General features: G+C 54.8%; 105 protein-coding genes, 3 tRNA genes, 1 rRNA gene and 1 pseudogene (1 of these 110 running past the window's edge). 56 read left to right on the plus strand and 54 right to left on the minus strand.

What is annotated here, in order from left to right; all coding sequences use genetic code 11:
* The 3 genes from rrf to dkgB form a co-directional block, all read left to right on the plus strand.
* Positions 1-112 (plus strand): 5S ribosomal RNA (gene rrf, locus ACOKCT_RS14785); the annotation flags it as partial.
* Between the two features lie 53 nt (positions 113-165).
* Positions 166-242 (plus strand) — tRNA-Asp (locus ACOKCT_RS14790).
* 164 nt (positions 243-406) lie between these two features.
* Complete coding sequence (dkgB, locus tag ACOKCT_RS14795; RefSeq protein WP_103178361.1) at positions 407-1,210, plus strand: 2,5-didehydrogluconate reductase DkgB; 804 nt, start codon at positions 407-409, stop codon at positions 1,208-1,210.
* 1 nt (position 1,211) lies between these two features.
* Here dkgB and yafC read toward each other — a convergent pair.
* Positions 1,212-2,143: pseudogene (gene yafC, locus ACOKCT_RS14800) on the minus strand (DNA-binding transcriptional regulator YafC).
* A gap of 104 nt (positions 2,144-2,247) precedes the next feature.
* Between yafC and ACOKCT_RS14805 the strand changes: the two are divergent.
* The 3 genes from ACOKCT_RS14805 to ACOKCT_RS14815 all read left to right on the plus strand — a co-directional run bounded on the left by ACOKCT_RS14805 (position 2,248) and on the right by ACOKCT_RS14815 (position 5,229).
* The gene (locus ACOKCT_RS14805) at positions 2,248-3,423 is read left to right on the plus strand and encodes an MFS transporter (RefSeq protein WP_159339669.1); all 1,176 of its coding nucleotides are present in this window, start codon (positions 2,248-2,250) and stop codon (positions 3,421-3,423) included.
* Positions 3,424-3,581: 158 nt separating this feature from the next.
* Positions 3,582-4,382 (plus strand): endonuclease/exonuclease/phosphatase family protein, encoded by an 801-nt coding sequence (locus ACOKCT_RS14810; protein WP_039032074.1) that lies wholly within the window; start codon positions 3,582-3,584, stop codon positions 4,380-4,382.
* Between the two features lie 76 nt (positions 4,383-4,458).
* Complete coding sequence (locus tag ACOKCT_RS14815; protein WP_159339670.1) at positions 4,459-5,229, plus strand: class I SAM-dependent methyltransferase; 771 nt, start codon at positions 4,459-4,461, stop codon at positions 5,227-5,229.
* A gap of 52 nt (positions 5,230-5,281) precedes the next feature.
* Here the strand turns inward: ACOKCT_RS14815 and mltD are convergent, their stop codons facing one another.
* Together mltD and gloB are read right to left on the minus strand one after the other, a co-directional pair.
* Positions 5,282-6,649, minus strand: coding sequence for a murein transglycosylase D (mltD, locus tag ACOKCT_RS14820; RefSeq protein ID WP_103178365.1), 1,368 nt, complete (start codon positions 6,647-6,649; stop codon positions 5,282-5,284).
* Positions 6,650-6,720: 71 nt separating this feature from the next.
* A complete protein-coding gene (gloB, locus tag ACOKCT_RS14825) occupies positions 6,721-7,476 on the minus strand; it encodes a hydroxyacylglutathione hydrolase (RefSeq protein ID WP_159339671.1) in 756 nt (251 codons plus the stop codon).
* Positions 7,477-7,508: 32 nt separating this feature from the next.
* On the opposite strand from gloB, the gene ACOKCT_RS14830 reads away from it, so the two are divergent.
* On the plus strand, positions 7,509-8,225 hold the full coding sequence (locus ACOKCT_RS14830; RefSeq protein ID WP_159339672.1) for a class I SAM-dependent methyltransferase: 717 nt from the start codon (positions 7,509-7,511) through the stop codon (positions 8,223-8,225).
* Here the strand turns inward: ACOKCT_RS14830 and rnhA are convergent, their stop codons facing one another.
* Complete coding sequence (rnhA, locus tag ACOKCT_RS14835) at positions 8,226-8,693, minus strand: ribonuclease HI (protein ID WP_103178368.1); 468 nt, start codon at positions 8,691-8,693, stop codon at positions 8,226-8,228. It lies immediately after the preceding gene.
* A gap of 145 nt (positions 8,694-8,838) precedes the next feature.
* On the opposite strand from rnhA, the gene dnaQ reads away from it, so the two are divergent.
* The 3 genes from dnaQ (at position 8,839) to ACOKCT_RS14850 (ending at position 10,723) form a co-directional block, all read left to right on the plus strand.
* Positions 8,839-9,582: a DNA polymerase III subunit epsilon gene (gene dnaQ / locus ACOKCT_RS14840; RefSeq protein WP_156653947.1), complete on the plus strand. Its 744-nt coding sequence runs from the start codon at positions 8,839-8,841 to the stop codon at positions 9,580-9,582.
* A 130-nt stretch (positions 9,583-9,712) separates the two neighbouring features.
* Positions 9,713-9,789 (plus strand) — tRNA-Asp (locus ACOKCT_RS14845).
* Between the two features lie 406 nt (positions 9,790-10,195).
* Positions 10,196-10,723 (plus strand): cytochrome b, encoded by a 528-nt coding sequence (locus tag ACOKCT_RS14850; protein ID WP_156653948.1) that lies wholly within the window; start codon positions 10,196-10,198, stop codon positions 10,721-10,723.
* A gap of 110 nt (positions 10,724-10,833) precedes the next feature.
* Here ACOKCT_RS14850 and ACOKCT_RS14855 read toward each other — a convergent pair whose 3' ends face one another.
* Positions 10,834-11,604, minus strand: coding sequence for an amidohydrolase (locus ACOKCT_RS14855; protein WP_103178371.1), 771 nt, complete (start codon positions 11,602-11,604; stop codon positions 10,834-10,836).
* Positions 11,605-11,714: 110 nt separating this feature from the next.
* Positions 11,715-14,159, minus strand: coding sequence for an acyl-CoA dehydrogenase FadE (fadE, locus tag ACOKCT_RS14860; RefSeq protein ID WP_156653949.1), 2,445 nt, complete (start codon positions 14,157-14,159; stop codon positions 11,715-11,717).
* A 238-nt stretch (positions 14,160-14,397) separates the two neighbouring features.
* On the opposite strand from fadE, the gene lpcA reads away from it, so the two are divergent.
* Both lpcA and ACOKCT_RS14870 read left to right on the plus strand, forming a co-directional pair.
* Entirely contained in the window at positions 14,398-14,976 is a 579-nt protein-coding gene (lpcA, locus tag ACOKCT_RS14865; RefSeq protein ID WP_103178373.1) for a D-sedoheptulose 7-phosphate isomerase, read from the plus strand.
* A gap of 46 nt (positions 14,977-15,022) precedes the next feature.
* Positions 15,023-15,790 carry a class II glutamine amidotransferase gene (locus ACOKCT_RS14870; RefSeq protein ID WP_103178374.1) on the plus strand — a complete coding sequence of 256 codons (768 nt, stop codon included), beginning with the start codon at positions 15,023-15,025 and terminating at the stop codon, positions 15,788-15,790.
* On the opposite strand, the gene dpaA is transcribed toward ACOKCT_RS14870, so the two are convergent.
* Positions 15,761-16,501: a peptidoglycan meso-diaminopimelic acid protein amidase gene (gene dpaA / locus ACOKCT_RS14875; RefSeq protein ID WP_103178375.1), complete on the minus strand. Its 741-nt coding sequence runs from the start codon at positions 16,499-16,501 to the stop codon at positions 15,761-15,763. The two genes, ACOKCT_RS14870 and dpaA, sit on opposite strands and share 30 nt — an antisense overlap.
* 424 nt (positions 16,502-16,925) lie before the next feature.
* On the opposite strand from dpaA, the gene ACOKCT_RS14880 reads away from it, so the two are divergent.
* Genes ACOKCT_RS14880 through nqrM form a run of 7 tightly spaced genes read left to right on the plus strand, consistent with a single transcriptional unit; the run spans position 16,926 to position 22,982 of the window.
* The gene (locus ACOKCT_RS14880; RefSeq protein ID WP_159339673.1) at positions 16,926-18,269 is read left to right on the plus strand and encodes a Na(+)-translocating NADH-quinone reductase subunit A; all 1,344 of its coding nucleotides are present in this window, start codon (positions 16,926-16,928) and stop codon (positions 18,267-18,269) included.
* A 3-nt stretch (positions 18,270-18,272) separates the two neighbouring features.
* Complete coding sequence (locus ACOKCT_RS14885; protein ID WP_156653952.1) at positions 18,273-19,511, plus strand: NADH:ubiquinone reductase (Na(+)-transporting) subunit B; 1,239 nt, start codon at positions 18,273-18,275, stop codon at positions 19,509-19,511.
* Positions 19,504-20,298 (plus strand): Na(+)-translocating NADH-quinone reductase subunit C, encoded by a 795-nt coding sequence (locus ACOKCT_RS14890; RefSeq protein WP_159339674.1) that lies wholly within the window; start codon positions 19,504-19,506, stop codon positions 20,296-20,298. Before ACOKCT_RS14885 ends, ACOKCT_RS14890 begins: the two co-directional genes overlap by 8 nt.
* On the plus strand, positions 20,291-20,929 hold the full coding sequence (locus ACOKCT_RS14895; RefSeq protein ID WP_103178379.1) for an NADH:ubiquinone reductase (Na(+)-transporting) subunit D: 639 nt from the start codon (positions 20,291-20,293) through the stop codon (positions 20,927-20,929). Before ACOKCT_RS14890 ends, ACOKCT_RS14895 begins: the two co-directional genes overlap by 8 nt.
* Before the next feature lie 6 nt (positions 20,930-20,935).
* Positions 20,936-21,532, plus strand: a complete 597-nt coding sequence (nqrE, locus tag ACOKCT_RS14900; protein WP_103178380.1) for an NADH:ubiquinone reductase (Na(+)-transporting) subunit E — start codon at positions 20,936-20,938, stop codon at positions 21,530-21,532.
* Positions 21,533-21,543: 11 nt separating this feature from the next.
* On the plus strand, positions 21,544-22,767 hold the full coding sequence (gene nqrF / locus ACOKCT_RS14905) for an NADH:ubiquinone reductase (Na(+)-transporting) subunit F (RefSeq protein WP_103178381.1): 1,224 nt from the start codon (positions 21,544-21,546) through the stop codon (positions 22,765-22,767).
* The gene (nqrM, locus tag ACOKCT_RS14910; RefSeq protein WP_168192001.1) at positions 22,767-22,982 is read left to right on the plus strand and encodes a (Na+)-NQR maturation NqrM; all 216 of its coding nucleotides are present in this window, start codon (positions 22,767-22,769) and stop codon (positions 22,980-22,982) included. The genes nqrF and nqrM overlap by 1 nt, the downstream gene beginning before the upstream one ends.
* 32 nt (positions 22,983-23,014) lie before the next feature.
* On the opposite strand, the gene ACOKCT_RS14915 is transcribed toward nqrM, so the two are convergent.
* On the minus strand, positions 23,015-23,860 hold the full coding sequence (locus tag ACOKCT_RS14915; protein WP_159339675.1) for a glycerophosphodiester phosphodiesterase family protein: 846 nt from the start codon (positions 23,858-23,860) through the stop codon (positions 23,015-23,017).
* 159 nt (positions 23,861-24,019) lie between these two features.
* Here ACOKCT_RS14915 and dinB point away from each other — a divergent pair, with 159 nt between their 5' ends.
* On the plus strand, positions 24,020-25,078 hold the full coding sequence (gene dinB, locus ACOKCT_RS14920; protein WP_420193614.1) for a DNA polymerase IV: 1,059 nt from the start codon (positions 24,020-24,022) through the stop codon (positions 25,076-25,078).
* Between the two features lie 139 nt (positions 25,079-25,217).
* Here the strand turns inward: dinB and pepD are convergent, their stop codons facing one another.
* Positions 25,218-26,675, minus strand: coding sequence for a cytosol nonspecific dipeptidase (gene pepD / locus ACOKCT_RS14925; RefSeq protein WP_156653955.1), 1,458 nt, complete (start codon positions 26,673-26,675; stop codon positions 25,218-25,220).
* 260 nt (positions 26,676-26,935) lie between these two features.
* Between pepD and gpt the strand changes: the two genes are divergently transcribed.
* The 3 genes from gpt (at position 26,936) to crl (ending at position 29,195) form a co-directional block, all read left to right on the plus strand.
* The gene (gene gpt / locus ACOKCT_RS14930; protein ID WP_032616685.1) at positions 26,936-27,394 is read left to right on the plus strand and encodes a xanthine phosphoribosyltransferase; all 459 of its coding nucleotides are present in this window, start codon (positions 26,936-26,938) and stop codon (positions 27,392-27,394) included.
* Positions 27,395-27,491: 97 nt separating this feature from the next.
* The gene (frsA, locus tag ACOKCT_RS14935; RefSeq protein ID WP_103178386.1) at positions 27,492-28,736 is read left to right on the plus strand and encodes an esterase FrsA; all 1,245 of its coding nucleotides are present in this window, start codon (positions 27,492-27,494) and stop codon (positions 28,734-28,736) included.
* Positions 28,737-28,793: 57 nt separating this feature from the next.
* Entirely contained in the window at positions 28,794-29,195 is a 402-nt protein-coding gene (gene crl / locus ACOKCT_RS14940; RefSeq protein WP_103178387.1) for a sigma factor-binding protein Crl, read from the plus strand.
* Between the two features lie 62 nt (positions 29,196-29,257).
* Here the strand turns inward: crl and phoE are convergent, their stop codons facing one another.
* On the minus strand, positions 29,258-30,310 hold the full coding sequence (phoE, locus tag ACOKCT_RS14945) for a phosphoporin PhoE (RefSeq protein WP_156653956.1): 1,053 nt from the start codon (positions 30,308-30,310) through the stop codon (positions 29,258-29,260).
* Between the two features lie 302 nt (positions 30,311-30,612).
* Between phoE and proB the strand changes: the two genes are divergently transcribed.
* Both proB and proA read left to right on the plus strand, forming a co-directional pair.
* Positions 30,613-31,716, plus strand: coding sequence for a glutamate 5-kinase (gene proB, locus ACOKCT_RS14950; protein WP_156653957.1), 1,104 nt, complete (start codon positions 30,613-30,615; stop codon positions 31,714-31,716).
* 10 nt (positions 31,717-31,726) lie between these two features.
* The gene (proA, locus tag ACOKCT_RS14955; protein ID WP_420193615.1) at positions 31,727-32,980 is read left to right on the plus strand and encodes a glutamate-5-semialdehyde dehydrogenase; all 1,254 of its coding nucleotides are present in this window, start codon (positions 31,727-31,729) and stop codon (positions 32,978-32,980) included.
* Between the two features lie 18 nt (positions 32,981-32,998).
* On the opposite strand, the gene ACOKCT_RS14960 is transcribed toward proA, so the two are convergent.
* Positions 32,999-35,647: an EAL domain-containing protein gene (locus ACOKCT_RS14960; RefSeq protein ID WP_290554660.1), complete on the minus strand. Its 2,649-nt coding sequence runs from the start codon at positions 35,645-35,647 to the stop codon at positions 32,999-33,001.
* A 295-nt stretch (positions 35,648-35,942) separates the two neighbouring features.
* Between ACOKCT_RS14960 and ACOKCT_RS14965 the strand changes: the two genes are divergently transcribed.
* Positions 35,943-36,018: transfer RNA gene (locus ACOKCT_RS14965), tRNA-Thr, on the plus strand.
* A 459-nt stretch (positions 36,019-36,477) separates the two neighbouring features.
* On the opposite strand, the gene ACOKCT_RS14970 is transcribed toward ACOKCT_RS14965, so the two are convergent.
* The 5 genes from ACOKCT_RS14970 to ACOKCT_RS14990 form a co-directional block, all read right to left on the minus strand.
* The gene (locus ACOKCT_RS14970; protein WP_059306652.1) at positions 36,478-36,681 is read right to left on the minus strand and encodes a hypothetical protein; all 204 of its coding nucleotides are present in this window, start codon (positions 36,679-36,681) and stop codon (positions 36,478-36,480) included.
* Positions 36,678-36,854: a hypothetical protein gene (locus ACOKCT_RS14975; RefSeq protein ID WP_186767870.1), complete on the minus strand. Its 177-nt coding sequence runs from the start codon at positions 36,852-36,854 to the stop codon at positions 36,678-36,680. Before ACOKCT_RS14975 ends, ACOKCT_RS14970 begins: the two co-directional genes overlap by 4 nt.
* On the minus strand, positions 36,855-37,112 hold the full coding sequence (locus tag ACOKCT_RS14980; RefSeq protein ID WP_420193616.1) for a hypothetical protein: 258 nt from the start codon (positions 37,110-37,112) through the stop codon (positions 36,855-36,857).
* Positions 37,109-37,672 carry a hypothetical protein gene (locus tag ACOKCT_RS14985; RefSeq protein ID WP_059306654.1) on the minus strand — a complete coding sequence of 188 codons (564 nt, stop codon included), beginning with the start codon at positions 37,670-37,672 and terminating at the stop codon, positions 37,109-37,111. The genes ACOKCT_RS14980 and ACOKCT_RS14985 overlap by 4 nt, the downstream gene beginning before the upstream one ends.
* 1,636 nt (positions 37,673-39,308) lie before the next feature.
* On the minus strand, positions 39,309-39,866 hold the full coding sequence (locus ACOKCT_RS14990) for a recombinase family protein (RefSeq protein ID WP_059306655.1): 558 nt from the start codon (positions 39,864-39,866) through the stop codon (positions 39,309-39,311).
* A gap of 229 nt (positions 39,867-40,095) precedes the next feature.
* Here ACOKCT_RS14990 and ACOKCT_RS14995 point away from each other — a divergent pair, with 229 nt between their 5' ends.
* Positions 40,096-41,025: an STM4504/CBY_0614 family protein gene (locus ACOKCT_RS14995; protein ID WP_059306656.1), complete on the plus strand. Its 930-nt coding sequence runs from the start codon at positions 40,096-40,098 to the stop codon at positions 41,023-41,025.
* A gap of 261 nt (positions 41,026-41,286) precedes the next feature.
* Here the strand turns inward: ACOKCT_RS14995 and ACOKCT_RS15000 are convergent, their stop codons facing one another.
* The 8 genes from ACOKCT_RS15000 to ACOKCT_RS15035 form a co-directional block, all read right to left on the minus strand.
* Positions 41,287-42,495 (minus strand): tyrosine-type recombinase/integrase, encoded by a 1,209-nt coding sequence (locus ACOKCT_RS15000; RefSeq protein WP_059306657.1) that lies wholly within the window; start codon positions 42,493-42,495, stop codon positions 41,287-41,289.
* A gap of 370 nt (positions 42,496-42,865) precedes the next feature.
* Positions 42,866-43,972 carry a PTS fructose transporter subunit IIC gene (locus ACOKCT_RS15005; RefSeq protein ID WP_103178391.1) on the minus strand — a complete coding sequence of 369 codons (1,107 nt, stop codon included), beginning with the start codon at positions 43,970-43,972 and terminating at the stop codon, positions 42,866-42,868.
* 41 nt (positions 43,973-44,013) lie between these two features.
* Positions 44,014-44,325, minus strand: coding sequence for a PTS fructose transporter subunit IIB (locus tag ACOKCT_RS15010; protein WP_103178392.1), 312 nt, complete (start codon positions 44,323-44,325; stop codon positions 44,014-44,016).
* Positions 44,326-44,396: 71 nt separating this feature from the next.
* Positions 44,397-44,867 (minus strand): PTS sugar transporter subunit IIA, encoded by a 471-nt coding sequence (locus ACOKCT_RS15015; RefSeq protein WP_156653958.1) that lies wholly within the window; start codon positions 44,865-44,867, stop codon positions 44,397-44,399.
* 190 nt (positions 44,868-45,057) lie between these two features.
* The gene (gene alsE, locus ACOKCT_RS15020; protein ID WP_103178394.1) at positions 45,058-45,735 is read right to left on the minus strand and encodes a D-allulose 6-phosphate 3-epimerase; all 678 of its coding nucleotides are present in this window, start codon (positions 45,733-45,735) and stop codon (positions 45,058-45,060) included.
* A 21-nt stretch (positions 45,736-45,756) separates the two neighbouring features.
* On the minus strand, positions 45,757-47,019 hold the full coding sequence (locus ACOKCT_RS15025) for a PTS ascorbate transporter subunit IIC (protein WP_103178395.1): 1,263 nt from the start codon (positions 47,017-47,019) through the stop codon (positions 45,757-45,759).
* Positions 47,020-47,050: 31 nt separating this feature from the next.
* A complete protein-coding gene (locus ACOKCT_RS15030) occupies positions 47,051-47,317 on the minus strand; it encodes a PTS sugar transporter subunit IIB (protein ID WP_103178396.1) in 267 nt (88 codons plus the stop codon).
* 10 nt (positions 47,318-47,327) lie between these two features.
* A complete protein-coding gene (locus tag ACOKCT_RS15035; protein WP_103178397.1) occupies positions 47,328-47,768 on the minus strand; it encodes a PTS sugar transporter subunit IIA in 441 nt (146 codons plus the stop codon).
* Between the two features lie 222 nt (positions 47,769-47,990).
* On the opposite strand from ACOKCT_RS15035, the gene ACOKCT_RS15040 reads away from it, so the two are divergent.
* Positions 47,991-49,043 carry a LacI family DNA-binding transcriptional regulator gene (locus tag ACOKCT_RS15040; protein ID WP_103178398.1) on the plus strand — a complete coding sequence of 351 codons (1,053 nt, stop codon included), beginning with the start codon at positions 47,991-47,993 and terminating at the stop codon, positions 49,041-49,043.
* Between the two features lie 116 nt (positions 49,044-49,159).
* Here ACOKCT_RS15040 and ACOKCT_RS15045 read toward each other — a convergent pair whose 3' ends face one another.
* The 6 genes from ACOKCT_RS15045 to uxaC form a co-directional block, all read right to left on the minus strand.
* Positions 49,160-50,071 (minus strand): XdhC family protein, encoded by a 912-nt coding sequence (locus tag ACOKCT_RS15045; protein ID WP_420193617.1) that lies wholly within the window; start codon positions 50,069-50,071, stop codon positions 49,160-49,162.
* Between the two features lie 9 nt (positions 50,072-50,080).
* On the minus strand, positions 50,081-52,279 hold the full coding sequence (paoC, locus tag ACOKCT_RS15050) for an aldehyde oxidoreductase molybdenum-binding subunit PaoC (RefSeq protein ID WP_420193618.1): 2,199 nt from the start codon (positions 52,277-52,279) through the stop codon (positions 50,081-50,083).
* Positions 52,276-53,232 carry an FAD binding domain-containing protein gene (locus ACOKCT_RS15055; protein WP_156653962.1) on the minus strand — a complete coding sequence of 319 codons (957 nt, stop codon included), beginning with the start codon at positions 53,230-53,232 and terminating at the stop codon, positions 52,276-52,278. The genes paoC and ACOKCT_RS15055 overlap by 4 nt, the downstream gene beginning before the upstream one ends.
* A complete protein-coding gene (paoA, locus tag ACOKCT_RS15060; protein WP_103178402.1) occupies positions 53,229-53,918 on the minus strand; it encodes an aldehyde dehydrogenase iron-sulfur subunit PaoA in 690 nt (229 codons plus the stop codon). Before paoA ends, ACOKCT_RS15055 begins: the two co-directional genes overlap by 4 nt.
* Positions 53,919-54,098: 180 nt before the next feature.
* Positions 54,099-55,646, minus strand: a complete 1,548-nt coding sequence (locus ACOKCT_RS15065; protein WP_103178403.1) for an MFS transporter — start codon at positions 55,644-55,646, stop codon at positions 54,099-54,101.
* A 14-nt stretch (positions 55,647-55,660) separates the two neighbouring features.
* Entirely contained in the window at positions 55,661-57,076 is a 1,416-nt protein-coding gene (uxaC, locus tag ACOKCT_RS15070; protein ID WP_420193619.1) for a glucuronate isomerase, read from the minus strand.
* 463 nt (positions 57,077-57,539) lie between these two features.
* Here uxaC and uxuA point away from each other — a divergent pair, with 463 nt between their 5' ends.
* Complete coding sequence (gene uxuA / locus ACOKCT_RS15075) at positions 57,540-58,613, plus strand: mannonate dehydratase (RefSeq protein ID WP_103178405.1); 1,074 nt, start codon at positions 57,540-57,542, stop codon at positions 58,611-58,613.
* Between the two features lie 110 nt (positions 58,614-58,723).
* On the opposite strand, the gene ACOKCT_RS15080 is transcribed toward uxuA, so the two are convergent.
* Both ACOKCT_RS15080 and ACOKCT_RS15085 read right to left on the minus strand, forming a co-directional pair.
* Positions 58,724-60,547, minus strand: a complete 1,824-nt coding sequence (locus ACOKCT_RS15080) for a glycoside hydrolase family 15 protein (protein WP_420193620.1) — start codon at positions 60,545-60,547, stop codon at positions 58,724-58,726.
* A 150-nt stretch (positions 60,548-60,697) separates the two neighbouring features.
* Positions 60,698-61,036, minus strand: coding sequence for a DUF1294 domain-containing protein (locus ACOKCT_RS15085; RefSeq protein ID WP_103178406.1), 339 nt, complete (start codon positions 61,034-61,036; stop codon positions 60,698-60,700).
* Positions 61,037-61,482: 446 nt separating this feature from the next.
* On the opposite strand from ACOKCT_RS15085, the gene ACOKCT_RS15090 reads away from it, so the two are divergent.
* Positions 61,483-61,755, plus strand: coding sequence for a hypothetical protein (locus ACOKCT_RS15090; RefSeq protein ID WP_420193668.1), 273 nt, complete (start codon positions 61,483-61,485; stop codon positions 61,753-61,755).
* Between the two features lie 110 nt (positions 61,756-61,865).
* On the opposite strand, the gene ACOKCT_RS15095 is transcribed toward ACOKCT_RS15090, so the two are convergent.
* The 3 genes from ACOKCT_RS15095 to ACOKCT_RS15105 form a co-directional block, all read right to left on the minus strand.
* Positions 61,866-63,551 (minus strand): DUF262 domain-containing protein, encoded by a 1,686-nt coding sequence (locus tag ACOKCT_RS15095; protein WP_156653967.1) that lies wholly within the window; start codon positions 63,549-63,551, stop codon positions 61,866-61,868.
* A 171-nt stretch (positions 63,552-63,722) separates the two neighbouring features.
* On the minus strand, positions 63,723-65,507 hold the full coding sequence (locus ACOKCT_RS15100) for a diguanylate cyclase (protein WP_103178408.1): 1,785 nt from the start codon (positions 65,505-65,507) through the stop codon (positions 63,723-63,725).
* Positions 65,508-65,521: 14 nt separating this feature from the next.
* Positions 65,522-66,631, minus strand: a complete 1,110-nt coding sequence (locus ACOKCT_RS15105) for an AI-2E family transporter (protein WP_103178409.1) — start codon at positions 66,629-66,631, stop codon at positions 65,522-65,524.
* A 476-nt stretch (positions 66,632-67,107) separates the two neighbouring features.
* Here ACOKCT_RS15105 and mmuP point away from each other — a divergent pair, with 476 nt between their 5' ends.
* Positions 67,108-68,505, plus strand: coding sequence for an S-methylmethionine permease (gene mmuP / locus ACOKCT_RS15110; RefSeq protein WP_420193621.1), 1,398 nt, complete (start codon positions 67,108-67,110; stop codon positions 68,503-68,505).
* Positions 68,492-69,424: a homocysteine S-methyltransferase gene (gene mmuM, locus ACOKCT_RS15115; protein ID WP_420193622.1), complete on the plus strand. Its 933-nt coding sequence runs from the start codon at positions 68,492-68,494 to the stop codon at positions 69,422-69,424. Before mmuP ends, mmuM begins: the two co-directional genes overlap by 14 nt.
* A gap of 274 nt (positions 69,425-69,698) precedes the next feature.
* On the opposite strand, the gene ACOKCT_RS15120 is transcribed toward mmuM, so the two are convergent.
* The 10 genes from ACOKCT_RS15120 to ACOKCT_RS15165 form a co-directional block, all read right to left on the minus strand.
* Complete coding sequence (locus tag ACOKCT_RS15120; RefSeq protein WP_103178412.1) at positions 69,699-70,199, minus strand: Hcp family type VI secretion system effector; 501 nt, start codon at positions 70,197-70,199, stop codon at positions 69,699-69,701.
* Between the two features lie 2 nt (positions 70,200-70,201).
* A complete protein-coding gene (locus ACOKCT_RS15125; RefSeq protein WP_420193623.1) occupies positions 70,202-70,534 on the minus strand; it encodes a putative T6SS immunity periplasmic lipoprotein in 333 nt (110 codons plus the stop codon).
* Positions 70,531-71,094, minus strand: a complete 564-nt coding sequence (locus ACOKCT_RS15130; RefSeq protein WP_180210299.1) for a type IV secretion protein Rhs — start codon at positions 71,092-71,094, stop codon at positions 70,531-70,533. Before ACOKCT_RS15130 ends, ACOKCT_RS15125 begins: the two co-directional genes overlap by 4 nt.
* Positions 71,095-71,272: 178 nt before the next feature.
* Entirely contained in the window at positions 71,273-71,587 is a 315-nt protein-coding gene (locus ACOKCT_RS15135; RefSeq protein WP_139156320.1) for a hypothetical protein, read from the minus strand.
* Between the two features lie 11 nt (positions 71,588-71,598).
* Positions 71,599-72,645 carry a ferric ABC transporter ATP-binding protein gene (gene fbpC, locus ACOKCT_RS15140; protein ID WP_103178415.1) on the minus strand — a complete coding sequence of 349 codons (1,047 nt, stop codon included), beginning with the start codon at positions 72,643-72,645 and terminating at the stop codon, positions 71,599-71,601.
* Between the two features lie 4 nt (positions 72,646-72,649).
* Complete coding sequence (locus tag ACOKCT_RS15145; protein WP_420193624.1) at positions 72,650-74,728, minus strand: ABC transporter permease; 2,079 nt, start codon at positions 74,726-74,728, stop codon at positions 72,650-72,652.
* A 63-nt stretch (positions 74,729-74,791) separates the two neighbouring features.
* Entirely contained in the window at positions 74,792-75,823 is a 1,032-nt protein-coding gene (locus ACOKCT_RS15150; RefSeq protein ID WP_032616757.1) for an ABC transporter substrate-binding protein, read from the minus strand.
* Between the two features lie 13 nt (positions 75,824-75,836).
* Positions 75,837-77,138: an MFS transporter family glucose-6-phosphate receptor UhpC gene (uhpC, locus tag ACOKCT_RS15155; protein WP_420193625.1), complete on the minus strand. Its 1,302-nt coding sequence runs from the start codon at positions 77,136-77,138 to the stop codon at positions 75,837-75,839.
* 85 nt (positions 77,139-77,223) lie between these two features.
* Positions 77,224-78,765, minus strand: a complete 1,542-nt coding sequence (locus ACOKCT_RS15160; protein WP_420193626.1) for an MASE1 domain-containing sensor histidine kinase — start codon at positions 78,763-78,765, stop codon at positions 77,224-77,226.
* Positions 78,765-79,394 (minus strand): response regulator transcription factor, encoded by a 630-nt coding sequence (locus ACOKCT_RS15165; RefSeq protein WP_156653973.1) that lies wholly within the window; start codon positions 79,392-79,394, stop codon positions 78,765-78,767. Before ACOKCT_RS15165 ends, ACOKCT_RS15160 begins: the two co-directional genes overlap by 1 nt.
* 397 nt (positions 79,395-79,791) lie before the next feature.
* On the opposite strand from ACOKCT_RS15165, the gene tauA reads away from it, so the two are divergent.
* The 4 genes from tauA to tauD are packed head-to-tail and all read left to right on the plus strand — an operon-like array spanning position 79,792 to position 83,204.
* Positions 79,792-80,754 carry a taurine ABC transporter substrate-binding protein gene (tauA, locus tag ACOKCT_RS15170; RefSeq protein WP_420193627.1) on the plus strand — a complete coding sequence of 321 codons (963 nt, stop codon included), beginning with the start codon at positions 79,792-79,794 and terminating at the stop codon, positions 80,752-80,754.
* Between the two features lie 10 nt (positions 80,755-80,764).
* On the plus strand, positions 80,765-81,532 hold the full coding sequence (tauB, locus tag ACOKCT_RS15175) for a taurine ABC transporter ATP-binding subunit (RefSeq protein ID WP_420193628.1): 768 nt from the start codon (positions 80,765-80,767) through the stop codon (positions 81,530-81,532).
* A complete protein-coding gene (tauC, locus tag ACOKCT_RS15180; RefSeq protein ID WP_420193629.1) occupies positions 81,529-82,356 on the plus strand; it encodes a taurine ABC transporter permease TauC in 828 nt (275 codons plus the stop codon). The genes tauB and tauC overlap by 4 nt, the downstream gene beginning before the upstream one ends.
* Positions 82,353-83,204, plus strand: coding sequence for a taurine dioxygenase (gene tauD / locus ACOKCT_RS15185; protein WP_420193630.1), 852 nt, complete (start codon positions 82,353-82,355; stop codon positions 83,202-83,204). The genes tauC and tauD overlap by 4 nt, the downstream gene beginning before the upstream one ends.
* Positions 83,205-83,248: 44 nt before the next feature.
* Here tauD and ACOKCT_RS15190 read toward each other — a convergent pair whose 3' ends face one another.
* Complete coding sequence (locus tag ACOKCT_RS15190; RefSeq protein WP_420193631.1) at positions 83,249-84,937, minus strand: lysophospholipid acyltransferase family protein; 1,689 nt, start codon at positions 84,935-84,937, stop codon at positions 83,249-83,251.
* Between the two features lie 127 nt (positions 84,938-85,064).
* Positions 85,065-86,039 carry a porphobilinogen synthase gene (gene hemB, locus ACOKCT_RS15195; protein ID WP_103178425.1) on the minus strand — a complete coding sequence of 325 codons (975 nt, stop codon included), beginning with the start codon at positions 86,037-86,039 and terminating at the stop codon, positions 85,065-85,067.
* A 525-nt stretch (positions 86,040-86,564) separates the two neighbouring features.
* On the opposite strand from hemB, the gene ACOKCT_RS15200 reads away from it, so the two are divergent.
* Positions 86,565-89,339 carry an autotransporter outer membrane beta-barrel domain-containing protein gene (locus ACOKCT_RS15200; protein ID WP_420193632.1) on the plus strand — a complete coding sequence of 925 codons (2,775 nt, stop codon included), beginning with the start codon at positions 86,565-86,567 and terminating at the stop codon, positions 89,337-89,339.
* A 67-nt stretch (positions 89,340-89,406) separates the two neighbouring features.
* Entirely contained in the window at positions 89,407-90,033 is a 627-nt protein-coding gene (locus ACOKCT_RS15205; protein ID WP_156653979.1) for a helix-turn-helix domain-containing protein, read from the plus strand.
* 2 nt (positions 90,034-90,035) lie between these two features.
* Here the strand turns inward: ACOKCT_RS15205 and ampH are convergent, their stop codons facing one another.
* Positions 90,036-91,193: a D-alanyl-D-alanine-carboxypeptidase/endopeptidase AmpH gene (ampH, locus tag ACOKCT_RS15210; RefSeq protein WP_103178428.1), complete on the minus strand. Its 1,158-nt coding sequence runs from the start codon at positions 91,191-91,193 to the stop codon at positions 90,036-90,038.
* 286 nt (positions 91,194-91,479) lie between these two features.
* On the opposite strand from ampH, the gene sbmA reads away from it, so the two are divergent.
* Together sbmA and ACOKCT_RS15220 are read left to right on the plus strand one after the other, a co-directional pair.
* Positions 91,480-92,700 carry a peptide antibiotic transporter SbmA gene (sbmA, locus tag ACOKCT_RS15215; RefSeq protein WP_159339700.1) on the plus strand — a complete coding sequence of 407 codons (1,221 nt, stop codon included), beginning with the start codon at positions 91,480-91,482 and terminating at the stop codon, positions 92,698-92,700.
* A gap of 14 nt (positions 92,701-92,714) precedes the next feature.
* On the plus strand, positions 92,715-93,815 hold the full coding sequence (locus ACOKCT_RS15220) for a DUF1615 domain-containing protein (RefSeq protein ID WP_103178430.1): 1,101 nt from the start codon (positions 92,715-92,717) through the stop codon (positions 93,813-93,815).
* On the opposite strand, the gene ACOKCT_RS15225 is transcribed toward ACOKCT_RS15220, so the two are convergent.
* Positions 93,812-94,114, minus strand: a complete 303-nt coding sequence (locus ACOKCT_RS15225) for a DUF2755 family protein (RefSeq protein WP_103824002.1) — start codon at positions 94,112-94,114, stop codon at positions 93,812-93,814. The two genes, ACOKCT_RS15220 and ACOKCT_RS15225, sit on opposite strands and share 4 nt — an antisense overlap.
* 246 nt (positions 94,115-94,360) lie before the next feature.
* On the opposite strand from ACOKCT_RS15225, the gene ACOKCT_RS15230 reads away from it, so the two are divergent.
* Entirely contained in the window at positions 94,361-94,579 is a 219-nt protein-coding gene (locus ACOKCT_RS15230) for a DUF2754 domain-containing protein (protein ID WP_039031465.1), read from the plus strand.
* Here ACOKCT_RS15230 and ddlA read toward each other — a convergent pair.
* A complete protein-coding gene (ddlA, locus tag ACOKCT_RS15235; protein ID WP_156655435.1) occupies positions 94,576-95,676 on the minus strand; it encodes a D-alanine--D-alanine ligase in 1,101 nt (366 codons plus the stop codon). The two genes, ACOKCT_RS15230 and ddlA, sit on opposite strands and share 4 nt — an antisense overlap.
* Before the next feature lie 106 nt (positions 95,677-95,782).
* Here ddlA and ACOKCT_RS15240 point away from each other — a divergent pair, with 106 nt between their 5' ends.
* The 5 genes from ACOKCT_RS15240 (at position 95,783) to adrA (ending at position 100,222) form a co-directional block, all read left to right on the plus strand.
* Positions 95,783-96,502, plus strand: coding sequence for an extensin family protein (locus ACOKCT_RS15240; RefSeq protein WP_159339701.1), 720 nt, complete (start codon positions 95,783-95,785; stop codon positions 96,500-96,502).
* Between the two features lie 133 nt (positions 96,503-96,635).
* Positions 96,636-97,844: a multidrug efflux MFS transporter gene (locus tag ACOKCT_RS15245; protein WP_103178434.1), complete on the plus strand. Its 1,209-nt coding sequence runs from the start codon at positions 96,636-96,638 to the stop codon at positions 97,842-97,844.
* 243 nt (positions 97,845-98,087) lie between these two features.
* Positions 98,088-98,348, plus strand: a complete 261-nt coding sequence (gene iraP / locus ACOKCT_RS15250; protein WP_103178435.1) for an anti-adapter protein IraP — start codon at positions 98,088-98,090, stop codon at positions 98,346-98,348.
* Positions 98,349-98,695: 347 nt separating this feature from the next.
* Complete coding sequence (gene psiF / locus ACOKCT_RS15255; protein ID WP_103178436.1) at positions 98,696-99,016, plus strand: phosphate starvation-inducible protein PsiF; 321 nt, start codon at positions 98,696-98,698, stop codon at positions 99,014-99,016.
* Positions 99,017-99,106: 90 nt separating this feature from the next.
* Complete coding sequence (adrA, locus tag ACOKCT_RS15260; RefSeq protein WP_290554741.1) at positions 99,107-100,222, plus strand: diguanylate cyclase AdrA; 1,116 nt, start codon at positions 99,107-99,109, stop codon at positions 100,220-100,222.
* Positions 100,223-100,236: 14 nt separating this feature from the next.
* Here adrA and proC read toward each other — a convergent pair whose 3' ends face one another.
* On the minus strand, positions 100,237-101,046 hold the full coding sequence (gene proC, locus ACOKCT_RS15265; RefSeq protein WP_103178437.1) for a pyrroline-5-carboxylate reductase: 810 nt from the start codon (positions 101,044-101,046) through the stop codon (positions 100,237-100,239).
* Between the two features lie 86 nt (positions 101,047-101,132).
* On the opposite strand from proC, the gene ACOKCT_RS15270 reads away from it, so the two are divergent.
* The 5 genes from ACOKCT_RS15270 (at position 101,133) to ppnP (ending at position 103,905) form a co-directional block, all read left to right on the plus strand.
* Positions 101,133-101,591, plus strand: coding sequence for a YaiI/YqxD family protein (locus ACOKCT_RS15270; protein ID WP_103178438.1), 459 nt, complete (start codon positions 101,133-101,135; stop codon positions 101,589-101,591).
* Between the two features lie 273 nt (positions 101,592-101,864).
* Positions 101,865-102,389: a shikimate kinase AroL gene (aroL, locus tag ACOKCT_RS15275; protein WP_420193633.1), complete on the plus strand. Its 525-nt coding sequence runs from the start codon at positions 101,865-101,867 to the stop codon at positions 102,387-102,389.
* Positions 102,390-102,440: 51 nt separating this feature from the next.
* Positions 102,441-102,632: a protein YaiA gene (yaiA, locus tag ACOKCT_RS15280; RefSeq protein WP_103178440.1), complete on the plus strand. Its 192-nt coding sequence runs from the start codon at positions 102,441-102,443 to the stop codon at positions 102,630-102,632.
* 238 nt (positions 102,633-102,870) lie between these two features.
* Complete coding sequence (locus ACOKCT_RS15285; protein ID WP_103178441.1) at positions 102,871-103,548, plus strand: AroM family protein; 678 nt, start codon at positions 102,871-102,873, stop codon at positions 103,546-103,548.
* A 72-nt stretch (positions 103,549-103,620) separates the two neighbouring features.
* Positions 103,621-103,905: a pyrimidine/purine nucleoside phosphorylase gene (gene ppnP / locus ACOKCT_RS15290; protein WP_103178442.1), complete on the plus strand. Its 285-nt coding sequence runs from the start codon at positions 103,621-103,623 to the stop codon at positions 103,903-103,905.
* 45 nt (positions 103,906-103,950) lie between these two features.
* Here ppnP and rdgC read toward each other — a convergent pair whose 3' ends face one another.
* On the minus strand, positions 103,951-104,862 hold the full coding sequence (rdgC, locus tag ACOKCT_RS15295) for a recombination-associated protein RdgC (protein ID WP_039031486.1): 912 nt from the start codon (positions 104,860-104,862) through the stop codon (positions 103,951-103,953).
* A gap of 124 nt (positions 104,863-104,986) precedes the next feature.
* Here rdgC and mak point away from each other — a divergent pair, with 124 nt between their 5' ends.
* The gene (gene mak, locus ACOKCT_RS15300) at positions 104,987-105,892 is read left to right on the plus strand and encodes a fructokinase (RefSeq protein WP_168192002.1); all 906 of its coding nucleotides are present in this window, start codon (positions 104,987-104,989) and stop codon (positions 105,890-105,892) included.
* A 36-nt stretch (positions 105,893-105,928) separates the two neighbouring features.
* On the opposite strand, the gene sbcC is transcribed toward mak, so the two are convergent.
* Complete coding sequence (gene sbcC, locus ACOKCT_RS15305; protein WP_420193634.1) at positions 105,929-109,060, minus strand: exonuclease subunit SbcC; 3,132 nt, start codon at positions 109,058-109,060, stop codon at positions 105,929-105,931.
* Positions 109,057-110,262: an exonuclease subunit SbcD gene (gene sbcD, locus ACOKCT_RS15310; RefSeq protein WP_103178445.1), complete on the minus strand. Its 1,206-nt coding sequence runs from the start codon at positions 110,260-110,262 to the stop codon at positions 109,057-109,059. The genes sbcC and sbcD overlap by 4 nt, the downstream gene beginning before the upstream one ends.
* Positions 110,263-110,456: 194 nt before the next feature.
* Here sbcD and phoB point away from each other — a divergent pair, with 194 nt between their 5' ends.
* The 4 genes from phoB to proY all read left to right on the plus strand — a co-directional run.
* Positions 110,457-111,146 carry a phosphate response regulator transcription factor PhoB gene (gene phoB / locus ACOKCT_RS15315; protein WP_039031479.1) on the plus strand — a complete coding sequence of 230 codons (690 nt, stop codon included), beginning with the start codon at positions 110,457-110,459 and terminating at the stop codon, positions 111,144-111,146.
* A gap of 21 nt (positions 111,147-111,167) precedes the next feature.
* Complete coding sequence (gene phoR / locus ACOKCT_RS15320; RefSeq protein ID WP_103178446.1) at positions 111,168-112,463, plus strand: phosphate regulon sensor histidine kinase PhoR; 1,296 nt, start codon at positions 111,168-111,170, stop codon at positions 112,461-112,463.
* A 409-nt stretch (positions 112,464-112,872) separates the two neighbouring features.
* Entirely contained in the window at positions 112,873-114,192 is a 1,320-nt protein-coding gene (brnQ, locus tag ACOKCT_RS15325) for a branched-chain amino acid transporter carrier protein BrnQ (RefSeq protein ID WP_103178447.1), read from the plus strand.
* Positions 114,193-114,270: 78 nt separating this feature from the next.
* Positions 114,271-115,343, plus strand: the 5' portion of a protein-coding gene (gene proY / locus ACOKCT_RS15330) for a proline-specific permease ProY (RefSeq protein ID WP_103178448.1). Its footprint extends 301 nt past the window's final position; only the first 1,073 of its 1,374 coding nucleotides appear in the window; it begins with the start codon at positions 114,271-114,273; its stop codon lies beyond the right edge, outside the window.

Raw genomic sequence — 115,343 nt, forward strand, 5'->3', positions numbered from 1 at the left:
GCGGCTGTAGCGCGGTGGTCCCACCTGACCCCATGCCGAACTCAGAAGTGAAACGCCGTAGCGCCGATGGTAGTGTGGGGTCTCCCCATGCGAGAGTAGGGAACTGCCAGGCATCAAATTACGTAATAAACCAGAACCATATCTGGTAATTACAAAAAATACGGTGGAGCGGTAGTTCAGTCGGTTAGAATACCTGCCTGTCACGCAGGGGGTCGCGGGTTCGAGTCCCGTCCGTTCCGCCACTTATTAAGAAGCCCTGAGCTCACACTCAGGGCTTTTTTCTTGCCTGCTGTTTGATTATTGCTGTAAACGCAAAAATCCTCTGCTTAATACGATCTTTTTTCACATATCCCCGCCAGAGATAATCCTCTTTATTAACAAACATGATGAAGAAAAGAGGAATTTCATGTCTATCCCTGCATTCGGTCTTGGCACTTTCCGCCTGAAAGACGACGTTGTTATCGCATCCGTTAAAACTGCCCTCGAACTGGGTTATCGCACGATTGATACCGCCCAAATCTACGACAACGAAGCCGCTGTGGGTCAGGCGATCGCAGAGAGCGGCGTACCGCGTAACGAACTTTTTATTACCACCAAGATCTGGATTGAGAACCTCAGCAAAGAGAAATTAATCCCAAGCCTGAAAGAGAGCCTGAAAAAGCTGCGCACCGATTATGTGGATCTGACCCTGATTCACTGGCCATCGCCGAACGATGCGGTGTCCGTTGAAGAATTCATGCAGGCTTTGCTGGAAGCTAAAACGCAGGGACTGACGCGCGAAATTGGTATCTCCAACTTCACTATCCCGTTGATGGAAAGGGCAGTTGCCGCAGTTGGCGCAGAAAATATCGCCACCAATCAGATCGAACTATCCCCTTATCTGCAAAACCGGCAGGTGGTGGAGTGGGCGAAGCAGCATGGCATCCATATCACTTCTTACATGACGCTGGCTTACGGTAAGGCTCTGAAAGACGAAACCATTCTGCGCATTGCTACCAGGCATAATGCCACCGCAGCACAGGTTATCCTGGCATGGGCGATGGGCGAAGGTTATGCAGTGATCCCGTCTTCAACCAAGCGTGAAAACCTGGCGAGCAATCTGCTGGCACAGGATCTGAAGCTGGATCTGGATGATAAAAAAGCGATCGCGGCGCTCGACTGCAACGATCGTCTGGTTAGCCCGGAAGGTCTGGCGCCGAAGTGGGACTAATCTAGCCCGCCCTCTGTACCCTGAACCCTCTCACAGCTCCTTCGGGAGCTGTTTTACATGCTCGCTCAGAAAATCAATAAAGGCCCGGATGCGGGTGCTTACCGCTCTGTCACTGTAATAAACCGCACTGAAGGGCATCTCTACCGGCAGGCGCTTGTCTGCCATCAGCTCGACTAACTCCCCCCGCGCAATCTCTTTATCAATCATATAATCCGACAGGCAGGCAATCCCATTTCCTTCAAGGCATAACTGTTTGAGCGTCTCGCCGCTGTTGGATGATAAACCGCAAACCACTTCATGCAGCTGGCCATCATGGCAGGCGAGAGGCCATGTATTAAGGGATACCGGCTCCGTAAAGCCCAGGCAGAGATGCTGCTTCAGTTCCTCTATCGTCTCAGGCTTGCCGAAGCGGGCAATATAGGCCGGGGAGGCGATGATTTTGCGATAACTGGTGAACAGAGGGCGTGCCCGCAGGCTGGAATCGGTCAGCGTCCCCGCGCGGATCGCCACATCCACCTTGCGCTCAATCAGGTTGATAAACGTTTCTGAAGAAACCAGAGAGAGCGTCATTTCCGGATAACGTTCGCGGAAAGGTTTAATTAAAGGCATCAGGAAATGCAGCACCACGGGCGTCGCCGCATCGATACGCAGAAGCCCGCGTGGCGTGCTGCGCGTCTCCATGATCTCTGTTTCTGCGGCGGCCATCTCCTGCAGAATAGACTGCACGCGGCGAAAATAGCGTTCGCCTTCTTCGGTCAGGCTCAGTTGCCGGGTCGTCCGGTTAAGCAGGCTGACGCCCAGCTTCATCTCCAGCTTTTTCACCGAGCGGCTGACGGCTGAATTAGCCTGTCCCAGCTGTTCTGCGGCACGGCTAAAACTGCCGCTCTCAACGACGGCGACAAATATCGCCAGCTCCTCAGACGTTGCTTTCATTGTTGCTTTATCCGCAAAATTGTATTGATACTTTGAGCATTTTTGTTATTTAAACACTGGCGCATACTCCGTGTCATCTTAATCCTGATGAGACGGAGTTATTTATGCCTCTGGCGCTACTTGCCCTGACGATCAGTGCCTTTGCAATCGGCACGACTGAATTTGTTATTGTAGGTCTGGTTCCTACCATTGCTGACCAACTTGCCATCTCGCTGCCTTCGGCGGGTTTACTGGTCTCTATCTATGCCCTCGGTGTGGCTATCGGCGCACCGGTACTGACCGCACTCACAGGCCGTCTGCTGCGTAAACAGCTGCTGATGGCGTTGATGGTGCTGTTTACCGCAGGCAACATCCTTGCCTGGCAGGCACCTGATTATACAACCCTGGTCATTGCCCGCCTCCTGACGGGGCTGGCTCATGGTGTCTTCTTCTCCATCGGCTCGACAATTGCGACGAGCCTGGTGCCGAAAGAGAAAGCGGCCTCTGCTATTGCCATTATGTTTGGCGGTTTAACCGTAGCCCTGGTGACAGGTGTACCGCTGGGCACCTTTATTGGGCAACATTTTGGCTGGCGTGAAACCTTCCTCGCGGTCTCTCTGCTGGGCGTGATTGCGCTGATTAGCAGTCTGGTGCTGATCCCGTCCACTATTCCGGGACGCGCGGCAGCGACGCTGCGCGATCAGCTGAAAGTGCTGACTCATCCTCGTCTGCTGATGATCTATGCCATTACGGCGCTGGGCTATGGCGGTGTGTTTACCGCATTTACCTTCCTGGCGCCAATGATGCAGGATCTGGCAGGGTTCTCACCGAGCGCAGTAAGCTGGATCCTGCTGGGCTATGGCGTTTCGGTGGCGATCGGCAATATCTGGGGCGGAAAGCTGGCCGATAAGCATGGCGCAGTCCCGGCGCTGAAAATTATCTTTGCTGCCCTGGTAGTGCTTTTACTGGTCTTCCAGTTCACCGCTTCCATACAGTATGCCGCGCTGGGTACGGTACTGGTAATGGGGATCTTCGCCTTCGGTAACGTACCGGGTTTACAGGTCTATGTCGTGCAGAAAGCCGAACACTATACACCCAACGCCGTGGATGTTGCTTCCGGTCTTAATATCGCCGCGTTTAATGTCGGTATCGCCCTGGGTTCCATTATTGGTGGGCAGACGGTCGAGCATTTTGGTCTGTCGCAAACGCCGTGGATTGGGGCGGTCATTGTTCTCGTGGCGTTTCTGTTGATTGGCCTGAGTGGTCGTCTGGATAAGCCCGCGCGCGTTACTCTCGGATAACTTTATGTAAGTACTTACCGACAAAACAGCTCAGCGGAATCTGAGTAACTCAGTAGTTTCTTAGTAATAGCGTTGAAAGTGTGAGCTGAAAACCCTATAACATTAGAACCCGCTCCTGTTTCTGGACGGGTTCAAGTTGATAGGGGTCGTTTCACACCGTGCGAAAAAATACCTATGCCATGCGTTATGTTGCCGGACAGCCAGCGGAGCGAATTTTACCTCCGGGGTCGTTTGCGAGCATTGGCCAGGCATTGCCTGCGGGTGCGCCTTTAAGCAGCGACGAAAAAATTCGGGTGCTGGTATGGAATATCTTTAAACAGCAACGCGCCGAATGGTTATCCGTCCTGCAGAATTTTGGTAAAGATGCTCATCTGGTGCTGCTGCAGGAGGCGCAAACCACACCTGAACTGGTCAGGTTTGCGACCACTAACTATCTCGCTGCTGACCAGGTGCCGGCATTTGTCTTACCCCAGCATCCGTCAGGGGTGATGACGCTCTCTGCCGCTCATCCCGTCTATTGCTGCCCACTGCGCGAGCGCGAACCGCTTCTGCGCCTGGCGAAATCCGCCCTGGTCACCGTGTATCCGCTGCCGGATACCCGGCTGCTGATGGTGGTCAATATCCACGCGGTTAACTTCAGCCTTGGCGTGGATGTCTACAGCAAGCAGCTGCTGCCTATCGGCGATCAGATTGCCCATCACAGCGGCCCGGTGGTTATGGCTGGCGATTTCAATGCCTGGAGCCGTCCGCGAATGAATGCGCTTTATCGCTTTGCGCGTGAGATGTCGCTGCGCGAAGTACGTTTTACCGATGACCAGCGGCGCAAGGCCTTTGGTCGTCCGCTCGATTTTGTCTTCTATCGTGGTCTGAACGTGAGTGAAGCCTCTGTGCTGGTCACTCGCGCATCCGATCACAATCCGCTACTCGTTGAATTCAGTCCCGGCAAACCTGAGAGATAGAGGTGCGTCAGGTCTGCCGTGGGGCAGGCCTGTACGGGTGCTGCCCTTTATTTTTCATCAACCGAAGGACAGCAAAATGACAACACAGTCCCATCATGACAACGTAGAAAAACAGTTTGGCTCTCAGGCTAAGGCCTACCTCACCAGCGCGGTTCACGCATCCGGGCGCGATTTGCAGCGTCTGGCTGAACGTCTGGCTGATTTTCCGAAAGCCAGCATCCTTGATTTAGGCTGCGGGGCAGGTCATGCCAGCTTTGTAGCAGCGCAGCAGGTGGCTCAGGTGACGGCATATGACTTATCCAGCCAGATGCTGGAGGTGGTTGCCGCCGCAGCCAGCGAGAAGGGGCTGAATAATATTGCCACCCGTCAGGGCTATGCAGAATCATTACCCTTTGACGATGAAATGTTTGATATTGTGATCAGCCGCTACTCGGCGCACCACTGGCATGACGTCGGCCAGGCGTTGCGCGAAGTTAAGCGGGTGCTGAAGCCGGGTGGGCTGGTTATCATCATGGATATCATGTCGCCGGGTCATCCGGTACGTGATATCTGGTTACAGACGGTGGAAGCGTTGCGGGATACCTCGCATGTCCGGAACTACTCCAGCGGCGAGTGGTTGTCCATGTTCACCGATGCCGGGCTGATTGCACAATCGCTGCAGACTGACAGATTAAGGCTGGAGTTTTCTTCGTGGATTGCGCGTATGCGCACCCCAGAGGCATTGAGTCAGGCGATCCGGTTGTACCAGGAGAGTGCCTCGGCCGAGGTCAAAGCCTACTTTGAGCTGCAGGAAGAGGGCTCCTTTACCAGCGATACCCTCCTGGCTGAAGCCCAAAAGGCGGGATAAACAAAAAAGGCACCGAGGGGAATCGGTGCCTTTTTACATCAGGTCTCTGAAATCAGGAATCCGGTGTGGCGTTGTTTTTTACAAACAACGTTATCCGGTCGCCAGGCTGCAGATTATCCGTATCGCTGTTCCAGCGCATCACATCTTTGATGTTTACGCCGTGACGCTTGGCAATACTGGAAAGCGAATCGCCTTTTTGTACGCGATAGGTAATGCTATCGCTATTATTGGCGAGACGCTGCGCGCTGTTACCCGCGCCAATCGTCAGGTTCTGACCCACTTTCAGGGTAGAGCCACGCAGCTTGTTCCACTGCTGCAGATCTTTCGTGCTCACGCCAAGACGTGAAGCAATGCCTGAAAGCGTATCGCCTGTACGTACCCGATAGCTACGGCTATTTAACGGTGTGTTATCCGCAATCAGCGTAGACTGAACCGCTGCAATCTCACCCGACGCTAACGATACCCGTAACTGTTCAGCGTGTTTCTGCGGCACCAGAACGTATTTTGGTCCGCTGGTACCTAACGTAGAGCCCTTCACACCTGCGTTGAAGGCTTTCAGTTTGGTCACCGAGATACCTGCCATATCCGCAACCTGTTTCAGTTCAACAGGGTTGTTGATACGCACTTTCGCCAGCGCACGACTTTCGTCGGAGGTTGGCAGCTGCACGCCGTACTGTTTGCTGTTTTTGAAGATTTCACTCAAAGCCAGCATTTTAGGTACGTATAATTTGGTTTCCCGTGGCAGTGGAAGCGACCAAAAGTCGGTAGGTTTACCCCGTGCTTTATTCGCTTTCATTGCCTTCAGTACACGACCCTCACCGCTGTTGTACGCAGCGACAGTCAGCAGCCAGTCACCGTCGAACATCTTGTTCAGACGTTGCATCATATCGAGAGCGGCAGTCGTCGAGGCGACCACATCACGACGCGCATCGTAGTTGCGGGTCTGTTTTAAACCATAATTGCGCCCTGTGCTCGGTATGATCTGCCAAAGACCTGCGGCCTTGGCGCCAGACGTTGCGTGTGGGTCAAAAGCGCTCTCCACTATGGGTAGTAGTACCAGTTCCATGGGCATGTTACGTTTCTTAACTTGCCCTGCTATCCAGTACATATACGGCTCTGCCCGTAAAGTTACATCGTGGAGATAGCTCTTATTGCTTAAATACTTCTGTTTCTGTTCGCGAATCCGGCTGTTTTCCGGAATTCCCATCTTTAGCTCGTCACCAATAGAGACCCACAAGTCTTGATCCTGTGCGAAGGACGTCCCATCGTCTGCCCATCGCGATTGACTTGTGAACTTCCCTGCTTCCCCTTGACCAGCTGCAGAAAGGCTCTGTGCGTGCTGTTGTACGTTGCCAGTGTTCTGTGACGACTGGCAACCCACAAGCAGGACAGAGGCGAGTAATATCGCTTTTGCCTTCATGTGTGTGTCAATAGTTGCTTAAAAGACGAGCGATGATAACGACGAATAGTTAAAAAGGCAACATGCAATTGTCAGAAGTCATCTTTCTTTGCCCTTAACCACGCGAAACAATCCTCAGGTTGTAACATATTTGTTTCTTCTTTAATTTTATTAACTAAATCAATGTCATTTGTTCTAAGAAATAAATTAATTTTACGTTCATTTTTCAGAATTACGGGCAGTGTTTTTTGGTTTTTTGCACGTAACTCATTCACTTTGCGGTAATAATCCTGAATCGCACTATCCTCAGGCAGAACGTGCATCGCAAACTTCATATTCGCTAAAGTGTATTCATGTGCGCAACAAATAAGGGTATCGTCGGGGAGAGCGTTAATTTTCTGGAAGGACTGGTACATCTGGGCTGGAGTGCCTTCGAAGAGTCGTCCGCAGCCACCAGAGAACATTGTGTCCCCACAGAAAAGATAAGGGAAGCTAAAGTACGAAATATGTCCAGAAGTGTGACCCGGTGTTGCAATTACAGAAAATTCCAACGTAAGAATGAGGATCTTTTCGCCATCTTTTACTACGCGCGTAGCCCCCTTATCTTGTGTCTCAGCAGGACCGTATACCACAAGATGCGGAAATTTTGCGCAGAGTGCCGCCACGCCGCCCACATGGTCATGGTGATGATGCGTGAGCAGAATGGCTTCCGGCTGCCACTGGTTTTGCTCGATGGCGTTTAACACCGGCTCCGCCTCGCCAGGATCGACAATCACGCAACGACCCTCATCATTGCTTAAAACCCAGATGTAATTGTCCTGAAAAGCAGAAATACTGTTAAGATTCATACATTACCTCTCATAGCGTGGCGGGTGTTTTGATGAAACCGGCAAGGATACCTCAGATTGTTACCGCACCGAAACACTGGGCGGAGTTGCCCTGGGGTGAATACTATCGTGAAGCGCTCGAGTTACAGCTTAAGCCCTGGTTTGCGAAAATGTATGGTTTTCACCTGCTTAAGATTGGCAATCTGAGCGCGGAAATCAACTCTGAAAGCTGCGCCATCTCGCATCAGGTCAATGTTTCGCTGGGCGGGGAACCCGTTCAGGTGAAGGCCAATCCGCTGCAGCTCCCTTTTGCCGAGAAGTCCGTTGATGCGTGCCTGTTGGCACATTTGCTGCCCTGGTGCGATGACCCGCACCGTCTGCTGCGGGAAGCCGATCGGGTTTTGATTGATGATGGCTGGCTGGTGATTAGCGGCTTTAACCCGATGAGTCTGATGGGGCTGAGAAAGCTGGTGCCGGTGCTGCGTCGCACGCCACCCTATAACAGCCGCATGTTCACGCTGATGCGCCAGCTGGACTGGCTCTCGCTGCTCAATTTTGAGGTGATGCACCAGAGCGGTTTTCAGGTGATACCCTGGACGCGGCAGGGCGGGAAGTTACTCAGCACCCATTTTCCGGCGCTGGGCTGTATGCAGCTAATTGTGGCGCGCAAGAGAACCATCCCCCTGACGCTCAATCCGATGAAATCAGGCAAAGCCAAGACCCAATTGCGCCCCGCTGTAGGTGCCACGCGGCAGTACCGGAAGCCCTGATCAGGCTTCCGGTTTATACCCCACATCGTCATGCTGCGGATTGAGCGCAGCAGCGCGCGCCAGTTCGTCGCAGCGTTCGTTTTCGGGATGTCCGGCGTGGCCTTTCACCCATTCCCACTGGATTTTATGCTGGCTGAGCGCCGCATCCAGGCGTTGCCAGAGATCGACATTCTTCACCGGTTTTTTGTCCGCGGTTTTCCAGCCGCGTTTTTTCCAGTTGTGGATCCACTGGGTGATCCCCTGGCGTACATACTGGCTGTCGGTACTCAGCACAATATCGCAATGCTCTTTCAGTGCCTCAAGAGCCACAATCGCGGCCATCAACTCCATGCGGTTGTTGGTGGTCAGGCGAAAGCCTTCATTGAAAGTTTTTTCGTGCTGTCGATACCGCAAAATGGCGCCGTAACCCCCTGGGCCCGGATTGCCGAGGCACGAGCCATCGGTGTAAATCTCTACCTGTTTACGCATCCTGGCAGACATCCTGTAATAAAAACGGTAAGTCTGACATAAATGGTCTTCCTCGGCACGGCAAAATAAAGTCCGCGTGAATTAGCCTTTGAACGCCAGGTCAGGTTGATTACAATGTCATCGTTAATAAGAACAGGCTGACAGAATGAGTATTGCAGACACACATAACGCCGACAGGATCATCGTTCTCGATACCGAAACGACGGGTATGAACCAGATCGGTGCTCACTATGAAGGGCATAAGATCATCGAGATCGGTGCGGTAGAGGTGGTTAACCGCCGTCTTACCGGCAATAACTTTCACGTTTACCTGAAGCCAGACCGGCTGGTGGACCCGGAAGCCTTTGGCGTTCACGGTATTGCAGATGAGTTTCTGCTCGATAAACCTACCTTTGCCGACGTTGCCGATGAATTCATCGACTACATTAAAGGCGCCGAGCTTGTCATTCATAACGCCTCGTTCGATATCGGCTTTATGGATTACGAATTCAGCAAGCTCAACCGCGGCCTGCCGAAAACAGACGCCTTCTGCAAGGTCACTGATAGCCTGGCGATGGCAAGGAAGATGTTCCCCGGCAAGCGGAACAGCCTTGACGCGTTGTGCTCGCGCTATGAGATAGATAACAGCAAACGAACGCTACACGGGGCACTGCTCGATGCCCAGATCCTGGCGGATGTTTATCTGATCATGACGGGTGGCCAGACCGCCCTGGCGTTTAATGCCGATAACGAGGCGCAGCAAGAGTCCGGCGAGAGCGAAATTCAGCGCATTATTCGTAAGTCCAGCGCGCTGCGCGTTATACTTGCGAGTGATGAAGAGTTAATGGCGCATGAATCCCGTCTGGATCTGGTGCAGAAGAAGGGCGGAAGCTGCCTCTGGCGAGGCTAAAAGCCGCTGAAATGCTGGTAAAATAACCGTTTGGATCGTTTTTGCAGCAAACGATTCAAAAGCAGAGAAAAAGCATTGACGGGATCGAGGGTAAACCGTAATATCTGCCTCGTTCCCAAGGGAACACAGCGGAGCGGTAGTTCAGTCGGTTAGAATACCTGCCTGTCACGCAGGGGGTCGCGGGTTCGAGTCCCGTCCGTTCCGCCACATTCAGGCCCATGTTAGCAATAACATGGGCCTTTTTTCGATCTCTGTTTTTGTGCAACTTTCCCCAGCAACATCTTCCGTCTGGCTTATGCCGTTGAGCCTGAAAATGCCCAGGTTCCGTTATCCTCATTCAGCGTATTCGCAACGATAGACTCCTCCTTATCTTTTTCCGGCCTGCATAAATAATAAATTCAACAACGCTCCAGTCGCCCAACCGGTTAACGGGAAAAAAGAAGAGGTTAAAAATGGTCTGCGTTCTTCTATTAAGGGGCAGGGCAATATCCTATTTTGCGGAGAAGAATTTCATTGTTAAACCCGGCGCAGGATTAAAGCAGGGCAGGGCGAATGATTTCTGGACGCATGGCTTCAAAGGACGCCAGGTTATTACGTTTTAGAGGACAAGGATATGCAAACTTCTTCCGTTATTCCCACACGTTACGATCGCTTTTCTCGCCTTTTACACTGGGTGGTTGCAGCCGTCATTATCTACGCCATGTGCATGGGCTACATTCTTCACGCGCTGGAAGGGACCCGTTGGTTTACCTTTTTTTCTGTGTTGAATATGTCGCTTGGCACCATTGCAACGCCAATCATGCTGGTGCGTTTTGTCTGGCGCTTCTTTCGTCCTTCAGTGCCTTATCCGGCAACGGTGGCGGGGCGGAAAAAGCAGATGGTGGTTTTTATCCATGAGCTGTTTTATCTGACCATTATGTTGGTGCTGGCCAGCGGCTTCCTGATGCTGCACAAAGATTACAGCCTGTTTGGGCTGCTGCCGATTACTCATCCGATTAACACGATTGAAGTTAATGAATTCTTCTTTAAAGTGCATCGCGTTAGCTGCATTTTACTGGGCCTGATTCTGCTTGGGCATGTCGCGGCGGTAATCAAATATACCTTCAAGGGACAGCGCGAAATCCTGCAACGCATGCTGTAAGAAAAAGACTGACGCCTTTCATTAGATGAAGTAACAAACAGCAGAGCCGCACCGCTCCTGTCCCTTTATGCCGATGAGGTGAGGGGACAGGGACAGTGCGGCTTTACCCTTCAGTCAATACTAAACGGATCCGCATCCTGCCAGGCAGGAAACTTCTCCCGGTACTCCCTCAGCGCGGTCAGCGACAGCTCGGCATCAATCCGGGTTGCATGATGCGGCTCAGCGGTGGCAATAATCTCACCCTGCGGGTTGATCACCCGGCTGTCGCCCCGGTAGTGATGCCCGTTGCCGTCAGTACCGACCCGGTTGCAGCCAGCGATATAGGCCTGGTTCTCAATCGCACGTGCCGTCAGCAGCGCCTGCCAGTGGAGAGAGCGGGGCGCCGGCCAATTGGCGACGTAGATCGCCAGGTCGTAATCATCGCGGTTACGGGACCACACCGGGAAACGCAGGTCGTAACAGACCAACGGCAGAATGCGCCAGCCGCGCCACTCAAAGACAACCCGCTCGTTACCCGCTTCATAGTGCTGGTGCTCGTCCGCCATGCGGAACAGATGGCGCTTATCGTAGAAGTGCACCTTGCCCTCGGGCTCCACCAGCAGAAAACGGTTCACCGGTCCGCGTTCGGTCTGCAACGCTGCGCTGCCAGCGATTAACGCCTGGGTTTGTTGCGCTCTGGCCTGCATCCAGGCAACCAGCTCGTCCTGCGGCAGGGACTGCTTAGCCGCCTCCATGGCGAAGCCAGTGGTGAACATCTCGGGCAGGATAATAATATCCCGTCCGGCGATCCCTTCCAGCTGACGATCAAAATGGCGCAGGTTGGCCGGACCATCCATCCACACCAGCGGTTGTTGCAAAAGCGTAATCTTCAGACCAGGCACAGTTAAGACTCCTCGAATAACCCCATTTTGACACTGTAGCACGACAAACAGAGAAACGGGTGGCAATAAAAAACCCCGCACGAGGCGGGGTTTTGGCGGGCTGAAATGGCTTACGCAGCTTCAGGTTTACGCACGATCTCTTTCAGCTTTACCGGCTGTGTCGCCAGCTCTTCAGCGTCAAAATCATCAACGTTAATACTGCGCAGACGGCTCTCTTCGGCTTTAATCAGCAGGTCCGCTTCATCTTTGGTGATGATGCCGCCCGCCAGCGCCTCTTTAGCCAGCTCGTTCAGGCGGGTGAAGGGCAGGTTTTTACCCAGTTGCTTGCAGATCTTCTGGTGAATCGGGTCGGCCGCCATCACATCCAGCAGCGCCTCTTCCAGCAGACCGACCGGGTTATGCTCGCTTGGGGTCAGATACTGACCGCGGCCAATACGGGAGCGGGTTGCGCTCGGTACCTGCAGGATCTTCGCCACTTTATGATCCAGCTTATCGGACGGGGCCAGATAGTGACGACCGGTCGGGAAGATCACCACGCGCAGGGCGCCTGCCACAAAGCGGTTCGGGAAGTTGGCCAGCAGATCGTCGATGGCTTGTTCCGCCTGATACAGCGCATCCTGCACGCCCCAGTGGACCAGCGGCAGGTCCGCTTCATGACGGCCTTCATCGTCATAGCGTTTCAGTACCGCCGAGGCGAGGAAGATCTGGCTCAGCACATCACCCAGTCGGGCGGAGATGCGTTCCCGGCGTTTCAGGCTACCGCCCAGCACCGCCATTGACACGTCAGAGAGCAGCGCAAGGTTGGCACTCAGACGGTTCAGATGCTGGTAGTAACGACGGGTCGCGTCGCCGGTTGGCGTGGCGCTGGTCAGGCCGCGGGTCAGGCCCAGCCACAGGCTGCGCATTTTATTGCTACCGACATGGCCGATATGTTTAAACAGCAGTTTATCGAAGGCATCCACGTCGTTGTTCTGCGCGGCGGCCATCTCTTCCAGCACGTATGGATGGCAGCGGATTGCCCCCTGACCGAAGATCATCATGCTGCGGGTCAGAATATTCGCCCCTTCAACGGTGATGGCAATCGGTGCGCCCTGATAGCCACGTGCCAGGAAGTTACCTTCACCCAGCATAATGCCTTTACCGCCGGCAATATCCATCGCATCAATGATCGACTGCTGGGCACGGTGGGTACAGTGGTACTTCACGATGGCGGACAGCACGGCCGGTTTTTCACCCAGCATGATGCCATAGGTAATTAAGGAAGCGGCGGCATCCATCACATAGGCGTTACCTGCGATACGGGCCAGCGGCTCCTCAATCCCTTCCATCTTACCGATAGAGATTTTGAACTGACGGCGGATGTGGGCGTAAGCGCCAATCCCCATTGCCACCGATTTCAGACCGCCGGTTGAGTTCGACGGCAGGGTAATACCACGGCCAACAGACAGACACTCAACCAGCATACGCCAGCCCTGACCGGCCATTTTCGGGCCGCCGATGATGTAATCGATCGGCACAAAGATATCCTGACCGCGGGTCGGACCGTTCTGGAACGGTACGTTCAGCGGGAAGTGGCGACGACCAATCTCCACGCCAGGTGTGGTGGTCGGGATCAGCGCGCAGGTGATACCCAGATCCTCTTCGCCGCCTAACAGCTTGTCCGGGTCGGAGAGTTTAAAGGCCAGACCGAGCACGGTGGCGATAGGTGCCAGCGTAATGTAGCGTTTGTTCCAGGTCAGACGCATACCCAGAACTTGCTCACCCTGCCAATCGCCCATGCAGACCACACCCGTATCGGGGATAGCGCCCGCATCGGAACCCGCTTCCGGGCTGGTGAGTGCGAAGCAAGGGATTTCCAGACCACGGGCCAGGCGCGGCAGGTAGTGATTTTTTTGCTCTTCAGTACCGTAATGTTGCAGCAGTTCGCCTGGGCCTAATGAGTTAGGTACACCGACGGTGATCGCCAGGATCCCGGAGACGCCGGACAGTTTTTGCAGCACCCGAGCCTGGGCATACGCAGAGAACTCCAGCCCGCCGTACTCTTTCTTGATGATCATCGCGAAGAAGCGATGCTCTTTTAAAAATGCCCACAGCTCCGGCGGCAGATCGGCCATCTCATGGGTGATCTGGAAGTCGTTCGCCATCCGGCAGGCTTCTTCAACCGGACCGTCAATAAACGCCTGCTCTTCAGCAGTCAGGCGCGGCTGCGGATAGTTATGCAGCTTTTTCCAGTCAGGGTTGCCCTGGAACAGCTCGCCTTCCCACCAGGTGGTGCCCGCGTCGATCGCCTCTTTTTCGGTACGCGACATCGGCGGCATCACCTTACGGAAACCACGGAAGACCGGGGCAGAAATCAGGGATTTACGCATCGAGCGCACGTTGAACGGCACCAGGATAATTGCCAGCGGAACCAGCACCCAGATGTTCCAGATGCCGGTCACGCCAAGGGCAGCGGTCCAGGCCAGTAAGATAAGACTGCTCAGCATTAAGCTGACCCGGTGATAGAACAACACCCCGAGCAGAACAACGGTTAACAGAATACTTAAAATCATCATAAAGAATTGCTCCCTGTCTTGTAGGAGGTCTGACCACTTGTGATGATATGGTTGTAGTGGATGTTATTTCTTTTAGCAATGCATTCACAAAATAATTACAACCTGGTTCACATTGTTCAGGTTTTACCCGGCACAAAAACGCAAAACGCCCGACGATTCCCATGGCTTTAGCTTCTCGCTTTTACCGCTATCCGGTAAACTTGCTCTGTTATTTCATCAATACTGAAGGATTATCCTCATGTACCAGGATCTTATTCGTAACGAACTGAACGAAGCGGCGGAAACGCTGGCCAACTTTCTGAAAGATGAAGCCAATATCCACGCTATTCAGCGCGCGGCGGTCCTGCTGGCCGACAGCTTTAAAGCGGGCGGTAAAGTGCTCTCCTGCGGCAATGGTGGTTCACATTGTGATGCCATGCACTTTGCCGAAGAGCTGACGGGGCGTTATCGTGAAAACCGTCCGGGCTACCCGGCGATCGCGATCTCTGACGTCAGCCACATCTCCTGCGTGAGCAACGACTTTGGTTACGATTATGTCTTCTCCCGCTATGTTGAAGCGGTAGGGCGTGAAGGGGATGTCCTGCTGGGGATCTCCACCTCCGGCAACTCCGGCAACGTCATCAAAGCCATTGAAGCGGCTCGTGAGAAGGGGATGAAAGTTATCACCCTCACCGGCAAAGATGGCGGCAAAATGGCAGGCACCGCAGATATCGAAATTCGTGTGCCTCACTTCGGTTACGCTGACCGTATTCAGGAAATTCATATCAAAGTGATCCACATCCTGATCCAGCTGATTGAAAAAGAGATGGTTAAGTAAGACTTCGCTGGGGGGTGAGCGCCCCCCGCTGTTGTGGAGGTGAGATATGTGCGAACTGCTCGGGATGAGCGCCAATGTGCCAACCGATATCTGCTTTAGTTTCACCGGACTGGTGCAGCGCGGTGGAGGAACCGGGCCGCATAAAGACGGCTGGGGTATCACCTTCTACGAAGGAAAAGGCTGTCGCACGTTCAAGGACCCACAACCCAGCTTCAACTCCCCCATTGCCAAACTGGTGCAGGACTATCCGATTAAATCCTGCTCGGTGGTGGCGCATATTCGCCAGGCCAACCGCGGTGAAGTGGCGCTGGAAAATACCCATCCGTTTACCCGTGAGCTGTGGGGCCGTAACTGGACCTACGCGCATAACGGGCAACTTACGGGCTATAAGTCGCTGGAGACCGGTAATTTTCGCCCGGTTGGTGAAACCGACAGCGAAAAGGCCTTTTGCTGGCTGCTGCATAAGCTGACCGAGCGCTATCCGCGCACGCCGGGCAACATGACCGCGGTCTTTAAATACGTGGCCTCGCTGGCGACGGAGCTGCGGGAGAAAGGGGTCTTTAATATGCTGCTGTCGGACGGGCGGTATGTGATGGCGTTCTGCTCGACGAACCTGTTCTGGATCACCCGGCGGGCGCCGTTCGGCGTGGCAAAACTGCTGGATCAGGATGTGGAAATCGATTTTCAGACCGAAACCACACCCAACGATGTGGTCACGGTGATCGCCACTCAGCCGCTGACGGGCAATGAAGCCTGGCAAAGAATCATGCCAGGCGAGTGGATCTTATTTTGTCTGGGGGAGCGCGTAGTTTGACGCCAGCTGTGGCTGGACGACTTCGTGGCTCAGCGGCTTGCTGACCACATAACGTCCATCCACCACCGAAACGGTCGGCGGCTTGTGCGTCTGCTGGAAGTAGTCATAACCCGGCTTCAGCTGTTTCCAGAAATCGGCGTAGTATGAGCTCTTGTGACGCTGCATATTGGCATCGGTCATGCGGAACGGATAGATGCTGACCTGCACCGCAGACTGGCCAAAGACCAACGCGCCAGTTACAAACTGGAAGATCTCATCAATACCGCTGTCGGTCATGGCGTAGCAACCCACTGACACACAGGCACCATGAATCATCAGATATTTACCGTCATAGCCGTGCGCACGGTCAAAGGCATTGGGGAAACCAATGTTGATCGCTTTATAGAAGCGACTGTCAGGTTTTAGCTGGTTACGCTGAACGCTGTAGAACCCCTCCGGGCTTTTGAAATCGCCCTGACGCTGTTTCGGGCCAAGGCCACCGGAGTAGTTGCAGATTTTATAGCTGTCGAGCAGCTGATACGTCTCACCCATCTTCACGAACAGGTCTAACGTGCGCTCTTCCTTATAGATCTGGATATAGACCGGAGAGCCCATCAACTGCTGTTTGTATTCTTTGCTAATCGGCGTTGTTGAGCTGTTGCTGCTGAGCAGCCCGGCAAACGAAACGCACGGAATAAGAAGCATCGCAATGAACAATGCGATTTTACGCATACTACATGTTCCTTGATAAAACCTAACCAACTTGCCAGGACGGCAAAAGAGACCCGAAATCAGATTAATCTGCATTAGGAGCGCTCACATTAGCACCACTGCATTTTTTCGCAAGCGTCAGCGCGTCGGTTTACAAAATAGTTCTCCTTATAACCTGGATTGGCCGTGCTGGCATTGAGAACTTTGCGTAATCGGTCGCATTTTAGCACCCGCCGCTGCGTTATCGCTGCCGCCTGATTGGCAGAAATGGTACACTCCCCGCGTCTTACGACCGAAGGTGAAGAAAGGATGCTTTTCTCAGGGTCAGCCACGATCCTGCATGTAACATGAGTGAGCGTTCACCGCCTTTCTTCTCCTGTGAAACGACTTCTGACTCGTCCGGCTATCTGGCCGGAACGATTTTTCATGGATAACAACTAACACTATGATTAGAATCAGAAAAGGACTTGATTTGCCGATTTCTGGCATTCCCGATCAGCAGATTTCGCCCTGTCCGATGCCTCGCCATGTTGCGCTTCTGGGGGACGATTACGTGGGCATGCGCCCCACGATGCTGGTACAGGAAGGCGACAGCGTCATCAAGGGGCAGCCGCTATTCGAGGATAAAAAAAATCCTGGGGTCTTCTTTACCGCACCCGCCAGCGGGACGGTAGTCGCTATTCATCGTGGCGAACGCCGGGTACTACAGTCGGTGGTGATCCGCATCGAAGGTGAGGGTGAGCGCGAGTTTACCCGTCACGATGCGACGGCGCTCGCCACCCTTACCCGTGAGGCTGTGCAATCCCAACTGCTGGAGTCGGGACTGTGGACGGCATTTCGTACCCGCCCCTTCAGCAAAACCCCGGTGCCCGGCACCGTCCCGGCAGCCATTTTTGTCACCGCCATGGACACCAACCCGCTCTGCGCCGACCCGCAGCCGCTCATTCTGGCGCAGCGTCAGGCATTTGATGCCGGGCTAACCCTGCTCACGCGTCTGACGGAGGGCAAAGTGCATGTCTGCCAGGCAAGCGGCGGCAAACTGGGCGGACACCCGCAGGGGCAAGTCACCTTTAATACCTTCGCCGGGCCGCATCCGGCAGGGCTTGTGGGTACGCACATCCATTTCCTGGAGGCGGTGAGCCTGACCAAACAGGTCTGGCATCTGAACTATCAGGACGTTATCGCTATCGGCAAGCTGTTCACTACCGGCCAGCTTTGCACCGAGCGGGTTATCGCCCTGGGCGGCCCGCAGATGCGCCATCCGCGCCTGGTACGCACCTGCCTTGGCGCAGACATCAACGAGCTGCTGGTGGACGAAACCCTGGAAGGTGAAAACCGTCATATTTCGGGTTCTGTACTGAGCGGCAGACATGCCGTCGGGGTGCAGGCGTACCTCGGGCGCTTCCATTTGCAGGTCAGCGTGGTGAAGGAAGGGCGTGAGAAAGAGCTCTTTGGCTGGGTGATGCCGGGCAAAGAGAAGTTCTCTATCACCCGTACGACGCTGGGCCATTTCCTGCGCAACAAGCTGTTCAACTTCTCCACCGATACCAACGGCGGCGAGCGGGCGATGGTGCCTATCGGCAACTACGAACGGGTGATGCCGCTCGACATCCTGCCGACCGTGCTGCTGCGCGATCTGCTGGCGGGTGATACTGACGGTGCTCAGGCGCTGGGCTGTCTGGAGCTGGATGAAGAAGATCTGGCGCTCTGCACCTACGTTTGCCCCGGCAAATATGAATACGGACCGGTGTTGCGCGAGGTGTTAACCCGCATTGAGCAGGAAGGATAACTGATGGGCCTGAAACATCTCATTGAAAAACTGGAGCCGCATTTTACTCACGGCGGCAAGCTGGAAAAGTACTACCCGCTTTTTGAAGCGACCGCGACGCTCCTGTATACGCAAGGGCAGGTGACGAAAGGGGCCGCGCACGTGCGCGACGCCATCGATCTCAAACGTATGATGATCCTCGTCTGGTTCGCTGTGTTCCCGGCGATGTTCTGGGGCATGTACAACGTCGGTCTGCAAACCATCCCCGCGCTTAACCATCTGTACGATGCGCAGCAACTTCAGCAGGTTATCGCTGGCGACTGGCACTACCGGCTGGCGCAGACGCTGGGCGTGAGCTTTGCGCCTGATGCCGGCTGGATCAGCATGATGACGCTGGGGGCGGTCTACTTCCTGCCCATTTACATGACGGTCTTTCTGGTCGGCGGCTTCTGGGAAGTGCTGTTTGCCATCGTGCGTAAGCATGAAATCAACGAAGGCTTCTTTGTCACCTCCATTCTGTTTGCCCTGATTGTGCCACCGACGTTGCCACTGTGGCAGGCGGCGCTGGGGATCACCTTTGGTGTGGTGATGGCGAAGGAGATCTTCGGCGGTACCGGACGTAACTTCCTTAACCCGGCCCTCGCCGGGCGCGCGTTCCTGTTCTTTGCTTATCCGGCGCAAATCTCCGGCGATCTGGTCTGGACCGCCGCCGACGGGTTTTCCGGCGCAACGCCACTCTCCCAGTGGGCCGCTCGCGGCGGTGAGGCGCTGGTCAACAACGCCACCGGACAGCCGGTTAGCTGGTTCGATGCCTTTATCGGTACCATTCCTGGGTCAGTCGGCGAAGTTTCCACGCTGATGATCCTGATTGGCGGAGCCATCATTCTCTTTGGCCGTGTCGCCTCCTGGCGCATTGTGGCAGGCGTCATGCTCGGCATGATCCTCACCGCGACGCTGTTTAACCTGATCGGTTCGGCGACGAATCCGATGTTCGCCATGCCGTGGTACTGGCATCTGGTGCTGGGCGGGTTCGCCTTCGGCATGATGTTTATGGCGACAGATCCGGTTTCAGCATCCTTTACCAATAAAGGAAAATGGTATTACGGGGCGCTTATTGGTGCGATGTGCGTCCTTATCCGCGTGGTGAACCCGGCCTATCCGGAAGGGATGATGCTGGCGATCCTGTTCGCCAACCTGTTTGCGCCGCTGTTCGATTACCTGGTGGTGCGTGCCAACATCAAACGGAGGAAGGCGCGTGGCTGAGATTAGAAATAATGACACTATCGGCAAGACGCTGATGGTGGTGGTGGTGCTTTGCCTGGTCTGCTCCATTGTGGTAGCAGGATCTGCGGTGGGTCTTAAATCCCGTCAGCAGGAGCAACGCGCCCTGGATAAACAACGTAACATCCTGGCCGTCGCCGGGCTGATGAACGGCGAAATGAGGGCTGAGGATGTGGCGCAGACCTTTGCTTCACGCATCACGCCACGTCTGGTGGATCTCAATACTGGCGAGCTGCTGGAGACCGATCCATCCACTTACAATCAGGCCCAGGCGCTGAAAGATCCGCAGCGCAGCACGGTACTGGAGGCCAGTCAGGATCCGGCAGGCATCAAACGCCGCAGCAATACGGCGGAGATTTATCTGGTACGCGATGAACAAAACCGTGTCCAGGAGCTGGTTCTGCCGGTCTATGGCAATGGTCTGTGGTCGATGATGTATGCCTTCGTGGCGCTCAACACCGATGGACGCACCGTCAAGGGCATCACTTACTACGATCAGGGCGAAACCCCGGGGCTGGGCGGCGAAGTCGAAAACCCAGCCTGGCGGGCGCAGTTTGTCGGCAAAAAAGTGCTGGATGATAACGGCCAGCCGGCGCTTAAAGTGGTGAAAGGCGGGGCGCGTCCGGGTGATGAGTACGCCATCGATGGCCTGTCGGGCGCCACGCTGACCTCAAACGGTGTGCAGCATAGCTTTGATTTCTGGATGGGCGAGATGGGTTTTGGTCCTTTTCTCAAAAAGGTACGTGAAGGAGAGCTGAACAATGGCTGATGTGGGCGAACTGAAAGAAGTTAAACGGGTGCTTATTGGGCCGCTCATCGCCAACAACCCGATTACCCTGCAGGTACTGGGCGTCTGTTCGGCGCTGGCGGTCACCACAAAACTGGAGACCGCCGTGGTGATGACCCTGGCGGTAACGCTGGTGACGGCGTTTTCCAGCTTGTTTATCTCAATGATCCGCCACCACATCCCGAACAGCGTGCGCATTATCGTGCAGATGGCGATCATCGCCTCGCTGGTCATTGTGGTGGATCAGCTGCTGCGGGCATTTGCCTACGAAATCTCAAAACAGCTGTCGGTCTTTGTTGGCCTGATCATCACCAACTGCATCGTGATGGGACGTGCAGAAGCCTATGCGATGAAAATGCCGCCGCTGGCCAGCTTTATGGACGGTATCGGCAACGGTCTTGGCTATGGCGTGATCCTGCTGACGGTCGGTTTCCTGCGCGAGCTTCTTGGCAGCGGCAAACTGTTTGGTATTCCTGTCCTTGAAACCGTACAAAACGGTGGCTGGTATCTGCCAAACGGCTTGTTCCTGCTGGCGCCCAGCGCGTTCTTCATTATCGGTTTGTTGATCTGGGCGGTGAGAACCTGGCGCCCTGAACAGCAGGAAAAGGAGTAACCGACAATGGCTCATTACATTAGCTTGTTTGTGCGCGCGGTGTTTGTCGAAAACATGGCGCTCGCGTTTTTCCTCGGGATGTGTACTTTCCTCGCGGTCTCCAAAAAGGTATCGACCGCCTTCGGGCTGGGCATTGCCGTCACGGTGGTGCTGGGGCTGTCGGTCCCGATCAACAACCTGGTATTTAACCTGGTGCTACGCGACAGCGCGCTGGTTGAGGGGATTGACCTGAGCTTCCTCAACTTTATCACCTTCATTGGGGTGATTGCGGCACTGGTTCAGATCCTCGAGATGATCCTCGATAAATACTTCCCGTCACTGTATACGGCGCTGGGCATCTTCCTGCCGCTGATTGCGGTGAACTGCGCCATCTTCGGTGGCGTATCGTTTATGGTTCAGCGTGATTACAACTTTACCGAGTCGATAGTGTACGGTTTCGGCTCTGGTATTGGCTGGATGCTGGCTATCGTGGCGTTGGCGGGTCTGCGTGAAAAAATGAAGTATGCCAACGTGCCGGCCGGTCTGCGCGGCTTAGGGATCACCTTTATCACCACTGGTCTGATGGCGCTGGGCTTTATGTCCTTCTCCGGTGTGCAGCTGTAAGGGCAAAATCTATGGAAATTATTCTTGGCGTAGTGATGTTCACGCTGATCGTGCTGGTGCTCTCGGGGCTGATTCTGGTGGCGCGCTCAAAGCTGGTCAATTCCGGCGATGTGATCATTGAGATAAACGATGAGGCAGATAAGCAGATCCTGACGCCTGCGGGCGACAAGCTGCTGAACACCCTCTCTGGCAATGGCATTTTTATCTCCTCTGCCTGCGGTGGCGGTGGCTCGTGCGGACAATGCCGCGTGACCGTCAAAGAGGGTGGCGGCGATATTCTGCCAACGGAGCTGTCGCACATCAGCAAGCGCGAGGCGAAAGAGGGCTGTCGTCTGGCTTGCCAGGTGGCGGTTCGCCAGAACATGAAGATCGAACTGCCGGAGGAGATCTTCGGCATTAAGAAGTGGCAGTGTGAAGTTATCTCCAACGATAACAAAGCCACCTTCATTAAAGAGCTGAAGCTGCGGGTTCCCGACGGGGAAGACGTGCCGTTCCGTGCGGGCGGATACATTCAAATTGAATGCCCGGAACATACTGTCGCGTATAAAGATTTTGATGTGCCTGAGAAGTACCGCGGTGACTGGGATAAATTCAACCTGTTCCGTTTTGTCTCTGAGGTAAAAGAGCCGACGCTGCGCGCCTATTCAATGGCTAACTACCCGGAAGAGAAGGGCATTATCATGCTCAACGTGCGTATTGCCACGCCGCCACCAAACGTGCCGGACGCACCGCCGGGGATCATGTCTTCTTATATCTGGTCGCTGAAAGCGGGAGATAAAGTTACTATCTCCGGTCCATTTGGTGAGTTCTTTGCTAAAGATACCGACGCCGAAATGGTCTTTATCGGCGGGGGCGCCGGCATGGCGCCGATGCGCTCGCACATTTTTGACCAGCTTAAGCGCCTCGGCAGTAAGCGTAAAATCAGCTTCTGGTATGGTGCCCGTTCGCTGCGCGAAATGTTCTATCAGGATGAGTTTGAACAGCTTGCGCGGGACAACCCGAACTTTACCTTCCACATTGCGCTTTCCGATCCGCAGCCGGAAGACAACTGGACCGGCTATACCGGCTTTATTCATAACGTCCTGTATGAAAACTATCTGAAGCACCATGCCGCGCCGGAAGACTGTGAGTTCTATATGTGTGGTCCGCCGATGATGAACGCCGCAGTCATTAAAATGCTGCAGGATCTGGGCGTGGAAGATGAGAACATCATGCTGGATGATTTTGGAGGCTGATGATGATGACCTTCGTGCTGACCTTTGCCGTTTTTGTGCTGGTGATCTTCGGCATGTCCCTCGGCTGGCTGATTAAGCGCAAAAGCATTCAGGGCAGCTGTGGTGGCATCTCTTCCCTGGGGATGGAGAAAGTTTGCGATTGCCCTGAGCCGTGCGATGCGCGTAAAAAGCGTATGGCGCGTGAGGCGCAGCGCCAGCAAAACCGGATCCTCTGAAATAAACAGGCCGCATCAAGCGGCCTGTTTTTTTACTTAAGCCACTCCCGCGCCTGGGCTGGGGAATCGACCATCACCCCATCGGCCCCCAGCGCTTTTGCTTTCTGGTAATCCTCCGCGGAATTTACCCCCAGCAGGATAATGTGACCATTACCCTGCGAGCGGAAACAGTCCATCGCCTCTTTGTCCCATGTCAGGGTTGCCGGAGAGATCCCCTCGCCCAGGGTAAACTTCTCCACCACCTCGACCTTGCGGTTCAGCTCCAGCCCGTACCAGTATGCGTCCATTGTCTTTGCTGGTGCCTGGCACACGTGGTTCAGCGAGATATTTGCCAGCCGGGTACGCGTTTCACTGCGGGTGACAAAACGCGGTATTTCTGCGGGCAGCGCATCCAGATAGCGATCTTCGGTAGAGTACACGCGCACGCGGTTCAGGCTGTTGGTCTCTTTCAGCACGGTCAGCAGCTGCTTGCCCATCCCGACTGCATCAGCATCCGGGGATTTGATATCAATATAGAAGCGGGTCTCAGGCCAGCGTTCAAGCACGGCTTTCAGCGTTGGAATAGTGGCGCCGGTAACGCTCTCTTTCCATTTCGCACCTGCGTTAAATGTCGCCAGCTCTGCCTGGGTGTACTGGGACACTTTTCCCTGAGCGGGGGTTAACGCACTCAAATCGCTGGGACGATACAGAACGGGAACGCCGTCACGGCTGAGCTGCACGGTTATCCAGATAGCCTGAGCATGATTTTCCAGCGCCAGGGCAATGGCAGGCAGCGTATTCTCCGGCGCATCGGCGGTTCCGCCGCGGTGAGCAATAATTTGCGGGTCAGCCCAGGCGTTTGAGGCGATCAGCAGTGAAGCGATAATCATCTTTTTCATGAATAAATTTCCATTTTAAATGCATTAACTTGATGAATTTAAAGCGTTTATCTGCTCTATCTTGTACCACGATTTAATGACAGAAGTGAGACAGTAAAACTGCTGACGCATTTTTTGTACTTTGTTATACTGGATGTAATTACAGGTGTGGTGAAGACGATGCGCAAAATCATCCATGTCGATATGGACTGTTTTTTTGCTGCGGTGGAGATGCGGGATAACTCGGCGCTGCGGGATATCCCCATTGCCATTGGCGGCAGTCGCGAGCGGCGTGGCGTGATCAGTACCGCTAACTATCCGGCGCGTAAGTTCGGGGTGCGCAGCGCCATGCCAACCGCCATGGCGTTAAAACTCTGCCCGCATCTCACCTTACTGCCGGGGCGTTTCGATGCCTACAAAGAAGCCTCCAGCCATATCCGCGACATCTTTTCCCGCTACACCTCCCTGATTGAACCGCTGTCGCTGGATGAAGCCTATCTGGATGTCACCGACAGCCTGCACTGTCACGGCTCCGCCACGCTGATGGCGCAGGAGATCCGCCAGACGATTTTCAATGAGCTGCAGCTCACCGCCTCGGCGGGCGTCGCCCCGGTTAAATTTCTCGCCAAAATTGCCTCGGATCTCAATAAGCCCAACGGTCAGTATGTGATCACCCCCGACGAGGTCCCGGCATTTATCAAAACGTTGCCGCTCAGCAAGATCCCCGGCGTGGGTAAAGTCTCTGCGGCAAAGTTGGAGAAGATGGGACTGCGCACCTGCGAGGATGTGCAGAACAGCGATCTGGGCATGTTACTTAAGCGCTTTGGTAAGTTTGGCCGGGTGCTCTGGGAGCGAAGCCAGGGCATTGACGAGCGCAACGTTAACAGCGAGCGGCTGCGTAAATCGGTCGGTGTGGAACGGACCCTGGCTGAGGATATCCACGAGTGGGCAGCCTGTGAAACCATTATTGTCGAACAGCTTTATCCGGAACTGGAACGGCGGCTGGCGAAGGTCAAACCGGATCTGCTGATTGCCCGGCAGGGGGTAAAACTGAAGTTCAACGACTTTCAGCAAACTACGCAGGAGCACGTCTGGCCGCGGCTTAACAAGGAAGATCTGATCGCCACCGCGAAGAAAACCTGGGAAGAGCGTCGGGCAGGGCGCGGGGTGCGGCTGGTGGGATTACATGTCACGCTGCTGGATCCGCAGCTTGAGCGGCAGCTGGTGCTGGGGCTGTAAAAAAGCCCGGTGGCGCTCACGCTTACCGGGCCTACAAACTACTGCCCGGTGGCGCTTTGCTTACCGGGCCTACAAATGACAAACGATGTTGACCTTGTAGGCCCGGCAAACGCAGTGCCGCGGGGCAACAGTCGGCTGATTACTTCGCCGGGATCGCTTTCAGCAGTTCCGTCAGCAGGGTCCAGTAATGGCCCACGCTTTCAATATGAACCTGCTCATCCGGCGAGTGCGGACCGGTAATGGTTGGCCCGATAGACACCATATCCATATCCGGGTACGGTTTTTTGAACAGACCGCACTCCAGACCAGCGTGGATCACCTGAATGTTCGGCGTGCTGTTGAACAGACGCTGATAGGTTTCACGCACCAGCGCCATCACCGGCGAGCTCGCATCTGGCTGCCAGCCCGGGTAGCTGCCCTTGGCGACGGTCTGCGCGCCAGAGAGTTTGCCCAGAGATTCCAGCATGCTCACCACGTAATCTTTCCCGCTGTCGATCAGGGAGCGGATCAGGCAGATGATCTCTGCGCTGTCGTCAGCCATGGTCACCACGCCGACGTTCAGAGAGGTTTCCACCACGCCTTTCGCCACGTCAGAGTTGCGGATCACGCCGTTTGGCGTGGCGTTCAGCAGCTGAACAAAGCGGTCGCGGGACTGTTCAGTCAGCGCCGCTTTATCGCTGGTGCTCGCTTCCAGAACCACGGTCAGGTTCTTCTCTTTGGCGTCCAGTTCGTTTTTCAGGATATCCAGATAAACGGAGGAGAGCTTTTTCAGCGCATCGGCTTTGTCTGCGGCAACCGCCACGGTCGCGAACGCTTCACGCGGGATAGCGTTACGCAGCGTACCGCCATTGAAATCCACCAGACGCAGATCCAGCTCGGCAGCATGACCGGCCAGGAAACGGGCCAGCAGTTTGTTGGCGTTGCCTAACCCTAAGTGAATGTCACCGCCGGAGTGGCCGCCTTTCAGACCTTTCAGCGTCAGCTTAAAGGTCTGGAACCCTGCCGGGATCGCTTCACGGGTCAGTGGCAGCGTGGAGATAAAATCGATACCGCCTGCGCAACCCATATAGATTTCGCCTTCCTCTTCGGAGTCGGTATTGATCAGAATATCCGCCTGCAGCCAGTTCGGTTGCAGACCAAACGCGCCATCCATACCGGCTTCTTCGGTCATGGTCAGCAGCACTTCCAGCGGACCATGCTCAACGCTATCGTCGGCCAGCACCGCCAGCGCAGAGGCCATACCGATGCCGTTATCCGCACCCAGGGTGGTGCCGCGGGCTTTAACCCACTCGCCGTCGATGTACGGCTGAATCGGATCTTTGGTGAAGTCGTGAACGGTGTCGTTGTTCTTCTGTGGCACCATGTCCAGGTGCGCCTGCAGCACAACCGGTTTACGGTTTTCCATGCCTGCGGTGGCGGGTTTACGGATCAGAATGTTGCCAACCTGGTCGCGTTCGGCGTGCAGCCCTTTTTCCTTCGCCCAGCCCATGATGTGTTCGGCAAGCTGTTCTTCGTGATAGGACGGGTGAGGAATGGAGCAAATTTTGGCAAAAATATCCCACAGCGGCTGTGGCGATAGTTGAGACAGTTCAGACACAGTAAGTCTCCTTGTCGATCTCCTGCAGACAATCTTGCAGGTCACGGGGTTAGCAGGTTTAGAGTTACCACAAGTCAGACTTGCGAGGTGGGTTTGAGAATACCACTTTCTCTGTCGGCTGGTAGGGGTAAGCAAGTAAAAACTCCCGCTGTAACCGCTTAGCACTGGTTTTTAGTGCTTCAGATCTCTATAATCTCGCGCAACCATTTTCCCCCTCGAACACTTTTTAAGCCGTATAAACACAGGCTGGGACAATTCACATGAGCGAAAAATACATCGTCACCTGGGACATGTTGCAGATTCATGCACGTAAACTGGCTGCGCGCCTGATGCCATCCGAACAGTGGAAAGGCATCATCGCTGTCAGCCGCGGCGGCCTGGTACCAGGGGCACTGCTGGCACGTGAGCTGGGTATTCGTCATGTCGATACCGTGTGCATCTCCAGCTACGACCATGACAACCAGCGTGAGCTGAAAGTGCTGAAACGCGCTGAAGGCGATGGTGAAGGTTTCATCGTGATTGACGATCTGGTTGATACCGGCGGTACGGCAGTGGCTATCCGCGAAATGTATCCAAAAGCGCATTTCGTCACTATCTTCGCGAAACCGGCCGGCAAGCCGCTGGTTGACGATTATGTCATTGATATCCCACAGGATACCTGGATCGAGCAGCCATGGGATATGGGTGTTGTATTCGTCCCACCTATTTCTGGTCGCTAATCCATATTTTTTAACGCCCGGTGATGCCGGGCGTTATTTTTTCGCCACTGGCGCGTTACAATGACCCTCTCTGACGTATCTATAGAGGCAGCGCGCAATGTCCCAGGCGAATCTCAGCGAAATTCTCTTCAAGCCCAAGTTCAAGCACCCGGAAACGTCGACGCTGGTTCGTCGTTTTAACGGCAGTACACAGCCGTCAGTGCAGTCCGCGCTCGATGGCAAAAATATCCCGCACTGGTATCGCATGGTTAACCGCCTGATGTGGATCTGGCGTGGTGTCGATCCCCGCGAAATTCTCGACGTGCAGGCGCGTATTGTCATGAGCCAGGCCGAGCGCACCGACGGTGAACTGTACGACACGGTGGTGGGCTATCGCGGCGGCAACTGGATCTATGAATGGGCAAAACAGGCGATGATCTGGCAGCAGAAGGCCAGTCAGGAGGAGGATCCTCTGTTAAGCGGCCAGCACTGGCTGCACGCCTCTAACCTCTACAGCATTGCGGCTTACCCGCACCTGAAAGGCGACGAGCTGGCAGAGCAGGCCCAGGCGCTGGCAAACCGCGCCTACCAGGAGGCGGCCCAGCACCTGCCTGGCCGGATGCGGGAAATCAGCTTTACCATCCCCGGCGGCCCGGCGGTCACCGGCTTCCTCCATATGCCCGCGGGCGACGGCCCCTTCCCGACGGTGATGATGTGCGGCGGCCTCGACTCCCTGCAGACCGATTACTACAGCCTGTATGAGCGCTACCTGGCGCCGAAAGGGCTGGCGATGCTGACCCTCGACATGCCCTCTATTGGCTTTTCGTCAAAATGGAAACTGACCCAGGATTCCAGCTTGCTCCACCAGCATGCGCTGAGAGCGCTGGAGCAAAACCCGTGGGTGGATCACACCCGCGTAGCGGCGTTTGGTTTCCGCTTTGGCGCCAATGTCGCTGTCCGTCTGGCTTATCTCGAATCTTCACGTCTGAAGGCGGTGGCCTGTCTGGGGCCGGTGGTTCACGCCCTGTTAAGCGAACCTGCCCGCCAGAGCAGCGTGCCGGAAATGTACCTTGATGTGCTGGCCAGCCGGCTGGGTATGCACGATGCCTCGGACGAGGCGCTGCGCGTAGAGCTCAACCGCTACTCTTTGAAAATGCAGGGGCTGCTGGGGCGTCGTTGCCCTACGCCAATGCTCTCTGGTTTCTGGAAAAACGATCCCTTCAGCCCGGAAGAGGAGTCCCGCTTAATCACCTCGTCATCTGTGGATGGCAAGCTGCTGGAGGTGCCGTTCAGCCCGGTGTATGAGAATTTTGACAAAGCACTGCAGCAGATCACGCGCTGGATCCATCAGAGATTGAGTTAAGAGATTGCTAATTTTTTTGGGTTTGGTAAAACAGTGGCTTCACAAAAGGAGATCGCAATGACGTTACCGAGTGGACATCCGAAAAGTAGGATGATCAAGAAGTTTATGGCTCTTGGCCCCTACATCCGCGAAGAGCAGTGCGAAGAGAATCGCTTCTTTTTCGATTGCCTGGCAGTTTGCGTTAACGTAAAGCCAGCGCCGGAGAAGCGCGAATTCTGGGGATGGTGGATGGAAATGGAAGCAGAAGCGTCACGCTTCACCTACAACTATCAGTTTGGCCTGTTCAATAAAGAGGGTCACTGGCAGGAGATGGCCATTAAGGATCCCGAAGTGATCCAGCGCCTTGAGCATACCTTGCGTGAATTCCACGAAAAAGCCCGTACGCTGCTGGCAACGTTCGATCTGAAACTCGAGCCTGCTGATGATTTCACCAATGAACCGGTGAAGCTGACAGCATAAGCCCGGCATCAAAAAAACAATAAAAAAACCCGGCGCTTAGCCGGGTTTTTTATCGGCATAAATCAGAACTGGTAGGTCATACCCAGCGCAACGATGTCATCGCTGCTCACACCCAGTTTATTGTTGTCATCAATCTGGTTGATTTTATAATCAACAAACGCGGACATATTTTTGTTGAAATAGTAGGTCGCGCCGACGTCGATATATTTCACGATATCTTCATCACCGATGCCTTCAATATCCTTGCCTTTTGACTGGACATAACCCAGGGATGGACGCAGACCAAAGTCAAACTGATATTGCGCAACGGCTTCGAAGTTTTGCGCCTTATTGGCAAAGCCACCGGAGATTGGCGTCATATTACGCGTTTCGGTGTACATGGTTGCCAGATAAATGTTGTTGGCGTCATATTTCAGGCCGGTACCCCAGGCTTCGGCTTTTTTACCTTCGCCGCGCGCCAGCAGGTTCTGGGCATTGGTTCGGTCAGAGTTGGTGTAGGCGCCGCTGATGGCGAAGTCGCTGCCGCCGAAATCATAGGTCAGAGCGGTACCAAAGCCGTCGCCGTTCTGTTTTTTAGCTTCGCGGCCTTCGTTTTTACCCTGATATTGCAGCGTCAGATCCAGGCCATCGATGGCGCCGAAGAAGTCACTATTACGGTAAGTTGCCAGGCCGCTGGAGCGCTTGGTCATGAAGTTGTCGGTCTGCGCAGAAGAGTCACCGCCGAATTCCGGGAACATATCGGTCCAGGCTTCAACGTCATACAGCGCACCGAGGTTACGACCGTAATCGAATGAGCCGAAATCCTTCAGCTTAATACCGGCAAAGGCCAGACGGGTTTTCTGTGAAGAGTCGCTTTCAGCTTTATTGCCGGAGAACTCAGCTTCCCAGCGGCCATAACCGGTGAGCTGATCGTTAATCTGGGTTTCGCCCTTAAAGCCGAAACGCACATAAGTCTGGTCACCATCTTTGGCATCATCATCGCTGATATAACGCATCGCTTTCACTTTTCCGTAAACGTCCAGTTTATTGCCGTTTTTATTAAACACTTCGGCTGCCTGTACAGATGCGGAAGCAACAACGCCCATTACCACTAATGCCAGAGTACTCTTTTTCATTTTCAATCCTGGTTTTATATACGCGCTAATATTCGCTGAACAGTAAGCTCATGCTTTTGTTCCGTGAAAAAACAGGAAGGGTTTTAACGTTCTGTAATGAACGTTTTATGACAATCTCAGAATAATTTTAAATAATTGTATTTTTCTGTTTCAGTAATAAAACCGTCAAATTCTGCCGCTACGCTTCCTGATCCCGCGCAACAAAGTGGTTGCCTCTGCGTTATGGCGGTTGGCAACGGACCCCAGTCCTGATAAAAAGTCTGATTAATATCATTTCCCTTATTGTTGAACGGCAGAGAACTATGAGTGACAGCCAGACGCTGGTGGTAAAACTCGGTACCAGTGTGTTAACAGGCGGATCGCGCCGCCTTAATCGCGCCCATATTGTTGAGCTGGTGCGCCAGTGCGCGCAGTTGCACGCCGCAGGGCACCGTATTGTGATTGTCACCTCCGGGGCGATTGCTGCCGGGCGTGAACACCTGGGCTACCCCGAACTTCCGGCCACTATTGCCTCCAAGCAGCTGCTGGCGGCGGTGGGGCAAAGCCGTCTGATTCAGCTCTGGGAACAGCTGTTCTCCATCTATGGCATCCATGTCGGACAGATGCTGTTGACCCGCGCCGATATGGAAGACCGGGAGCGTTTCCTGAACGCCCGCGACACCCTGCGCGCGCTGCTGGATAACAACATCGTTCCGGTCATTAACGAAAACGACGCGGTCGCCACCGCAGAAATCAAAGTCGGCGATAACGATAACCTTTCGGCGCTGGCCGCCATTCTGGCGGGCGCAGACAAGCTGCTGCTGCTGACCGACCAGCAAGGTCTCTTCACCGCCGATCCGCGTACCAACCCGCAGGCTGAACTTATCACCGATGTAAAAGGTATCGACGATGCGTTGCGCGCCATCGCGGGCGATAGCGTCTCTGGCCTCGGCACCGGCGGCATGGGGACCAAACTGCAGGCCGCCGATGTGGCCTGCCGCGCCGGGATCGACACCATCATCGCCGCGGGCAGCCGTCCGGGGGTTATCGGCGATGTCATGGAAGGCATCTCGGTGGGCACTCGTTTCCATGCCGAAGCGACCCCGCTGGAAAATCGCAAACGCTGGATCTTCGGCGCGCCACCCGCTGGACAGCTCACCGTGGATGAGGGCGCCACCGCCGCTATTCTGGAAAGAGGCAGTTCATTGCTTCCAAAAGGAATTAAAAACGTGACAGGTAACTTCTCCCGTGGTGAAGTGATTCGTATCTGTAATCTGGAAGGGCGCGACATTGCCCACGGCGTCTCCCGCTACAACAGCGATGCGCTGCGCCGCATTGCAGGCCACCATTCACAGCAGATCGATGCCATTCTCGGCTATGAGTACGGCCCGGTTGCTGTCCATCGCGACGATATGATCACCCGTTAAGGAGCAGGACATGCTGGAACAAATGGGCGCCGCTGCCAAAGCCGCCTCGTACAAACTGGCGCTCCTTTCCAGCCGCGAGAAAAACCGCGTGCTGGAAAAAATCGCTGACTATCTGGAAGCCCAGTCCCACGAGATTTTGCTCGCTAACGAGCAGGATCTGCTGGAAGCCCGCCGCAACGGTCTGAGCGAGGCGATGCTCGATCGCCTGGCATTAAACCCCGCGCGTCTGAAAAGCATTGCTGACGATGTGCGTCAGGTATGCAGTCTGGCCGATCCGGTAGGGCAGGTGATTGACGGCGGACTGCTGGACAGCGGCCTGCGCATCGAACGTCGCCGCGTGCCGCTGGGGGTGATTGGCGTGATCTACGAAGCCCGCCCGAACGTCACCGTTGATGTCGCCTCGCTGTGCCTGAAAACCGGCAATGCCGCCATCCTGCGTGGTGGAAAAGAGACCTGGCGCACCAACGCCGCCACGGTAAAGGTGATCCAGCAGGCGCTGGAAGAGTGCGGCCTGCCAGCTGGTGCGGTACAGGCGATTGAAAGCCCGGATCGTGCCCTGGTCAACGAGATGCTGCGCATGGACAAATATATCGACATGCTGATCCCACGCGGTGGCGCAGGCTTACATAAGCTGTGCCGCGAGCAGTCGACGATCCCGGTGATCACCGGTGGTATCGGCGTGTGCCATATTTTTGTAGATGACACTGCCGAGCTCGAACCGGCCCTGAAGATCATCGTCAACGCCAAAACCCAGCGCCCAAGCACCTGTAACACGGTGGAGACGCTGCTGGTACACCAGGGCATCGCCGGGACCTTCCTGCCGGCACTGAGCAAGCAGATGGCGGAAAGCGGCGTGACTCTGCATGCCGATGCCAACGCGCTGACGCAGCTGCAGAACGGCCCGGCGAAGGTTGAGCCGGTGAAAGCGGAGCAGTACGACGACGAGTTTCTGTCGCTGGATCTGAACGTGAAGGTGGTGGCCGATCTCGACGATGCTATCGCGCACATTCGTGAACACGGCACCCAGCATTCAGATGCGATCCTCACCCGCACCCTGAGCAATGCCGGTCGCTTTATCAACGAGGTGGACTCATCTGCGGTTTACGTCAACGCCTCCACCCGCTTCACCGACGGCGGCCAGTTTGGTCTGGGCGCAGAAGTGGCGGTCAGCACCCAGAAGCTACATGCCCGCGGCCCGATGGGTCTTGAAGCGCTCACCACCTACAAATGGATTGGCTTCGGCGACGATACCATTCGCGCCTGATTGCCTGCGTGGGCAGCCTCAGCGGTTGCCCGCGCTCGCTCTGGTGTTGAGACCTGCCCGATTCTGCGCCGCCAGGTCCAGCACGGCGATTTGCTGTTTTAGCGCTGTCAGGCTGAGCGGCCTGCTGATGTAATAGCCCTGGGTTTCATCGCACTCCATCATCATCAGTTTTTGCAGTTGTCCTTCGTTCTCTACGCCTTCAGCCGTAATACTCAGCGAGAACGCTTTACCCAGGCCGATAATATTTTCGACGATGGTATTGGCGCTGTCGCTCTCTGGCATACCGTCGATAAACGATTTATCCAGCTTGATGCCATCGAACGGGAAATTGCGCAGGTAGCTCAGGGAGGAGTAGCCGGTGCCGAAGTCGTCCATCAGCAGCTTCACGCCCAGTTTCTTGAGCGCCAGCATGATTTCGAGACTGTTTTCAGGATTCCACAGGGTGGCGTTTTCGGTGATTTCAATCTCCAGCCGGGATGGATCTAACTGCGATATCTCTAGCGCCTCTTTGATGCGCTCCACGACCTGCCAGGACTGGAACTCGACGGCAGAGATATTCACCGACACGGAGAGGCCGTGCAGCGACTGCTGCGCGTCCCGACAGGCGGTTTTCAGCACCCAGTCGCTCAGCGGAACGATCAGCCCGGTCTCTTCGGCCAGGGAGATAAACTGATCCGGCATGATCAGGCCGAGCTCAGGGTGATCCCAGCGAACCAGCGCCTCCACGGCGATAATGCGCGAGGAGTCATGACCATAGCGCGGCTGATAGACCAGATGGAACTGCTCTTTTTTAATCCCGTCGCGCAGGCTCTCTTCCATCTCGCGACGCTGCACCATCTGTTCAGCCATTTCAGGCGTATAAAATACCCACTTGTTACGGCCGGTGCTTTTGGCTTTGTACAAGGCGATGTCTGAGAAGCGCAGGAGCTCGCTCGCGTCGACCCCATCATGCGGAGCGATAGCCACGCCGATACTGGCACCGATTACGATCTCATTCCCGTTGATCAGGAAGGGGCGCGTAAGTTCGGCAATGATACGTTCGCACAGGGTATCAACGTACTTCCTGTCATGAATGTCGGAGATAATCAGGATAAATTCGTCCCCGCCCTGGCGCGCCACCAGATCGTAATCGCGGATACAGTCTCGTAGCCTGGTCGAAACTTCATGCAGTACGCTATCGCCGGCACTGTGACCAAACAGATCGTTGACCGGTTTGAACTTATCGAGATCGAGGCTGAGCATCGCCAGCGGATGCATCTGCGTAGGCTGCGCCCGCAGCTTGCCCTCAAGGAACTCGCGCATCCGCACCCGGTTGGGCAGCCCGGTGAGATCGTCGTGCCGGGAGAGATACTCCACGCGCGCCTGGGCCTCCACTTCAAGAGTGACATCCGTGGCGGTGCCACGGTAGCCGGTGATCCCCTCCGGCGCGATAACCGGTTTAATCGCAATATGGCAGTAGCGCTGGTGGCCCATCGCCGAAAGATAACGGCAGTGCAGCAAGCGGCGATGACCCGTCTGGCCGGGAAGGGTGATCCACTCCGCCAGCGACTGGTTTTCGGCCTCCATCAGCTCGCTGAGCGGACGGCCAATCCAGGCCGATATGCTGTGCCCGGTGATCCCGGGAAAACGCTCCGAAAGCCAGGTAAAACGCAGCTCGGTGTCCGTCTCCCAGATCCAGTCCGTGGTCGCCTCGGCAACGTCACGAAAACGCCGTTCGCTGGCGGTGAGCGCCAGACGGTTCTGCGCCAGCAGCCAGGTATTTTCATCATACATGCGCGCCTTTTTCAGCGCGTTACGCCCCAGCATCACGCCGGGAATAGCGGTGCACAGCGCCAGCAGGATCAGCAGCGGCAGGATATAGCGCAGCAGCTCCCGACCCGGATTTTCGCTTTTCCATTCGAACGTAACCTGCTGACCATCAACGGGAAGGGTGGCTACCCCGCGTCGTCCTGCCAGCGTTGAGGTGCCCGTATGCTGCACGCGAGTCTGGGCGATACCATACTCTTCACCCAGCGCGGCGAGTTTACGCTCATCCAGCACGTCCACAAACACCAGCACCGAGGCTGGGCCGGGGGCAGCTGTAATGCTTGAGTCATCGCCCGTAGTGATGTTGGCTGCTGCTACCAGTGCCGGATGACCTCCCTTCAGTACCACCGTGTTAGATACGGGGACGGCGTCCGGTTTGCTTATTTTCTGAATCAGGTCGGGCATGGGATCGTCGCCCAGCCAGGCTTGCAGAGAGCGTGTCACCAGCTTGCCGTTGATGACGCTATAACGGGTCTGCCCGTTGACATCCAGCACGAAGACCCCTTCGTACTCAAAATCGCGCCAGAGGGTCGCGCCCATATTCTGGCGGGTATAGGCCCAGTCGATATCCACCTTCGGATGCAGGTGCTGGTAGGCTTCTCCCCACCAGGCATAGTCTTTAATGTGGGTCGCGAGGGTATCGACACGGTTATGAATGGCCTTTTGCAGCAGCATGGCGCTGTGCTTATCGCTGTCTTCATTGATATTTCGCACAATCGTCAGCAGCGCGATGATGGCGATAATAAACAGCACCATTAGCAGAGAGACCATCAGCAGCAGGGCGCGTTTGATAAAGCTGGCGGTTCTTTTTGGCTCAAGGTCCGTGCCAGCTATGTCATCGGTGACAAAAAATTTATTCATTATGTACCCACTCTCTCAGGCATTTCTGTGTTCCGATTAGAATTGTTATCGACCTGTTCTGGCGGGGCTTGATGCCAAAATGAAAACTGAAGATAGCCGATCCTGTTGGGAAATGGGGTAAGATGGCATCGCCGATGCAGGCAAATAACCACAAAATGTGAAGAAAGGCGAAAATAGCCCTTTTTTCTGCATGGTTTTTGCGCGAGTTGGTGTAAAAATCAACGACTAAAAGAGGAGGGGTTGACGAGGTGGGCTCTTTTTCTTACCCTTTTACACCGCAGTACCTCTCCTGAAAGCCGATATAGCTCAGTTGGTAGAGCAGCGCATTCGTAATGCGAAGGTCGTAGGTTCGACTCCTATTATCGGCACCATCACATTAAAATCCTTATAAATCAATAAGTTAGACTTAAAAATCTGCCTTTTATTCATCTATAAGAATCGGTAAATCATCCCTCATAACTGCCGTTATGGTTGATATGGCAATTGGGAATGTTAACTGTAACGGCCTGTAGTTGTACAGCTCGAACAGGTACAAGCTCAACTCGAAGCCTATGACGTTGCCAGCGTCTCTAATCAATCCCAACACTTTTAACCGTTCCACACTTAGCGCGGTGTCCCGTAACAGCCTGTCGTGATGACACGCCACGGATAAACGAGCAAATGATGGGAATCCTAACCAGTCCGGGAAAGGGGCTGGCTCTCTCGTGGTGTTCACCGTGCCATAAACGAACGGTACTCGATAAGAGAACGGTTAACTGAAAGATGCGCATAAGGCGCTTGTTATGGTGTCCCATCACGGCGCTAAATGGCTGCTATTGTCTTGAAATCACTCATGCCGATTCAATCAGGTGAGCCAATGCCAGCAATCTCAAGCGCTGCTCTGATAATCCGCCCAATTTGTAACGTCCCGCAAGTTCATAACCTACTCTGTCCAGCTTCTGTAGCATTAGGACAGGAATATTCAGGGCGAGATTTTGAGTTAACGGAATTGCATCCCCTTGAGACTTCAGAGGATTACACGGATAAAGCGTCATTCAAACCTCCTGAGCATCTCACCGATTGCCAGTGTTAAACGCTGGTCTTCTGATACCACACCTTGACCAATCTGTTCAGAAAGCTTTTCCAGCTTTGTGATAAGCGATGGATGCAGCGTCATCAGAAGATTACAACTTACTTTCTGACCATAAGCATTGAAGAGTTGATTCATTTACAGCCCTCCTGTCATTTTCCTGATTGCCTCTTTCAGGGCTGCATCTCTTTGCTGTTCAATTGTTGGCGGCTTAGGCTTGACCTTATACGTGGTGACTGCTTTGGCTGGCTTCACAGTTGGTTTATTACCTGAAGCAAGTAGCTTATAAGTTGATTCACTGATTTCTGCTTGACCGTTGAAATATTTGAATTCCATTGAGTCAGTAAGATGATTATAACTACCACGCTTTGATAGAACTTTCATTGGAATACTCATTCGGACACCTCTTTAGAGTCAGTTACAATAACGTTTAAATAGCTTTCGAATGGCTTAATTGAATCAAGGGCTTTCCGGGCTTCAATTACAATCTTGTTTCGCTGGTGGACAGCTTCAGAGGCTTTTACCCGTAGCCGTTCAATCATTTTTTCAATGGTTGATTCAGCTTCAGCGGTTGCCTTATCAGTTGCATCTTTCAGGGCATTCTTTTTAGTTGAGATGAAATAGATTAAGCCCATTCCTACACGGTGAACCATATAACCTTGTTCAGCCATGCTTTGAATCACTTGTTGCTGGTTAGTTGGATAAACCTGCTTCACAATGAATCCGTGACGTTCTGAAGGATTAGCCAGATATTCAGCAGCTTTCTGATTAATCAACACTGAACGAGATTCTACAGCATCCTGATACTCCATTTCTGCTTTAGACATCTTGTCAGTGGCCTGTTGAACCTTTGGGAAATAGAGCTTCTCAATATGCTGACGTTGTTCAAAAGGTAGCAGATGGTTAATACTTGCGATGGGGTGGTTAATTGATACGGCTTTATTCAAGGTTGTCATTATTAACGCTCTCGTGAAATTCAGATACAAAAATACACCACACAGGCCGTCTTTTTACGTAACCCGTGTAGTGTCATCTGGAATGTGTAAGGGGGGTGGCTAACCTGTCCCCGAGGAAGGGATGCCACAGGAAAGCCATTAATTTGTCGGGAAATCAATCCAATACACAAATGTTAACATAATGTTAAATTCTGTCAAGGGGTTTAAGTTTCTGACAGATAGCCTTAATGATTTCGTACCGTCTGGTTTTAGTCATCATACGAGGCGGAGTGTAATCAGAGGGAGGTGTAATTCCTGTTAATTCGGAAAGGCTCTTATACTGCATGTAGAATTGATGTGTTTTTTCCGCTACGATAGTAAAGTACTTCTTCATTCATATTAATACTCCTGAAACAGGAAAGGTCACCCCCAAGATAAAACCTGAGAAAGTGACCTTCCAGCTATTCTCATCTATCTAAGACCCTGTTGACCGATTTTGATAAATGAGCATTATTGTATTATTATCATACGGAACTGTGTTTTTGTCCAGTGGTATTTTGTTATTACNGAAATTGATGAATGGTTATTATTGGTGGGGTGGGNGNNATGGCGNAAANGCATATTTAGCACTTTTTGTTAAGAAAAATTGATGAAAATATGATATAAATAGAGTTATCTGTTAAGTTAACTGATTGAGTCTTTTTGTTTCACTTCAATAAACATGGCTAACGCAAAAAGCCATGAAAATTTGATTGATTCACTTACAAAGAATATCAATAACACTTAACAGAAAGTTAAATTCCCGAATCACCAATCAAGGAATTATCCTTTCAACTTTCGCATGACTTCGCGTTGTCATGCTTCTTGCTTTCGCCTTGTAATCTTTTCAGATAGCCTATCAGAATCCCTGTATGTAATTCTGAAGCGCTGTTAATACTCAATCTACATTTCCCCTTCACAGCCCCTAACAATCCCTCAGAGACCGCTAAAAATCTCAGGTTACAATTGCATCAAACCATTGCGTTTGATATAATAATCAAACTGTTAGAGATGAGTTCTCTTTGAGTTGTGGGAATATCTGGTGTCGTTGCTTAAGCCCCCGTTGAGTCGGGATAGCCTGAGAGTTCAACTAGTCCAGCCATATCTAAAGAGATTTATCAAATGGCAGACATTCACAATAAGAGTGAATACTAAACAACCCCAAATTGTTGAGTCACCTCACCCTACAGCAATATTGTGAATTGCAACTTTTCAGACCTTCCCATCTGTTAAGCCATAGATAATCCATCACGGTGAAAAGGGTTCCTTCCCATCAAGCGTTAATCGCTGGCGGGTGAGTTTACTGGAAATATTTTTTTCTAAAAAATCTTCACCCCCCCTTTTTATTTCGACCTCACAGGAAACCTTCAGCATATCTACCGCACCTTTGAAGACTTTGAATAGCCTGAATACCTCTGCTTAGTGATGGACTTTCCAGCTATTCCATACCAATAGCAAAAAATGAACATATCTGAGCTTGTACAGCGTTCTAAGCGATTATTTAATGATGGCAACCCTAACCCACAGACTAATATAAAAACAGCTTAGAATACGTTACAGGGATCCTGATAAACGCCAGATATAAAAAAGCCCCGCTAAGATGCAGGGCGCTAACTGTTTAAGCTGCTGCTTTCCACTCTTTCTTGATTCTGAACACTGTAGCTCTACCGCATTCACATAGCTTTGCTATCTCATCAGGTGAATAAGTTCCCGCTTCAAGGTACTTTACTACCTTACTATGAAGAGCCTGATTAGCTTGCTTGCCTTTGTACTTTCCTGCGTCTTTAGCAATAGCGATACCTTCATCACGGCGAGCAGCAATGATGCCCCTCTCAAACTCTGCTACAGCACCCATCATGGTTAGAATCAATCGGGAAGCTGGTGTATTGTCAAAGCTCATTGAGTTGTCCAGAAACTTAACAATTACACCCTTACCAATTAGTGAATCAACAACTTCAAGCAAATCTTTCGTGTTCCTTGCCAGACGGTCAATACTTTTGCAAATGAGCGTGTCACCAGACTGGATGAACTCAAACAGCTTCTGAAGCTCTGGACGGTTCAAATCTTTACCGGAAACCTTCTCAACTTTAACCACATCACATATAGGCTCAAGAGCAGCTAACTGACGGTCTAAGTTTTGCTCTTTGGTTGATACTCTTGCATAACCATAAATCATGATGTGATTCCCTGAGTCTCGTTTAATTGATTTCAATGATACAGTCTCATAAGGATAACATCAACCTCTAAATGATACTTTCAGCCAACCTTTCAATCTATCTCTGTGGGGTAGACTCTAATGAGATTGCTTTGCATGGTTGGCGGCGTAGTAACGGCATGGGTTATGATATAATCAGACCGGAAGTAAACATTCGTCACCTAACCATACTGCGCTAAGAGGTAACAACTTGGCTATTTTTGATTTGTTTTCGAAAAGACAAAAAAGATTGAGAGGAGAGGTTCCTGATGTGTATCAGTACACGAACCTACCTAACAATTTTCGTGTGCAGGTTATTCATATCGTCAAGGAGACAATTGGTGAGGACTACGGAAGGGGGAGTGAGCCGGGTGGCATTTACAAAGCGATAAATGACACGCTATGCCGCGAATATGGTGTTTTTAAATTAAGGGAATACCCAAACAGTAACTTCGAAGCTGTATATGATTTCTTTCTGAATGAAAAAGATATTGAAAAATGCCTTGATGTGATTGAATTAAGTTTCAAAGCAATTGATGGATATGTCAGAGAGAATCACTGGCGTTTTCACGGACATGAACAAAAATCCGACTCTGCGATAGAAGAGCTAAATATCAGATTTAAAGAATCAGGCATTGGGTTTCAGTTCGAATCAGGAGAATTGGTGAGAGTTGACTCTCAATTCATTCACTCCGATGCGGTTAAACCTACCCTTCAGATTTTAGGGCGTTCTAAAGCATTCGAAGGAGCTAATGACGAGTTCCTCTCTGCACACGAGCACTACAGGCATCAAAGATTCAAAGAATGTCTTAATGATTGCCTGAAGTCGTTTGAAAGCCTTATGAAGGCCATCCATAAAAAACGCTCATGGGAATATGGAAGTACTGATACAGCAAAGAAACTAATTTCCAGTTGCCTTTCAAATGGGCTTGTTCCTGACTACATGCAAAATCAGTTTTCATCACTGAGGATTTTACTCGAAAGTGGTGTGCCAACTATCAGAAATAAAGAGGGTGGTCACGGCCAGGGGGATGAGGTGACGAATGTACCAGAGCATCTGGCTAGCTATACATTACACCTGACAGCATCTAACCTACTATTTTTAGCAAAATGTGATGAGAATTTCACAAAGAAAAAATAATCATTCTGGTGGGGATTATATCTCTCCACCATTTTTAACAAATTAATTGATTACTGTTTTTTTTCTGAAAGCCCTCTGTACATCTGATTTAACAGACATACCTTGCCAGCTATTGGTGCTAAAGGGATGGTGACAAATTAACACCACATCCCTTTAACTGAAAATTACTGTATTTTTATGCGCCTTGTTGTGGCGAAAACTAGGATAATCAATCACTCATCGACTATTTATGCACTTTTGAAAAATGAAAACGTCAAGCCGTCAAGCTATACCGTCAAAATTGACCTGTTCCACGTACTGAGCAAGCTCTTTGAGTGAAGCCCCTTGACTGTAAGTCTTGAAAGACTCTGTACTCCCCCTCTCATGACCTACAAGAAGCGCTATCCGGTCTTCAGGCACTTTGAGGCGGTCAAGCTCAGTGATGAACATACCACGCAATGAGTGAAAGACTTTCCTCTCCGTTTCCTTCTCGCCTAAAGCCTTTCTCTTTGCTCTGGTGAATTGCTGTGTATGCCATGTAGAGCGCTTACCATCAGCCCTGTCTGTTAACGCTGCATGTCTGAAAAGAAACTTATCAGTATGGTTTTGAATCAGCGTGTCAATAAGTCCGTTAATTGAAGGATGAACGGGAACTAATCGGGCTGCATTCTTTGTTTTGCCTTTTGAGATGCGTAAACACCTTACGTTTTCCTCGGTAACAATATCATCAGTGGTAAGGCTACAAATTTCATTCAATCTCATCCCTGAATAAAGGCCAATTAAGGTAACCTGTTTCATTTCCTCATTGAGTAACCTAAAGACTTTGCTTAACTCAGAAGTAAGGAAAGGTTCATAACTATCATGTGAACTTTTGGCCTCTAACCTGTGCCCTCTAAAGGGATTATCTTTAGGTGCATCGTGATAACGATTCTTTGCAAAATCGAATAGTTGAGCCAGTGCGCTTATATAGTTTTGTAGCGTTTGAGTTGCTTTCTCTTTTTTCAATTGGTCAAGCCATCCGGTTACTACCGTTCTGTTAATGTCCTGAAGCTGTGAATCACGCTGTTTAATGTGAGAAAGAATTAACTCAACGGCTTTAGTTATCTTTGAAAGCGTTGTTAGTTTGCGTTTATCGCTATATTTCAGCAAATAAAGGTCACGTATTTGTATCAGTGTAGGACAGCGCTCAATATTAGCCCCGTAATTCACTGGTGATTCCTTTGCAAAGTTGCTGATACCACGTAGTTCATTGATTATCTGCTCAACCTTTGAGCCGTTTTGTTTTGGCTTAAGCTGTTCCCTTAGCTTGATGAACTCTACCGCTACAGCATCCCTGAAAAGCCTTGCTTGCCTGATATCTTTGGTGGCTGTGGATTTCATGTAGTAGCGCTTACCGTTGAAGTAAGGCTTCATGTAGGACGGTATAACGATTCGCACCATGTAAACCCCGCAATGGTCGAGAATCAGATATCTGTCACGCTTGTAAGTCATGTAAACCCCTGATATTTTGTCGGGGCAGTTTCAGGGTTGATATATACCTTTTGTTGCTGGTGAAAAGTCTAATTAACTAAGTTTAATCAATCGGTTAGCTAGGCTTTGTAGATAATTCATTAGAGTCTGCGAAGGTCGTAGGTTCGACTCCTATTATCGGCACCATCTAAGTCAACGCGTTACCTCTGATATTCACCAGTCAGGAATGTAAGTCCCAAGTATTATCAACAGAACATATTCTTTGCATAATTTTTAGCCTGCACCGTTTACATAAGCCTGAGAAGGTGTTCGGGCAGCACCAGTAGCCTGGATACCGCCCAGCGAAACATAGAATGTTGCCAATCTACCCTGCGTGTTTTTACGTCCAGGCTTAGCTTATTTTGATGTCATCCAGATTAATATCTTCCTCTTCATCATCGTGGTTTATAACCACGTCGCGAGGAACATCCTTTTTGATGACGGCATAGACAGTAGCCGTGACAACGATATTCACCAGTAACGCCATAATACCCGCCATGGGGTGTGACATGGTTGGAATCATCAACACGCCGCCGAAAGGTACGGTTGCGTCAGCACCATATACCATGGTAACGGCACCACCACAGGCGCCACCGATTGCCGCAGCGGTGATACCACGAATGATATCGTTCATCACGATAGGTATAGAGCCTTCGACGATATTCACCACTCCCATCGGCACCGCCGATTTCAACATCTCGATCTCTTCGTTGTTATAGATGTTTTTGCGCAGAAGTTTGGCGATAAAAAATGCCAGCCCCAGGCCGATAGGGGTTGCCGTATTCACTAGCTGAAGTGCAGTAATGGGTTCATTTATGCCCTGCGCCTGAAGCGTTAAGACGAATGCGAAGCAGGTTTTATTGATCGGCCCGCCGAAATCAACAATACACAACGCGCCAATCACAGCCCCTAAGACTAAATTGGAAGAGGTACCCATACTTCTCAGGAAAGAGGTAAGCGCATCGGTAAAAATACCGATAGGCGTACCGATGATGTAGACCATGATCAGGGCGCTGATGATAGAGGCAAAAAATGGCACAATCAGTGTAGGCATTAAGCCACGAGCCCAGCCAGGTACCTTCACATTTTTAATGATGGCAAGCGCAATATAGCCGGAAATGTAGCCGCCGATCATGCCGCCGATGAAACCTGCACCAATAGCATTAGCCGCCAGGCCCACAATAAAACCCGGCGCAATACCGGGTTTGCCAGCGATCGAGCCGGAAATCCCGATAGCGATAACGACGGGCAAAAGTCCAAGGGCCTTTGCGCCCATCGTTGCTAAGGCCTGCCACAGATCAAACTGGCCCGGCACTAACGCGTCCTGAACCGTACCCCCCAGGCCCATGCCGATGGCAATAATAAATCCAGCACCACAGACAATGGGAATTAAGAACGAGATAGCAGTAAGCAGATGACCTTTAGGGTTGGCTGCTTTCCATATTTCTTTTATATTCATAAATTACGCCCTTTAATTTATAGGATACGCACAGGTAAAAGTTATGAATTCACTAATTCACTGAGCTTTTCAATAAGCTTATTAGGAGATTTAACCGCCATTTCTGTTGGAACTTTAACTACTCGCTTTCCGGCGAACCGTTCTTCTCCAGATACCTTTACATCAGCGGCCAGCAGAACAATATCGGCCTGTGCAATTTCTTCAGCGGTTAAGGCGTTCTCGATACCAATAGTGCCTTGCGTTTCAATTTTGACATTGTGACCTGCTTTTTTTGCTGCTGTTTCAATTTTCTTCTGCGCAATGTATGTATGTGCAATACCTACAGTACAGGCTGTAATTCCAACGATATTCATGGGTATTCTCCATAATTTGCTTTGAGATGTTCAAACTTATCAGATAATGGCAGAGGTAATAATTTCCGGAATTAAACGGTCTGGTCTTCAGCTTCTGAATTTAATAGCTCAATGAGCTTCTGAGGATTAGTTTCTACCAGCAACTTAGCGATAATATCCTCGTCGGCTAATGAGCCTGAGACATGTGATAATAAACGGATGTGAGTTGTATTCTGATCTGCCAGACGAACAGCAAATAAAATAATACAGTGGACATCGCTCCCATCCATCGTTTCCCAGGGAATGTCGTGTTGGGTACGCCCAATAGCCAATGCCGTATGGGCGACAGCCGAGGATTTACCGTGCGGGATCGCAATATGATTTTCGAATCCCGTTGATCCCTGCTCCTCTCGCAGCCAGACATCCCGAATAAATTCATCTTTATTAATGACCGCGCCATCCTGCACCAGTAAATCCGTTAATTCTTCAATGGCATCTTCCTTACTTCTCGCACTCATGCTTAACTTGATATTTTTGACGTTAAGAACTTCCGAAATATCCATAATTCACCTTCGATAATAAAAAAGCATTGATATAAGTGGGGATACAAAATGCTTCTTGCTTTGGCAACTACGCGCTAAAAGGTACAGCGCCCTCAACCGTACTAATCAGGAGCGCGGATAAAGAGACAGACCGGTTAAATAGACCTTTACCCTGCGCGATGGCTTAATACGGCTGAGCGCACTGCAATTTTCAGGCAGCGACTTCGCGCTGGTAAATATCGACCATTTTATCCCAGGCATCACTCACATTATCCGCCAGGGAGAACAGGCCAGAGGTCCCGACAATAAAGACGTCAACACCGGACTGAGCAATTACATTAAAGGTTTTCTCGTTGCAGGAGCCGTCAATCTCGGTCAGATAGTGGTAACCATGCGCTTCACGCATCGCAATCAATTCTCTGATTTTGTTGAGTGATTCCGGAATAAATTTCTGCCCGGCGTAGCCTGGGTCAACCGACATGACGGTCACTTTGTCCAGCAGATGCGCGTACTCTTTAATGGCATCAGCCGGGGTAGCCGGGTTCAACACCACGCCACAGCGACGGCCCGCATCTTTAATCTGGTTCAGCAGACGGAATATTTTGTTATTCGCCGTCTCCGGATGGAAGCTGATAATATCGGCCCCTGCATCAATACACATCGGAATAATATCTTCCGGGTGGTTCACCATAAGGTGCACATCGATTGGCACATCGGTGATTTTCTTCAGGTTTTCGATAAAGAACGGTGATAGCGTAATATTTTTCACATAGCTGCCATCCATAATATCAACGTGATAAAAATCCGCCCGCCCGTTCATTGCCGTAATTTGTTCTCTGAATTGCGTTAAATCCATACACATTAACGAGGGCGAAAATTTAGCCGCCATACTTACCTCCAAAAGAATCAATTAGTTAAACAGTGATACGACATGCCCAAGAATGATGCCAACCACCCCGAAGTCCGCATCGCCAAAGGTGGTGGATGCAAAGCCAAGGTCGCCCATCAGAGGCAGCAAAATTGCCGGCAAAAATGAAATCAGCAGACCGTGAGCAAATGCACCCACCACCGCGCCGCGGCGACCTCCGCAGATGTTGCCGTAAACGCCCGCCGTCGCGCCGCAGAAGAAGTGCGGCACCAGGCCAGGAACGATGACGCTTAAACCAAAGAGTGGGCACAGGAACATACTCACCAGACCGGCGGCAAAGCTTGACAGGAATCCGACGATCACCGCGTTTGGAGCGAATGGAAAGACGGTAGGGCAGTCGAGAGCCGGTTTGGCGTCTTTCACCAGTTTGTCGGCGATGCCTTTAAAGGCCGGAACAATTTCGGCAATAATCATGCGCACGCCCGCCAGGATGATCCACACGCCTGCCGCGAAGGTCAGCGACTGGATAATGGCGAAGATGATAAAGTTCTGACCACCGCTGATACTGGTTTCGACAAACTCTTTGCCTGCTACCAGCACCAGAATCACGAACAGGATCATCATCGTCAGCGAGATGGCGACCGAGGAGTCACGCAGGAAGTTCAGTGATTTCGGTACCTTCAGCTCTTCAATCGACGGGCTGCCCTTACCGATCGCTTTTCCCACCAGGGCCGACAGCAGATAGCCAGTTGAACCAAAGTGGCCCAGTGCCAGGTCATCAGTACCAGTTATTTTGCGTGTGAACGGCTGCAGAATGGCCGGCGAGACCACCATCATGATGCCGAGGATCACCGCTCCCACCAGCACCACCCACAGGGGTGACAGACCGCCGACTGAGAGGATAACGGCCAGCATCGCCGACATATAGAGCGTGTGGTGTCCCGTCAGGAAGATGTACTTCAGCGGTGTAATACGGGCCAGGACAATGTTAAACAACATCCCCAGGACCATGATCATTGCCGTTGCGGTACCGTAGTTTTTCTGCGCCAGCGCCGCCATAGCATCCGTATTGGGCACTACTCCCTGAATATGGAATGAGTGCTCAAACAGCTGGCTAAAGGTCGTTAATGTCGTGGCGATAATCGCCGCTCCGGATGTTAATATCACAAAACCCATAATGGTTTTGAGGGTTCCGGAAATAACATCGGAAAAAGCTTTTTTCTGCAATAATAAGCCGATCAGGGAAAAGAGACCGACCAGGATTGCTGGTGTGCCCAACACATCATGAATAATAAACTGCAGCATAGAATAACTCCGTAAGGCCGCAAATAATTAATCAGAGATTTTCGGAAAGAATTTCTTTGATTTTATTGTTATCCAGCAGGTTAGATAAGCCAAAGACCTGGGCAGAATGGCTGGAAAGATGTTCGGCAATATCCTTAGCGCTAAGAATAATATCGGCAGTTTCACTTTTTGCCGAAGTCAGATCGGTATGAGAAACCTCTGCTTCTTTATTCAGCTCTTTAATTATTTTTTTTACGTTCATTTCGACGATAAAACTGCTGCCTAAACCGTTACCGCAAACAATCAGAACCTTTTTCATCTTCACCTCTTTATCCGTTGATAACAGTTTGAATTGTTTCCAATGTTGATGCTTTCAGCAGTGCTGAGAGTCGTTCATCATTGCTAAAAATCTCCGCCAGGGCGGTAATCATATTGATATGCTCATCTCCTGAAAGTGCACACAACATAATCACAACATAAATAGGGTCATTCTCGTCGGCGTTAAAAGAAACCCCTTGTTTAATATGTAAAAGCGACAGTCCGTTTTTAATCGCCCCTTGCTCCGGGCGAGCATGTGGCATCGCCAGGCCGGGAGCTAATACATAATAAGGACCCAGCTCCTGATGGCTCTTAAAAATGGCTTCAACATATTCTTCGGTAATCGTCTCTTTCGCTAATAAGGGCTGAGCCGATAACCTAATGGCCTGTTTCCAGTCGCTGACTGAATCCACGATCTGGATATTTTCTACAGGTAGCCAGGTTGTAATCATAAATACCCCGATAGCGTTGAAAGTGAACTTACTATAGTGGAATGACTTCGCGGCTTACCGTGATCTGTATCGCAAAGTTAGCGCTAACATGGCAATAATGTTAAAATCCTTGTTACCGCTAACTTTATTATCGATACTTGTAATTACTTTGCAGTTGGGCAATGCGAAAAACGCTAAACATCATTTACAATGGTTGCCCAGTCAGGCGAAAGGAGGAGATCAGTGCAGACGTTAGAAGCGGACGATAGCGCGAGAGAAAAACGCAGGAAAAACACCGGTAAAATTACGCTCGCTGAAGTTGCAAAACTGGTCGGCGTTAGCACGATGACCGTGTCGCGCGCGTTACGTATGCCTGAAAAAGTGAATCCTGAACTCCGTAACCGCATCGAAGCGGCAGTGAGTGAGCTGGGCTATGTGCCCAATCTCCAGGCCCGTAGCCTCGCCTCCGCTGACTCCAGCCTGGTGATGGGCGTGGTGCCCTCATTTTCTTCTCCGGGCTTTCTTGCCGTCTCCGAAACCCTGCAGACCGTGCTCGCGACTCAGGGCTATAGCATGATGTTTATTGAGTCCAGTCAGGGAGGGCAGAGCGAAGAGCGCGCTTTTGCGCAAATGCTCGCCTATAACCCGGCGGCGATTGTTCAGTTCAACATTGATAACATCAGCAGTTGTTCGCAAATGATCAGTAACACCGGCGTGCCGGTGGTTGAAATTGGTGCCATCAATCGCGATGCGAGCTGGGTCAGTATTGGCGTTGACTATGCTGCTGCCATCAAAAAGCTGGTCACATCGCTTGTGCAGGCCGGATATAAGAATATCGGCCTGCTTTGCACGGCGTCCAATAACATTATGTTTCGCCAGGTACTGAGCGGCTGGAACAGCGCCATGCTCTCCGTTAACCACTCGCCCCACCGTGTGGTGACTTCTCATCTGCCCGCAGGTATTACGACCGGTTTAAACCTGCTGGGCGATATTCGTATTACCTGGCCAGAGCTGGATGCGCTGATTTGCACCTCTGATGAAATTGCCTGCGGCTGCATTATGGCCTGCCACGGTGCAGGGCAAAAAGTGCCTGACGCCCTGGCTCTGGCAAGCCTGAGCGGGGGGACCCTTGCCGCAGTCTGTTCCCCGGCGCTGACGGCGGTTGAATTCCCATGGAGTGAGACGGGAACGGTCGCAGGGAAAACGTTGCTTGATCTACTGGCTGGCAAATCGACAGATAAAGCCATCGAATTACCCTCAACGTTACAAGTTCGCGCCAGCACCAGAAAGCAGTAAGGCCGGTACCCTGGTTATGCCGCCGCATACGACAGGATGACGGGTGGTCACTGGCATTCCCGCCATGCTTATTCGCCGCTCACGACCAGCAGCATTTGACGCCAGATCCTGGTGGATCACCGCGTGTGGGCCCTTACCGCCGCCACGTCCGCCACCACCGACAGCGCCAGCGTGTTAGCATCCCGCGCCTGGGGGAAGATGCCAATCGGGGCCTTAATCCGCGCGATATCCGCATCTTTCCAGCCCAGCTCACGCAGTTTGCCCACCCGCCGCTGGTGGGTGCGCTGGCTGCCAAGGGCACCGATATAAAACGGCGCCGCTCCCAGCGCGGCCTGTAACACCGGCAGCTCCTTGTGCTGATCGTGCCAGAGCAAAATCACCGCCGTGTCCGCATCCATCAGCTCAACCGTGGGGGGATTGCAATACACCTCGTATCCCGCCGCCTGCGCCACATTGGCTGTCGCCTGCGCCTCCACCGACCCGCCATAGATCAGTAGCCGCGGGCAGGGGCGATAGCCCTGCTCGAAGCGATCGTCCTTCCAGCCTGTCCTGGGTGTCCAGGGCGCCGACTGCAATGATTGGGAAGAGGGGAGGTAATGCAGTCCCACCGGTTTACGCTGGGCGAGGCTGTTCAGCACCGCCAGCAGCGGCTGTACCGTGCGCACTTTATGGATGTTCAGCGTGATCCCGCCGCCGCAGGGGAGCACAATATCGAACCACGGCGATCCCTCGCCATACTTCACCTGACGGTCCGTGCCGCAGGCGAGGGTCTCCAGTGCATCGTACGCGGCAGCGGCCTCCACGCAGCCGCCGGAGACATAGCCGCAATAGAGCCCGTCCTCGCGAACGGCCATCTGCGCCCACAGCGGCCTTGCTGCGCCGCCGCGGATCTCCACCAGGGTCACCAGCGCCACCGCCATGCCTGCCGTAAACGCCTCCGCCGCGAAGCGCAGCACCGCCACGCTGTCGTCGGTAGCAAAAGCCTGCTCGGGGATAATCTGTTCACTCAGCGCAGCGCCTTGCAGCATGCTCTCTCCTTACACCACATCGGGTAGCGCATCGATCAGTTTATCCAGGGTGATGGGATACTCCCGCACCCGCACCCCCGTGGCGTTATAGATCGCATTGGCGATGGCCGCCCCGACGCCACACAGCCCCAGTTCACCCACCCCTTTGGCCTTCATCGGCGAGGAGATGGGGTCGGTATCGTCGAGGAAAATCACCTTCTGTTCCGGGATATCGGCATGGACCGGGACTTCATACGCCGCCATATCGTGATTAACGAAGTAGCCAAGACGGGTATCCACCGCCAGCTCTTCCATCAGCGCCGCGCCGAGCCCCATGGTCATCGCGCCAATTACCTGGCTGCGGGCGGTTTTCGGGTTGAGGATCCGGCCTGCGGCACAGACCGCCAGCATGCGGCGGACCCGGACTTCACCTGTCGCCATATCGACCGCCACTTCGATAAAGTGACCGGCAAAGGTCGACTGCTGATACTGTTTATCCAGATCGCCAAACTCGATATTGTCTTCGGCGGTCAGCGTGCCGTTGGCTGCGGCCTCGCGAATGTCCGCGCTGCGGGTATCAAGAACGATCTTCCCGTCGCTGAACTGCGCCTGGTCCGGATCAAAACCGAGGTTCGTGGCAATGGTATGGCGTAACTTCACGCAGGCAGCGTAAACCCCCGAAGTGGAGGTGTTCGCCCCCCACTGGCCGCCTGAACCGGCCGATACCGGGAAGTTCGAATCACCGAGATGCACCGTCACCTTGTCCAGCGGCACGCCCAGCATCTCTGCCGCCGTCTGGGCAATGATGGTATAGCTCCCGGTGCCGATGTCCGTCATGTCGGTTTCCACCGTCACGTTTCCGTCCGCGTCCAGATGTACCCGGGCACCCGATTTTTCTAACAGGTTATTGCGAAAACCGGCCGCCATGCCGTAGCCCACCAGCCAGCGTCCGTCGCGGACCTGGCCGGGCTTTGCGTTGCGCTGCTTCCAGCCGAACTCTTCGGCGCCGGTACGCAGGCACTCGATAAGCTGACGGCGGGAGAAAGGGCGGTTGGGATCGGCCGGATCGACCTGAGTATCATTGAGAATGCGAAATTCGACAGGATCGATGCCCGCTTTCTCCGCCATCTCATCAATGGCGATCTCAAGCGCCATCATGCCCGGCGCTTCGCCGGGGGCGCGCATGGCGTTGCCCTCGGGCAGATCCAGTTTTGCCAGCCGCAGGCCGGTATGACGATTGGCGCCCGCATAAAGCAGTTCGGTCTGCTGCACCGCCGTCTCCGGCGTGCCGCCGGGCAGATTGCCGGACCAGCTGTCATGGGCGATGGCGGTAATCTTGCCCGCCTTGTCGGTCCCGATGCGAATATGCTGGATGGTCGCCGGGCGGTGAGTGGTGTTGTTGGGAATTGTCGGGCGCGACAGCATGACCTTTACAGGGCGCTTCAGGGTGCGGGCCGCCAGCGCGGCCAGCAGCGCATCGCTCCTAAGGAACAGCTTGCCGCCAAAGCCTCCGCCGATATAGGGGGAGATGATGCGCACGTTCTCCTCGGGGATCTTCAGCGTCGCCGCCAGATCGGTGCGGCACCAGGCGACCATCTGATTGGAAGTCCAGACGGTCACCTTGTCGCCGTCCCAGACCGCCATAGAGGCATGCGGCTCCATCGCCATATGGCTCTGATCGGGGGTGGTATAGGTCACATCTATCTTCACCTCGGCGGCGGCAAAGGCGGCGTCAACATCGCCGACGTTTTTGTCAGGGGTCTTCTCCGGGGGCTCGTTGACGGCGGGTTTTTCCTCTGCCAGCGACCAGGCGCCCTTTTCACGGCGGTACTGGACCTGCACCAGCGACGCCGCGGCCCGGGCCTGCTCGAACGTCTCTGCCACCACCAGCGCAACGGCCTGATGGTAGTGCTCTATTTTCGGGCCGCCCAGCAGAGTGGCCGTATTTCTCTCGCCTTTGCCGAGCTCGCCAGCACTGCTGGCCGTGACGACCGTCAGCACGCCTGGCGCGTTTTTCGCGGCCAGGGTGTCGATGGCGGCAATCTCGCCTTTGGCAATCGCCGATCCGACCACATAGCCATAGGCCGCATTGGGCGCGGTGTCGTGCCATTCGTAGGCATAGTGCGCCTTGCCGGTGGTTTTTAGCGGGCCGTCGATACGGTCATGGGGCTGTCCAACCACCTGTAACCGATCGATTGGGTTTTCCCCTGCCGGTTTCTCAAATTTCATACCTGAGCCCTCGCTTCTGTCAGCACGGAGGCAAGCGTTCGCTTCGCCAGGGTGAGTTTGAACCTGTTTTCAGCCGTCGGATGCGCGTCGGCAAACAGCGCGTCATACACCGCCTGTGCCCCCTGGGGGAGTTGCGCATCGGCCTGCGCCATCCGCCAGGGTTTATGGGCGACACCGCCCAGCGCGACGCGGCCGGTGCCATCGGGCTGGACAATCGCAGCCACCGAGACCAGCGCAAAGGCGTAGGAGGCGCGATCGCGAACCTTACGGTAGATGTGTTGCCCGCCCACGGGCGGCGGCAGGGTGACGGCGGTAATCAGCTCGCCGGGCGTCAGCACGGTCTCAATATGGGGCGTTTTTCCCGGCGCACGATAGAAGTCGGCGAGGGGGATGTTGCGCGTTTTTCCGTCTGCATTGATGGTTTCTACCACCGCGTCCAGCAGGCGCATCGCGACGGGCATATCGCCGGGATGGGTGGCAATGCAGGCTTCGCTCCCCCCGACGACCGCATGCTGACGACTAAAACCTTCCAGCGCCGCGCAACCGCTGCCGGGAAGGCGTTTATTGCAGGGTTGGTTCGTATCGTAAAAGTAGGGGCATCGCGTGCGCTGCAGAAGATTGCCCGCCGTGGTGGCCTGGTTGCGCAACTGACCAGATGCCCCGGCCAGCAGCGCTCTGGAGAGCACGGCATAGTCGCGGCGCACGCGCTCATCTGCAGCCAGATCGGTGTTACGCACCAGGGCGCCGATGCGCAGCCCCCCCTCGTCAGTGGCATCAATCTTATCCAGCCCCAGGCCGTTTACGTCGATCAGATGCCCAGGGGTCTCGATTTCCAGCTTCATCAGATCCAGCAGATTGGTGCCGCCCGCGATAAATTTGGCGCCAGGTGTGCGCTGGGCGCTGGCGGCGGCTTCAGCCGGGGTTTTTACCCGCTCATAGGTGAAGGCTTTCATGATTTTTCCCCTCCGGCGACATCCTCAATGGCAGCGAGTATGTTGGCGTATGCGCCGCAGCGGCAGATGTTGCCGCTCATGCGCTCGCGGATCTCCTGGGCATTCATTTCGGGAGGAGAGACCAGATCGAGGGTCACATGGCTGGGGATGCCCTCTTCAATCTCTTTCAGCACCGCCACCGAAGAGCAAATTTGCCCCGGCGTACAGTAGCCGCACTGATAGCTATCGTGTTTAACAAACGCCGCCTGCATAGGGTGCAGATTGTCAGGAGTGCCCAGCCCCTCGATGGTAGTGATATCGGCGTTCTGGTGCATCACGGCCAGGGTGAGGCAGGAATTGATCCTGCGCCCGTCAACGATGACGGTGCAGGCGCCGCACTGTCCGTGATCGCAGCCTTTTTTGGTGCCGGTCAGGTGCAGGTTCTCGCGCAGGGCATCCAGCAGGGTGGTGCGGGTATCCACCTCCAGCTGCTGCGCCTCGCCATTGACGCGAAACGTTACCGGCATTTTCTCCGGTGCGGGTGTGACGGCGGATTCGCCCTCGGCCAGGGCGGAACAGGGATAGACCGCCGCGGTCGCCGCCGCGGCGGCGCTGGCTTTTAAAAGGTCCCGTCGGGACAGGCTAAAATCGTGTTGTTCGTGCTTCCCGAACTCACCATCTTCGGGGTATTCGCCTTGGTTGCTCATGCCAGGCCTCCGGTATGCAAAGGGGAAATAACGGTCAAAGAGGGCGCGACGTTGTCGTCTTTTTTTAAACGTTAAGCATAGACGGCGATGTTGGTGGGATTATTCTTAAATCCAGCAGGGGGTTAAACAGGGCAGGAAAGGGTCGGCAGCGGGCGGGGCAAAGCCTGCTGCCGACGGGGGTTAGCCGTTCAGCGCGGAACCGGGCGTCGCAGAGGTCACATACTCTGCGGACACGGGATTCCACAGCTCGTCATAGGAATAGCCCGTGAGGTCTTCCACGACATGGCGAGCCTCGGGCGTGACATCCTGTTTGCGGCCATGTGCCTTCAGGCGTTCAATTTCATCTACAAAGATCTTGTGCGTGCGCTTGTTCAGATGGAAGGTGAGCGCCTGCCACAGGGCAATAATCAGCAGACCGGCGGTACCCACAAACAGCAGCAGGGCGATGGTGTTGATGGCTTCCTGTGGCTGAACCTGGCTCCCTTTCACGAAGCCGCCGCTCTGCAGGAACAGACCCACCGCAAAGGTCGCAATGGCGACCGTAGTCTTACGGGAGAAGGTCATTACCGCCGCAAACAGCCCTTCACGACGCTGACGCGTGATCATTTCGTCGATATCCGGAATAAACGGGAAGACGTTCCACGGGGTAAATTCCAGCACGCAGCGGCCCACCTGATAAACCCCGGCGAGGATCACCAGCAGCATCACTTTGTGGTCTGTCGGGAACTGATAGACCAGGAAGAACCCGCCGAGACAGAGCAGCATGACAGAGTAAGCAAAGACATAAAGACGTGACGGGCCATATTTGATGATTGCCACGCCTGCCGCCAGCGTAACCGGCAACCCGACGATGCTCATAGAGAGCAGGGAGCCCGCCAGCGAGGAGGAAACGCTCAGACAGTAGACGCAGAAGAAGACGAAAACCGTGTTGTAAACATCCTTGGCGGTAAAGGAGAAAAGATAGATGGCGAGGTGTTTACGGAACGCGCGAACCTTCAGCGTTGAAGCGTACTCCTTAAACAGATTGCCTACGGCGGCGAGTTGCTCAGCGGCTGTTTTTGCCTGTGGCGCTTTTTTCATTTCTGCCAGCATTTCTGGGGTTAACTCTCGTTCCCATGTAACTTTCCAGGAGATAAACACGCAGACGGTGAACAGCACGGCAAACACCACGCCGTTGATCAGATAAGCATCGGCATTGTGATCGCCCAGCCAGCCAATCAGCAGGCCTGGAATAAAGGTCGCGAGGAACGTTCCGGAGGCTGACAGGAACATACGGCAGGTGGAAAGTTTGGTACGGTCGTTAAAGTCTTTGGTCATTTCCGACGGCAGCGTTTCCCATGGGATCAGCACCATTGCAGCAATGATTTCAAAGGCCAGATAGACGGCGAGATAGAACCAGAAATTCATCCCGTTCAGCCAGAGCAGAATATAAACCAGCATCAGCGGCGCACCGATCAGCAGAAAGAACCGCCGGCGACCAAATTTTTTGCCCAGGTAATTTTTATAAAAATGATCTGTAAAACTGCCCATAAACAGGCTGACGATCGCGTCGACAATACGGGCGATAGCGACGATAGAGGCTGCTTCAATCGGCGACAGACCGACAAAGGTGGTATAGAAGAAAAGCAGCCAGGCACCAATAACGGTAAAAGCCCCGCCACCCATGATATCTGTCAGACCATAGCCGATACTGACAGGAATAGTGACTTTTCTCTTCTTAAGCGACATAGGTTATTCCTGCCTCAGGCTTGAGCAAAACAAAAATAGCGGCGTGCGTTTTCAACACAGATGCCGCGAATCATGGAAGCAAGGATCGCTTCATCTTTCGGGACTTCCCCTCTCTCTACCCAGCCGCCAATCAGATCGCAGAGGATCCGGCGGAAGTAATCGTGACGGGTATAGGAGACGAAGCTGCGGGAGTCGGTGAGCATGCCGATAAAATTGGCCAGTAAACCCTGATCGGCCAGGGTGTTAAGCTGGCTAACCATGCCGCGGCGCGTATCGTTAAACCACCAGCCGGAACCAAATTGCAGCGGGGACTTCACGCCCTCTTCACCGCTCTGGAAATTGGCGAGGGTGGAGGCGACCACGTCGTTGTAGCTGGCGTTAAGGTTATAGAGGATCGTTTTTGGCAGACCGTCGTTTTCAGCCATGGCATTGAGCAGGGCGTTCAGGCTCCCGGCGAGATGGGGCTGATCGCCAATTGAATCAAAACCGCTGTTAATGCCGACTTTGCGGAACATCGGCATGTTGTTGTTACGGATCGCACCGAAGTGAATCTGCATCGCCCAGCCGCGCTGTTTGTACATTCTGGCAAGCGCGACAAAAATGAGGCTATCCCACGCCTGGCGTTCATTTTCCGTCAGCGTTTCACCCGCCAGTCGGCGTTGGAACAGCGCGGCTTGCGCGGTTTCATCGAGACAGCAATAGTGCACTGCCAGCGGCCCGTGATCGGAAATTCGGCAGCCCACGGAGTGGAAGAAATCAATGCGTGACGCCAGTGCAGCCAGGAAGTGTTCGAGTGACGCGATCGATATGTCTGTTTTCTGCGCCAGCCGTTCGACAAAGGTCAGGAAGCGATCCGGGTCCGTATCGAACAGTTCATCCGGGCGGAAGGTGGGCAGGACGAGAGTGGCAAAATCGCTCTGCGCTGCCAGTTGCTGATGGTAGTGCAGATCGTCAAGCGGGCCATCGGTAGTGCACAGCGCTTCAACGTTAGAGCGGCGAATTAATGCCTGGGGTAAAAAATCACTGCCACGTAACTGTTCATTACAGCGGCGCATAATTTCATGCCAGTTTTTGCTGTTGAGGGTGTCGTCGATATTAAAATAGTGCTTCAGTTCGAGATGGGTCCAGTGGTAAAGCGGATTGCCAAAACTGGCTTCAACGGTTTGCGCCCAGGCTTCGAATTTTTCTTCCGCACTGGCATTACCGGTAATTTTCCGTTCAGGGATCCCATTCGCGCGCATGGCACGCCATTTGTAATGATCGCCCTCCAGCCATAGCTGAGTCATATCGGTAAAGGGTTTATTTTCCCATATCGCTTTTGCATCAAGATGACAATGATAATCAATAATGGGTAGCGATTTTGCCAGTTCAGAATATAGCTTCTGCCCTGTGATGTTGTTGATCATAAAGATATTATTAATCAGTGACATAAAGTCTCCGTGAGCGCAGTTTTTTATAACCTAAACACCGCCCTTTTTGGCCGAAGCAGGCCAACGGCGCATGTTTTATGCCATAAACATTAAACCTCTCACGGATTACAAGTCTACTACCATACAAGTATAAANAAAAAAGTGTGACTCATATCATAGTCATCAAATGTTATTTATTTGTTCTTTTTGGAGAGGGTTGTGTTTATTTGTGCATTTCTGAATGTAAATAGCAGAATATATATTACATAATGCTTTTCTTATTAAAATCTTTCACAAAATAACAACCTTTCCTGCAAGGGTTATTTCTTCTAACGGGGAGGCAGGCTTCCACCGCGTTGCAGGGTAAAAGAGACGTTATTTTTCCGGCGAGGCTTGATCTCATAAAAATTACTGAATATGCTTTTTCATACTAGTATGGTACTTATTCAGAACGCGAAAACGTAACGACAAAGGTGGAAGCAAAATGCAGATGACAATGCGCTGGTTTGGGCCTCAGGAGGATAAAATTCCCCTTGAGTATATTCGACAGGTGCCCGGGGTTGAGGGTGTCGTGGGGGCATTGTATGACGTTGCGCCCGGAGAGATCTGGCCGGTGGAAAAAATTAAGGCTCTGGTAGAGCAGGCTCATGCCGCAGGGTTAACGATGGAGGTGATCGAAAGTGTCAACATCCACGATGACATCAAAATCGGCACCCCCGAGCGCGACCGTTACATTGAGAACTACAAACAAACCATCCGTAATCTGGCGGGTTTTGGCGTAAAGGTTATCTGTTATAACTTCATGCCGGTCTTTGACTGGATGAAAACAGACATGAACTACCGCCTTCCGGATGGCTCCCTGACCATGGCATTCGAAAAACAGGGGATAGATAAGACCCTGGAGGAGGTGGTGAAGGAGGTTCTGGATAATTCGAATGGTTTCGCGTTGCCAGGATGGGAACCGGAGCGTCTGGCAAAAGTGCAGGAATTATTTGCTCGCTATAACGGCGTGGATGACGACAAGCTGCGTGAAAACCTGTTTTACTTTCTGCGTGAAATTATTCCTGTTTGTGAAGAAGTTGGCGTGAAAATGGCGATCCATCCCGATGATCCTCCGTACTCTATTTTCGGACTGCCGCGAGTGGTGAAAAATTACACCGATCTGGCAATGATTTGCGATGCGGTTGACTCCCCCTCTAATGGGATAACGCTGTGTACCGGCTCTATTGCTGAAGATCCGGACAATGACGTGTACGAAATTCTGGCCGAATTCACCCGCCGTAAGCGTCTCCATTTTGCTCATGTGCGTAATATTAAGTTAATTAAGGATAAAGACTTCTACGAGTCTGCTCATCCTTCCCGGTATGGTTCACTGGATATGTATCGCGTTATGCAGGCTCTGCATGATAACGGTTTCGATGGCTATATCCGCCCGGATCATGGCCGCTTTATCTGGGGTGAAGAGGGCCGCCCGGGCTACGGTCTGTACGATCGTGCATTGGGTGTCACTTACCTGATGGGGCTGTGGGAAGCGCTGGAAAAGAAAAACAAAAATTAACTGAAAAGCGTGCTCACCTGGTGACGGCATTTCATGCTTGTCTGTTTTTGAACAGACAAGCATGATGACAGACTGTTATCCAGGGCGCTGGCGTACCACTTCCGCTCTCGCTATTTATCCTTGCGGTGATCGCTGATGGCCTGCGCCGCGCAGATCAGCGCCAGATGGCTTAACCCCTGGGGCATGTTGCCAACCCATTCGCCGGTGCGGGTATCGAACATCTCATTAAAGGTTTCGACATTGCCGCGATGGCACAGGGTATTGAGAATTTCATCCATGTTCGCTTCCGCCAGCGCCGGTTCACCCATGGAGGCCCAGGCTTCAGCCAGCCAGAAGGCGCAGGCGATAAAGGTGCTCTCCTCCTGTTCAACGCCACTGTAGCGGTAGATCATTGCGCTGTTATGGCCCAGTTCGCGATAGATCGCCTCATAGGTGAGCTTCATGCGCTTCGGGTTGACCTTCACACCGTAGCGTGACACCAGGGTGAGTGACGCATCAAGCAGTCCACCATCGCCGCTGTAAAAGCAGTAAGACTGATGGGTTTCGGACCAGCAGTGCTCTTCAATCCAGTCGCGGATCCTGTCCCGCTCCCGCGCCCAGCGCGCTTTCCATGTGGGTTCGATATGGCTGCCCTCCGCCAGTACCACGGCGCAGTCCAGCGCCAGCCAGCAGGACATTTTTGAGTGGGTATAGTGCCGCTCTTCCGGCAGTTCCCAGATCCCCGAATCCTTCATGCGCCAGCGATCGGCGCACTGATTGGCAAGATGCCCTAAAAAGCGCGACGTGCCCGTATCCAGAATATGGCCCGCCTCGACGAACAGTTTTGCCACCCCCAGCATATCGCCATACATGCTCAGCTGACGCTGGGTGCGGGCGTTATTGCCCAGGCGTACCGGCTGCGAATCCCGGTAGCCCTGGAGCTCCGCGTACTTCTCTTCCGGCACCAGCTCGCCGTCGAGGGTGTAGCAGGCCCGCATCTCCGGGCCGTGTTTGATGATGGTTTTCGACAGCCAGGAGAAGGCCGCCTTACACTCTTCAAGGGTGCCAAGATAGGTAAAGGCTTTGATGATCAGGCAGGCATCGCGCACCCAGGCAAAACGGTAATCATAGTTTTTGCTCCCACCAGGCCCCTCCGGCAGGGAGGTGGTGGCCGCCGCCGCCAGCGCGCCGGTGGGGGAGTACCAGAGGAACTTCAGCGCCAGCGCGGAGCGGATAACGTGATCTTTATACAGGCCATCATACTTCAGCCCCTTCACCCAGTCCTGCCAGGCAGTGTGGCTGGTCTCAATGCGATTATCAATCGCCTGGATGTCCGGCACCGCCAGCGGCTCATTCAGGGTCACCAGCAGGGCGACCACCTCCCGGCTCCCTTTCTTCAGGACGATTTCCGCCTCGATCTCTTCATCATCGGCATGGGTAATGACCACGTTTTCACTGGTGTGCAGCATCGCCATCAGGTCGCCAATATGATAAACGCTGCCCTTAAAGGTATCGGAGCGCCAGGGCGAGCGGGTTTCGATCATCGTTCCGAACCGCAGATGAAGCCTGAACGTCACGGTGCCGCGCAGGCCTTCCAGACGGCGCGCCAGCTCACTCCAGGGCAGGCGGCCCGCCAGAGTACTGTTAATGGATTCGGTTAACAGAACCGTGCCGCCTTTCGTCTTATAGCGAGTTTCCAGAATGTTGCTGTCATCGCGATAGGCGCGCGAGACGGTGTATTCATCCGCAGGTGTCAGGCTGAAAAAACCACCGATGTTGGGATCCAGTAACCGGTCGAAGAGAGGCGGGGAATCGAGATTGGGCGCGCCCCACCAGTCGATCGAGCCATCCGGGGCGATGAGCGCTACCGAGCGTCCTTCGCCGATAGCAGCATAGTCCCCGAGGCCAACGAACCCGTTATCACGTTGGGGCATGTCGTATTTCGCATTTTTCAAATGAGCGATCCCTTTTCTTTGATGAACATAAAGCCTGGCATAATGCGATGAAAATCGCGCTTTCACCGATGCAGTATGTCCCTCTTCGCGTACACCTCTTTCACCAAGGCACTCCGCCATGATCTCAGGCCGTTAGCATTCATCGTCCTCTCAATAATAGTGGAGTCGCCATGCCGCCAGGACCAGCACCACGAGGTTGAGGATCACGCTTAACATAAACCAGGTTTTGAAAGGCTGCTTTTGGGTTTTATGGCGAAACAGCTGCTGGCCAAAGATCGCTCCCGGCCACCCTCCGACTACCCCGCAGATCAGCAAGGTCGACTCCGGAACCCGGCGCCAGGCTTTGCGGGCCGCGATTTTGTCGGCGCCGTAGATCATAAACGTCAGCGCGCTGGCGAGCAGAAACCACATCGCAAAAGGGTGAGGGGACAAGGCGCTGCCCGCAGCGACCAGGGCCAAAAGGAGATAACAGAGGACATTGAGGTTCATGGGAGGCAGTATCAGTCATCAATCCGAAGGGCGATGATACGCGATCCTGCCGGGAGTGTAACCGGGCTAGCCGGTTAACCGTTTGGCAAAACAGATGGCCTCGTCGCGCCCGATATAGGGGCCAAAGTGGCTTTTCCACTGCTGCCGGTATCGCTGCAAGCTCCGCGGAGAGCTGTTCAATAAGCGTCTGAGAGTCGGTAGAGGCGTACAGGATTTTTCTTTTGTTATCATTTTGCAGTAGCGGCAACAGGCTCGGCGAATAACCGTCAAACTATGTTTGAGCGCAGGTAAATTTAATTTGTGATGAGAATATCTTATTTGCAATAAATTCATTTTATTTATACATAACCTTGTTTTATATCAAACTCTTTGAAATATGCGTGAATTATTTTAGCTAAATACATAATCGCAACTTGAATAATATGAAAAATAAAAAATTACTAATAATGATGTTTACTGCATGTGCTTTTTTTATGGCGGGTAATGCATTAGCAAAAGGTAATGCGATCTCTGATACTTCGGTTAAAAAAAAGATTATTGCTGAATCAATCGCTTCGTATCCTGGGGTATGTGCCTGTCCTTTTAATCAGGCGAGAAATGGAAGTGCATGCGGCAGACGCAGTGCGTGGAGCAAAGCAGGAGGGTATTCACCGATTTGCTACGAAAAAGAAGTCACTGCCGATATGGTTAAGCGTTGGCGTGAACAAAATCAGATCTAACGTTGCTTCCTGAATTTAAATCACTGTTCTTGATACGCTTAGACATTCGAATGCCTGTTTCCCCTTAAACTGAAATGGCGGCGGCATTATGCCACCGCCTTCCACACTGCTTACTCTTCGTCCTCCAGTAATCCCATTTCGGCGATACGTTCCTGGATCAACTGTTTGCGTTTCTCAATAAAGCGCCGGTAATTTTCCAGCTTCCATAAGGTCCTGGGGCTGCGGGGGATACAGTGCAGATCCAAAAATTCCGGGGATTGATCTTTTAGCCATGTATCGAGGGACTGGGCTCCTTTGTCGCCTGCGCCATTCTGATGGGCAGGTAACAGCATACAGTTCGCCAACTGGTCGATTTCCCAGTTTTCGTAGACACGTACCATACGGCCAGTTTCTTCATTTAAAATCTTCTCTTCTTTTAGCAGGCTACGGGCAAAAATGTGGTCAATCTGCGGTTCATGCTGAAAGCCTGAAGATTTGTATTCTCCGCCATACCACAAGTTAAACAGCAGGTGGATGTGCCCGCTACCGTAGCCGCACCAACCGAAGAGGCGCTCTTCGGTTAAATGCAGGCTACGATTGGCCGAAACGATCGCCGCACGGATCTTTTTCAGATCGAAGCTCTCCTGGTCGTCGATCACTTTTACCAGCTTATCTATAATGCCATCTGGCTGACCAGAAAAAACGCCATTCAGCAGAGCAGGCACCAGATACTGCTTTAATGCTTGCGATCTCGCTAATTTCCCCGGGAAGTGATATTGCAGATATACTAAGGGAATCAGTGCATTATAAGAGGTGAGTGCTTTGCCGGATCGAATATAGGTTTTACTGACAATCTCATCTTTCACAAACATAAGCGCTTTGGCGATAGCTGGCCAGTTTTCACTGATCTGGTTACGCACATTATCATCACGCAGTTTATCCACATCATATTTGGCACCAAAGCCCAGCAGCGTGGTGCTAAGTTTAATCAGAAAATCGCGGGAGAAGTTGAAGCGGCCGTTATCATTAATCTTCTCCAGAAAGTCTTCAAAGATAACGTCAGCGTCAGACCACTCGGTGGAGAGCAGCGTAAACATTAGATCTGATTTGCTTAACCTTGTACCGCCTGAGTTCGCCCGAATAAAGACCTCAACCACATCGTCAAAATCAAGTTCGCTGTCGTCTTCGCTGCTGTCAATCACGTGATAAAGCAACTTACCTTCATTACTAAACTCTTTACCTGCACGACTAATATTGATTGTCGCCTGTTCTCGCTCTTTCGCGCTTAGTTCCAGCTTTTCTTCTTCAATGCGCTGGCTGAGAATCTGTTCGGGTAATTTTTTGGTGTAGACAATGTCTGACATGACCATCCATGGCCAGGAGCTTGTGGCGGCATCCTGAAACTCAAACTGATAGCGAATTTCTTCATTGCTTGTCGATGTACCACTCAGCACATTGAAATGGAGTACTTTACCGTCAATGCTACCTTTCAACGCCAGATAAAAACTTTGTAAGCGCTGCTGGCCGTCCAGAACCAGCCATTTCGACTTCGTTTTGCCGTGATGATAGTGATCTTTTAAATCGACCTTGCCGTCGTTGAAATTCTCTATAAATTTACGGTGCTTAATTTCTTCGCGGGTTTTCCAGAACAGCAGGGAAGAGAGGGGATATTGCCGCATGACAGAGTCGAACAGGCGGGCTATTTGATCGGTATTCCAGACAAACTGTCGCTGAATATTTGGCAACCAAAGCCCGCCACCATCGGCTTCGTTATTATTAATTTCCTGAATCATCGCCTTGATTGATTTACTAGGCATTGCACTCTTCCTTGTCGTTGCGCACACGAATGCGGCATTGAATTTGGCTTAAGGGTATTAAGGGGCATTATCGGCAACGGGAAGATAATATTTAGCGTGAAGGCAGAAAAACGTTCTCAGTGTCAGAGGGCAAGCAATAATTTATCTGCATCTTTTACTTTGAGCAAACCGTTAACCCCCCTCCAGCATCCCAAAGCTGACGATCCTTGAACGCCCCAGCTCTTTCGCCCGGTAGAGCGCCACGTCGGCGGCACGCAGCAGGTTATCGCCCTGAGCGTGCTGCGGATAGCTGGCAATACCGATCGATACATCAACCGGGCCGATCTCCGAGAGCTCATAACGCAGCGTCAGGTTATGCACAGCGGTATGAATTTCACTGGCGCAGGTAAACGCCGTCTCTTCATCCGCGCCCGGCAGCAGGGCCAGAAACTCCTCGCCGCCATAGCGGAACGCCATGCCTTTGTCGCTTACTGCACGCTGGACAATGGTCGCCACGCTTTTAATCACCAGGTCTCCCGCGTCGTGGCCCAGTCTGTCGTTGATGGCTTTAAAGTAATCGATATCGATCATCAGGCAGCTTAATGGCGTACCGCTGTGCATCGCCTGGTTTATCTGGGTGCGCAGAGCATCTTCCAGATGGTGGCGGTTACGCAAGCCAGTCAGCGGGTCGAACAACGCTTTCTCCAGCAGGGCATCACGCAGGCGCTGGTTGGCCAGCGCCAGACCGAGCGCCTCGGCCATCAGCTCCAGATAGGCGCGGGATGGAGCCATCGCCGGGGTCACGTTCTGGAACGAGAGCAGGCCGATGGTTTCGCCCTGGGCAATCAGGGGAACGCAGAGCGCATGGCTGGCACAGGCGTCGGGGAGGTGGTAACAGGTAATATCCGGCTCGCCGGTTACTGGCGGATGACTCTGCCCGCGGCGCACGGCCCAGCACTGGTCCGGATGGAAGGGATCGGACTCACCCTGCGGGTCGAGCCATTCGGCGGCACAGTGCATCTGCCACGGCTCCCTTTCGAGAAGCCAGAGCTGTCCGGGAATGCCCGGCGCTATGCCGGGCGCGAACAGTTGCGCCACGTTCAGGACATCCTCGACGGACTCGCACCCTTGCAGCCGCTGCGTCATTCGCGCCAGCAGCTCGCGGATCGCCCAGTCGGCATCACGCTCTTTTTCCAGCCGCTGCCGTACCAGACCGTTTTCACGAAAGATACGGATCGCCTGGGCCATATCGCCAATCTCGTCGATCTGCCGGTAATCCGGGGCTTCGACCCCATAATCCTGAGACGCCAGTCGGTTGACCACATCACTCAGGCGCACCACCGGGCGCAGCACCCGGCGTTTGAGGATAAAACCGAGCACAAACAAAAACATTAGTGCGGTCAGGCCGACCATCACCTCGGAGAGGGTACGCAGCGCGCGGGATTTTGCCGTGGCATCCTCAATTGCCACATTGGTGCGGCGGTCCAGCATCTGACGAAAATGATCGAGCTGATTCTGGACCTGCTCCAGCTCGCTCTCGTAACGCTCGTTATAAAGCAGTTCAATGGCCTGAGGCTGCTGCCCGCGCCCGACGCTGGCGATAGCACTCTGTTGCTCATCCTGCAGCGCATCGGCCATCTGCAAACCTTCGTGCAGCAGCGCCAGCTCTTCATCACTGGCACCCGCATCTTTCAGCTTTTGCAGGCGATGCTCAATTCTGACCATCGTTTCCGCTTTCTGGCGGTACTCCTCTGCCACCGCGGGATCCTGTTTAATGACGTACAACCGCGCCAGGTCGGAGAGCGCCCAGGCGTCAACTTCCACCTCTTCGGTGAGCTGATCGAAGACGTAGCGCTGTTCAACGGCCTGCCGCTCAACGCTTTCGGCGCTGGAGGCCATCAACATAGCCACGCCGGAAGCGATAGTCAGACAAACCGTGGCACCGTATGCCCAGTTAGTGATAGTGGCGATACGCACGTCTTATTCCTTCTTCATAAATCAGGCGAATTTTTCCCTTCCTCGATAATCGCATCGTCAATCTCTTCGGCATTACCGGCATGATCGCGACCCGAAAGCAGGTTCCAGCAGGCGATAAACAGGGCGGCGATTAACGGACCAATCACAAAACCGTTGATGCCGTAAATCTCCATCCCGCCGAGGGTAGTGATGAGGATAAGATAATCGGGCATTTTGGTGTCTTTTCCCACCAGCAGCGGGCGCAGCAGGTTATCCACCAGCCCCACCACCAGCACAAAGAAGCCGACGATAAACAGGCCCTGCCATAGCTGATGGGTGGCGAAGAGGAAAATAGCTGCCGGTACCCAGACGATGGCCGAGCCGACCGCCGGGATCAGCGACAGGAACGCAATCAGCGCCCCCCACAAGATACTGCCATTAATACCGACTATCCAGAAGGCGATACCGCCCAGCACACCCTGGACCAGGGCCACCACGGCCGTGCCTTTTACCGTCGCTCGGGCAACCCCGGCAAATTTGGCAAACAGATGGTGTTTGGCGAAATTCGACAGCGGCAGGCTGTCGAGGATCTGGCGCACCAGCCACGGGCCATCTTTCAACAGGAAAAAGAGCAGATAGACCATCACGCCAAAGCTGATGGCGAAGCCAAAGGTGCCTTTACCAATCAGGAAGGCGCTGCCGGCAAGATATTGCCCGCCGCGTAACGCCGCTTCAGAGAGCTTTTGCTGGATCTGCGCGGCAGTGTCGAGATCATGCTCGATCATCAGCGCGCGCAGCCAGTCTGGCAGGTGAGAGAAGAGACCAGCGAACACCCCGGAAAATTGGGTGTCGTTCTGCTGCAGGCGCGTGTAAACAATATTGAGTTCAAAGGCTAATGAGGAAAAGATCACCATCAGCGGAATAAAGACGATGAGGCAGATAAGCAGCACGCTCAGCAGCGCCGCCAGCCCGTTGCGATCCCCCAGTTTGATACGCAGGGTGTTTTTGACCGGGTAGAAAATCACCGCCAGGATAGCAGCCCACAGAATGGCCGAGAAGTAGGGCGACAGCACATCAAAAAACGCCCATGAGACCATCAGCAGTATCAGTATGAAGAAACCTTTGGTCAGTCCGTTAAATCGCATCAGCTCATCCTTTTTTAATGAAACACTACGACTATAGAGTGTTTTACGTAATTTAACATATTACGATCTTCTGCCGGGTGGCGGCTGCGCCTTACCCGGCCTACGTGAATGAGTAGGCCCGCGCAAGCGCAGCGCCGCCGGGCAAGGCCCGCACCACCCGCCAGTCCGTAGGCCCGTGCAAGCGCAGCGCCGCCGGGCGACAGGCCGCACCACTCGCCAGTTTAGCGGCTAATAACCAGATACCACTTTCGCCTGACCGACGTGGGGCCCGGTGCGGTACATGCTGTAAGTAGCGATTTGCAGGAGGTGTCCTATGGCATGGCGACCCTATCTCTACGTGATTTATACGGTGCGGCCCCGTTTAAGCGCCCGTCGCGCGCGTCTTCGTCTGGTGCATGGCTAGCAATTTGTTAAGAATCGCGGTATAAACACACCTTCTTTTGGATGTTTAGATGTCCATACGTATAGAAGGTGATATGCAAACAGAACAAAACGGACAGCTACAGCGCACCATGAAGACCCGCCACCTGATCATGCTCTCCCTCGGCGGCGTGATCGGCACCGGGCTCTTTTTTAATACGGGTTACATTATTTCCACCACCGGAGCGGCGGGCACGCTGCTGGCCTATCTGATTGGCGCGCTGGTGGTCTGGCTGGTGATGCAGTGCCTCGGCGAACTCTCCGTGGCGATGCCGGAGACCGGCGCCTTTCACGTCTATGCCGCACGCTATCTCGGCCCGGCAACCGGCTACACCGTGGCGTGGCTCTACTGGCTCACCTGGACCGTAGCGCTGGGATCGAGCTTTACCGCAGCCGGATTCTGCATGCAGTACTGGTTCCCGCAGGTGCCGGTCTGGGTGTGGTGCGTGGTCTTCTGCGCGGTCATTTTTGCCCTCAACGTCATCTCAACCCGCTTCTTTGCTGAAGGGGAGTTCTGGTTCTCGCTGGTGAAGGTCATCACCATCATCGCCTTTATTGTTCTTGGCGGGGCGGCCATCTTTGGCTTTATCCCGATGCAGGACGGTTCACCCGCGCCGGGGCTCAGCAACATTACCGCCGAAGGCTGGTTCCCGCACGGCGGGCTGCCGATCCTGATGACTATGGTGGCGGTTAACTTTGCCTTCTCGGGCACCGAGCTGATTGGCATCGCGGCGGGTGAAACTGAAAATCCGCACAAGGTCATTCCTGTCGCCATTCGTACCACCATTGCCCGCCTGATCATCTTCTTTATCGGCACCGTCTTCGTGCTGGCGGCGCTGATCCCGATGCAGCAGGCCGGGGTGGAAAAAAGCCCGTTCGTGCTGGTGTTCGAGAAGGTTGGCATTCCGTATGCCGCAGATATTGTTAACTTTGTGATCCTGACGGCGATCCTCTCGGCGGCCAACTCTGGCCTGTATGCTTCCGGGCGGATGCTGTGGTCCCTGTCGAATGAAAATACCCTGCCGCGCTGCTTTGCCCGGGTGAATAAAAATGGCGTGCCGCTGACGGCGCTGTCGGTGTCGATGCTCGGCGGCGTGCTGGCACTCTTCTCAAGCGTGGTGGCCCCGGATACGGTATTTGTCGCGCTGTCGGCGATTTCCGGTTTTGCGGTCGTGGCGGTGTGGATCAGCATCTGCGCCTCGCACTTTGTCTTCCGCCGCCGTCATCTGCAGGCCGGTAAACCGCTCGACGATCTGCACTACCGCGCCCCGTGGTATCCGCTGGTGCCGGTGCTGGGCTTTATCCTCTGCCTGGTCGCCTGCGTTGGCCTGGCCTTTGACCCGAGCCAGCGCATTGCCCTTTACTGTGGTTTGCCGTTTGTGGCGCTCTGCTATGGCGCATACTACCTTACTCAAAATCTGAAAACCCAGGAGCCTGAACATGTCGCAGAATAATCCGCTTACCGCCCTCCTTGAAAGCCAGCCCTTTGTGGTGCTGGACGGTGCGATGGCAACGGAGCTGGAAGCGCGCGGCTGTAACCTGGCCGACAGCCTGTGGTCGGCGAAAGTATTAATGGAGAACCCGGAGCTGATCCGCGACGTACACCTCGACTACTTCCGTGCCGGGGCGCAGGTGGCGATCACCGCCAGCTATCAGGCCACGCCGGAGGGGTTTGCCGCCCGCGGGCTGGACGAGGCGCACTCCCGGGCGCTGATTAGCAAAAGCGTTGAGCTGGCGCGCAAGGCGCGGGAAGCGTATCTGGCGGAAAACCCGCAGGCCGGCACGCGGCTGGTGGCCGGTTCGGTCGGGCCCTATGGCGCATTCCTGGCGGACGGGTCGGAATACCGCGGCGATTATGTACGCAGCGCAGAGGTCTTTACCGCCTTTCATCGTCCGCGGGTAGAGGCGTTGCTGGATGCCGGGGCGGATCTGCTGGCCTGCGAAACCCTGCCATCGTTTGCTGAAATTAAGGCTCTGGCGGATCTGCTGACGGCCTACCCGCGCGCCCGGGCGTGGTTCTCGTTTACGCTGCGCGACAGCGAGCACCTGAGCGACGGCACGCCGCTGCGCGAGGTGGTGTCGGTGCTGGCGACTTATCCGCAGGTGATTGCGCTGGGGATTAACTGTATCGCGCTGGAGAAGACCACTAGCGCGCTGCAACACCTGCAAAGCCTGACCGCGTTACCGCTGGTGGTCTATCCGAACTCGGGCGAGCATTACGATGCGGTGAGCAAAACCTGGCATCATCACGGGGAAGCGTGCGAGACGCTGGCGGGGTATTTGCCGCAGTGGCTGGCGGCGGGGGCGAAGCTGATTGGGGGGTGTTGCAGGACGACGCCGAAGGATATTGCTGAGATTACTGCCCGGCGCTGAGAATAGCGCTGCACTATCGGTTTCGGTTGAAGAACTTTCGTTAAAAATTCATTGCTCGGGCGGCTCTCTCTTCATTGATGGAGAGGGCTGGAGTGATGAGGGAACGTTCGACTGAAGTGGGGGCCTTTCACCATACGTTGCTTGCTTTAAGGACCTAAGAAATATTGTGGAGCCTTTGTCCCTATGGGAAAGGCAGCAAATACGAAAACGGCAACCAAATTTGTAATGCCAGTCATTTAAGCCACTGACTGGCTCTACGATTGCCCCATTTACTTTATTTTTGCGTCTCATTCGGTTTTGCTGGCTTCATCCATGCATCATCATATTTAATATTTCCTCTTACATAATTCCATTCAATACCTCGGAATCTAAGTCCCACTACTTCATGCATGTTCGGGGTAGTACTACCAGGATAATAAACATGAGTGAAATCTACAGAAGAAACGACAACACCCTCTAGCTTAATATTATAAATCTCCGTCTCTATTCCTGCTTCTACGATTTCATAATATTTAAGTACCGCTTTTTGAAATCTCTTTTGCTCACACACAGCGATAGCAAAGAAAGGGCTGGTTTTATCAAGTTGTTTATGAATTACTACAGGACTATGTTGTCTACATCCTGTCATGTTTCCTGTATTGCTGTCTACTGGCTGCCTTACGCCGTAACTACTATTCATAACTTCTATTGCACCCTCACGGCCTAAAGCCATGCAATCTCCTGGAATTTGCATTCCATTTTCATCATACAGAAATAAATAAGCTGGTAGTGACATAATTATCTGTTCCCATCGTTGTCGATAAAGAATGAATCAGAATAACTGACTCCATTTAAATTATATGCAATATTATAGTTATATCCCTTTGGCAATTTAACGTTTACGCATGTGTCAGGATATGATAAGGATATATTATCTTTTGCTTCTAAAATTGTGTATTTTTTATTAGGCCAATAGTAAATGCTATAACGTTTTAGAACATCATTCTTGTTTATAGTAAAGCAGATGGTGTTACCTTGCATAAACACGCTACGATGTATTGATGCTGGTTTTCCTCCACCAGGGCAACCCGTAAGGATAACAATAAAAGGTAATGTGAGTAATCTCTTCATCCTGGAAATCCTTTCAAAACTGATTTGTATTTTCTAATGAGTTCATGAGTGGATACATTCGGATGATAATCTCTATATTCTGTTAAATATAACGTATCACTATTAAACCCATAGGTAAGAAGTAGCCAATAATCGCTGGCAATTGATGCTTGTTGTTCTAGCCCATAATGGAGGAAGTTAGCTTTGTCTAAACTGTAACTATAATCAGCCAGGCGAGAGAATAACCCTCTGGTTCTAACAAACATTCCCTTTTGTGCTTGCCATGCATGAACCATTTCATGCATAAATCTGTGTTTCTTCTGCAGGTCTCTTTCTAAAGAAAAATCCGGTGAATAGGTTCCCTCTCTAAACCATAATTCGCCGTCGGGAGCCATTGCAACATCTACGGGTTGCAGGTTGAATGGTAAATACCCTTCACGATGAACCCAAATGCGGCTATAGATCAGACTTTCACCAAATAAAGTCCTGGCTAGTGCAATTTCACCTATCGTTAGTTGTCTGACGCCACCGGGTACAATGGGTGTTCCTGATGTGGGTTTTATACTTTCATCAACTGGCATTTAGTATCCCTCTAATTGCTGTTTGTTTTGTATATTAATCGTACAGTGTGCGACAGGCGAGAGGAAGCGTGGTTTACAGAAAAGTGCTTAAAATTAAAAGGCTTTAAGTGAAACAGGTAATGGCAACCGTAGGCCCGGCAAGCGCAGCGCCGCCGGGCATTAATCACCCTACCTCTGCTTACGCCAGGAGTTCAATTACCCCCTCATCGGTTCTGAGCCAGCGCGGCATCTTGAGCGTATCGGCGTAGAAACTGACCCGTTCTCCGGGCAGATTCTGGATGACTCTTTCCACGTCCGTGGTGAGCGAGCCACTGATCAACTGCTGGGTCAGTACCTGGCAGTAGCGCCCGAGGTGATCGGCCTCGGGCTCAAACACAGGGAGACGGGTCGGGAAATCCTTTACCGTCAGGCTTTCTTTTAACGCCTCCGGAACCACCACCGGAGCCGCACGCTCCCCCTCACCCCAGCCCTCTCCCACAGGAAGAGGGAACAAAACGGTGCCGTTTACGCCGCATCTGCCAGCACAAACATCCCATACGGATGGATCTCCAGGAAATACGCTTCCCCCACGTCCGGCTGCAGCCTTGTCGCGTTCACCTGCAACAAAATCTCCTGGCCGTGCCACTCCACAATCACCTCATACTGCGGCCCCATATAGGCGACGTGGCGGATCACGCAGCGCTGACTCGTCTCGCCGTGCTGGCTCAGGGTGATCGCCTCCGGGCGTACCCCAACGGTGCCAGCCCCCTGGGCGGCAAAGTGGAGCGGGCGCGGCAGGCGATAGCCGTGGATCGCCACGTAATCCTGGGTGAAGGTGGCCGGGAACAGGTTGGCATCGCCCATAAAGCTCGCCATAAAGCGTGACGCGGGCTGACGATAGAGATCCTGCGGGGAGCCAATCTGCATGATATTGCCCTTGTTCATCACCAGCACGGTGTCCGAGACCGCAAACGCCTCGCTCTGGTCGTGGGTCACATACAGCGAGGTGATGTTGAACTGCTTTTGCAGCTCGCGGATCTTATCCCGCATGCTGCGCCGCAGGTTGGCGTCGAGGTTACTTAAAGGCTCATCAAACAGCAGCACTTTCGGTTTGAGGATCAGGGCGCGGGCGAGCGCCACGCGCTGCTGCTGGCCGCCGGAGATCTGATCCACATAGCGGTCTTCGAAGCCCTCCAGATCCACCATCGCCAGCGCCTCTTTGACGCGGGATTTGATCTCCGCGCGCGACACGCCGAGCATCTTCAGGCCGTAGCCGACGTTCTCTCCCAGCGACATGTGCGGGAAGAGGGCGTAAGACTGGAATACCATGCAGATATCACGCTGCTGAATGGAGCGGTGGGTCACGTCTTCGCCGTCGATGAGGATCTGTCCGTCGGTGGGTTTTTCCAGCCCCGCCACCAGACGCAGCACCGTGGTTTTGCCGCAGCCGGAGGGGCCGAGCAGGGTCACCATCTGCCCCTGGGGGATCGCCAGGTTGATGTTTTCAATCACCGTGTTGGCGCCAAAGCGCTTGGTCACGTTACGCAGTTCAACGAAATGTTTCTGAGTCATAGTGTTACGCCTGGTTTTTGGCTTTTGAACGGGAGATACGCGCCTCACCGATGAGCCAGTCAAAGAGGAAAATGATCGCCAGCATGACCACAATCAGGATCGAGCCGTAGGCAATCGCCACGCCGTATTCACCGTCTTCCACGCGGTTCAGAATGTAGGCCGTTGCCACCCGGGTATCCGGCGTGACGAGGAACACAATGGCGCTGACGGTGGTAATGGCGCGCACAAAGCTGTAGATCAGCGCCGACAGAATGGCCGGGCGCAGCAGCGGCAGCAGAATATGCGTAATGGTGCGCAGGCTCCCGGCGCGCAGGCTCAGCGAGGCTTCGTCCAGCGATTTATCGATCTGGCCCAAACCCGCGATCCCGGCGCGAATGCCCACCGGCACGTTACGCATCACCATGGAGATAATGACGATGGCGGCGGTGCCGGTCAGGTAGACCGGGGCGCTGTTAAAGGCGAGGATGTATGACACCCCCGCCACGGTACCCGGTACCGCAAAGCAGAGCATGGTAGTGAACTCGATGGTCTTTTTACCCCTGAACTGCTGGCGCACCACTACCCAGGCGATCAGCAGGCCGAAGGCGGCGGTGATCGGCGCGGCGATCCCGGCGTAGAGCAGGGTATCAAGCAGTGAAGGCCATGCCCCGTCGCTCATTCCCTGGCCGAAGAGCTTGATAAAGTTATCCAGCGTCAGGGTGTAATCCACCCCCCAGTTGACGGTAAAGCTGCCGTAGAAAATGCTGCCGTAAAGCAGGGCGTTAAAGGCGATCCACACCGCCAGCAGGGCGACCACGCTCCACACCAGGGTGACCGGCAGGGGCTGGACGTCGCCGCGGTAGGACTTGCCGGAGACGGTGACGTAGGAGCGCTTGCCGATCCACATATACTGGATGCAGAACACCAGCAGGGAGAAGAGCAGCAGGAAGGCGCCGAGGGTACTGGCGGCCTGATAGTCGAGCTGAGAGCCGGTGATGTAGAAGTAGATCTGCGTCGCCAGCACGTCGAAGTTGCCCCCCAGCACCAGCGGGTTACTGAAGTCGGCCAGCGACTGGACGATGACAATCAAAAAGGCGTTGGCCAGCGCGGGCTTGAGCAGCGGGACAAAGACGCCGTTAAAGGTCTGCCAGCGGCTGGCGCGCAGGGTGTACGACGCCTCCTCCAGCGACGGATGAATGGTCTTGATCGCCCCGTCGAGGATCATAAAGGCCATCGGCGTAAAGGCCAGCACTTGCGCCAGCCAGATACCGGTGAAGCCATACAGCCAGTTGGTATTGGTCAGCCCAAACCAGTCCACCATCAGCTCCGTAATATAGCCGGAGCGACCCATCATCAGCGTCACGCCGAGACCTACCACGAACGGCGGGGTAACAATCGGCAGGATGGAGAAAATACGGCCAATAATGGCGCTGCGTCTGGCGATGCGGGTGGTGTAGATCGCCAGCACCAGGCCGAAGAAGGTGCAGCCGATGCCGACGGCGATCGAGAGCAGGATCGAGTTGATGATCACCTGGATGATATGCGCCTGGGAGAGCACATTCATAAACGCCAGCGGCGCGAACTCCCCGGCGTCGTTGGTGAACATCGGAATAAAGATGGCGATGCTCGGCCAGACGATAAAGATGCCGATCAGGGCGACAATGGTAATCAGCGAGCCGATGACAAAGCGGTCGCCGCCCAGCCACTCGAGGCGGGTCAGGGCCAGGGTCATGATCGCCCCCAGCGCTACAAACAGCACGATGGTGGCGTAGCCCAGGCCGCGTCCTTCGAGGGTGGCGCTGATGACCACAAAGGCCATGCACAGCAGTGCCCAGCCGGCGTCCAGGTAGTGACGGCTACGCTGCTCGCGCTTCGCCTCGGTGAACGGGCGCACCAGCAGCAGGGTGGGGAGCAGATACCACAGCCAGCTAATGTTGAAGTGTGACCAACTGTAGGCGTCGAGGATCTCGTCGCCGGTGGACTCCAGCAGGCCGTAATCCAGGCTCCAGCTCGGCAGCAGGGCAAACGCCAGCCAGCTAACAAAAACCCAAAGGAAGACCGCATCCCGTTTTTTTACGGGATGGAGAGCGAGTGTCTGTAACATAGGTATTCCGGTGTTGTAGGCCGGGTAAGCGTAGCGCCACCCGGCAAAGGAGCAATAGCGGGCTTATTTACCCATCTTCACGTCGCTGACCCACTTGTTGATCAACGCCTTGCGCACATCCGTGGAGCCGTACTTATCCATGTCATAGCTGATGAGCTTCAGGTCATCGAGCTTCAGCGAGTTCGGCGAGGTCTCTGCGGTGGTGTTGGTCAGGATCTGATAGGACTTGCCCTGCTTCCACGCCAGCTCCTGGGCCTCTTTCGACAGCACCCAGTCCACGAAGAGCTTCGCGTTCTCTTCGTTGCGCGCCCCCTTCAGGATGCTGACGCCGCCAATCTCATACCCGGTGCCTTCGCAGGGGGAGATCAGCTCCAGCGGCGCGCCCTGTTCTTTTTCCAGCGAGTAGTCGTGCAGGAAGCCGATGCCGATGGCCGTTTCACCGCGGGCGGCGTTACGCGCCGGGGCGATGCCCGATTTGGTGTACTGGGAGACGTTGCCGTTCAGCTGTTTGAGGTAGTCGAAAGCCTGGTCTTCCCCCCACAGCTGGACGAAGGTCGCCAGCGCGGTGTAGGCGGTGCCGGAGCTTTGCGGATCGGCAATCTGGATCTCGCCCTTGTACTCCGGTTTGGTCAGATCTTTCCAGCACTGCGGTACCGGCAGGTTTTTCTCTTTCAGGCGCTGGGTGTTGACGCCAAAGCCCAGAATGCCCACGTACACCGCAGAGGAGAGGTTGCCTTTCACCTTGGCCGGATCGCGGAATTTCTCCATGATCTGCTCCAGGTTTTTCGATTTGTACGGCTGCAGCAGCCCCATCTCACCAGCCTGAGACTGCGGGTCCAGGGTGCCGCCGTACCAGACGTCAGCCTGCGGGTTTTTCTTCTCGGCATCCACTTTCGCCAGCGTACTGCCGGAGCCGTTGCGGATAAACGAGGTTTTGACGTCGTACTTGTCGCCAAACGCTTTGGTTTCGGCTTCGCACATTTCGTTGGTGGCGCTACAGTAAACCACCAGGCGGCCTTTGGCCTGTGCGGCACCGGTTAAGGTTGCCAGCGCGATCCCGGAAGCAATGAGGGTAGAGAGAAGCGTTGTTTTCATTATTCAGCCCTTTTTATGACGTTATGTGACTGCGAGAAGCGGTGATGCCCGCCATCAGCAGCGGCATCAGGAGTAAACCCATCAGCACGGCGGCAATGGAGAGCAAACTGAACATCCCCGACCAGCCGTAGCGTTCGATAACCTGCGACAGCGGCCACCCGGCCAGCGCCGCCCCCAGATAGGCAAACACGCCAAGAAAACCGGTAATCGAGCCTGCGGCCTGCTTGTGCCCGCACTCCACGGCGGCAAGGCCGATGAGCATCTGCGGACCAAAGACAAAAAATCCCACCGTAAAAAAGCACATCGCCAGCAGGGCGTAGTGGTGAACCGGGGCCAGCCACAGGGCGGCGACCGACACCATCAGCCCCAGCGTGAACAGCAAAATCATCGGCGCCCGCTGGCCGCTGAACAGCAGATCCGACCCCCATCCGGCGAAGAGTGCCCCGAGCAGACCGCCTACTTCGAACAGCATCACCGTGGCGTTGGCGCTCAGCAGGTTCACCCCGTGGCTCTCCGCCAGCCAGATGTTGCCCCAGTCGTTGAGGGCAATGCGGATCAGATAGACCAGCACATAGGAGGTCCCGAGCAGCCAGATCATCGGGTTCTGCAGCATGGTGGTGCGTAACATCTGCCACAGCCCCATCGGCGGACTCTGCTGCTCCTGGCGCAACTCCAGCGGATCGTTGCGCCACTCCCCGACCGACGGCAGACCCTCTTCCTGCGGTGTGCCCCGCAGTTGTGTGGTCAGCCACAGGCCGAGCACGATACTGATGATCCCCGGTGTCAGCATCGCCGCCTGCCAGCCCCAGCGATGGGCGGCGAAGGCGCAGATCAGCGGAATAATCGCCCCGCCGATGTTGATGGAGGTGTTCCAGCACCCCCACCAGAAGCCGCGCTCGTTGCGCGAATACCAGTGGGTGAGCAACCTGGCGCAGGGCGGCCATCCCCATCCCTGAAAGAAGCCGTTCAGCGTCCAGATAAACAGCAGCAGGGGCAGGGAGTCGCCGAAGGCGAACAGCACGTTCAGTACCCCGGTCGCCATCAGGCCGATGCCCATAAACGCCCGCTGGCCCTTGCTGTCGTGCCACAGTCCGGCGGCAAATTTCGACAGGCCGTAGCTGAGGTAGAACAGCGATCCGATCAGGCCGATATCGCTCTTGCTTAACCCCAGATCCAACTGCAATGCGGGCAGCACGTAGTTGAGGCTTTTACGCGTCAGGTAAAACGCGGCGTAGCCAGTGACCATGCAGAGCAGCAGTCGCGGGCGCAGCCGGCGGTAGCGTTGTGTAACCTGTTCAGCTGACAGTGCGGGCATGGCGTTCTCCATTTGCAATGACTGTATGAAAGCGCGACGAAAAAGGGATGAGAGAAAGTCTGGCGTGACTAAGACTTTTTCCTGGTTAGCGGTGTGTTTGTTGCAAAACTGTGGGCAGGTTAACAATTACGCGTGTGCCGCCCTGGGACTCCAGGGTGAACTCGCCGCCCAGGGCATGCACCCGCTCGCGCATCCCCTGGATGCCGAAGCCGGGGATCTGCTGCATGCTGATACCGTTGCCGTTATCCTTAACCTCCAGCCGCAGCTGGTTATCCTGCTCACAGAGCAGGACGCTGACCTCGCTGGCATCGGCATGTTTGCTGACGTTATTCAGCAGCTCCTGGAGTAAGCGATAGAGGGTGAAGACCAGGGTTTCACTCTGCGGCGGAGCGGTGAGCCGGTAGTCAAACCGACACTGAATGCCGCGCTCGGCAAAGGCGAACTCGTTCACCAGGTGGTGCAGCGCCTCGTTCAGGGAGAGCTCGTCCAGCACAGGGGGGCGAAGCTGGCGCAGCAGCTGGCGGGTGGAGTGGTGAATGCGGCGGGCCAGCTCGTTGATCTGCCCGGCGGCCTCTAACGCCTGCGGATTATCCCCCGCCCGTTTTACCAGCTGGGACTGGATCTGAATGGCGGTGATGTTCTGCCCAATCTCGTCGTGCAGCTCCCGGGCCAGGTGCTTGCGGGTATCTTCTTCGGTATGGATCAGCTTTTCGGTCAGCTCGCGTCGGGCCTGCAATTCTGCCTCCAGCCGACGACGATAGTGATCGAGGTTCATCGCCAGATGTTGCTGGCGGCTGATAGCGATCCCCAGCCCAATCCCCAGCAGCGACTGGGTGGCGAGAAAAATTTCCAGCTCCAGCAGATCGCTGAACCCTACGCCGACCTGACGGGCAATAGTGATCATCATGCTGCCCAGCAGCCCGGAGAGCACGCCCCCCTGCCAGCCAAACTTCCACGCCATCACCACGTTGGGCAGAAACACCACAATCAGCAGCAGCCGCTCCAGGGAGGGGGAGAGCACCATCTGGGTGCCGATACCGATGATAAAAAAGAGGCTACACCAGATGATAAGCGAGGTGCGCAGCGGCGGGTTGCTGGTATCGAGCCCCAGCAGATGGTAGCGATGCTGCTGGCGCAAAAACTCAAACACGAGGTAGACGAACGGCGTCAGCAGCACCCCGCCGGTAAAGGAGGCCAGCACCAGCAGGGTGGCCGGGCTTTCAAGGAACGGCGCCAGGATCAGGGTCTGGAGCAGGGCATTGAGGGTCACTGCCGCGATCAGCAGCGACAGACGCTGCCAGTAGAGGGGATAGCGGTGCCAGTAGTGCTGCGCCAGCCATGCACAGACGGTGCCCATCAGCGGCACCACCAGCATCAGGTGATGAGTCAGCAGCTGTTCGCCGTGCAGCCAGAACATCGCCGCCAGCGGAGGGAGGATCAGCGCCGGCCAGAAGCGGCGCGAAAGCACAATCAGCAGCGCCAGATAGACGCCCTGAGGCAAAAACAGGGCCGCCTGCTGCCCGTTGCGGGTGAGGTAAAAGCTCAGCGTCCACAGCATCAGCCAGCCGGTGCCCCAGGCCAGCATAATAAACAGCGAGAGGATGATGTGCCGCAGGGAGCGCCGCATTAGTGGCCCGTCAGCAGTTGGTGATCGAGGGCAAAGTGCACCAGCTCAATGGTGCTGCTGCACTGCAGTTTGCCCAGCACGTTGGCGCGATGAACATGGACAGTTTTGTGGCTGAGCTCAAGCTGGAAGGCAATCTCCTTCACGCTTTTGCCCTGGACCAGCAGCTCGAACACCTCTTTCTCGCGCGGGGTCAGTACCGCCAGCGCCTGTGATACCGGCTCACCGCCGCGCAGGGCTTTAACCGCATCGGCACACAGATAGTGTCCGCCCATGCCGACGGATCGGACCGCCTGGACCAGCTCCTCCGGGCCGCAGCGCTTGGTGAGATAGCCGCTGGCCCCGGCGTCCAGCGCGCTCTGCACAAAGGCGGGGGTGTCGTAGATGCTGAGGATAATGGCGCGAAATCCCGGGCGCTGCTGGCGCAGGCGTTTGAGCAGGCTCAGGCCGTTCTCATCGGGCATGGCGACGTCGAGCACCGCCACATCGATGGCCTCGCGGCTAAGGGCGGCCCAGGCCTCTGCGGCGCTGCTGTACTGGCCTTCCACCACCAGATCGTCTTCCAGATTTAACAGCTGGGCGAACCCGGAACGCACCACCACATGGTCGTCCACCAGCACCACTTTGATCATCTCAGATACCTTTACGAAGTCATTCGCCTATGATGCCTGTCAATGGTTGGCTGGCAATTGTGCAGCTGCGGTTATGTAACGGATGTAACAAAATTGCAATAAAGGTTTGGGTAGTAAAGTAGACCGGGTAAGGCGTAGTCGCCACCCCCCTGGCACGTTCACCGGTTCTGGTATACCAGAGCAGCACGGACCGTGAAGTGAACGGAACTACCTCTACCGTTACATATTTCTTTGCCCACACGAGACAAATAGCCCTCACCCCAATCCCTAAAATCCAACTATCTATTGCCGCTTTTTTTCTAAAAACGATTCGGCATTAACGATGCTTTTTAATTCCTTTATCAAAATTCTCGCCGCGGAAATACTGCCTCCATAACAACAGAGGGGAGCAGACACCATGGCAATTTCATCGCGTATCACCTTACTCGGCGCCCTGGCGCTGTGGGTATTCCAGGCGCAGGCGGTAGATGTCACCGTTGCGTATCAAACTTCCGCTGAGCCCGCGAAAGTGGCCCAGGCGGATAAAACCTTTGAGAAAACGAGCGGCGCCAACGTGGACTGGCGTAAGTTCGACAGCGGCGCGGCCATCGTGCGGGCGCTGGCCTCCGGCGACGTGCAGATTGGCAATCTCGGCTCCAGCCCGCTGGCGGTGGCCGCCAGTCAGCAGGTGCCGATTGAAGTTTTCCTGCTGGCCTCGCAGCTCGGTAATTCCGAAGCGCTGGTGGTGAAGAAAAACATCATGAAGCCAGACGATCTGATCGGCAAACGCATCGCGGTGCCCTTTATCTCCACCACCCACTACAGCCTCCTCGCCGCCCTGAAACACTGGGGGATCAAACCGGGCCAGGTGGAGATCATCAACCTGCAACCTCCGGCGATCATCGCCGCCTGGCAGCGTGGCGATATCGACGGGGCTTATGTCTGGTCCCCGGCGGTAAACGAACTGCAAAAGGACGGCAGCGTGCTGACCGACTCCGCCCAGGTGGGCCAGTGGGGATCGCCAACCCTCGACGTGTGGGTGGTGCGTAAAGACTTTGCCGGGAAACACCCGGAGGTGGTGAAAGCCTTCGCCAGAAGCGCCATCGACGCTCAGCAGCCCTACATTGCCAACCCGGATGAATGGCTGAAACAGCCCGCCAATATCGAAAAACTGGCCCGCCTGAGCGGGGTGCCGGAAGCCGACGTGCCGGGTCTGGTGAAAGGCAATACCTACCTGACGCCTGCCCAGCAGTTGCAGCAGCTGTCAGGCCCGGTGAATAAAGCGATTGTTGATACCGCAGGCTTCCTGAAAGAGCAGGGCAAAGTGCCCGCGGTGGCGGCGGACTACAGCCAGTACGTCACCGATCGCTTTGTGAAGTAAGGGGGGCCGGATGCTGAATATTACAAATCTCTACGCCGATTACGCTGGCAAGCCTGCGCTGGAGGATATCAACCTGACGCTGGACAGCGGCGAGCTGCTGGTGGTGCTCGGTCCGTCCGGCTGCGGGAAGACCACGCTGCTGAATCTGATCGCCGGGTTTGTAGCTTATCAGCATGGCGCTATCCAGCTGGCAGGGAAAAAGGGGGTGGGACCCGGTGCCGAGCGCGGTGTGGTCTTTCAGAACGAAGGGTTGCTGCCCTGGCGTAACGTGCAGGAGAACGTCGCCTTCGGGCTACAACTGGCGGGCACGTCGCGTGATGAGCGGCTGGCAACCGCACGGGGGATGCTGAAAAAAGTCGGGCTGGAAGGGGCGGAAAAACGCTTTATCTGGCAGCTCTCCGGCGGCCAGCGTCAGCGCGTCGGCATCGCCCGGGCGCTGGCGGCCAATCCGCAACTGTTGCTGCTGGATGAACCTTTCGGTGCGCTGGACGCCTTTACCCGCGAGCAGATGCAAACTCTGCTGCTACGCCTGTGGCATGAGACCGGCAAGCAGGTGCTACTCATCACTCACGACATCGAAGAAGCGGTGTTTATGGCCACCGGGCTGGTGCTGCTCTCGCCGGGACCGGGGCGGGTGCTGGAGCGTCTGCCGCTCAACTTTGCCCGCCGCTTCGTGGCGGGCGAGCCGGTGCGCAGCATCAAGTCCGACCCCGATTTTATTGCCCGGCGCGAATATGTGCTGAGCCGCGTGTTTGAACAGCGGGAGGCCTTCTCATGAGCATTGTGGTCAATGACAAAACGGCGCGCAAACGGCTGACCCTGCGCTGGCCCTTTTCCCGTTCGTTGACGCTCAGCGTCACCACCCTGCTGGTGCTGCTTGCGGTGTGGTGGGCAGTGGCGGCGGCGCAGTGGATAAGCCCGCTCTTCCTGCCGCCGCCGGGCCAGGTGCTGGTGAAACTCATTACCATCGCCGGTCCGCAGGGGTTTATGGATGCCACCCTGTGGCAGCATCTGGCGGCCAGCCTGGGGCGCATTCTGGTGGCGCTGCTGGCGGCGACGATCGTCGGGATCCCGGTGGGCATTGCGATGGGCTTGAGCCCGACGGTGCGGGGCATTCTCGATCCGCTGATCGAACTTTATCGTCCGGTGCCGCCGCTGGCGTATCTGCCCCTGATGGTGATCTGGTTTGGCATCGGCGAGACCTCGAAGATCCTGCTGATCTACCTGGCGATTTTCGCCCCGGTGGCAATGTCTGCGCTGGCGGGGGTCAAAAGCGCCCAGCAGGTGCGGATCCGCGCGGCGCAGTCGCTGGGCGCCAGCCGTGCGCAGGTGCTGTGGTTTGTGATTTTGCCCGGCGCGCTGCCGGAGATCCTGACCGGGCTGCGCATCGGCCTCGGCGTCGGCTGGTCAACGCTGGTGGCGGCTGAGCTCATCGCCGCCACGCGCGGATTAGGCTTTATGGTCCAGTCGGCGGGGGAGTTCCTGGCGACGGACGTGGTACTGGCAGGGATCGCGGCGATCGCCGTGATCGCCTTCGGATTAGAACTGGGGCTGCGCGCGCTACAGCGCCGCCTGACGCCCTGGCATGGAGAGATACAATGAGTGAACGTCTGACCATTACCCCGCTGGGGCCGTATATCGGCGCGCAAATTTCCGGGCTGGATGTGACCCGCCCATTAAGCGATAACCAGTTTGAGCAGCTCTATCACGCGGTGTTGCGCCATCAGGTGGTATTCCTGCGCGAGCAGGCGGTGACGCCCCAGCAGCAGCGCGCCCTGGCGCTGCTGTTCGGCGATCTGCATATCCACCCGGTCTATCCCCATGCCGAGGGGGTAGAGGAGATCATCGTGCTGGATACCCATAACGATAATCCACCGGATAACGACAACTGGCACACCGATGTCACCTTTATCGAGACCCCGCCCGCCGGGGCGATCCTCGCGGCGAAACAGCTGCCGCAGAGCGGGGGAGATACGCTGTGGGCCAGTGGAATTGCCGCCTTTGAGGCGTTATCCACCCCGTTCCAGCAGCTGCTGAGCGGCCTGCGGGCGGAGCACGATTTCAAAAAATCGTTCCCGGAGTATAAGTACCGTAAAACGGAAGAGGAGCACCAGCGCTGGCGGGAGGCGGTGGCAAAGCATCCGCCGCTGCTGCACCCGGTGGTGCGCACCCATCCGGTGAGCGGCAAGCAGGCGCTGTTCGTCAACGAAGGCTTTACCACGCGAATTGTTGACCTGAGCGAGAAAGAGAGCGAGGCGCTGTTAGGTTTCCTCTTCGCCCATATCACCAAACCGGAGTTTCAGGTGCGCTGGCGCTGGCAGGAGAACGATCTGGCGATCTGGGATAACCGGGTGACGCAGCATTACGCCAATGCCGATTACCTGCCGCAGCGGCGGATAATGCATCGGGCAACGATTTTAGGGGATAAGCCATTTTATCGTGCCCCATGACAGAGGCACCCGTAGGCCCGGTAAGGCGAAGCCGCCACCGGGCGCTACAAATGTGCCTCGATATACCGCTGATAACGGCTGGCTTTCAGATAACACAAATCCACCAGCACCAGCCCGTCCACGCAGTTGTTGAACGCCGGGTCGCTGCCAAAATCGATAAACTGCACGCCGCCGGGCTCGCACAGCTCGGAATACTGCTTGTACAGCGGCGGGATGCCGCATCCCAGATTGCCAAGCAGTGATTTCAGCCGGGTCAGATCCTCCACATAATCTTCGCCCCCAAACTGCGACAGCACGTCGGGCAATGAGGCGGGGTACGGGCGGCGCGAGGTCGCCAGCGGATGAGTGGCCGGGAACCAGAGCCGGTAAAAGGCCACCAGCAGATCCCGCGCCGCGGGCGGTAATCCCCCGGAGATGGAGACCGGTCCGAACAGGTAACGATAGTGCGGGTAACGCGCCAGATAAGCACCAATGCCGGACCACAGGTAGTCGAGCCCGCGGCGTCCCCAGTAGCGCGGCTGAATAAAGCTGCGCCCCAGTTCAATCCCGTGCTCCAGGATCTCATCCATGTCGTCGCCGTAGTGAAACAGGCTGTGGCTGTAGAGGGCATCCCGTCCCTGGAAGGCGGTCGGCATAAAGCGGTAGGCGCCTACAATCTCCAGATCGTCGTCATCCCATAAAATCAGGTGCAGATAGTCATCGTCATAGCGATCGGTATCGCGCCGTTTACCGCTGCCTTCGCCCACGGCGCGAAAAGCAATCTCCCGCAGGCGGCCCAGCTCGCGCAGTATCGGCACCTCTTCCTGGCCGTTGCGCTGCCACAGATAGATGCTTTTGCCATCGGCGGTAATGCCCAGACGCTCCGCCTGCGCCAGGGCGCGCTTCAGGGTGGCACGGTCTTCCGGGCGGGCAATGGCGGACTCGGTTTTGAACACACCCGGCAGTCCCTTGCCGAGGCGCAGCACGTGCTGGCGGCACTGCTCGGCCAGCTCCCGGGCGGAGAGCGTGGGGCTGTACCAGTGGTGCCAGCCGATCTGCTGGCCGATTTTCACCGGCAGGCGGCTGTGGCGACGGCGAAACATCTGCTGCATCAGCAGCAGCATCGACAGCTGCGGCGAGAGCAGGGTGGTGGCATAAAACAGCAGGCTGTTGCGGGCGGGGATATTAACCGGCAGCAGCGGGGCGCGGAATTTGCCCGCCAGTTTGATAAAGCCGGGGTGCCACTTTTTATCGTGGATCCCGGTGCGCGTGGGGCGGGAGACCTCCCCCGCCGGGAAGAAGATCAGCACCCCACCATTTTGCAGCTGCTGCTCCATCAGGGCGAACGACGATTTCCCTGTCCGTCCGCCCATGTTATCCACCGGAATAAACAGCGCACTCAACGGTGCCAGATGCGTCAGCATGCGGTTGGTCACCACTTTCACGTCCCGGCGCACGCGGGAGAGGGCATACAGCAGCGCCAGTCCGTCCAGCGTACCGGTGGGGTGATTCGCGATAACAATCAGCGGGCCGTGGGCGGGGATCTGTTCGAGGTCGTGAGCCGGAAGGGTACAGAGGATATCAAGATGCTCCAGAATCTGTTCCACCATATCGAGCCCTTTCAGGTGACGGTGGTCGGCGGCAAATTGCTGAAATTCCGCTTCGTATAAGAGCTTCTTTAACACGCTTTTTTGCCAGGGTGCAGGTTTTGCCTGCGGCCAAAGGTCATCGAGAACGCTGTCGAGACTAAACATGGTGGCTCCTCCTCCTGTTCTGCTGAGACAGTAGAAGCGCCAGATGTCGATTGTATTGCAGGGGGGTGAAGCTTGTGTTCCAGGTCCGTAGGCCGGGTAAGGCGAAGCCGCCACCCGGCAATAGGGATTAACGCAGAATTTTCTTCTCGGCCAGATCCAGCGCGAAGTAGCTGAAGATCAGATCCGCACCGGCGCGCTTGATCGCCCCCAGGCTTTCGAGGATCACTTTCTCTTCGTCGATCGCCCCCGCCTGGGCGGCGAATTTGATCATCGCGTACTCGCCGCTCACCTGATAGGCGCCCAGCGGCAGTTCGGTGCGCTCGCGGATGTCGCGCAGGATATCCAGATAGGCGCCCGCCGGTTTCACCATCAGGCAGTCAGCGCCCTGCGCTTCGTCGAGCAGCGACTCACGGATCGCTTCGCGGCGGTTGAGCGGGTTCATCTGGTAGGTTTTGCGATCGCCCTTCAGGGCGGTACCGGCCGCTTCACGGAACGGACCGTAGAAGGAGGAGGCGAACTTGGTGGAGTAGGACATGATCGCAGTATCAGTGAAGCCAGCGGCATCCAGCGCCTGGCGAATGGCCTGCACCTGGCCATCCATAGCAGCAGACGGAGCGATAAAGTCCGCGCCTGCGGCGGCAGCCACCACCGCCTGTTTGCCCAGGTTCTCCAGAGTGGCATCGTTATCCACGCCGTGATCGCACAGCACGCCGCAGTGGCCGTGGGAGGTATATTCGCAGAAGCAGGTGTCGGACATGACGACCATCTCTGGCACCGTCTGTTTGGCGATGCGCGACATACGCGCCACCAGACCATCCTCTTTCCAGGCATCGCTGCCGGTGGCGTCGGTATGGTGGGAGATGCCGAAGGTCATGATTGAGCGGATGCCTGCGTTGGCAATGCGTTCAATTTCGCGCGCCAGATGCTTCTCAGGAATGCGCATCACGCCCGGCATGGCGTCGATGGCTTTGTAGTCGTCGATCTCTTCTTCAACAAAAATCGGCAACACCAGATCGTTCAGGGACAGGGTTGTCTCTTCAAATAATGCGCGCAACGCCGGGGTTTTGCGCAGGCGACGGGGACGAGCAATTAAATCGGTCATGATATGCCTGAGGTAGTGAATCGAAGAGGGACAGTGTACCTGAAATGCAGCCGGACTGTTTTACTAAAGTTGTCGTTTAGGTTGAGAATGCAGGGCGGTGGGAGCGGTATTATTTATGGTTTTATATTTTACTTCCTGAAATAAGTTTACATTATAATATCGCGCGAAAATTATCTGAATCTGGATATAGCTAGCCCTGGTAATATCCTAATCCTTCTCATTGTTTTTTTAAAATTGCTATTATTATTTATATGTTATATTTCTCATTCGCTTTTATTTAATAATTTCTGATGATCTTTCGCCTTGTGTTTCTTTTGTTTCGATTGAATGCAACTCTTTGTTATTTGTGCTTTTTATTATTATTTTTTATATTTTAAAAAGTGCCTGTATTATATTGTCTGTTTTCGGACATAATTACTACATTCATTGAACTATTTTCTTTAGCGACTGCATAATTCTCCTCGCAATATATTTGCACTGTATTTACGGACAAACTTGCTTACGTCCCTGAGGAGGGATGACCCAATGCAAACATGGAAAAAGAAATTTGTTGTATCTCAACTTGCATTAGCCTGTACGCTGGCTATCGCTTCTCAGGCCAATGCAAAAGATATTTCTGGTAGCACTTATAACACTTTTGGATATGATAATACGTCTACCTCTGCCTGGTATAACGGCTACTCCGACTGGAATTACTCCAGCGCGACCCACGACAACGATATCTATCCTGTCATTAACAAGTCGACGGTAAACGGCGTTATCTCAACGTATTACCTTGATGATGGCGCGGGCGGGCATGCCAATTCGCTGTCAATCTCCAACAGCACCGTCAACGGTATGATCACCTCCGGTTGCATGACCACCGAATGTGATGGCGGTTTGAATGCGGATGGTACAACGCATAACCAGTACGATCGTTTTAGCCTGAATGTCGACAATTCCACCATCAACGATACCTACGAGCACTACGCTTATGACGTCGTTGACGGCACCAGCACGACCACCCGTTACTGGGATACTTACGCGCTGGGCAATGCCATTACCCTCGACGTAGAATCGGACATCGTTATTCAAAACAACTCCCACGTGGCCGGTATCACTCTGACTCAGGGCTATCAGCAGCTGGATAACACGCCGTATGATGCTGTGACCGGCATTGAAGACAACAGCCATGTCTTTACCAATACCCTGCAGGTTAACGATTCGGTTGTCACCTCCGGCGCCTACAGCGATCTGGGCACCAACGGTTTTTACGGTCAGTCGGCGAAACCGAGCGATTACGGCGAGAGCAACGCCACGGCTGCGGATGATGCAGCGCTGATCGTCAGTGCCAGCAGCGCGGATAACGCCATGCAGACCACGGCTAACTTCGATCACTCCACGCTGAGCGGCGATGTACTGTTCACCAGCACCTTCGACAACAACTTCTATCCAAATGGCGATCCGGCTACCGATACCACCGCTGACGGCGTCTACAACCCGACCACCAACGGCTGGGATGGCACTGACAAACTGGATCTGACCCTTACCAACGGCAGTAAGTGGGTCGGCGCAGCCGTCTCCAGCGTCGAGGCGATTGGGCCTTCTCAGATGTATGGTCTGGGCTACAGCAGCGTCGACTGGCGTAGCCTGGAGCCAAACAGCATCTGGCCTGAATCCACCTTCAACAGCAATGGTCATCTGGTGGGCAACCAGGTTTATCAGAGCGGTCTGTTCAACGTCGCGCTGGATAACGGTTCCGAATGGGATACCCGTAAGCAATCCAACATTGACAAGCTGACCGTCAATAACCGTTCGCAGGTCAACGTAGAAAGCTCTGGCTTACTGGCGGACAGCATCACTCTGACCAACGCGTCGACCATGAACATTGGCGATTCCGGTGATGTGGCAACCGACAGCCTCTATCTCGACAGCGCAAGCCGGACCACCCTGACTCAGGAAACGGCGGCGCTGTATGCCAACACCATTACCGTGGATAACCATGCTGAACTGGCGCTGGGTCTGGGCCAGGTCGATACCCACAAAATGGTGCTGACCGATGGCGGCGTGCTGAATGTTGCCAGCCGTGATTATGTGTTCAATTCCGATCTGAACAATGCTCGCTATATCACCAATGATATCCACCAGGCTGATTACGATTACGGGGTGATCGCCCTGAACTCTGACGGTCATCTGGCGGTGAACGGTGAAGTGTCCGGTAACTATAAAGTGCGTCTGGATAACGCAACCGGCGCGGGTTCTGTCGCTGACTACAAGAATAAGGAAATTATTCGCGTTTACGACAATAACGCCGATACGCAGGCCAGCTTCACCGCAGCCAATAAAGCGGATCTCGGTGCTTACACCTATCAGGTACAGCAGCAGGGCGATACCGTGGTGCTGCGTCAGGAGCGTCTGACTGATTACGCCAACATGGCGCTGAGCATTCCTTCTGCCAACACCAACATCTGGCATCTGCAGCAGGATGCGCTCGCTAACCGTCTGACCAACAGCCGTCATGGCCTGGCAGACAACGGTGGCGCATGGGTGAACATCTTCGGCGGTAATTTTGACGGCGATAATGGCACTATCCATTACGATCAGGACGTTAGCGGCATCATGGTGGGCCTCGATACCCATATTGATGGTAATAACGCTGACTGGATCGTCGGTGCGGCAGCGGGCTTTGCGAAAGGCGATATGAATGACCGCAGCGGCCAGGTGGATCAGGACAGCCAGACCGCAATGCTCTATTCCGCGGCGCGCTTTGCTAACGATCTCTTCATCGATAGCTCCCTGAGCTATTCGCGCTTCAATAACGATCTCTCAGCGAACATGAGCAATGGTGAATATGTCGATGGCAATACCACGACTGACGCCTGGGGCTTTGGGCTGAAACTGGGTTACGACTGGAAACCGAACACTGCCGGTTACCTGACCCCCTATGCAGCCATTTCCGGTCTGTTCCAGTCCGGGGACGACTACCGCCTGAGCAACGACCTGCGTGTGGGAAGCCAGTCTTACGACAGCATGCGTTATGAAGCCGGTATTGATGCAGGTTATACCTTCGGTTATGGCGACGACCAGGCGCTGACGCCGTTCTTCAAACTGGCCTACGTTTATGACGATGCCGGTGAAGATGCCAAAGTTAACGGCAACAACATCGATAACGGTGTGAAAGGCTCTGCGGTGCGCGTAGGCCTGGGGACCCAGTTCAGCTTCACCAAAAACTTCAGTGCGTACACTGATGCCACCTATTTGGGTGGGGGGGATGTCGATCAAAACTGGGGCGCTAATCTGGGTGTGAAATACACCTGGTAATATGTCTGATGCGGGGAGGCCTGCCTCCCCGTTGTTATAGCGTCAGTTAAGGATGACCTGAGATCTCATGAACCGTTATGCAAAACCCATTTCTGAGTTCTCCCGACTTGAACAGTGCCTGGCGGCGCACAGCACACCATTTACGCTTCCTGCAATGCATCCTGTCTTCGGGGATTGCGATAAAGAAAATGAAAACGCAGTAGTGCTGCAGTCGGGCACGCTCAGTATCCACCGTCAGCAGGACGATCTGCTGATAGAGATTGTCACCGCACCTTATATCTTCGGGCTGAATGCCGGCATGATGGGCTGCAGCACCGAATACCTGCTGGTGACGCAATCCCCCTGTACCGGTTTCTGGCTGCCTGCATCCGGGGCCCGCCAGCTGATCCAGCAGGCCGGTTTATGGTCCGATGCCTTCTGCTGGCTCTCCTGGCACCACCGGGTAATGGAGATCCGCGACAAACAGCTGGTGGGCAACAATTCGTACAGTCAAATCCGTTCCACGTTGCTGGATATGGCCCAGTGGGATGAGACGCTGCGTATGCGGGTGGGGGTCATGAACTACATTCAGCGCCGCACACGTATTTCGCGTTCCGTGGTGGCAGAAGTGCTGGCGGCGCTACGTCAGGGGAACTACATCACTATGGACAGGGGCAAGCTGGTCAGAATCAACCACTTGCCCGCTGAATATTAGCGTCAGGAGGCCGGGATAACCCGCGGTTTGTTCTCGCTCAGCTCCACCACCAGCTGGTTAACGCCGTCGCTCATGTTGACGAAACGCGTGAGCGGCGAGCGCGTTACCACCACAAATACGCCCACGTTAGATTGCGGGATCATCGCCATATAGGTGATGAATCCGCCGCCACCGCCGGTTTTCTGAATAATGCCAGGCCGTCCATTTTTAGGTGCCATATAGACCCAGCCAAGGCCCAGCGCGTCCGCACGGCCTGGTACATCCATCCCGATCACCCGGCTTAACTGGCTGCGTTGATAGATCAGAGTCTGCATTCTGTCGGCCTGGTTGCTGCGCGCGTAGAAATCAGAGGAGAGGAACTGCTGCATCCAGCGCATCATGTCGCCAGGAGTGGAGTAAACCCCGCCGCTACCGACCGCCGCCAGGGTGTTATTACACGGGCTGGCCCCTTTCTCTGCCACCATCAGGCGTTTGCACTGATCGGGTGACGGAGTAAAGGTAGTATCTTTCATCCCCAGCGGACGGGTGATCTGCTCTTCGAACAGCTGGGCGTAGGGCTTGCCCGCGGCGTTGCCCAGCGCATCGGCCAGCAGATCGAACGCCAGGTTCGAATAGGCGGCCTGGGAGCCCGGGGATGATTTCAGGGTGGCTGTCGACAGCCAGTTCCAGCGCTGATCGCGGGTTGGCCAGACGAAGACCGGACGGTGGGCCGCGCCGCCTGGCTGTTCGCGCGGCAGGGCGCTGGTGTGGGTAGCCAGGTTGACGAGCGTAATCGGCGCGCCCTGATATGTCGGCACCCGGGCGCCCGGTGGCGCATATTTACTTAACGGATCGTTGAGCTTAACCACGCCCTGATCGAGCAGTTTCACCAGCATCTCACTGGTCATTAACTTGGTCAGGGAGGCGATGCGCACCACAGAATCAAGCTGCGGATGGATATTATTGCCCGGGCGCGTTTCGCCAAAGCTGCGGAATACGCGCTGGTTGCCGTCAATCGCCACCAGAGCCATCCCCGTTGCGCCACTGCCGTAAAAAATATGATTCGCGTAGCGATCAACCACATCGGAGGCAAAAGCCGGGTCGGTAATCGGCTCGACAGCCTGCGCGCTGGTGAGGCTGGCCGCATACAGCGCGGCGGAGAGGAACAGACAACGTTTCAACGAAAGTATCCATGAAGTGAATGAAAAAGTATGCGTATTTATACTACTAAACACCATAATGCAAAGGCCTGAACAGCATAACGATAGCGTGAAAAACGTAACCGCGGGTAAATACGAACAATTTCGTTATTACCGATCTCATGTTTTGTGACATTGCGCTTATGATACCTGCCTGGTTCATTGGCTTTTCCGCTCGGGTGGCGGTTGACGGCGAACTAATACAGGCCCAACAGGTCTGATAATCCGTCGTCCACAGCAGTAGCGATAACTACAAGAAGGAAGCGTTATGTTTAAGTCGTTTTTCCCAAAACCGGGACCCTTTTTTCTCTCGGCCTTTATTTGGGCTCTGATCGCGGTCATTTTCTGGCAGGCGGGTGGCGGGGCCTGGTTTGAGCGTCTGGTTGGCGCTACGGGTGATGTGCCGATCAGCGCGGCACGTTTCTGGTCACGCAGCTATCTGATCTTCTACGCCTATTATGCGTTCTGCGTTGGGGTGTTTGCCCTGTTCTGGTTTGTCTGGTCGCCGCACCGCTGGCAGTACTGGTCGATTCTCGGCACCGCGCTGATTATTTTCGTCACCTGGTTTCTGGTGGAAGTGGGCGTGGCGGTCAACGCCTGGTATGCCCCGTTCTATGACCTGATCCAGACCGCCCTCAGCGCGCCGCACAAAGTCTCTATCAATCAGTTTTATCATGAAGTGGGCGTGTTCCTCGGCATCGCGCTCATCGCCGTTGTTATTGGCGTAATGAATAACTTCTTCGTCAGCCACTACGTCTTCCGCTGGCGTACCGCGATGAACGAACACTATATGGCCCACTGGCAGCAGCTGCGCCATATTGAAGGTGCCGCCCAGCGTGTGCAGGAAGACACCATGCGCTTTGCCTCCACGCTTGAGGATATGGGGGTCAGCTTTATCAACGCTATTATGACTCTGATCGCCTTCCTGCCGGTGCTGGTCACGCTGTCGGCGCACGTACCGGACCTGCCGATTGTCGGTCATCTGCCCTATGGCCTGGTGATCGCCGCGATTGTCTGGTCGCTGATGGGCACCGGTCTGCTGGCGGTGGTCGGGATCAAACTGCCGGGGCTGGAGTTCAAAAACCAGCGCGTTGAGGCCGCCTACCGTAAAGAGCTGGTCTACGGCGAAGACGATGCCAGCCGCGCCTCGCCGCCAACGGTGCGTGAGCTGTTTGGCGCGGTGCGCCGGAACTACTTCCGCCTCTATTTCCACTACATGTATTTCAACATTGCCCGCATTCTCTATCTGCAGGTGGATAACGTTTTCGGTTTGTTCCTGCTGTTCCCGTCGATTGTAGCCGGTACGATTACGCTGGGTCTGATGACGCAAATTACTAACGTCTTCGGTCAGGTACGCGGGTCGTTCCAGTATCTGATCAGTTCATGGACCACGCTGGTGGAGCTGATGTCCATCTATAAACGTTTGCGCAGTTTTGAACGTGAGCTGGATGGTCAGGATCTTCAGGAAGTTACCCATACGTTGAGTTGATACAGGGAGCTGTTATGTCTTTTACCGTACCGCGCGCGTTACCCTTATCCCTGCTTGCCGCCCTGGTGTTGGCCGGGTGTGCTGAGCAAGGGGCTGCGCCGCTGAAAAAGGGCGAAAAGCCCGTCGACGTGGCAAGCGTGGTGCGGCAAAAAATGCCCGCCACGGTAAAAGACCGGGACCAGTGGGCCTCGGCGCTGGCGAAAACCTTTGAGAGCCAGAAGATTGCCCCTACCGAGGAGAATATCTGCTCGGTGCTGGCGGTGGCACAGCAGGAGTCGCTGTATCAGTCCGATCCGGCGGTGCCGGGGCTGAATAAAATCGCCTGGAAGGAGATTGACCGTCGCGCCGAAAAACTCCACATCCCGGTGTTTCTGGTCCACACGGCACTGAAAATCAAATCGCCAAACGGCAAGAGCTACAGCGAGCGGCTGGATACGGTGAAAACCGAGAAGCAGCTCAGCGCCATCTTCGATGACTTTATCAATATGGTGCCGATGGGACAGACGCTGTTTGGCTCTCTCAATCCGGTGCATACCGGTGGCCCAATGCAGGTCAGTATCGCCTTTGCCGAAAAGCATACCGATGGCTATCCGTGGAAAATCGAAAACACGGTTCGCCAGGAGGTCTTCTCCCTGCGCGGCGGACTCTGGTTTGGCACCTACCATCTGCTGAACTACCCCGCCAGCTATACGGTGCCGCTCTACCGCTTTGCTGACTTTAACGCGGGCTGGTATGCGAGCCGCAATGCGGCGTTCCAGAATGCCGTCAGCCGCGCCAGCGGGGTGAAGCTGGCTCTGGATGGCGATCTGATCGCCTATGGCAGCAGTAACGCAGGGAAGACAGAGCTGGCGGTGCGCAAGCTTTCAGGCAAGCTGGACATGAGCGACAGTGAGATCCGTCGGCAGCTGGAGAAGGGCGACAGCTTTGCATTTGAGAAAACCGAGCTCTATCAGCAGGTCTTTAAACTGGCGGAGCAGAAGAGTGGCAAGGCGTTACCGAGAGCGATGCTGCCGGGGATCCAGCTTGAGAGCCCGAAAATCACCCGCAATCTGACGACAGCCTGGTTTGCCCAGCGCGTTGACGATCGCCGGGCGAAGTGCATGGCGCTCAACTAGCGATAACGGCGCCAGCGCACGTAGAGGGCAACGGCGCCCAACACCATGAGCCCGACAAGGAAGGGGATCAACCCGAAGACGGTGCTGACACCGAGCCCAATCTCAACGCGCGGACGGCCGCTCTCTTCGACCTGCATCAGGTGCTCATAGACGCCGGGAGCATGCACCAGAATATTGAGCAGCTGTGAGCCAGCCCAGAAGCAGAAAAGCACAAACAGCGCGTATGCAATATTTCCTGCCGTGGAGGTTTTTGGTTGCCTGGTGTTGAAGATGGGCTTTGACATCGTAAAATCTGCCATACATACCTCCGAGTGTTCTGACTGGCTATGTGCCTGTTGTACACGTCAAGTTTGACAGCTCATGGCTGTTGTCAATATCGGAATGTTGGTAAATTGGCCTGGAGAATTCTCCTGGTTTGTCGAATTTTGCCGCACATCACAGATTTTTTACTTAAGTGAAATCCCCGCACATTTCAGATTTTCCGCACAGGCCGCAGACCTGAAGACAAATCTGTGCGAGGATAGATTTTTTCTTCTGGAGCGACCATGAAACTGCCTGCCAAAATTCGCCGTGACTGGCATTTCTACGCCTTTGCTATTGGGCTTATCTTTATTCTGAATGGGGTGGTGGGGCTGCTGGGCTTCGAAGCGAAAGGCTGGCAGACCTATGCGGTAGGGCTGGTGACCTGGGTTGTCAGCTTCTGGCTGGCGGGGTTTATTATTCGCCGTCGCCCGGAAGAGACGACGGCGAACGACGCGGATTAACCGTTTACTGAAATCTGCAGGGCGCTGTCAGCGGCATGTCGCTCCAGCGCCAGCTCAATCAGGCGGGTGATCAGATCCGGGTAGCTGAGACCGCTGGCCTGCCACAGTTTCGGGTACATGCTGATGTTGGTGAAGCCGGGCAGGGTGTTGATCTCATTGATCACCACGCGGTTGTCCGCCGTTAAGAAGACGTCGACGCGCGCCATACCGCGACAGCCCAGCGCCTGATAGGCTTCGATGGCAATTCCACGGATCGCGTCGTTAACGTCAGCCTCCAGCGCCGCGGGTACCACCACCTGCGCGCCCTTGTCATCAATGTATTTGGTGTCGTAGGAATAGAAGTCGCTGTTCAGCACCACTTCGCCACAGGTACTGGCCTGCGGGAAATCATTGCCCAGCACCGCGCATTCAATCTCACGCCCTTTAATTCCCTGCTCAACCACCACTTTATGATCGAAGGTGAACGCCAGACGTACCGCTTCGCTGAACTGCGCTTCGCTGTTCACTTTGCTGACGCCCACGGAGGAGCCCTGGTTAGCCGGTTTGACGAACAGCGGCAGGCCGAAGCGGGCGCTGAGATCGGCAAAGGTGTGTTGCTCGCGGTTGGCGCGGGTCAGGGTAACAAAGGGCGCCACGTTCAGGCCAGCGTCACGCAGCAGGCGTTTAGTGACATCTTTATCCATGCAGGCGGCAGAACCGAGGACATCGGAGCCGACGAACGGCAGGTTCGCCATGCGCAGCATCCCCTGCAGGGAGCCATCTTCACCCAGCGTGCCGTGGACAATCGGGAAAATGACGTCGAGCTGTGAAAGCGTCTGTCCGGTACCGGCATCGATAAGCTGGCCCTGCGTCACGCCCGGCACGGTAGCAACGCTGACCTCAGACGGATTCAGCGCAATATGCGCCGGATCGTCGGCGTTAAGCAGATAGCCCTGCTCGTCGTTAATGTGCCATTGACCCTGTTTATCAATGCCCAGCAGCACGACCTCAAAGCGGCTCTTATCAATCGCGTTAACGATATTTTTGGCCGATTGCAGCGACACTTCGTGCTCTGCTGATTTTCCCCCAAAGACAATACCTACCCGCAACTTCGCCATCACGTACACTCATCCACTCAGACTCAAAACCCCTACCATATCACGATGCCCGGCGGGATTCGCCGCCTTCTGCCATAATGTTTTGACACATTGCGAAGGGGGGTGAGTGAAAGGAAAAAGCCTGATTATCTGTCTAATCCTCATTGCTGCGGCTATTGCGGGCTACCGCTGGCTGCCGTCTTATTACAATCCGTTTGCACCGCTCACGCTTGACGATCCCCCCGGTACCCTGACCCAGTTTAAGCTCCGTCGCCTGACGCCTGAGCATTGTGATGTGCTGCTGGCGCAGGCTAATGCGCGTCAGCTGATCCGCACCCAGGCGGTGGCCGACAGCACGGGAGAGTGTCCGCTGAGTGATGTGGTGCGCGTGCGTAGTTTTGGCTCCGTCAGTCTTAGCAGCAGTTTTCTTGCCAGCTGCCCGCTGGCGCTCAGCTCGGCGTTGTTCGTCAACCAGCAGGCCCGGCCCATCACCGAAACCATGATGGGCAGCGGTCTGTCGCGCATTGACCATTTCGGCAGCTTTGCCTGCCGCAATATCTATCACCGCGCCAACGCCCGACGCAGCGAGCATGCCACCGCCGAGGCGCTGGATATCAGCGGCTTTACCCTGGAAAACGGTCAGCGAATTTCGGTTCTGCGCGGCTGGAAGAGTGCCTCCACCGAACCCTGGCTGCGTGCGCTACTCAGTGCCAGCTGCGGCTATTTCGGTAACGCGCTGGGCCCGGACTATAACGCCGCCCACGCCAACCATTTTCACCTTGGGATGCGGGGGGTTGGCTACTGCCCGCAAAGCATAAATCACCAGCAAAAAGGGGAAAATATGTGACATATTTCACAAATATGATGACTGGGAAGATAAAACCCCAAAGAGACGCCGGGCGCATCTCTGACAACGTCCGGTGAAAGGTAACTTGCTAATCTGATAACGAATTTACGTAATATGAAGACAGTGCTCGCCTATGGAATCGTGGAAGGTTAACCTTATTTCGGTCTGGTTTGGTTGTTTTTTCACCGGCCTTGCCATCAGCCAGATTTTGCCGTTTTTGCCGCTGTATGTCTCCCAGCTTGGCGTCTCGTCGCACGAAGCGTTGTCGATGTGGTCAGGGCTCACCTTCAGCGTCACGTTTCTGGTTTCGGCCATCGTCTCGCCCATGTGGGGCAGCCTTGCGGACCGTAAAGGGCGCAAGCTGATGCTGCTGCGCGCCTCGCTCGGCATGGCGATTGCGATCCTGCTCCAGGCCTTTGCCACCAACGTCTGGCAGCTTTTTCTGCTGCGCGCGCTGATGGGGCTGACCTCCGGTTATATTCCTAACGCGATGGCGCTGGTGGCGTCGCAGGTTCCCCGGGAGCGCAGCGGCTGGGCCATCAGTACTCTGTCGACGGCGCAAATCAGCGGCGTGATCGGCGGCCCGCTGATGGGCGGCTTTCTGGCAGACCATGTGGGTCTGCGCGCGGTATTTCTGATCACAGCGATCCTGCTGGTGGTAAGTTTTCTGGTAACGCTGTTTCTGATCAAAGAGGGGGTTCGCCCCACCGTCAGCAAGGCGGAGCGGCTGAGCGGCAGGGCGGTCTTTGCCTCGCTCCCTTATCCGGGCCTGATGATCAGCCTGTTCATCACCACCATGGTTATCCAGCTTTGCAACGGCTCGGTGGGGCCGATCCTCGCGCTGTTTATTCAGTCGATGGCACCCGAGAGCAATAATATCGCCTTCCTCAGCGGGATGATTGCCGCGGTGCCGGGGATCTCCGCGTTGATGTCCGCCCCACGTCTGGGCAAGCTCGGGGACCGCATCGGCACCGGGCGTATTTTGATGGCGACGCTTATTGTGGCGGTGGTGCTCTTTTTCGCCATGTCCTTTGTCACCACCCCTTTGCAGTTGGGCGTGCTGCGCTTTCTACTCGGCTTTGCGGATGGCGCCATGCTGCCCGCCGTACAGACCCTGCTGATTAAGTACTCCAGCGATCGGGTCACCGGACGGATCTTCGGTTATAACCAGTCGTTTATGTATCTGGGGAATGTTGCCGGTCCGTTGATGGGGGCCGCGGTCTCGGCGATGGCCGGTTTCCGCTGGGTATTTGCCGCCACCGCTGTGGTGGTGCTGGTAAACATTCTGCAACTGGCGTGGGCGATGCGCCAGCGCCGCCTGCAGGAAGTCCGCCGTTCTTAATGTAGCTATATAATATATTGATATCTGGCCGCCATTATCATTCCTGTGAAATGGCGGTTCTTGTATTTAATTCAGGTTACGCAGAAAAAAAGAAAAATTTAATTTAAGTCGCATTTTTACCGGCCGTACAGAAACGCATTTATGCGCCATGTGGGATTTCCTTAAAAATAGTACTTTTACCCACTTTGCAAGTCTCAATCATAATGATAACGTCGCAAAAAAACGTGATAAGGAAATAGCGCTGTGAAAAATCTAATTGCAGAGTTGTTAGTTAAGCTGGCAGAAAAGGAAGAAGAGTCAAAAGAGCTTGTGGTTCAGGTTGAAGCGCTGGAAATAGTGGTTACCGCCCTGCTACGACAGATGGCGCAAAGCGATCAACAGGCGCTGATCGAAAGCGTGGAAGGCGCGCTGGATGAGGCCAGGCCAGATGCACAGGTTCCGGCCCAGGACAGCGAAATGCTGCAGCAATACGTAAAAAAGCTGCTACGGCACCCGCGCAGCTGACCCATTATTTGACCTGAGTTGTTGTCAAAAACCGTCACCCCGGTTGCCTGTCGTCGCTCTGTTTTATTTTTATCTTTCCTCAATGGGAAAAATAAGTGAAACAGAGCGCACGTTATATTCCATAGCTTACCTCGCGACATTATCCCCACAATTTATGCTGTAAATGTTCTCTCTATCCTGGTACCGGGTATATGACGCTGCCGCCGGCCCAACATATTATTCTGCTTATTAGCGACGGCATGAGCCACGCCGAAATAACCACTGTGCGAAATTATCCCGATGGCGCGGGTGGTTTTTTTAGCAGTACGAACCAGACTTAAGGAGATCATTCACAGAAGGAAAGTGCTATGAAAATCACACTACTGGCGACCCTGCTCCTTGGCCTGTTCTCTCTTACTCCCGCGGGGGCGCAAGATCAGCCGCTCACACCGCAACAGCAACGTATGACCACCTGCAATCAGCAGGCGACCGCCCAGGACCTGAAGGGCGACTCCCGTAAGAGCTATATGAGCGATTGCCTGAAAAACGCCTCCTCTAAACCCAACGAAAAAAGCCTGACGCCGCAACAACAAAGGATGCGTGAATGTAACTCCCAGGCGACCCAACAATCCCTTAAAGGGGACGACCGGAGTAAGTTCATGAGCGCCTGCCTGAAGAAAACTGGCTAGTTCAAAAGGGTGAGCGTTCCGTTTGGCTCACCCGAAATATCATACTTAGCGCCAGATAACCCTTTCTATAATTTGGGAAAATGCTTTTGAGTGTTCCCAATGACCATGAATGATGAAAACATTTACAGCAAAGTCTATGCCCGGGAAGGGATAAATCTGGCGCTTTCGGCGGATGAGCATCATCGCTCAGGAATTCGTCTGGCCCGTCGTTTACGGCTCCCGCGTGCGGCGGGCCTGGCTTTTCTGTTTTTCCCTGTTGCCAGCGTGCTGACCGCGCAATCGGTTAACGGCGTCTGGTGGCTTTTGCTGGTTGGATGGGCCTTTGTCTGGCCCCATCTGGCCTGGCAACTGGCGATGCGCTCTGCCAATCCCCATCACAATGAGATGTTTAACCTCAAAGTCGATGCCATTATGGCCGGGGTATGGATTGGACTGATGGGCGTTAACGCCATGCCCACCGCGGCGCTGGTCATGATGATGAGCATGAACCTGATGGGCGTGGGGGGGATTAGGCTGTGTGGTACAGGATCATTGATGACCGCGCTGGCGGCGCTGGTTACCCAGCAGCTGATGCACATTCCGGCAGGCTTTATCAGTACCCCGCTTGAGGTCTGGCTCGCCCTGCCGGGGATTGTTGGTTATCCGATGCTATTTGCCTGGGTAAGCTTCCGTACAACCAGCCGTCTGGTGGAACATAAGCGCCGTCTTGAGTTGATGAGTACTCTGGATGGGATGACAGGGGTATACAACCGTCGTCACTGGGAAGTGTTGCTGCGTACAGAATTTGAAAACTGCCGTCGCTATCACCGGAGCGCCACGATCCTGCTGATCGATATCGATCACTTCAAAGGCATTAATGATACCTGGGGCCATGACGTAGGCGATCAGGCGATTCTCGCCGTGACCCGTCAGCTACAACTGACGTTACGCGCCAGCGATATGATTGGTCGCTTTGGCGGCGATGAGTTCGCGGTAATCATGAGCGGAACGCCAGCGGAAAACGCTATTGCGGCAATGTCGCGGGTCCATGAACGGCTGGCGGAACTGCGCCTGCCGGGCGCTCCGCAGGTAAAGCTCTGCATCAGCGTCGGTGTCGCGCCGCTCACGACGTCGATGGTGCATTATCAGGAATGGTTAAAAGCGGCGGATATTGCACTTTATAAGGCGAAAAATGCCGGACGTAACCGTACCGAAGTGGCCGCCTGACGTCCGGCTGTCGGTCAGGATTTGCTTAGCAGCTCTGACTTTTCCATGCACTTGTTCATGGCTTCAATGACCGCTGCCCGGAAACCGCGCTCCTCCAGCACCCGCACCGCTTCAATGGTTGTGCCGCCCGGAGAGCAGACCATATCTTTCAGTTCGCCCGGATGTTTGCCGGTTTCCAGCACCATTTTGGCGGAGCCCATTACCGCCTGCGCCGCAAATTTATAGGCCTGCGCGCGCGGCATCCCGCCCAGCACCGCGGCATCTGCCATCGCTTCGATAAACATAAACACGTAGGCGGGCGCTGAACCGCTGACGCCTACCACCGGGTGGATCATCGCCTCGGCAATCACTTCGGCCTCTCCGAAGCAGCGGAAAATATTGACGACATCGGCAACCTCTTCGGGGGTCACCAGCGCGTTAGGGGTGATAGAGGTCATGCCCGCTTTTACCAGCGACGGCGTGTTGGGCATGGCGCGGACGATTTTACGGTCGTGGCCCAGCGCGCGCGCCAGCTGATCGAGGGTGATGCCTGCCGCGATAGAGACCACCAGCGTCTCTTTATTGAGGCTGGAGGTGATATCGCTCAGGACTTTCACCATCATGTTCGGCTTCACCGCGCCGAAGACGATATCGGCCACCTGGGCCACTTCCTGGGCGCTTTGCGCGGCGTTAATCCCGTACCGATCGTGCAGGGCGGCGACCTTGTCCGGTGATGGGGTGTAGACCCAAATCTGGCCAGGCTGCACCTGACCGCTGGCAATCAGACCGCCGAGAATGGCTTTGCCCATATTACCGCAGCCGATAAAACCGATTTTCTTCTCCATCACGTCTCCCTCTTAAACTTTGTTATGATTGTGGCACTTTAGCCTATCAGGTTTTGTTACGCAGCATTATATGCCGGAGAGAGAAGATGGCGATTTGGGTGGATGCCGATGCGTGTCCCAATGTGATTAAAGAGATCCTGTTTCGTGCTGCCGAGCGCGTACAGATGCCGCTGACGCTGGTGGCGAACCAGAACCTGCGCGTGCCGCCGTCCCGTTTTATCCGTTCCTTGCGCGTACCGGCCGGCTTTGATGTGGCCGATAACGAAATTGTACGCCTGTGCAGCGCGGACGATCTGGTGATCACCGCCGATATTCCACTGGCGGCGGAGGTGCTGGAGAAAGGGGCCGCAGCGCTCAATCCGCGCGGCGAGCGTTATTCGCCAGCTACTATCCGTGAAAAGCTGACGATGCGTGATTTTATGGACACGATGCGCGCCAGCGGCGTGCAGACCGGCGGGCCGGACAGCCTCTCCCAGCGCGACAGGCAGCAGTTCGCCGCCGAGCTGGACAAATGGCTGCTGGAAGTGAAGCGCCGCCAGGGGTAATCATCGCTGCGTGAGCGGTTTTGGTCATTATTACCACAATCCGGGGTTGTCAACGGCGGGTGGGTTCAGGTAAGGTGAGCGCACCGTTTAGTGCAATTTTTTCTTTACAGGATAACCCTCGCTATCTCTTGGGTTGACTTAACTGTCAGTTTAACATCACGCCTGATGTAATAATTATTTTACGGTTAACGTGTGTACTAGCTTAATGGTATCATTGCACTCTTTTCGACTTCACGCACCGCATGCGCGCGGCATCAAAGGGAACACCTGGTCATGACCCAGCCTATTTTTTTAATTGGCCCCCGCGGCTGTGGCAAAACCACCGTCGGTCTTGAACTGGCTCGTCTGTGTCAGAGTGAATTTGTCGATACCGATCACTGGCTACAGACCTATGCCGGGCAAAGCATCGCTGAGATTGTTGAGCAGGAAGGGTGGGAGAGTTTTCGCGCCCGCGAAACGGCGACCCTCGAGGCGGTGACCGCAGGCTCCGGCATTATCGCCACCGGCGGCGGCATTATTTTGTCCGCTTACAACCGTCAGTTTATGCGTGAAAAGGGCCGGGTGATCTATCTTTGTGCCCCGGTGCCGGTGCTGGTCGGGCGTCTCGAAGCCTCGCCAGAAGAGGGACAGCGCCCAACCCTGACCGGCAAACCTATCAGCGAAGAGGTGAGCGCAGTGCTGGCGGAGCGTGATGCGCTCTATCGCGAAGCCGCTCACCACGTGGTGGACGCCTCCCTTCCTCCTGCGCAAGTGGTGCAAAATATCGTCGCTGCGCTTCATCTGGCATGCGCCAGCTAACTGATGTCTATACTGATAGTTCAGCCAACCTAATAAAATAAAGGATGAACTATGCCAACCAGACCTCCCTATCCGCGTGAAGCCCGTATTGTTGCCGTTGAGAAAGGCGCAACGGGCAAGACTGTCACCTGGTATCAGCTGCGTGCTGACCACCCGAAACCGGATTCACTGATCAGTGAACATGAAACGGAGCAGGAAGCGAAGGATGCGAAAGTGCGCTACGAAGATCCCGATAAAGCCTGAATTAAATCTGAATACGGTCAAAACCGTACCGTAATCACACTATTCAAAAAGCGTAAACATTAAACGGAGGGTAATGTTCAGGTTTAACAGACACATTCTGTCAGGCACGTGGATCTTTACATTCCAGCGGTTGAATCTGCTGCTACGCTTTTCAGCACTTTTTCCTGAACAGCGAACTGTGCAGCGAAGTGTGCCTGTATCTGTGTCACGGTAGTGGTTGTATAGAAAGGCGAGAACGATGAAGGCAACATTGGCGATCCTCACGATTGGGGTAGTCCCGGTAAGCGAAGTACTACCGCTCTTAACGGAGCATATTTCTGCGCAACAAATTACGCATCACAGTTTGCTCGGTACGCTGAGCCGGGAAGAGGTCATGGAAGACTACGCCCCTGAACCGGGCGAGGCGCAGCTGCCTACCCTGCTCAGCGACGGCGAGCTGGGAAACGTCTCGTTGCCGAAGATCGCGTGCGCCCTGCAAGGCGTGATCGAAGTGCTCGATAACCAGGGCTATGAGGTGATCCTGCTGATGAGCACCGCGCCCATCACTGGCCTCGTCGCCCGCAATGCAATTTTGCTTGAGCCGACGCGGATCATCCCGCCGCTGGTCGGATCGATTGTCGATGGCCATCAGGTGGGGGTGATCGTGCCGATCCCTGAGCTGATGGAGAACCAGTCCCGCAAATGGCAGTGCCTGGTTAAGGCGCCGCTGCTTGCTGTAGCCAATCCTTTCTGGGACAGCGAAGAGAAACTGATCGACGCCGGGCGCGATCTGCTGGCCCGCGGCGCAGATGTCCTGATGCTCGATTGTCTTGGTTTTCATCAACATCACCGTGATTTACTGCAAAAACACCTGGACGTGCCGGTGCTGTTATCAAACGTGCTGGTGGCCCGGCTGGCCTCGGAATTGCTGGTCTGATGATTTTGCGTGACAGGTACGGAGTGTCACCCCTATATTGGGTTGACAACCAACGACAATAAGGACCAGTCCATGCTTCAGACTAATGAATACTTTTCCGGTAAAGTGAAGTCCATCGGTTTTACCAGCAGCATTACTGGCCGCGCCAGTGTTGGCGTAATGGAAGAGGGGGAGTACGCCTTCGGTACCGCGCAGCCAGAAGAGATGACCGTGGTGAGCGGCTCGCTCAAAGTGTTACTGCCGGGGGAAACGGAGTGGAAAGTCTATAACCCGGGCGATGTTTTCAACGTGCCAGGCCACAGCGAATTCCATCTGCAGGTTGCGGAACCTGCCTCTTATCTGTGTCGTTATCTGTAAAAAAAAGAGCCGGGTTAACCCGGCTCCGATCTCTGGTATGAAGCATTAACGCTGTGCTTCGCCGCCCAATCCTTCTACTACGCTCTTAATCAACGCCGCCAGTTCACCCGTCATCAGAATGAAGTCAGCATCAAAACGCTGGGCATAGTCGTCCCGGTCGATATCGTCGTTCTGATCGCGCAGCTCGTCGGAAAACTTCAGACGCTTGATCGAGCCATCGTCACACATCATGAACTGAATGCGCTGCTGCCAGTCGAGGGCCAGCTTGGTCACCAGTTTGCCAGCTTCGATATGCACGGCGATCTCATCGCTGACCAGCTCCTGCTTCTTGGCGCGGATCACGCCCCCATCTTCCAGGATCGCTTTCAGCTCGGCTTCGTCCAGCAGTTGGAAGCCCTGCGGGACATTGTTGCCCCGTACCCACTCGGTGAGGGTCAGCTCGATCGGGTTTTCCATCGTCAGCGGCACCACCGGCAGCGAACCGAGGCTTTTACGCAGTAACGCCAGAGTATCTTCTGCTTTTTTGGCGCTGGCGCAGTCGACCATAATCAGGCCGTTAACCGTGTCGATCCACATCATTGTCTGGCTGAAGCGGCTAAAGGCGCGCGGCAGCAGGGAGTGCAGCACTTCGTCTTTCAGCGAATCTTTCTCAGTTTTTTTCAGCTTACGGCCCTGTTCGGCTTCCAGCTTAAAAATTTTGGCTTCCAGCGCCTGCTTCACCACTGGCGTCGGCAGGATCTTCTCTTCCTTACGCGCGCAGATGATGATTTGACCATTGGTAGTGTGGGTCAGCGCATCGCTCTGTGATCCCATAGGCGGAACCCATCCGGTTTTGGCCATATCCTGGCTGCCACACGGGGTAAATGCGTAAAGGTCTAACTGTTTTTCCATCTCGTCTGCACGCAGTTCGATATCGCGGCTGAGACGGTAAACCATCAAATTTTTGAACCACAGCATGATAATTTCCACGGTCTTGTCGTTTAATTCAGCGGGCATGATAGCGAATTGTCGCATCGCTTGCATTGCTAATCGGGTAGCAGGCTTCTACTCTGTTGATAATCAAAATAATGAGGAACGTTCTGTGCGAATTGGTATTGATCTCGGCGGCACGAAAACAGAAGTCATTGCCCTTGGCGAGCAGGGGGAGCAGCTGTTCCGCCATCGCCTCCCTACCCCGCGTGACGACTACCGGCAGACCATTGAAACCATCGCTACTCTGGTGGAGATGGCCGAAAAGGCCACCGGCCAGACCGGCACGGTCGGTATGGGGATCCCGGGGTCGATTTCGCCCTATACCGGGGTGGTGAAAAACGCCAACTCGACCTGGCTTAACGGCCAGCCTTTTGACCGCGATTTAAGCCAGCGCCTGAACCGTGAAGTCCGGCTGGCCAACGACGCCAACTGCCTGGCGGTGTCAGAGGCCATCGACGGCGCCGCGGCGGGGGCACAGACCGTATTTGCGGTGATCATCGGTACCGGCTGCGGCGCAGGCGTGGCCTTTGGCGGGCGCGCCCATATTGGCGGCAACGGCACGGCTGGCGAGTGGGGACACAATCCGCTGCCGTGGATGGATGAAGACGAACTGAAGTACCGCGCTGAAGTGCCGTGCTACTGCGGCAAACAGGGCTGTATCGAGACCTTTATCTCCGGCACCGGCTTCGCCACCGATTACCGTCGTCTGAGCGGGCATCCGCTAAAAGGCAACGAGATCATGCGTCTGGTGGAAGAGCAGGACGCCGTCGCGGAGCTGGCGCTCAGCCGCTATGAAATGCGGCTGGCGAAGTCGCTGGCGCACGTGGTGAACATTCTCGACCCGGATGTGATCGTCCTGGGCGGCGGCATGAGCAACGTTGACCGTCTCTATAGCACCGTTCCCCAGCTGGTGAAGCAGTGGGTGTTTGGCGGCGAATGCGAAACCCCGATCCGTAAAGCGGTGCACGGCGACTCCAGCGGCGTACGCGGCGCAGCCTGGCTGTGGCCAAACTGACAGGGCAAAAGCCGGGTGACGCGTAGCGCTCCCGGCTTACAAAACAGCAAACTCCTTATCCAGCCTGCTGTACCCCAGCCCGTTAATCTTCTTCACTTTGATCTGCACCGGGATGCGCTCCTTCATCGCCTCGACGTGGCTGATCACCCCAATGGTTTTGCCGCTGGCATTCAGCGCATCCAGCGCGTCCAGGGCGGTATCCAGCGTTTCGCTGTCCAGGGTGCCGAAGCCCTCGTCGAGGAACAGCGAATCAATTTGCGTTTTGTGGCTCACCAGGTCGGAAAGCGCCAGCGCCAGCGCCAGGCTTACCAGAAAACTTTCGCCGCCGGAGAGGGTGCGGGTATCGCGCACGGCATCCGCCTGCCAGGTATCCATCACCTCCAGCTCCAGCGCGTCGCTGGCCTTGCGTTGCAGCAGGTAGCGGCCATGCAGACGCATCAGCTGCTGGTTGGCGAGCCATACCAGGTTGTCGAGAGTTAAGCCCTGGGCAAACTTACGGAAGCGATCCCCCTCTTTGGAACCGATCAGCGCATTAAGATAACCCCAGTCATCCGCCAGGCGGGCCGCCTCCTCAATTTGTTGCATCAGTGCCTGCTGGTGCTGGCGATTGTCGCTGTCCTGTTTAAGCTGCTGGCGGATCTCCCCCTGGCGGGTGGTGTTTTCCCGCAGTTTCAGGCCGAGCTGCTGAAGCTGTTCCTGCAGGGCCGGCGCGTCCGTCGTCAGGCCCGCCGGACGTTGTTCCAGATGTTCGTTCAGTCGTTGACCGGCCTGCTGAAGCAGGGCCGTGGTCTGCTGGATCTGATTCTCCAGAGTCTGTTTCAACTGCTCCAGACGCCGAACCGTATCGCCATCCAGCAGGGCCGCCAGAAATGTCTCCCGATCGCTAAAGATGCTGGCAGCCAGCGCGGCGGCAAACTGCGCCTGCGATTGTTGTAAACGTTCGCTTTCCAGCGTGTACTGCTGCTGCAGCGTGGCGAGCTGGCTTTGCAGGGAGACGCACTCGGTATGGATTTCGCGCCAGTTATCCGGGATCGCACTTTCCACCTGCGTGGAATCCGTTGCCGGAAGGGTCTCCAGCAGCGGTGCCAGGGCGGTGATGCGCTCCCGCAGGGCGCTGTGCTGAGTCTGCCGCTCCTGCCAGGCCAGCGACTCTTTTTCCCGTTCCGCAAGCCAGGCCGACTCGGTACCGTCCTCCGGTGCCGCCAGCGACAGGGCATGAAGCGTTTGCGCCATAGCCGTGCGCGTCGCCAGAAGCTGCTGCTGGTAAAGCTGAAGCTGGGCTTCCTCTTCACTCAGCTGGCTTTGCAGGGTCAGGCGTTGGCTCAGCTGGTAAAGCTGCTGTTCGTACTGCTCCTGTTTAGCCAGCCATGGGGCGATGTCGTCCTGAATGTTCAACTGCACAGAGAGGGTTTCACACACCGCATTCCACTCTTTAGTGAGCGCTTGCTCATCCTGAAAGAGCGTCTGCGCTTCGCTTGTTTCGCGCTGAAGCTGGCTGTTTAGCGCATTTACCTGCCCCAGAACCAGCAGGCCTTCCTCTTTGAGTGCGGCGACCTCCTTTTCCATCGCATCCCGGCGGCGCTGGTTTCCGGTGAGCGCCAGGGCCTGGTATTGGGCAATGGCCGGATGTTCGGTAGAGCCGCAGAGCAGGCAGGGCTTTCCGGCCTCCAGTTCCGCCCGGTAGCTCTCCAGCTTCTTAATCTTCTCTTCCTGCTCACATAAGGTTTTGAGATCGAGATAGTGCTGGTTTTTCTCTTTGTACTGCTGGCGGCGTAGCGTCAGGGTTTCGTTCAGTTTTGCCAGCTCGGCCTGGGCCTTTTGCACGCTTTCGCGAGTCTGCCGCGATCGCTGTTGCAGAGGCTGATAGCGGGCATGCAGGGTAGTCAGGCGCTGGCGTGCCGCGCGGGACTGCGTCTGGAGTGCCATCTCGCTGGCGGTCTGTTCTGCGGTAAGCGTCAGAGCGCTCTCCGGTAATCCCGCCAGCTTCTGGCGTAACGCCGTGATACGCCCGGTCAGCGTCGCGATCTGGGTTTTATCGCGATTAAGCTGGGTGAAGTGGGCGCGCCAGCCTGCAATCTCCTGGCCCCACTGGCGGAAGCGGTCGTGGTTGGTAAGCCACTGGGTGAGTGCAGCCAGCTCGGTTTGCAGCCTGTCGTGCGTGCGCAGCGCCCCGTTACGAATGCCTGAACGCAGCGCCGTACTGGACTGTAAGCGAGTATTCACATCCAGCATCTGCTGTTCCGTCTGCGAAAGCTGGGCAAGCTGCTCCTGCTGCCGCTCCCAGTGCGGGCGCAGCAGGGCCGCAGGCTGGGCGAGATGCAGTTTTTCCAGCTCCGGCGTGGCGTCCGTCAGGGCCTGCTGCGCCTGTTGCTGCGCGGCCTTCGATCGCTGTTGCTCCCGCACCAGCTCATCGTGGCGGGTAAGCCACTGATAATCTTTCTGGAGTCCCTGCTGCTGCGCCAGCAGTTGCGCTTCTTCGTCAGTAAGTACCTGCAAACCTTGCTGAAGCTGCTGTAGCTGCTCTTCGCTGAGCAACACCACGCCGGCCGCCTGGGCCTGGCGCTTCTCCAGCTCGCTGCGTGCCGCCTTATGTTTTTCAAACACCATGGCGGAGATCTGGCCGTAGATTTCCGTGCCGGTCAGCTCCTCGAGCAGTTCGGCGCGCTCTTTCGGTTTGGCGTTCAGAAAGGCGGCGAATTGCCCCTGGGATAAGAGCATCGAGCGGGTAAAGCGGTCATAGTCCAGCCCGGTCAGAGAGGCAACCAGCTCCAGCTTGTCCTTCACTTTATCTGCGAGGATCTTCCCGTCCTTGCACTGGGCGAGCTCCACGCGGGGCACCTGCAGGTTGCCGTCCGGCTGGTTGCGCGCCCGGTTCTGGCTCCAGAACGCACGATAAGCTACCCCTTTGACTTCAAACTCGACCTCGGCGAGGCACTCAGCGGTGTCGCGGGTCATCAGATCGTTTTGCGATTGCGAGACCGTATTCAGGCGCGGCGTCTCGTGGTAAAGCGCCAGGCAGATGGCATCCAGCAGGGTGGTTTTCCCGGCGCCGGTTGGGCCGGTGATAGCAAACAGGCCATTGCTGAGGAAGGGTTCGGCGGTAAAGTCGATTTTCCATTCGCCCTTGAGCGAGTTAAGGTTTTTCAGGCGCAGGCTGAGAATTTTCATGCCTCATCCTCTTCATTGCTGAGGGCGTGGATCGTGTGGCTGAACAGCTCGTTTAGCCGGGCCCGCTGGGTATCATCCAGGGTTTCCTGGGCGAGTCGGCGCTCAAAAACCTCCTCAACCCGCAGCTCGCTGAGGGTTTCACGCAGGTTGCTGGCAAGGCTTCTCTCGCGCTGCTCGCGACTGCGCCGCACCAGCAGGACCTCTACCGGCAGATCGTCCGTCAGCTGCTGGATCTTACGCTGCATATCGTGCAGGTACTCCTCGGTGGTGAGTTCGATATCCAGCCAGACGGGAGGCGTCTGCTCCACGCCGCGCCACTGCTCAAGCTGGGCGGTGATCGCCGCCAGATCGCCCTTCAGCACCGCCAGCGGCTGGGTAATGGGCACCTCAAGCGATTCGACGCTGCTGAGCTTGCCCTGGTCGAAACTCACCAGATGAACGCATTTGCTTTTGCCGGTTTCATCAAAGCTGAGGGGAATAGGGGAGCCGCAGTAGCGGATATGTTCGCAACCGCCAATCATCTGCGCCCGGTGGATATGGCCCAGCGCTATATAGTCAGCGGCCGGGAAGTGCTGCGCGGGAAACGCATCCAGCGTACCGATATAGATGTCACGTACCGCGTCACTTTTACTGGCGCCGACGGTGGTGAGATGCCCGGTGGCGATAATCGGCAGTACGCTGTCGCCGCGAAGCGCGCAGGCCTGGGTATATTGCTCGGCATAATAGTGGGTAATGGCCTGCAACAGCTGCTGCTGTTTCTCAAGCCCGGAGAGGCCCGCCTGGCTTCGCACCACGTCCCGGGGACGTAAAAACGGGATCGGGCAGAGTACCGCGCCGGGGGTGCCGTCGCGTCGGGTCAGAATTTGCGGCCCATGTCCGGCGCTGGCGACCACGGTGGTGTTGAGAAACGCCAGAATCTCACGGGATTCGTTCAGCGTGGCGACGGAATCATGGTTGCCGGCCACAATCACCAGATGGCAGCCGGTTTTTTGCAGATTGACCACGAAACGGTTATAGAGCTCGCGCGCGTAGCTGGGCGGCGAGCCGGTATCAAAAATATCCCCGGCCACGAGGATGGCATCCACGTCATGCGATTGCGCCATCTCAAGCAGCCAGTTGAGAAACGCTTCATGTTCGGTGGCGCGGCTTTTACTGTAAAAATTTTGTCCCAGGTGCCAGTCCGAGGTGTGAAGTATGCGCATAACAGATCCGTGGCAAAAAATGGTTAGCGGGATTATAAACTTTCAGGGGGAGGAAGATAACCGCTACAATCGGGGCTGCCATAAAACAACGGCTTGCCTTTATGAGCGGGCGCGTTTTTCATAAATCTGTCATAAATCTGACGCATAATGACGCCGTATTACAAACATGTAACCTTAATAAGACAGGGCTAAGTATGGCGAGACGTATTCTGGTCGTAGAAGATGAAGCACCCATTCGCGAAATGGTCTGTTTCGTGCTCGAACAAAATGGCTTTCAACCGATAGAGGCCGAAGATTACGACAGCGCGGTGAACCAGCTCAACGAACCCTGGCCCGATCTGATCCTGCTCGACTGGATGCTGCCTGGCGGCTCTGGCCTGCAATTCATCAAACATATTAAACGTGAAGCCTTAACCCGCGATATTCCGGTGATGATGTTAACGGCCCGCGGCGAAGAGGAAGATCGCGTTCGCGGTCTGGAGACCGGCGCGGATGACTACATTACCAAACCGTTTTCCCCGAAAGAGCTGGTGGCGCGCATTAAAGCCGTAATGCGCCGTATTTCACCGATGGCGGTGGAAGAGGTGATTGAGATGCAGGGGCTGAGTCTGGACCCTACCTCGCACCGCGTGATGACCGGTGAAAATCCCCTCGATATGGGACCAACGGAATTCAAACTGTTGCACTTTTTCATGACCCACCCGGAACGCGTCTATAGCCGCGAGCAGTTGCTCAACAATGTCTGGGGCACTAACGTCTATGTGGAAGATCGCACGGTTGATGTTCATATCCGCCGTTTGCGCAAGGCACTTGAAACCAGCGGTCACGATCGCATGGTGCAGACCGTCCGCGGCACGGGTTATCGTTTCTCAACCCGTTTCTGAACAATGACAGGAGTGTGACGCGTGCTGGAACGGCTGTCATGGAAAAGGCTCTGTTTTGAACTGATACTCTGCTGTATTCCGGCCCTGATCCTCGGGGCCGTAATCGGTTATTTACCCTGGTTTTTGCTGGCGGCAGTCACGGGATTGCTGATCTGGCACTTCTGGAATCTGCTCCGCCTCTCATGGTGGCTATGGGTTGACAGAAGTATGACCCCGCCGCCAGGAAGCGGCAGCTGGGAACCCCTCCTGTATGGCCTGCACCAGATGCAGATGCGTAATAAAAAACGCCGACGCGAGCTGGGCAGCCTGATCAAACGCTTTCGCAGCGGCGCCGAATCGCTGCCGGATGCGGTGGTATTGACCACCGAAGAGGGCGCGATGTTCTGGTGTAACGGACTGGCGCAGCAGTTGCTGGGCCTGCGCTGGCCGGATGATAACGGGCAGAATATCCTCAACCTCCTGCGTTATCCGGAGTTCGCCCAGTATCTGAAAAAACGCGATTTTACCCGCCCGCACAATCTGGTCATGAACAACGGTCGCCATCTGGAGATCCGCGTGATGCCCTACAGCGACCAGCAGTGGCTGATGGTGGCGCGGGATGTGACGCAAATGCACCAGCTTGAAGGGGCGCGGCGCAATTTCTTCGCCAACGTCAGCCACGAGCTGCGCACCCCGCTGACGGTATTGCAGGGCTATCTGGAGATGATGCAGGAGCAGACGCTGGAAGGCGCGCCGCGGGAAAAAGCGCTGCATACCATGCGCGAGCAGACGCAGCGCATGGAAGGGCTGGTGAAGCAGCTGCTGACCCTCTCCCGCATTGAGGCGGCGCCAACCCTGGCGCTGAATGAAACCATCGATGTGCCGATGATGCTGCGGATGCTGGAGCGCGAAGCGCAGACCTTAAGCCAGCAGCAGCACCAGCTTACCTTCGAGGTGGATAACAGCCTCAAAGTACGCGGCAGTACCGACGAGCTGCGCAGCGCCATCTCTAACCTGGTCTATAACGCGGTGAATCATACCCCGCCCGGCACCCACATCACCGTGCGCTGGCAGCATGCGCCAACGGGAGCGGAGTTCAGCGTGGAAGACGATGGTCCCGGTATCGGCCCGGAGCATATTCCGCGTCTTACCGAGCGTTTTTACCGGGTGGATAAGGCGCGCTCCCGGCAGACGGGGGGCAGTGGCCTGGGGCTGGCGATTGTTAAACACGCCATTAATCACCACGACAGCCGCCTGGATATCGTCAGTACGCCGGGGAAAAGTACGCGTTTTAGCTTTGTGATCCCGGAACGTTTGATTGCCAGTAACAGCGCCTGACAGCGTCACTGTAATCAGAAATTGCCACAGGCCAGCCAATGCTGGCCTGTTTGCTTTGCAGTTCAGCGAAGCGCGAATAAATATTATACGCCTGTTGCTTTTTTGTTCGCATGATTAGCCATGAGTTTTTCTTATAAATGGTTTATTATCCCACTTCTAACTTTCGAGTTGGCATATTATTCTGGTTTTGAGATCCCATATTGCCTTTAAACGTTATAAGCGTTTAAATTGCCACCCTGATATCGTCGGACAGACTGTATTTGCGTGGTAAATCGAAAAACTATTCTTCTCCACGCCGGTAGGGAAGCATTTCCCGCTGAGGTTGCACATTTTTTTCGCTGTTTTGTTCCGCAACGGATAGCGAAAAATTCAACGTTTTCAACACCACATCCACAGGCAGTAAGGTTTTATGACCCATCAATTGAAATCGCGCGACATCATCGCGCTGGGCTTTATGACATTTGCGCTGTTCGTTGGCGCTGGCAACATCATCTTTCCTCCCATGGTTGGCTTACAGGCGGGTGAACACGTCTGGACCGCTGCGATTGGCTTTTTAATTACCGCGGTTGGCCTGCCGGTGCTGACCGTCGTTGCGCTGGCGAAAGTTGGCGGCGGCGTGGATAGCCTGAGCACCCCTATCGGGAAAGTCGCAGGTATTCTGCTGGCAACCGTCTGCTATCTGGCCGTCGGCCCGCTGTTTGCCACCCCGCGTACCGCGACCGTCTCCTTTGAAGTGGGTATCGCTCCGCTGACCGGCGACGGCGCTATGCCGCTGTTGATCTATAGCCTCATCTACTTTGCTCTGGTGATTCTGGTCTCCCTCTATCCGGGCAAGCTGCTGGATACCGTGGGTAACTTCCTCGCGCCGCTGAAAATCGTGGCCCTGATTGTGCTGGCCGTGGCTGCCGTTATCTGGCCTGCCGGCCCGATCAGCGATGCAATGGACGCCTACAAAAATGCCGCGTTCTCTAACGGCTTTGTGAACGGCTACCTGACCATGGATACCCTGGGCGCGATGGTGTTTGGTATCGTCATTGTGAACGCCGCCCGTTCCCGCGGCGTGACCGAAGCGCGTCTGCTGACCCGCTACACCATCTGGGCGGGTCTGATTGCGGGCGTAGGCCTGACATTGCTCTATCTGGCGTTGTTCCGTCTGGGTTCTGACAGCGCGGCCCTGGTAGACCAGAGCGCAAACGGCGCGGCTATCCTGCATGCCTATGTTCAGAACACCTTCGGCGGTTCGGGGAGCTTCCTGCTGGCGATCCTGATCTTCCTGGCCTGTCTGGTGACGGCGGTGGGCCTGACCTGCGCCTGCGCCGAGTTCTTTGCCCAGTATCTGCCGCTCTCTTACCGTACGCTGGTGTTCATCCTCGGTATCTTCTCCATGGCGGTCTCTAACCTCGGTCTGAGCCACCTGATCCAGGTCTCCATTCCGGTGCTGACGGCCATCTACCCGCCGTGTATCGTGCTGGTGGTGCTGAGCTTCACCCGCGGTTGGTGGAATAATTCTTCCCGAATTATTGCCCCGGCCATGTTTATTAGCCTGCTTTTTGGTATCCTTGACGGCATCAAAGCATCGGCTATTGGCGATACGCTCCCTGCCTGGACACAGCGTCTGCCGCTGTCCGAACAGGGCCTGGCCTGGTTGATGCCTACCGTTGTTGCACTGGTTCTGGCCGTAATCTGGGATCGTGCTGCGGGGCGTCGGGTAACGTCGAACGCGCACTAATCAACGGATAAATGTTCAACCACGGGGCTTATGGCCCCGTGGTTTTTTGTTTTTTTTGTGTTGAATGGCAAGACGTAAATGGAAAGCTCTAACAAACTGAAGCGGGGCCTTACCGCCCGCCACATCCGCTTTATGGCGCTGGGTTCTGCGATCGGTACTGGTCTTTTTTATGGCTCGGCAGATGCCATCAAAATGGCCGGTCCCAGCGTTTTGCTGGCGTATCTTATCGGCGGTGTTGCCGCCTACATCATCATGCGCGCGCTGGGGGAGATGTCCGTTCATAACCCCTCAGCCAGCTCCTTCTCCCGCTATGCGCAAGACAACTTAGGCCCACTGGCGGGCTATATCACCGGCTGGACCTACTGTTTCGAAATCCTGATTGTCGCCATTGCCGACGTAACGGCCTTCGGCATCTATATGGGCGTCTGGTTCCCGGCGGTCCCGCACTGGATCTGGGTGCTCAGCGTGGTGCTGATCATCTGCGCCATCAACCTGATGAGCGTGAAGGTGTTTGGCGAACTGGAGTTCTGGTTCTCCTTCTTTAAAGTGGCCACCATCATCATCATGATTGCCGCCGGTATTGGCATCATTATCTGGGGTATCGGCAACGGCGGCGAACCAACCGGCATCCATAACCTGTGGAGTAACGGCGGCTTCTTCAGTAACGGCTGGATAGGCATGGTGATGTCGCTGCAGATGGTGATGTTTGCCTACGGCGGGATCGAAATTATCGGTATCACCGCTGGGGAAGCGAAAGATCCGGAGAAGTCTATTCCGCGCGCCATTAATTCGGTACCGATGCGTATCCTGGTCTTCTACGTGGGCACGCTGTTTGTGATCATGTCCATCTATCCGTGGAACCAGGTGGGCACGAACGGTAGCCCGTTTGTGCTGACCTTCCAGCATCTGGGGATCACCTTCGCCGCCAGTATTCTGAACTTCGTGGTGCTCACCGCATCGCTCTCCGCTATCAATGCCGACGTGTTCGGCGTGGGGCGTATGCTGCATGGTATGGCCGAGCAGGGCAGTGCGCCGAAGGCCTTCGCCAAAACCTCCAGCCGCGGCACGCCGTGGGTGACGGTGCTGGTGATGACCGTGGCGCTGCTGCTGTCGGTCTATCTCAACTACATCATGCCGGAGAATGTCTTCCT

This window comes from Leclercia sp. M-A074-M, assembly GCF_965195605.1.
In the GTDB taxonomy this organism is placed as follows: domain Bacteria; phylum Pseudomonadota; class Gammaproteobacteria; order Enterobacterales; family Enterobacteriaceae; genus Enterobacter.

Bases quoted from the DNA above. Each gene is read 5' to 3' on its own strand.
- ACOKCT_RS15245 (WP_103178434.1), top strand. From the start codon at position 96,636: ATGGAATCGTGGAAGGTTAACCTTATTTCGGTCTGGTTTGGTTGTTTT.
- ACOKCT_RS15005 (WP_103178391.1), bottom strand. From the start codon at position 43,972: ATGAATATAAAAGAAATATGGAAAGCAGCCAACCCTAAAGGTCATCTG.
- proB (WP_156653957.1), top strand. From the start codon at position 30,613: ATGAGTGACAGCCAGACGCTGGTGGTAAAACTCGGTACCAGTGTGTTA.
- ACOKCT_RS15220 (WP_103178430.1), top strand. From the start codon at position 92,715: ATGTCTTTTACCGTACCGCGCGCGTTACCCTTATCCCTGCTTGCCGCC.
- fbpC (WP_103178415.1), bottom strand. From the start codon at position 72,645: ATGACTCAGAAACATTTCGTTGAACTGCGTAACGTGACCAAGCGCTTT.
- ACOKCT_RS14970 (WP_059306652.1), bottom strand. From the start codon at position 36,681: ATGACGCTTTATCCGTGTAATCCTCTGAAGTCTCAAGGGGATGCAATT.
- dnaQ (WP_156653947.1), top strand. From the start codon at position 8,839: ATGAGTATTGCAGACACACATAACGCCGACAGGATCATCGTTCTCGAT.
- proC (WP_103178437.1), bottom strand. From the start codon at position 101,046: ATGGAGAAGAAAATCGGTTTTATCGGCTGCGGTAATATGGGCAAAGCC.
- sbcD (WP_103178445.1), bottom strand. From the start codon at position 110,262: ATGCGCATACTTCACACCTCGGACTGGCACCTGGGACAAAATTTTTAC.
- ACOKCT_RS15125 (WP_420193623.1), bottom strand. From the start codon at position 70,534: ATGAAGAGATTACTCACATTACCTTTTATTGTTATCCTTACGGGTTGC.
- aroL (WP_420193633.1), top strand. From the start codon at position 101,865: ATGACCCAGCCTATTTTTTTAATTGGCCCCCGCGGCTGTGGCAAAACC.
- sbmA (WP_159339700.1), top strand. From the start codon at position 91,480: ATGTTTAAGTCGTTTTTCCCAAAACCGGGACCCTTTTTTCTCTCGGCC.
- ACOKCT_RS14985 (WP_059306654.1), bottom strand. From the start codon at position 37,672: ATGACAACCTTGAATAAAGCCGTATCAATTAACCACCCCATCGCAAGT.
- gpt (WP_032616685.1), top strand. From the start codon at position 26,936: ATGAGCGAAAAATACATCGTCACCTGGGACATGTTGCAGATTCATGCA.
- phoE (WP_156653956.1), bottom strand. From the start codon at position 30,310: ATGAAAAAGAGTACTCTGGCATTAGTGGTAATGGGCGTTGTTGCTTCC.
- frsA (WP_103178386.1), top strand. From the start codon at position 27,492: ATGTCCCAGGCGAATCTCAGCGAAATTCTCTTCAAGCCCAAGTTCAAG.
- tauC (WP_420193629.1), top strand. From the start codon at position 81,529: ATGAGCATTGTGGTCAATGACAAAACGGCGCGCAAACGGCTGACCCTG.
- ACOKCT_RS14895 (WP_103178379.1), top strand. From the start codon at position 20,291: ATGGCTGATGTGGGCGAACTGAAAGAAGTTAAACGGGTGCTTATTGGG.
- mmuM (WP_420193622.1), top strand. From the start codon at position 68,492: ATGTCGCAGAATAATCCGCTTACCGCCCTCCTTGAAAGCCAGCCCTTT.
- ACOKCT_RS15000 (WP_059306657.1), bottom strand. From the start codon at position 42,495: ATGACTTACAAGCGTGACAGATATCTGATTCTCGACCATTGCGGGGTT.
- ACOKCT_RS14885 (WP_156653952.1), top strand. From the start codon at position 18,273: ATGGGCCTGAAACATCTCATTGAAAAACTGGAGCCGCATTTTACTCAC.
- ACOKCT_RS15035 (WP_103178397.1), bottom strand. From the start codon at position 47,768: ATGATTACAACCTGGCTACCTGTAGAAAATATCCAGATCGTGGATTCA.
- ACOKCT_RS14975 (WP_186767870.1), bottom strand. From the start codon at position 36,854: ATGAATCAACTCTTCAATGCTTATGGTCAGAAAGTAAGTTGTAATCTT.
- mltD (WP_103178365.1), bottom strand. From the start codon at position 6,649: ATGAAGGCAAAAGCGATATTACTCGCCTCTGTCCTGCTTGTGGGTTGC.
- ACOKCT_RS15025 (WP_103178395.1), bottom strand. From the start codon at position 47,019: ATGCTGCAGTTTATTATTCATGATGTGTTGGGCACACCAGCAATCCTG.
- ppnP (WP_103178442.1), top strand. From the start codon at position 103,621: ATGCTTCAGACTAATGAATACTTTTCCGGTAAAGTGAAGTCCATCGGT.
- ACOKCT_RS15225 (WP_103824002.1), bottom strand. From the start codon at position 94,114: ATGGCAGATTTTACGATGTCAAAGCCCATCTTCAACACCAGGCAACCA.
- ACOKCT_RS15105 (WP_103178409.1), bottom strand. From the start codon at position 66,631: ATGCGATTTAACGGACTGACCAAAGGTTTCTTCATACTGATACTGCTG.
- ACOKCT_RS14805 (WP_159339669.1), top strand. From the start codon at position 2,248: ATGCCTCTGGCGCTACTTGCCCTGACGATCAGTGCCTTTGCAATCGGC.
- lpcA (WP_103178373.1), top strand. From the start codon at position 14,398: ATGTACCAGGATCTTATTCGTAACGAACTGAACGAAGCGGCGGAAACG.
- ACOKCT_RS15015 (WP_156653958.1), bottom strand. From the start codon at position 44,867: ATGGATATTTCGGAAGTTCTTAACGTCAAAAATATCAAGTTAAGCATG.
- proA (WP_420193615.1), top strand. From the start codon at position 31,727: ATGCTGGAACAAATGGGCGCCGCTGCCAAAGCCGCCTCGTACAAACTG.
- fadE (WP_156653949.1), bottom strand. From the start codon at position 14,159: ATGATGATTTTAAGTATTCTGTTAACCGTTGTTCTGCTCGGGGTGTTG.
- ACOKCT_RS15065 (WP_103178403.1), bottom strand. From the start codon at position 55,646: ATGTCGCTTAAGAAGAGAAAAGTCACTATTCCTGTCAGTATCGGCTAT.
- ddlA (WP_156655435.1), bottom strand. From the start codon at position 95,676: ATGGCGAAGTTGCGGGTAGGTATTGTCTTTGGGGGAAAATCAGCAGAG.
- dpaA (WP_103178375.1), bottom strand. From the start codon at position 16,501: ATGCGTAAAATCGCATTGTTCATTGCGATGCTTCTTATTCCGTGCGTT.
- ACOKCT_RS15190 (WP_420193631.1), bottom strand. From the start codon at position 84,937: ATGTTTAGTCTCGACAGCGTTCTCGATGACCTTTGGCCGCAGGCAAAA.
- nqrE (WP_103178380.1), top strand. From the start codon at position 20,936: ATGGCTCATTACATTAGCTTGTTTGTGCGCGCGGTGTTTGTCGAAAAC.
- ACOKCT_RS15130 (WP_180210299.1), bottom strand. From the start codon at position 71,094: ATGCCAGTTGATGAAAGTATAAAACCCACATCAGGAACACCCATTGTA.
- ACOKCT_RS15030 (WP_103178396.1), bottom strand. From the start codon at position 47,317: ATGAAAAAGGTTCTGATTGTTTGCGGTAACGGTTTAGGCAGCAGTTTT.
- ACOKCT_RS15055 (WP_156653962.1), bottom strand. From the start codon at position 53,232: ATGAAAGCCTTCACCTATGAGCGGGTAAAAACCCCGGCTGAAGCCGCC.
- ACOKCT_RS14980 (WP_420193616.1), bottom strand. From the start codon at position 37,112: ATGAGTATTCCAATGAAAGTTCTATCAAAGCGTGGTAGTTATAATCAT.
- ACOKCT_RS14960 (WP_290554660.1), bottom strand. From the start codon at position 35,647: ATGAATAAATTTTTTGTCACCGATGACATAGCTGGCACGGACCTTGAG.
- ACOKCT_RS15165 (WP_156653973.1), bottom strand. From the start codon at position 79,394: ATGATCAAAGTGGTGCTGGTGGACGACCATGTGGTGGTGCGTTCCGGG.
- alsE (WP_103178394.1), bottom strand. From the start codon at position 45,735: ATGGCGGCTAAATTTTCGCCCTCGTTAATGTGTATGGATTTAACGCAA.
- mmuP (WP_420193621.1), top strand. From the start codon at position 67,108: ATGCAAACAGAACAAAACGGACAGCTACAGCGCACCATGAAGACCCGC.
- ACOKCT_RS15010 (WP_103178392.1), bottom strand. From the start codon at position 44,325: ATGAATATCGTTGGAATTACAGCCTGTACTGTAGGTATTGCACATACA.
- gloB (WP_159339671.1), bottom strand. From the start codon at position 7,476: ATGAATCTTAACAGTATTTCTGCTTTTCAGGACAATTACATCTGGGTT.
- rnhA (WP_103178368.1), bottom strand. From the start codon at position 8,693: ATGCGTAAACAGGTAGAGATTTACACCGATGGCTCGTGCCTCGGCAAT.
- phoB (WP_039031479.1), top strand. From the start codon at position 110,457: ATGGCGAGACGTATTCTGGTCGTAGAAGATGAAGCACCCATTCGCGAA.
- paoA (WP_103178402.1), bottom strand. From the start codon at position 53,918: ATGAGCAACCAAGGCGAATACCCCGAAGATGGTGAGTTCGGGAAGCAC.
- ACOKCT_RS15270 (WP_103178438.1), top strand. From the start codon at position 101,133: ATGGCGATTTGGGTGGATGCCGATGCGTGTCCCAATGTGATTAAAGAG.
- dkgB (WP_103178361.1), top strand. From the start codon at position 407: ATGTCTATCCCTGCATTCGGTCTTGGCACTTTCCGCCTGAAAGACGAC.
- ACOKCT_RS15230 (WP_039031465.1), top strand. From the start codon at position 94,361: ATGAAACTGCCTGCCAAAATTCGCCGTGACTGGCATTTCTACGCCTTT.
- ACOKCT_RS15160 (WP_420193626.1), bottom strand. From the start codon at position 78,765: ATGCGGCGCTCCCTGCGGCACATCATCCTCTCGCTGTTTATTATGCTG.
- ACOKCT_RS15120 (WP_103178412.1), bottom strand. From the start codon at position 70,199: ATGTCACTACCAGCTTATTTATTTCTGTATGATGAAAATGGAATGCAA.
- uhpC (WP_420193625.1), bottom strand. From the start codon at position 77,138: ATGCCCGCACTGTCAGCTGAACAGGTTACACAACGCTACCGCCGGCTG.
- dinB (WP_420193614.1), top strand. From the start codon at position 24,020: ATGCGCAAAATCATCCATGTCGATATGGACTGTTTTTTTGCTGCGGTG.
- ACOKCT_RS14990 (WP_059306655.1), bottom strand. From the start codon at position 39,866: ATGATTTATGGTTATGCAAGAGTATCAACCAAAGAGCAAAACTTAGAC.
- ACOKCT_RS15085 (WP_103178406.1), bottom strand. From the start codon at position 61,036: ATGAACCTCAATGTCCTCTGTTATCTCCTTTTGGCCCTGGTCGCTGCG.
- ACOKCT_RS15045 (WP_420193617.1), bottom strand. From the start codon at position 50,071: ATGCTGCAAGGCGCTGCGCTGAGTGAACAGATTATCCCCGAGCAGGCT.
- ACOKCT_RS15090 (WP_420193668.1), top strand. From the start codon at position 61,483: ATGATGTTTACTGCATGTGCTTTTTTTATGGCGGGTAATGCATTAGCA.
- sbcC (WP_420193634.1), bottom strand. From the start codon at position 109,060: ATGAAAATTCTCAGCCTGCGCCTGAAAAACCTTAACTCGCTCAAGGGC.
- nqrF (WP_103178381.1), top strand. From the start codon at position 21,544: ATGGAAATTATTCTTGGCGTAGTGATGTTCACGCTGATCGTGCTGGTG.
- brnQ (WP_103178447.1), top strand. From the start codon at position 112,873: ATGACCCATCAATTGAAATCGCGCGACATCATCGCGCTGGGCTTTATG.
- ACOKCT_RS15200 (WP_420193632.1), top strand. From the start codon at position 86,565: ATGCAAACATGGAAAAAGAAATTTGTTGTATCTCAACTTGCATTAGCC.
- tauD (WP_420193630.1), top strand. From the start codon at position 82,353: ATGAGTGAACGTCTGACCATTACCCCGCTGGGGCCGTATATCGGCGCG.
- paoC (WP_420193618.1), bottom strand. From the start codon at position 52,279: ATGAAATTTGAGAAACCGGCAGGGGAAAACCCAATCGATCGGTTACAG.
- ACOKCT_RS15285 (WP_103178441.1), top strand. From the start codon at position 102,871: ATGAAGGCAACATTGGCGATCCTCACGATTGGGGTAGTCCCGGTAAGC.
- uxaC (WP_420193619.1), bottom strand. From the start codon at position 57,076: ATGTCACTGATTAATAATATCTTTATGATCAACAACATCACAGGGCAG.
- nqrM (WP_168192001.1), top strand. From the start codon at position 22,767: ATGATGATGACCTTCGTGCTGACCTTTGCCGTTTTTGTGCTGGTGATC.
- uxuA (WP_103178405.1), top strand. From the start codon at position 57,540: ATGCAGATGACAATGCGCTGGTTTGGGCCTCAGGAGGATAAAATTCCC.
- ACOKCT_RS14830 (WP_159339672.1), top strand. From the start codon at position 7,509: ATGAAACCGGCAAGGATACCTCAGATTGTTACCGCACCGAAACACTGG.
- crl (WP_103178387.1), top strand. From the start codon at position 28,794: ATGACGTTACCGAGTGGACATCCGAAAAGTAGGATGATCAAGAAGTTT.
- ACOKCT_RS15150 (WP_032616757.1), bottom strand. From the start codon at position 75,823: ATGAAAACAACGCTTCTCTCTACCCTCATTGCTTCCGGGATCGCGCTG.
- rdgC (WP_039031486.1), bottom strand. From the start codon at position 104,862: ATGCTGTGGTTCAAAAATTTGATGGTTTACCGTCTCAGCCGCGATATC.
- ACOKCT_RS14815 (WP_159339670.1), top strand. From the start codon at position 4,459: ATGACAACACAGTCCCATCATGACAACGTAGAAAAACAGTTTGGCTCT.
- tauB (WP_420193628.1), top strand. From the start codon at position 80,765: ATGCTGAATATTACAAATCTCTACGCCGATTACGCTGGCAAGCCTGCG.
- ACOKCT_RS14915 (WP_159339675.1), bottom strand. From the start codon at position 23,860: ATGAAAAAGATGATTATCGCTTCACTGCTGATCGCCTCAAACGCCTGG.
- ACOKCT_RS14870 (WP_103178374.1), top strand. From the start codon at position 15,023: ATGTGCGAACTGCTCGGGATGAGCGCCAATGTGCCAACCGATATCTGC.
- ACOKCT_RS14850 (WP_156653948.1), top strand. From the start codon at position 10,196: ATGCAAACTTCTTCCGTTATTCCCACACGTTACGATCGCTTTTCTCGC.
- ACOKCT_RS14880 (WP_159339673.1), top strand. From the start codon at position 16,926: ATGATTAGAATCAGAAAAGGACTTGATTTGCCGATTTCTGGCATTCCC.
- ACOKCT_RS15095 (WP_156653967.1), bottom strand. From the start codon at position 63,551: ATGCCTAGTAAATCAATCAAGGCGATGATTCAGGAAATTAATAATAAC.
- psiF (WP_103178436.1), top strand. From the start codon at position 98,696: ATGAAAATCACACTACTGGCGACCCTGCTCCTTGGCCTGTTCTCTCTT.
- hemB (WP_103178425.1), bottom strand. From the start codon at position 86,039: ATGACCGATTTAATTGCTCGTCCCCGTCGCCTGCGCAAAACCCCGGCG.
- ACOKCT_RS15205 (WP_156653979.1), top strand. From the start codon at position 89,407: ATGAACCGTTATGCAAAACCCATTTCTGAGTTCTCCCGACTTGAACAG.
- ACOKCT_RS15145 (WP_420193624.1), bottom strand. From the start codon at position 74,728: ATGTTACAGACACTCGCTCTCCATCCCGTAAAAAAACGGGATGCGGTC.
- yaiA (WP_103178440.1), top strand. From the start codon at position 102,441: ATGCCAACCAGACCTCCCTATCCGCGTGAAGCCCGTATTGTTGCCGTT.
- tauA (WP_420193627.1), top strand. From the start codon at position 79,792: ATGGCAATTTCATCGCGTATCACCTTACTCGGCGCCCTGGCGCTGTGG.